Origin of the sequence: Agrobacterium salinitolerans, assembly GCF_002008225.1 — a bacterium.
Lineage (GTDB): Bacteria > Pseudomonadota > Alphaproteobacteria > Rhizobiales > Rhizobiaceae > Agrobacterium > Agrobacterium salinitolerans.
On sequence record NZ_MRDH01000018.1, the window covers coordinates 1 to 115,343 of the forward strand.

The 115,343-nt window shown below is 58.9% G+C and carries 107 protein-coding genes and 1 riboswitch (1 of these 108 running past the window's edge); of the genes, 38 read left to right on the forward strand and 69 right to left on the reverse strand.

Annotated features, from left to right (window positions below):
- Window positions 1-121: 121 nt before the first annotated feature.
- Complete coding sequence (locus tag BS627_RS12875; protein ID WP_003505223.1) at window positions 122-691, reverse strand: CarD family transcriptional regulator; 570 nt, start codon at window positions 689-691, stop codon at window positions 122-124.
- Window positions 692-1,232: 541 nt separating this feature from the next.
- Between BS627_RS12875 and BS627_RS12880 the strand changes: the two genes are divergently transcribed.
- Window positions 1,233-5,993: an NAD-glutamate dehydrogenase gene (locus BS627_RS12880; protein WP_077983623.1), complete on the forward strand. Its 4,761-nt coding sequence runs from the start codon at window positions 1,233-1,235 to the stop codon at window positions 5,991-5,993.
- A gap of 104 nt (window positions 5,994-6,097) precedes the next feature.
- Complete coding sequence (locus BS627_RS12885; RefSeq protein ID WP_077983624.1) at window positions 6,098-7,474, forward strand: MFS transporter; 1,377 nt, start codon at window positions 6,098-6,100, stop codon at window positions 7,472-7,474.
- 56 nt (window positions 7,475-7,530) lie between these two features.
- On the opposite strand, the gene phaR is transcribed toward BS627_RS12885, so the two are convergent.
- Entirely contained in the window at window positions 7,531-8,106 is a 576-nt protein-coding gene (gene phaR, locus BS627_RS12890) for a polyhydroxyalkanoate synthesis repressor PhaR (protein ID WP_003520279.1), read from the reverse strand.
- A gap of 243 nt (window positions 8,107-8,349) precedes the next feature.
- Between phaR and BS627_RS12895 the strand changes: the two genes are divergently transcribed.
- The 4 genes from BS627_RS12895 (at window position 8,350) to bfr (ending at window position 11,457) form a co-directional block, all read left to right on the forward strand.
- On the forward strand, window positions 8,350-9,531 hold the full coding sequence (locus BS627_RS12895) for an acetyl-CoA C-acetyltransferase (protein WP_077983625.1): 1,182 nt from the start codon (window positions 8,350-8,352) through the stop codon (window positions 9,529-9,531).
- A 171-nt stretch (window positions 9,532-9,702) separates the two neighbouring features.
- Window positions 9,703-10,428 carry an acetoacetyl-CoA reductase gene (gene phbB, locus BS627_RS12900; protein WP_077983709.1) on the forward strand — a complete coding sequence of 242 codons (726 nt, stop codon included), beginning with the start codon at window positions 9,703-9,705 and terminating at the stop codon, window positions 10,426-10,428.
- Between the two features lie 266 nt (window positions 10,429-10,694).
- Window positions 10,695-11,006, forward strand: coding sequence for a (2Fe-2S)-binding protein (locus BS627_RS12905; RefSeq protein ID WP_077983626.1), 312 nt, complete (start codon window positions 10,695-10,697; stop codon window positions 11,004-11,006).
- Window positions 10,972-11,457: a bacterioferritin gene (gene bfr, locus BS627_RS12910; protein ID WP_131829419.1), complete on the forward strand. Its 486-nt coding sequence runs from the start codon at window positions 10,972-10,974 to the stop codon at window positions 11,455-11,457. Before BS627_RS12905 ends, bfr begins: the two co-directional genes overlap by 35 nt.
- Before the next feature lie 42 nt (window positions 11,458-11,499).
- On the opposite strand, the gene BS627_RS12915 is transcribed toward bfr, so the two are convergent.
- The 14 genes from BS627_RS12915 to rplU all read right to left on the reverse strand — a co-directional run bounded on the left by BS627_RS12915 (window position 11,500) and on the right by rplU (window position 23,676).
- The gene (locus BS627_RS12915) at window positions 11,500-12,012 is read right to left on the reverse strand and encodes an RNA pyrophosphohydrolase (protein WP_077983628.1); all 513 of its coding nucleotides are present in this window, start codon (window positions 12,010-12,012) and stop codon (window positions 11,500-11,502) included.
- A gap of 46 nt (window positions 12,013-12,058) precedes the next feature.
- The gene (locus BS627_RS12920; protein ID WP_077983629.1) at window positions 12,059-13,258 is read right to left on the reverse strand and encodes a divergent polysaccharide deacetylase family protein; all 1,200 of its coding nucleotides are present in this window, start codon (window positions 13,256-13,258) and stop codon (window positions 12,059-12,061) included.
- 58 nt (window positions 13,259-13,316) lie between these two features.
- Complete coding sequence (locus tag BS627_RS12925) at window positions 13,317-14,645, reverse strand: S41 family peptidase (protein WP_077983630.1); 1,329 nt, start codon at window positions 14,643-14,645, stop codon at window positions 13,317-13,319.
- Window positions 14,635-16,032, reverse strand: a complete 1,398-nt coding sequence (locus BS627_RS12930) for a murein hydrolase activator EnvC family protein (RefSeq protein WP_077983631.1) — start codon at window positions 16,030-16,032, stop codon at window positions 14,635-14,637. Before BS627_RS12930 ends, BS627_RS12925 begins: the two co-directional genes overlap by 11 nt.
- 159 nt (window positions 16,033-16,191) lie before the next feature.
- The gene (rlmH, locus tag BS627_RS12935) at window positions 16,192-16,674 is read right to left on the reverse strand and encodes a 23S rRNA (pseudouridine(1915)-N(3))-methyltransferase RlmH (protein WP_077983632.1); all 483 of its coding nucleotides are present in this window, start codon (window positions 16,672-16,674) and stop codon (window positions 16,192-16,194) included.
- 159 nt (window positions 16,675-16,833) lie between these two features.
- Window positions 16,834-17,277: a ribosome silencing factor gene (gene rsfS / locus BS627_RS12940; protein WP_035236703.1), complete on the reverse strand. Its 444-nt coding sequence runs from the start codon at window positions 17,275-17,277 to the stop codon at window positions 16,834-16,836.
- 113 nt (window positions 17,278-17,390) lie between these two features.
- Window positions 17,391-17,975, reverse strand: a complete 585-nt coding sequence (locus tag BS627_RS12945; protein ID WP_077983633.1) for a nicotinate-nucleotide adenylyltransferase — start codon at window positions 17,973-17,975, stop codon at window positions 17,391-17,393.
- A 42-nt stretch (window positions 17,976-18,017) separates the two neighbouring features.
- Window positions 18,018-19,304 carry a glutamate-5-semialdehyde dehydrogenase gene (locus BS627_RS12950; protein ID WP_165691245.1) on the reverse strand — a complete coding sequence of 429 codons (1,287 nt, stop codon included), beginning with the start codon at window positions 19,302-19,304 and terminating at the stop codon, window positions 18,018-18,020.
- Complete coding sequence (gene proB / locus BS627_RS12955) at window positions 19,297-20,466, reverse strand: glutamate 5-kinase (RefSeq protein WP_077983634.1); 1,170 nt, start codon at window positions 20,464-20,466, stop codon at window positions 19,297-19,299. The genes BS627_RS12950 and proB overlap by 8 nt, the downstream gene beginning before the upstream one ends.
- On the reverse strand, window positions 20,463-21,533 hold the full coding sequence (gene obgE / locus BS627_RS12960; protein WP_077983635.1) for a GTPase ObgE: 1,071 nt from the start codon (window positions 21,531-21,533) through the stop codon (window positions 20,463-20,465). The genes proB and obgE overlap by 4 nt, the downstream gene beginning before the upstream one ends.
- Window positions 21,534-21,700: 167 nt before the next feature.
- A complete protein-coding gene (locus tag BS627_RS12965) occupies window positions 21,701-22,291 on the reverse strand; it encodes a GNAT family N-acetyltransferase (protein ID WP_077983636.1) in 591 nt (196 codons plus the stop codon).
- Window positions 22,288-22,920 (reverse strand): GNAT family N-acetyltransferase, encoded by a 633-nt coding sequence (locus BS627_RS12970; RefSeq protein ID WP_077983637.1) that lies wholly within the window; start codon window positions 22,918-22,920, stop codon window positions 22,288-22,290. Before BS627_RS12970 ends, BS627_RS12965 begins: the two co-directional genes overlap by 4 nt.
- A 131-nt stretch (window positions 22,921-23,051) precedes the next feature.
- Window positions 23,052-23,321 carry a 50S ribosomal protein L27 gene (gene rpmA, locus BS627_RS12975; RefSeq protein ID WP_003492686.1) on the reverse strand — a complete coding sequence of 90 codons (270 nt, stop codon included), beginning with the start codon at window positions 23,319-23,321 and terminating at the stop codon, window positions 23,052-23,054.
- Window positions 23,322-23,361: 40 nt separating this feature from the next.
- Window positions 23,362-23,676, reverse strand: a complete 315-nt coding sequence (rplU, locus tag BS627_RS12980) for a 50S ribosomal protein L21 (RefSeq protein WP_003492690.1) — start codon at window positions 23,674-23,676, stop codon at window positions 23,362-23,364.
- 329 nt (window positions 23,677-24,005) lie between these two features.
- Here rplU and BS627_RS12985 point away from each other — a divergent pair, with 329 nt between their 5' ends.
- Window positions 24,006-24,446 carry a metallopeptidase family protein gene (locus BS627_RS12985; protein ID WP_003492693.1) on the forward strand — a complete coding sequence of 147 codons (441 nt, stop codon included), beginning with the start codon at window positions 24,006-24,008 and terminating at the stop codon, window positions 24,444-24,446.
- Between the two features lie 18 nt (window positions 24,447-24,464).
- On the opposite strand, the gene BS627_RS12990 is transcribed toward BS627_RS12985, so the two are convergent.
- From BS627_RS12990 to BS627_RS24575, 3 genes are read right to left on the reverse strand one after another with little or no spacing between them, the layout of a single operon-like run.
- A complete protein-coding gene (locus BS627_RS12990; protein ID WP_063951515.1) occupies window positions 24,465-24,671 on the reverse strand; it encodes a DUF1737 domain-containing protein in 207 nt (68 codons plus the stop codon).
- Window positions 24,668-25,579 (reverse strand): HpcH/HpaI aldolase/citrate lyase family protein, encoded by a 912-nt coding sequence (locus tag BS627_RS12995; protein WP_165691246.1) that lies wholly within the window; start codon window positions 25,577-25,579, stop codon window positions 24,668-24,670. Before BS627_RS12995 ends, BS627_RS12990 begins: the two co-directional genes overlap by 4 nt.
- Before the next feature lie 12 nt (window positions 25,580-25,591).
- Window positions 25,592-25,744, reverse strand: coding sequence for a hypothetical protein (locus BS627_RS24575; RefSeq protein ID WP_162520489.1), 153 nt, complete (start codon window positions 25,742-25,744; stop codon window positions 25,592-25,594).
- Between BS627_RS24575 and BS627_RS13000 the strand changes: the two genes are divergently transcribed.
- The 3 genes from BS627_RS13000 to leuB all read left to right on the forward strand — a co-directional run bounded on the left by BS627_RS13000 (window position 25,689) and on the right by leuB (window position 28,020).
- On the forward strand, window positions 25,689-25,919 hold the full coding sequence (locus BS627_RS13000; protein ID WP_077983638.1) for a hypothetical protein: 231 nt from the start codon (window positions 25,689-25,691) through the stop codon (window positions 25,917-25,919). The two genes, BS627_RS24575 and BS627_RS13000, sit on opposite strands and share 56 nt — an antisense overlap.
- A gap of 160 nt (window positions 25,920-26,079) precedes the next feature.
- Window positions 26,080-26,685: a 3-isopropylmalate dehydratase small subunit gene (gene leuD, locus BS627_RS13005; protein ID WP_077983639.1), complete on the forward strand. Its 606-nt coding sequence runs from the start codon at window positions 26,080-26,082 to the stop codon at window positions 26,683-26,685.
- Between the two features lie 222 nt (window positions 26,686-26,907).
- A complete protein-coding gene (gene leuB / locus BS627_RS13010) occupies window positions 26,908-28,020 on the forward strand; it encodes a 3-isopropylmalate dehydrogenase (RefSeq protein ID WP_077983640.1) in 1,113 nt (370 codons plus the stop codon).
- On the opposite strand, the gene BS627_RS13015 is transcribed toward leuB, so the two are convergent.
- The 3 genes from BS627_RS13015 to cobA form a co-directional block, all read right to left on the reverse strand.
- Window positions 28,001-29,251 carry a cytochrome-c peroxidase gene (locus tag BS627_RS13015; RefSeq protein ID WP_089153250.1) on the reverse strand — a complete coding sequence of 417 codons (1,251 nt, stop codon included), beginning with the start codon at window positions 29,249-29,251 and terminating at the stop codon, window positions 28,001-28,003. The genes leuB and BS627_RS13015 overlap by 20 nt on opposite strands.
- Before the next feature lie 221 nt (window positions 29,252-29,472).
- Window positions 29,473-30,789 (reverse strand): cobyrinic acid a,c-diamide synthase CobB, encoded by a 1,317-nt coding sequence (locus BS627_RS13020; protein ID WP_077983641.1) that lies wholly within the window; start codon window positions 30,787-30,789, stop codon window positions 29,473-29,475.
- The gene (gene cobA / locus BS627_RS13025) at window positions 30,786-31,574 is read right to left on the reverse strand and encodes a uroporphyrinogen-III C-methyltransferase (RefSeq protein ID WP_077983642.1); all 789 of its coding nucleotides are present in this window, start codon (window positions 31,572-31,574) and stop codon (window positions 30,786-30,788) included. The genes BS627_RS13020 and cobA overlap by 4 nt, the downstream gene beginning before the upstream one ends.
- Window positions 31,575-31,631: 57 nt before the next feature.
- On the opposite strand from cobA, the gene BS627_RS13030 reads away from it, so the two are divergent.
- Window positions 31,632-32,762, forward strand: coding sequence for a cobalt-precorrin-5B (C(1))-methyltransferase (locus BS627_RS13030; RefSeq protein WP_162520495.1), 1,131 nt, complete (start codon window positions 31,632-31,634; stop codon window positions 32,760-32,762).
- On the opposite strand, the gene cobM is transcribed toward BS627_RS13030, so the two are convergent.
- From cobM to cbiE, 3 genes are read right to left on the reverse strand one after another with little or no spacing between them, the layout of a single operon-like run.
- A complete protein-coding gene (gene cobM / locus BS627_RS13035) occupies window positions 32,717-33,490 on the reverse strand; it encodes a precorrin-4 C(11)-methyltransferase (protein ID WP_077983643.1) in 774 nt (257 codons plus the stop codon). The genes BS627_RS13030 and cobM overlap by 46 nt on opposite strands.
- Window positions 33,490-33,906 (reverse strand): cobalamin biosynthesis protein, encoded by a 417-nt coding sequence (locus BS627_RS13040; protein WP_162520514.1) that lies wholly within the window; start codon window positions 33,904-33,906, stop codon window positions 33,490-33,492. Before BS627_RS13040 ends, cobM begins: the two co-directional genes overlap by 1 nt.
- Window positions 33,900-35,177 carry a precorrin-6y C5,15-methyltransferase (decarboxylating) subunit CbiE gene (gene cbiE, locus BS627_RS13045; protein ID WP_077983645.1) on the reverse strand — a complete coding sequence of 426 codons (1,278 nt, stop codon included), beginning with the start codon at window positions 35,175-35,177 and terminating at the stop codon, window positions 33,900-33,902. Before cbiE ends, BS627_RS13040 begins: the two co-directional genes overlap by 7 nt.
- On the opposite strand from cbiE, the gene BS627_RS13050 reads away from it, so the two are divergent.
- Window positions 35,176-35,958 (forward strand): cobalt-precorrin-6A reductase, encoded by a 783-nt coding sequence (locus tag BS627_RS13050; RefSeq protein ID WP_077983646.1) that lies wholly within the window; start codon window positions 35,176-35,178, stop codon window positions 35,956-35,958. The two genes, cbiE and BS627_RS13050, sit on opposite strands and share 2 nt — an antisense overlap.
- On the opposite strand, the gene BS627_RS13055 is transcribed toward BS627_RS13050, so the two are convergent.
- The 7 genes from BS627_RS13055 to BS627_RS13085 are packed head-to-tail and all read right to left on the reverse strand — an operon-like array spanning window position 35,925 to window position 44,243.
- Window positions 35,925-36,686: a precorrin-3B C(17)-methyltransferase gene (locus BS627_RS13055; protein ID WP_077983647.1), complete on the reverse strand. Its 762-nt coding sequence runs from the start codon at window positions 36,684-36,686 to the stop codon at window positions 35,925-35,927. The genes BS627_RS13050 and BS627_RS13055 overlap by 34 nt on opposite strands.
- The gene (locus BS627_RS13060) at window positions 36,683-37,450 is read right to left on the reverse strand and encodes a precorrin-2 C(20)-methyltransferase (RefSeq protein WP_077983648.1); all 768 of its coding nucleotides are present in this window, start codon (window positions 37,448-37,450) and stop codon (window positions 36,683-36,685) included. Before BS627_RS13060 ends, BS627_RS13055 begins: the two co-directional genes overlap by 4 nt.
- Window positions 37,447-38,079 (reverse strand): precorrin-8X methylmutase, encoded by a 633-nt coding sequence (locus BS627_RS13065; RefSeq protein ID WP_077983649.1) that lies wholly within the window; start codon window positions 38,077-38,079, stop codon window positions 37,447-37,449. The genes BS627_RS13060 and BS627_RS13065 overlap by 4 nt, the downstream gene beginning before the upstream one ends.
- The gene (gene cobG, locus BS627_RS13070) at window positions 38,079-39,431 is read right to left on the reverse strand and encodes a precorrin-3B synthase (RefSeq protein WP_077983650.1); all 1,353 of its coding nucleotides are present in this window, start codon (window positions 39,429-39,431) and stop codon (window positions 38,079-38,081) included. The genes BS627_RS13065 and cobG overlap by 1 nt, the downstream gene beginning before the upstream one ends.
- Window positions 39,431-42,781 (reverse strand): cobaltochelatase subunit CobN, encoded by a 3,351-nt coding sequence (gene cobN / locus BS627_RS13075; protein ID WP_077983651.1) that lies wholly within the window; start codon window positions 42,779-42,781, stop codon window positions 39,431-39,433. The genes cobG and cobN overlap by 1 nt, the downstream gene beginning before the upstream one ends.
- A 2-nt stretch (window positions 42,782-42,783) precedes the next feature.
- The gene (cobW, locus tag BS627_RS13080) at window positions 42,784-43,821 is read right to left on the reverse strand and encodes a cobalamin biosynthesis protein CobW (protein ID WP_077983652.1); all 1,038 of its coding nucleotides are present in this window, start codon (window positions 43,819-43,821) and stop codon (window positions 42,784-42,786) included.
- Window positions 43,818-44,243 (reverse strand): DUF1636 family protein, encoded by a 426-nt coding sequence (locus BS627_RS13085; RefSeq protein ID WP_165691247.1) that lies wholly within the window; start codon window positions 44,241-44,243, stop codon window positions 43,818-43,820. Before BS627_RS13085 ends, cobW begins: the two co-directional genes overlap by 4 nt.
- A 120-nt stretch (window positions 44,244-44,363) precedes the next feature.
- A riboswitch (cobalamin riboswitch) is annotated at window positions 44,364-44,578 on the reverse strand.
- Between the two features lie 133 nt (window positions 44,579-44,711).
- Here BS627_RS13085 and cobO point away from each other — a divergent pair.
- Window positions 44,712-45,329 (forward strand): cob(I)yrinic acid a,c-diamide adenosyltransferase, encoded by a 618-nt coding sequence (gene cobO / locus BS627_RS13090; protein ID WP_077983714.1) that lies wholly within the window; start codon window positions 44,712-44,714, stop codon window positions 45,327-45,329.
- 1 nt (window position 45,330) lies between these two features.
- On the forward strand, window positions 45,331-46,788 hold the full coding sequence (locus BS627_RS13095; RefSeq protein ID WP_077983654.1) for a cobyric acid synthase: 1,458 nt from the start codon (window positions 45,331-45,333) through the stop codon (window positions 46,786-46,788).
- On the opposite strand, the gene cbiB is transcribed toward BS627_RS13095, so the two are convergent.
- A complete protein-coding gene (gene cbiB / locus BS627_RS13100; protein ID WP_077983655.1) occupies window positions 46,775-47,740 on the reverse strand; it encodes an adenosylcobinamide-phosphate synthase CbiB in 966 nt (321 codons plus the stop codon). The two genes, BS627_RS13095 and cbiB, sit on opposite strands and share 14 nt — an antisense overlap.
- Between cbiB and cobD the strand changes: the two genes are divergently transcribed.
- Window positions 47,739-48,785 (forward strand): threonine-phosphate decarboxylase CobD, encoded by a 1,047-nt coding sequence (gene cobD, locus BS627_RS13105; protein ID WP_077983656.1) that lies wholly within the window; start codon window positions 47,739-47,741, stop codon window positions 48,783-48,785. The two genes, cbiB and cobD, sit on opposite strands and share 2 nt — an antisense overlap.
- Here cobD and BS627_RS13110 read toward each other — a convergent pair.
- From BS627_RS13110 to BS627_RS13150, 9 genes are all read right to left on the reverse strand, one after another.
- Entirely contained in the window at window positions 48,767-50,044 is a 1,278-nt protein-coding gene (locus tag BS627_RS13110; protein WP_077983657.1) for an L-fuconate dehydratase, read from the reverse strand. The two genes, cobD and BS627_RS13110, sit on opposite strands and share 19 nt — an antisense overlap.
- Before the next feature lie 36 nt (window positions 50,045-50,080).
- The gene (locus tag BS627_RS13115; protein WP_077983658.1) at window positions 50,081-50,410 is read right to left on the reverse strand and encodes an L-rhamnose mutarotase; all 330 of its coding nucleotides are present in this window, start codon (window positions 50,408-50,410) and stop codon (window positions 50,081-50,083) included.
- An 11-nt stretch (window positions 50,411-50,421) separates the two neighbouring features.
- Window positions 50,422-51,555 (reverse strand): mannitol dehydrogenase family protein, encoded by a 1,134-nt coding sequence (locus tag BS627_RS13120; RefSeq protein WP_077983659.1) that lies wholly within the window; start codon window positions 51,553-51,555, stop codon window positions 50,422-50,424.
- Window positions 51,552-52,562, reverse strand: a complete 1,011-nt coding sequence (locus BS627_RS13125) for a zinc-binding alcohol dehydrogenase family protein (protein WP_077983660.1) — start codon at window positions 52,560-52,562, stop codon at window positions 51,552-51,554. The genes BS627_RS13120 and BS627_RS13125 overlap by 4 nt, the downstream gene beginning before the upstream one ends.
- Window positions 52,563-52,565: 3 nt before the next feature.
- Complete coding sequence (locus BS627_RS13130) at window positions 52,566-53,387, reverse strand: amidohydrolase family protein (protein WP_077983715.1); 822 nt, start codon at window positions 53,385-53,387, stop codon at window positions 52,566-52,568.
- Window positions 53,388-53,391: 4 nt separating this feature from the next.
- Window positions 53,392-54,405, reverse strand: coding sequence for an aldo/keto reductase (locus BS627_RS13135; protein WP_077983661.1), 1,014 nt, complete (start codon window positions 54,403-54,405; stop codon window positions 53,392-53,394).
- 65 nt (window positions 54,406-54,470) lie between these two features.
- Complete coding sequence (locus BS627_RS13140; protein ID WP_003520222.1) at window positions 54,471-55,412, reverse strand: ABC transporter substrate-binding protein; 942 nt, start codon at window positions 55,410-55,412, stop codon at window positions 54,471-54,473.
- A gap of 76 nt (window positions 55,413-55,488) precedes the next feature.
- Entirely contained in the window at window positions 55,489-56,511 is a 1,023-nt protein-coding gene (locus tag BS627_RS13145; RefSeq protein WP_077983716.1) for an ABC transporter permease, read from the reverse strand.
- 8 nt (window positions 56,512-56,519) lie between these two features.
- Window positions 56,520-58,085: a sugar ABC transporter ATP-binding protein gene (locus BS627_RS13150; protein ID WP_165691248.1), complete on the reverse strand. Its 1,566-nt coding sequence runs from the start codon at window positions 58,083-58,085 to the stop codon at window positions 56,520-56,522.
- A gap of 254 nt (window positions 58,086-58,339) precedes the next feature.
- Here BS627_RS13150 and BS627_RS13155 point away from each other — a divergent pair, with 254 nt between their 5' ends.
- Both BS627_RS13155 and BS627_RS13160 read left to right on the forward strand, forming a co-directional pair.
- On the forward strand, window positions 58,340-59,032 hold the full coding sequence (locus BS627_RS13155) for a FadR/GntR family transcriptional regulator (protein ID WP_077983663.1): 693 nt from the start codon (window positions 58,340-58,342) through the stop codon (window positions 59,030-59,032).
- Window positions 59,033-59,074: 42 nt separating this feature from the next.
- On the forward strand, window positions 59,075-60,607 hold the full coding sequence (locus tag BS627_RS13160) for a UxaA family hydrolase (protein WP_077983664.1): 1,533 nt from the start codon (window positions 59,075-59,077) through the stop codon (window positions 60,605-60,607).
- 87 nt (window positions 60,608-60,694) lie between these two features.
- Here the strand turns inward: BS627_RS13160 and purH are convergent, their stop codons facing one another.
- The 4 genes from purH to htpX form a co-directional block, all read right to left on the reverse strand.
- A complete protein-coding gene (gene purH / locus BS627_RS13165) occupies window positions 60,695-62,311 on the reverse strand; it encodes a bifunctional phosphoribosylaminoimidazolecarboxamide formyltransferase/IMP cyclohydrolase (RefSeq protein WP_077983665.1) in 1,617 nt (538 codons plus the stop codon).
- A 153-nt stretch (window positions 62,312-62,464) separates the two neighbouring features.
- A complete protein-coding gene (locus BS627_RS13170) occupies window positions 62,465-64,132 on the reverse strand; it encodes a heparinase II/III family protein (protein WP_165691251.1) in 1,668 nt (555 codons plus the stop codon).
- Between the two features lie 125 nt (window positions 64,133-64,257).
- Window positions 64,258-65,643 (reverse strand): RsmB/NOP family class I SAM-dependent RNA methyltransferase, encoded by a 1,386-nt coding sequence (locus tag BS627_RS13175; protein WP_077983666.1) that lies wholly within the window; start codon window positions 65,641-65,643, stop codon window positions 64,258-64,260.
- Window positions 65,640-66,605: a zinc metalloprotease HtpX gene (htpX, locus tag BS627_RS13180; RefSeq protein ID WP_077983667.1), complete on the reverse strand. Its 966-nt coding sequence runs from the start codon at window positions 66,603-66,605 to the stop codon at window positions 65,640-65,642. Before htpX ends, BS627_RS13175 begins: the two co-directional genes overlap by 4 nt.
- A gap of 118 nt (window positions 66,606-66,723) precedes the next feature.
- Here htpX and BS627_RS13185 point away from each other — a divergent pair, with 118 nt between their 5' ends.
- Window positions 66,724-66,936 carry a DUF1674 domain-containing protein gene (locus tag BS627_RS13185; RefSeq protein ID WP_077983668.1) on the forward strand — a complete coding sequence of 71 codons (213 nt, stop codon included), beginning with the start codon at window positions 66,724-66,726 and terminating at the stop codon, window positions 66,934-66,936.
- Between the two features lie 60 nt (window positions 66,937-66,996).
- On the opposite strand, the gene BS627_RS13190 is transcribed toward BS627_RS13185, so the two are convergent.
- From BS627_RS13190 to hemE, 8 genes are all read right to left on the reverse strand, one after another.
- Window positions 66,997-67,878 (reverse strand): ParB/RepB/Spo0J family partition protein, encoded by an 882-nt coding sequence (locus tag BS627_RS13190; protein WP_077983669.1) that lies wholly within the window; start codon window positions 67,876-67,878, stop codon window positions 66,997-66,999.
- A 29-nt stretch (window positions 67,879-67,907) separates the two neighbouring features.
- Window positions 67,908-68,702 (reverse strand): ParA family protein, encoded by a 795-nt coding sequence (locus tag BS627_RS13195; RefSeq protein WP_077983670.1) that lies wholly within the window; start codon window positions 68,700-68,702, stop codon window positions 67,908-67,910.
- 19 nt (window positions 68,703-68,721) lie between these two features.
- Complete coding sequence (gene rsmG / locus BS627_RS13200; RefSeq protein WP_077983671.1) at window positions 68,722-69,339, reverse strand: 16S rRNA (guanine(527)-N(7))-methyltransferase RsmG; 618 nt, start codon at window positions 69,337-69,339, stop codon at window positions 68,722-68,724.
- A gap of 11 nt (window positions 69,340-69,350) precedes the next feature.
- Complete coding sequence (gene mnmG / locus BS627_RS13205) at window positions 69,351-71,234, reverse strand: tRNA uridine-5-carboxymethylaminomethyl(34) synthesis enzyme MnmG (protein ID WP_077983672.1); 1,884 nt, start codon at window positions 71,232-71,234, stop codon at window positions 69,351-69,353.
- A gap of 63 nt (window positions 71,235-71,297) precedes the next feature.
- Window positions 71,298-72,629, reverse strand: a complete 1,332-nt coding sequence (mnmE, locus tag BS627_RS13210) for a tRNA uridine-5-carboxymethylaminomethyl(34) synthesis GTPase MnmE (protein ID WP_165691249.1) — start codon at window positions 72,627-72,629, stop codon at window positions 71,298-71,300.
- 86 nt (window positions 72,630-72,715) lie between these two features.
- Window positions 72,716-73,981 carry a transcription termination factor Rho gene (gene rho, locus BS627_RS13215; protein ID WP_004444236.1) on the reverse strand — a complete coding sequence of 422 codons (1,266 nt, stop codon included), beginning with the start codon at window positions 73,979-73,981 and terminating at the stop codon, window positions 72,716-72,718.
- A 186-nt stretch (window positions 73,982-74,167) separates the two neighbouring features.
- Entirely contained in the window at window positions 74,168-74,713 is a 546-nt protein-coding gene (gene hemJ, locus BS627_RS13220) for a protoporphyrinogen oxidase HemJ (RefSeq protein ID WP_165691250.1), read from the reverse strand.
- On the reverse strand, window positions 74,710-75,741 hold the full coding sequence (gene hemE, locus BS627_RS13225; protein ID WP_077983673.1) for a uroporphyrinogen decarboxylase: 1,032 nt from the start codon (window positions 75,739-75,741) through the stop codon (window positions 74,710-74,712). The genes hemJ and hemE overlap by 4 nt, the downstream gene beginning before the upstream one ends.
- Window positions 75,742-76,149: 408 nt before the next feature.
- Between hemE and BS627_RS13230 the strand changes: the two genes are divergently transcribed.
- Genes BS627_RS13230 through dnaQ form a run of 5 tightly spaced genes read left to right on the forward strand, consistent with a single transcriptional unit; the run spans window position 76,150 to window position 79,754 of the window.
- Entirely contained in the window at window positions 76,150-76,971 is an 822-nt protein-coding gene (locus BS627_RS13230; protein ID WP_077983674.1) for a pyruvate, water dikinase regulatory protein, read from the forward strand.
- Between the two features lie 31 nt (window positions 76,972-77,002).
- Window positions 77,003-77,602 carry a Maf-like protein gene (locus BS627_RS13235; protein WP_077983675.1) on the forward strand — a complete coding sequence of 200 codons (600 nt, stop codon included), beginning with the start codon at window positions 77,003-77,005 and terminating at the stop codon, window positions 77,600-77,602.
- Window positions 77,595-78,455, forward strand: a complete 861-nt coding sequence (locus BS627_RS13240; protein ID WP_077983676.1) for a shikimate dehydrogenase — start codon at window positions 77,595-77,597, stop codon at window positions 78,453-78,455. The genes BS627_RS13235 and BS627_RS13240 overlap by 8 nt, the downstream gene beginning before the upstream one ends.
- Window positions 78,455-79,063, forward strand: a complete 609-nt coding sequence (gene coaE / locus BS627_RS13245; protein ID WP_077983677.1) for a dephospho-CoA kinase — start codon at window positions 78,455-78,457, stop codon at window positions 79,061-79,063. The genes BS627_RS13240 and coaE overlap by 1 nt, the downstream gene beginning before the upstream one ends.
- Window positions 79,056-79,754, forward strand: coding sequence for a DNA polymerase III subunit epsilon (gene dnaQ, locus BS627_RS13250; protein WP_077983678.1), 699 nt, complete (start codon window positions 79,056-79,058; stop codon window positions 79,752-79,754). Before coaE ends, dnaQ begins: the two co-directional genes overlap by 8 nt.
- 102 nt (window positions 79,755-79,856) lie before the next feature.
- Here dnaQ and secB read toward each other — a convergent pair whose 3' ends face one another.
- Window positions 79,857-80,339, reverse strand: a complete 483-nt coding sequence (gene secB, locus BS627_RS13255; RefSeq protein WP_077983679.1) for a protein-export chaperone SecB — start codon at window positions 80,337-80,339, stop codon at window positions 79,857-79,859.
- 102 nt (window positions 80,340-80,441) lie between these two features.
- Window positions 80,442-80,993: an FxsA family protein gene (locus BS627_RS13260; protein ID WP_077983680.1), complete on the reverse strand. Its 552-nt coding sequence runs from the start codon at window positions 80,991-80,993 to the stop codon at window positions 80,442-80,444.
- Window positions 80,994-81,133: 140 nt separating this feature from the next.
- Between BS627_RS13260 and BS627_RS13265 the strand changes: the two genes are divergently transcribed.
- From BS627_RS13265 to gyrB, 5 genes are all read left to right on the forward strand, one after another.
- The gene (locus BS627_RS13265) at window positions 81,134-81,832 is read left to right on the forward strand and encodes a Tim44/TimA family putative adaptor protein (protein ID WP_131829420.1); all 699 of its coding nucleotides are present in this window, start codon (window positions 81,134-81,136) and stop codon (window positions 81,830-81,832) included.
- On the forward strand, window positions 81,829-82,938 hold the full coding sequence (gene mltA / locus BS627_RS13270) for a murein transglycosylase A (protein WP_077983681.1): 1,110 nt from the start codon (window positions 81,829-81,831) through the stop codon (window positions 82,936-82,938). The genes BS627_RS13265 and mltA overlap by 4 nt, the downstream gene beginning before the upstream one ends.
- The gene (locus BS627_RS13275) at window positions 82,938-83,507 is read left to right on the forward strand and encodes a Smr/MutS family protein (RefSeq protein WP_077983682.1); all 570 of its coding nucleotides are present in this window, start codon (window positions 82,938-82,940) and stop codon (window positions 83,505-83,507) included. Before mltA ends, BS627_RS13275 begins: the two co-directional genes overlap by 1 nt.
- Window positions 83,504-83,869: a helix-turn-helix domain-containing protein gene (locus BS627_RS13280; RefSeq protein WP_003521160.1), complete on the forward strand. Its 366-nt coding sequence runs from the start codon at window positions 83,504-83,506 to the stop codon at window positions 83,867-83,869. The genes BS627_RS13275 and BS627_RS13280 overlap by 4 nt, the downstream gene beginning before the upstream one ends.
- 157 nt (window positions 83,870-84,026) lie before the next feature.
- Window positions 84,027-86,462 carry a DNA topoisomerase (ATP-hydrolyzing) subunit B gene (gyrB, locus tag BS627_RS13285; RefSeq protein ID WP_077983721.1) on the forward strand — a complete coding sequence of 812 codons (2,436 nt, stop codon included), beginning with the start codon at window positions 84,027-84,029 and terminating at the stop codon, window positions 86,460-86,462.
- A gap of 97 nt (window positions 86,463-86,559) precedes the next feature.
- Here the strand turns inward: gyrB and BS627_RS13290 are convergent, their stop codons facing one another.
- Window positions 86,560-87,162, reverse strand: a complete 603-nt coding sequence (locus tag BS627_RS13290) for a nitroreductase family protein (protein ID WP_077983683.1) — start codon at window positions 87,160-87,162, stop codon at window positions 86,560-86,562.
- A 128-nt stretch (window positions 87,163-87,290) separates the two neighbouring features.
- On the opposite strand from BS627_RS13290, the gene BS627_RS13295 reads away from it, so the two are divergent.
- The 8 genes from BS627_RS13295 (at window position 87,291) to BS627_RS13330 (ending at window position 95,547) form a co-directional block, all read left to right on the forward strand.
- Window positions 87,291-88,133: a fumarylacetoacetate hydrolase family protein gene (locus BS627_RS13295; protein WP_077983684.1), complete on the forward strand. Its 843-nt coding sequence runs from the start codon at window positions 87,291-87,293 to the stop codon at window positions 88,131-88,133.
- 124 nt (window positions 88,134-88,257) lie between these two features.
- Window positions 88,258-89,490 (forward strand): polyhydroxyalkanoate depolymerase, encoded by a 1,233-nt coding sequence (locus tag BS627_RS13300; protein WP_245307115.1) that lies wholly within the window; start codon window positions 88,258-88,260, stop codon window positions 89,488-89,490.
- Between the two features lie 68 nt (window positions 89,491-89,558).
- Window positions 89,559-90,326, forward strand: coding sequence for a M48 family metallopeptidase (locus BS627_RS13305; RefSeq protein ID WP_077983686.1), 768 nt, complete (start codon window positions 89,559-89,561; stop codon window positions 90,324-90,326).
- Window positions 90,327-90,428: 102 nt separating this feature from the next.
- The gene (locus BS627_RS13310) at window positions 90,429-91,091 is read left to right on the forward strand and encodes a phosphoribosylanthranilate isomerase (RefSeq protein WP_077983687.1); all 663 of its coding nucleotides are present in this window, start codon (window positions 90,429-90,431) and stop codon (window positions 91,089-91,091) included.
- A 1-nt stretch (window position 91,092) separates the two neighbouring features.
- The gene (trpB, locus tag BS627_RS13315) at window positions 91,093-92,313 is read left to right on the forward strand and encodes a tryptophan synthase subunit beta (RefSeq protein WP_077983723.1); all 1,221 of its coding nucleotides are present in this window, start codon (window positions 91,093-91,095) and stop codon (window positions 92,311-92,313) included.
- Between the two features lie 4 nt (window positions 92,314-92,317).
- The gene (gene trpA / locus BS627_RS13320; protein WP_077983722.1) at window positions 92,318-93,157 is read left to right on the forward strand and encodes a tryptophan synthase subunit alpha; all 840 of its coding nucleotides are present in this window, start codon (window positions 92,318-92,320) and stop codon (window positions 93,155-93,157) included.
- Window positions 93,158-93,184: 27 nt separating this feature from the next.
- Window positions 93,185-94,081: an acetyl-CoA carboxylase, carboxyltransferase subunit beta gene (gene accD / locus BS627_RS13325; protein ID WP_077983688.1), complete on the forward strand. Its 897-nt coding sequence runs from the start codon at window positions 93,185-93,187 to the stop codon at window positions 94,079-94,081.
- A gap of 86 nt (window positions 94,082-94,167) precedes the next feature.
- Complete coding sequence (locus tag BS627_RS13330) at window positions 94,168-95,547, forward strand: bifunctional folylpolyglutamate synthase/dihydrofolate synthase (protein ID WP_193600485.1); 1,380 nt, start codon at window positions 94,168-94,170, stop codon at window positions 95,545-95,547.
- A gap of 47 nt (window positions 95,548-95,594) precedes the next feature.
- On the opposite strand, the gene trxA is transcribed toward BS627_RS13330, so the two are convergent.
- The 12 genes from trxA to chvI form a co-directional block, all read right to left on the reverse strand.
- Entirely contained in the window at window positions 95,595-95,915 is a 321-nt protein-coding gene (trxA, locus tag BS627_RS13335) for a thioredoxin (RefSeq protein WP_003505361.1), read from the reverse strand.
- A gap of 77 nt (window positions 95,916-95,992) precedes the next feature.
- Window positions 95,993-99,550, reverse strand: a complete 3,558-nt coding sequence (gene addA / locus BS627_RS13340; RefSeq protein ID WP_077983689.1) for a double-strand break repair helicase AddA — start codon at window positions 99,548-99,550, stop codon at window positions 95,993-95,995.
- Window positions 99,540-102,725 carry a double-strand break repair protein AddB gene (gene addB, locus BS627_RS13345; protein WP_077983690.1) on the reverse strand — a complete coding sequence of 1,062 codons (3,186 nt, stop codon included), beginning with the start codon at window positions 102,723-102,725 and terminating at the stop codon, window positions 99,540-99,542. The genes addA and addB overlap by 11 nt, the downstream gene beginning before the upstream one ends.
- A complete protein-coding gene (locus BS627_RS13350) occupies window positions 102,722-103,459 on the reverse strand; it encodes a nucleotidyltransferase family protein (RefSeq protein WP_077983691.1) in 738 nt (245 codons plus the stop codon). The genes addB and BS627_RS13350 overlap by 4 nt, the downstream gene beginning before the upstream one ends.
- Window positions 103,460-103,464: 5 nt before the next feature.
- Complete coding sequence (gene tsaE / locus BS627_RS13355) at window positions 103,465-104,985, reverse strand: tRNA (adenosine(37)-N6)-threonylcarbamoyltransferase complex ATPase subunit type 1 TsaE (protein WP_077983692.1); 1,521 nt, start codon at window positions 104,983-104,985, stop codon at window positions 103,465-103,467.
- Window positions 104,982-107,564: a sensor histidine kinase gene (locus tag BS627_RS13360; RefSeq protein ID WP_077983693.1), complete on the reverse strand. Its 2,583-nt coding sequence runs from the start codon at window positions 107,562-107,564 to the stop codon at window positions 104,982-104,984. Before BS627_RS13360 ends, tsaE begins: the two co-directional genes overlap by 4 nt.
- Before the next feature lie 208 nt (window positions 107,565-107,772).
- The gene (gene ahcY, locus BS627_RS13370; RefSeq protein WP_077983695.1) at window positions 107,773-109,173 is read right to left on the reverse strand and encodes an adenosylhomocysteinase; all 1,401 of its coding nucleotides are present in this window, start codon (window positions 109,171-109,173) and stop codon (window positions 107,773-107,775) included.
- Window positions 109,174-109,300: 127 nt separating this feature from the next.
- Window positions 109,301-109,576: an HPr family phosphocarrier protein gene (locus BS627_RS13375; protein ID WP_003521181.1), complete on the reverse strand. Its 276-nt coding sequence runs from the start codon at window positions 109,574-109,576 to the stop codon at window positions 109,301-109,303.
- An 11-nt stretch (window positions 109,577-109,587) separates the two neighbouring features.
- Entirely contained in the window at window positions 109,588-109,989 is a 402-nt protein-coding gene (locus BS627_RS13380; protein ID WP_003505374.1) for a PTS sugar transporter subunit IIA, read from the reverse strand.
- A 125-nt stretch (window positions 109,990-110,114) separates the two neighbouring features.
- Entirely contained in the window at window positions 110,115-110,579 is a 465-nt protein-coding gene (locus BS627_RS13385; protein ID WP_077983696.1) for an HPr kinase/phosphorylase, read from the reverse strand.
- Window positions 110,569-112,359: a two-component system sensor histidine kinase ChvG gene (gene chvG / locus BS627_RS13390; protein ID WP_077983697.1), complete on the reverse strand. Its 1,791-nt coding sequence runs from the start codon at window positions 112,357-112,359 to the stop codon at window positions 110,569-110,571. The genes BS627_RS13385 and chvG overlap by 11 nt, the downstream gene beginning before the upstream one ends.
- Window positions 112,360-112,415: 56 nt before the next feature.
- Window positions 112,416-113,141: a two-component system response regulator ChvI gene (chvI, locus tag BS627_RS13395; RefSeq protein ID WP_003505377.1), complete on the reverse strand. Its 726-nt coding sequence runs from the start codon at window positions 113,139-113,141 to the stop codon at window positions 112,416-112,418.
- Window positions 113,142-113,480: 339 nt separating this feature from the next.
- Here chvI and BS627_RS13400 point away from each other — a divergent pair, with 339 nt between their 5' ends.
- On the forward strand, window positions 113,481-115,091 hold the full coding sequence (locus BS627_RS13400) for a phosphoenolpyruvate carboxykinase (RefSeq protein ID WP_077983698.1): 1,611 nt from the start codon (window positions 113,481-113,483) through the stop codon (window positions 115,089-115,091).
- A 111-nt stretch (window positions 115,092-115,202) separates the two neighbouring features.
- Window positions 115,203-115,343, forward strand: partial view of an alternative ribosome rescue aminoacyl-tRNA hydrolase ArfB gene (gene arfB, locus BS627_RS13405; RefSeq protein WP_077983699.1) — the 5' end (the start) only. Its footprint extends 294 nt past the window's final position; only the first 141 of its 435 coding nucleotides appear in the window; it begins with the start codon at window positions 115,203-115,205; its stop codon lies off the right edge, out of view.

A 115,343-nucleotide genomic window follows, 5' to 3' on the forward strand; every position in this document is an offset into this window, starting at 1 on the left:
TCAGGAGCAGGTTTCTTCAACATGTCCCAATGAATCATAAACCCCCAGCTCACGCCAGGGGTTTGTCAGCAGTCTGAACCCGCCATCAAGGCGGGTTTTTTTAGAGGGAAAAAGCCGGTTATTAAGCGGCTTCGTCCTGAGAATCGTCCTCTTCGACGGTCTTGCCGCGCTTGGGGCCCTTGGCAAGGTTGACTTCCACCAGGCGAACAGCCTCGGTTTCAGACATCTTGTTGACGGCGGCGATTTCGCGCGCCATGCGGTCGAGAGCAGCTTCATAAAGCTGACGCTCGGAATAAGACTGCTCCGGCTGGTTTTCCGCACGGTAGAGATCGCGCACGACTTCCGCAATCGCGATGAGATCGCCGGAATTGATCTTTGCATCATATTCCTGCGCGCGGCGCGACCACATGGTACGCTTCACGCGCGCCTTGCCCTGCACCACTTTCAGCGCCCGCTCGACAAAATCGCCTTCGGAAAGCTTGCGCATGCCGATGCTGACGGCTTTGGCGACAGGAACTTTAAGACGCATCTTGTCTTTTTCGAAATCAATGACAAAAAGCTCAAGCTTCATGCCGGCGACTTCTTGTTCCTCGATGGCAGAAATGGTACCGACACCATGAGCGGGATACACAATCGCTTCACCGGTCTTGAAACCGTGATGTGCTGGAGATTTCTTCTGCTGGGTCGTCATTCGTTCTAAAAACTCCCTGTTACATACCCGGGGATGCCGGGGTTGGGTCGGTCAGGCCCTGATGAGACGGGGGAACCGTCAGGTGACTCCGCACTGGTCCAGCCGTGCACGCAAAAACACACCTTCCCGTCTTGCGGGGTTCGATAACGTAAACGCTCGATATGTCACGGAAACCGCGTGCAAAAGAGGTGTTGCTTTCGTGGTGTTTTTGGGCACACAAATGCCACGCTGTGGATCAGTGTCGTTGGTGTACCACAAAAATAGGTGCAAATCAATAATTTGCTTCAACCGTGGCCGCAACATCACATGGCGGCCCGAGAACCGCCTAAAAATTAGCCGCAAAAATACTGTCGTCTGCTTCTAAACCGAGCCTTACGACAAAAGAAGCAAAAAAATTTCACTTACCGGGTGAAGAAACACGATAGCCTCTTAAACTCTTCGTAATTCCACGCCAATATCCGATTCGACTGAAAAGGCAAAATCCGCAAATTGGCGATGCTTTTTTATATTAAAGTGTGATTTTTGGAGGAATCCACGTCAAATGGGCTACAGAAACAATCCAAAACGCGAAAAACAGATCGAAAAAGCGCGCCAGCAGGCAATTGCCGAAAATGTCCAATTTCTTGATCCGGGTCTTCTTTATGGAAGGGCAAGTACCGACGATATAGAATATTATTCCGCAGAGATGCTGGCTGCGAGCGCCGCTCACAGTTTCGAGGCGCTTTCACACTGGACCGGAGACGCTCCTCATATCAGCATTTCCCAGGTGGAGGGCGTTTCACCGCGGGATATTCCGGTAACGGTCCTGACCATTATCGGCCGCAATATGCCTTTCCTGTACGATTCTGTCATGGGCGAGGTCACCAGCACCTATCGCGGTCTTTACCTCGCGGTGCACCCGATCCTGGTGCGCGACGAAAGCGCGCAGGCGGGCTATCGTCTTGCGGAACCCGAGGATGATCCCGCTGAAAACGTCAGCCTCATCCAGCTGCATATCGCCCCACTCACACCGCAGGCTGTAGCGGCGCTGGAAGAAAGGCTGCGTTTCGTGCTGACGCAAGTCCAGTTTGCCTATCGCGACTGGCGGCCGATGCTGGCGAAACTCGATGAGGCGCTGGATGAATTGTCCAAGCGCGGTTCGTCACGGCGCAAGACCGAGCGTGCGGAAGCCGTCGAGTTCCTCAACTGGCTTCGCAACGACAATTTCACCTTTCTCGGCATGCGCGACTACACTTATTCCGGCAAGGGAAAGAACGCGAAGATCGAGCGCGGTGACGGCATCGGTCTCGGCAGCCTCAGCGATCCGGATGTACGCGTGCTGCGCCTCGGCAAGAACGCCGTGACGACGACGCCAGAAATCCTCGCCTTCCTCGACGGCGCCGATTTCCTCATCGTCACCAAGGCCAACGTGAAGTCCATCGTGCATCGTCGCGCCTATATGGACTATATCGGCATCAAGCGCTTCGACGAGGACGGCAATGTCATCGGCGAACTGCGCATCGTCGGCCTCTTCACCGCCACCGCCTATACGCGCTCGGTCAAGCAGATACCGCTGCTGCGCGCCAAGGTCGCGGAAGTCGAGCGGCATTTCGGCTTCGACCCGAACAGCCACTCCGGCCGCATCCTGCAGAATACGCTCGAGGCCTATCCGCGTGACGATCTCTTCCAGATCGAGACCGATCTTCTGATCCGCTTCGTCGAGCAGATCATGGAACTGAGCGACCGGCCGCGCGTGCGCGTGCTTGCGCGTATCGACCGTTTCGACCGTTTCGTTTCCGCCATCATCTTCGTTCCGCGCGAGGAGTATAATTCCTATGTACGCGAGAAGATCGGGGACTATCTGAGCAGGGTCTATGACGGGCATATTTCCGCCTATTACCCCGCCTTCCCTGAAGGCGCCGTCGCCCGCGTCCACTTCATCGTCGGCCGCACGGAAGGCAAGACGCCGCGCATCGCCCAGGACAAGCTCGAAGACGCCGTCAGCGACATTGCGGCGCGCTGGATAGACCATTTCGTCGCCCTCTCCGAGCCGGGCGCACCGGTGCTGGAGGTCGATCAGGCCTATCAGGAAGCCTACACGCCGGAAGAAGCGATCGGTGACATGCCGGATATTCTGGGCGCCGCAAAGGGCGAACCGGTCCGCATCGAATTTTACCAGCAAGAAGGTCAATCGGCGGAAACGCTGTCGCTGAAGATTTTCCACCGCGACGGCCATCTGCCGCTTTCGCGCCGCGTGCCTTTGCTCGAAAATCTCGGTTTCAACGTCATCAGTGAGCGCACCTTCGATATCGGCGTTGTTTCGGACGGCAACAAGCGTGACATCGTGCTGCACGACATGGAACTGTCCGTCGCCAAGGGGACGACGCTCGATCTGGTGCATTATGGAGAGAAACTCGAAGAAGCGTTCCTAGCCGCCTTCTCCGGCAAGGTCGACAATGACAACTTCAACCGCCTGATCCTCGCCTGCGGCCTGACCGTGCGCGAAGTCTCCGTGCTGCGCGCCTATGCGCGTTATCTCCGCCAGACCGGCATCGTCTATTCACAGGAGCATATTTCCGAAACGCTCTATAAGTATCCGGCGATTTCCCGCAATATTTTCGCGCTGTTCAAGGCCGGCTTCGATCCGTCCGTCGACGAAAAGAAACGGCTGAAGAAACTCGCCGAAATACACAAGGCAATCGAAGCGGCGTTGAGCGGCGTTCCCAATCTCGATGAGGACCGCACGCTCAGGCGTTACGTCAACGCCATCGATGCTACGCTGCGCACCAATTACTTCCAGAAAAATGCCGATGGCACGCCGCGTGACCTGTTGGCATTCAAGTTCGATCCCAAGCATCTGGACGGCCTGCCCGACCCACGGCCTTTCCGCGAAATCTTCGTCTACGGAACAGAAGTCGAAGGCGTGCATCTGCGTTTCGGCAAGGTCGCGCGCGGCGGTCTGCGCTGGTCGGATCGCGGTCAGGATTACCGCACGGAAGTGCTCGGCCTCGTCAAGGCGCAACAGGTCAAGAATGCGGTGATCGTTCCGGTCGGCGCCAAGGGCGGCTTCTTCCCGAAGAACCTGCCGGCCGGCGGCTCCCGCGACGAAGTCTTCAATGCCGGCCGCGAGGCCTACAAGACCTATATCCGCACCCTGCTGTCCATCACCGACAATATCGTCGACGACGCCATCGTGCCGCCAGCCGACACGTTGCGGCTCGACGGTGACGACCCCTATTTCGTCGTTGCCGCCGACAAGGGAACGGCGACCTTCTCCGATACGGCGAACGGTCTTGCCCATGAAGCCGGTTTCTGGCTGGACGACGCCTTCGCATCGGGCGGTTCGGCCGGTTACGACCACAAGAAGATGGGTATTACCGCCCGGGGCGCCTGGGAAACGGTAAAACGCCATTTCCGCGAAATGGATACCGACATCCAAACCACGCCATTCACCGTGGCCGGCGTTGGCGACATGTCCGGCGACGTTTTCGGCAACGGCATGCTGCTGTCGGAAAAGATCAGGCTGATCGCGGCCTTCGATCACCGCGATATCTTCATCGATCCCGACCCGGATACCGACAGATCCTTTACTGAGCGCAAGCGGCTTTTCGAACTGCCGCGTTCCAGCTGGCAGGATTATGACCGTTCGGCCCTCTCGGCCGGCGCGATGATCATCTCGCGAGCCGAAAAATCGGTGACACTGACGCCGGAAGCCGTGGCCGCCATCGGCCTCGACAAATCAGTCGCCACACCCTTCGAGATCATGACCGCCATCCTGAAAGCGCCAACCGATCTTCTGTGGTTTGGCGGCATCGGCACCTACATCAAGGCGGCGGTGGAAACCAATGCCGAGGTGGGTGACAGGGCGAACGACCCCGTCCGCGTCAACGCAACTGAGCTGCGCGCCAAGGTCATAGGAGAAGGCGCCAATCTCGGCATCACCCAGAAGGGGCGCATCGCCTATGCGCTTTCGGGCGGGCGATGCAATTCCGACGCGATCGACAATTCGGCCGGCGTGAACTCCTCAGACGTCGAGGTCAACATCAAGATCGCGCTTGCCTCCGCCGTTAACAGCGGTCGCCTGACGATGCCGAAACGCAACCAGCTTCTCGCCTCCATGACGCCGGAGGTGGCGCAGCTGGTGCTGCGCAACAACTACCTGCAATCGCTGGCGATTTCGCTGACGGAGCGTCTGGGGCTCGCCAACCGCGAAGAACTCGGCCGCCTGATGAGCGCGCTGGAGGCGACCGGACAACTGAACCGCAAGGTCGAGACCCTGCCGGACAATGCCGAATTCAGCGAAAGATACGCCACCGGCAAACCGCTGACCCGGCCGGAAATTGGCGTGCTCCTCTCCTATGCCAAGCTCACTTTGTTCGATGCATTGGTGGCAAGCCCGCTTCCGGACGAACCCTATCTCCAGCATCTGCTGGTCGATTATTTCCCGGCCAAGATGCAGAAGAATTATGCGGACGACATCAAGGCGCATCGTCTGCATCGCGAAATCGTCGCGACCGCGCTCGCCAATGCCGTCGTCAATCGCGGCGGCCCGGGCTTTGTGCAGAAACTTGCCGATGCGAGCGGCCTTCTGGCGGCCGACGTCGTCAAGGCGGCGGTGATCGTCGAGGATGGTTTCGGTCTCAAACGCCTGTGGAGCGAAGTCGACGCGCTGGACGGCAAGGTCGGAGGGGAAGTCCAGAACGGGCTTTATGCCATGATCACGCGCATTTTCTCCGACGCGAGCAGGCTTTACCTGCAAACCGGGAGCGCAGGTGCGGCCGCGGGTGACATGGCGACCGAAATCGAGCGACTGAAAACCGCAATCAAGACGCTGTCGCCGGCAGCGGCGAAGTATCGCCGCGAACTCGGCGTGACGGAAATCGATGGCGTTCCTTCCGGTCTTCTGGAGGAACTCGATACGCTTTCCCTGCTCGTCTATGTGCCAGAGATCATGCGCATCGCCGAAAGCGCTGGCACAACGCTCGCCCGCGCTGCCGAAAGCTATGCCACCGTCTCCTCGACCTTCCGTGTCGCGCGCCTCTTGGATGCAAGTCAGCGCATCACCCCGGCGGATCATTATGAGAGCCTGGCTCTCCTGCGCAGCCAGGACCAGATTTCCTCGTCGCGACGCCGGATTGTTATCTCCGCACTAACAGAATATGCCAAGGAGAAGGATCCGGTCCAGGCCTGGTATGCGGCGGACCGCGTGCGGGTCAACCGCATCGTCTCCGAACTCGGCGCACTCAGCGACAGCGGTGATACCAACCTTGCCCGTCTGACGGTCGCGGCCGGGCTGCTTGGCGATATCGTTCAGGTACGCTGATCGGCAGCCTCAAAAACGCCATCCGGGTCCCCCCGGATGGCCCCAGACAAGGCGGATGCGCCTGCATCACACATTTTATTCCTGATTTTCCGATAGGACGATGAATGACTGTCCCTCCCCCAAATGCGGAAACAGCAGTTGCCAAACGCGGCATCTGGGGCTGGGTGATGTTTGACTGGGCGGCGCAGCCGTTTTTCACGGTTGTCACGACCTTCGTTTTCGGGCCTTATTTCGTCGCGCGGCTCACCGACGATCCGATTTCGGCGCAGGCGACATGGAGCAACATGGCGACGGTGTCGTCGATCATCATCGCCCTCTTCTCCCCCATTCTCGGCTCCATCGCCGACCAGTCCGGCGCACGCAAGCCCTGGATCGCCTTTTTTGCCGTCATCAAGATTGTCAGTCTCTTTTTCCTCTGGTTTGCCGCGCCCGGTTCGCCGCTCATCCTTCCAATCGTCTGTATGATCCTCGCTTCCATCGCAGCGGAATTTTCCATCGTCTTCAACGATTCCATGATGCCGCGCCTGACCAACCCGCAAAATGTCGGGCGCATTTCCAATCTCGCCTGGGGACTCGGTTATCTCGGCGGTATGGTGGTGCTGATTGCCGTGGTGACGCTTCTCGCCGCCAATCCACAGACCGGCGTGACAATCGCCGGTATCAAGCCCCTTTTCGGCCTCGATCCTGCAACCGGCGAGGACGCCAGAATAACCGGCCCGCTCGCCGCACTCTGGTATCTCATTTTCATTCTACCGATGTTTCTTCTCACTCCCGATGCTGAAAAAGGTCTGCCCTTTGCCGCCGCAATCCGCTCGGGATTGGGGGAACTGAAGATCACGCTGCGCGAACTGCGATACCGCCCGATGCTGTTGCGGTTTTTGATTGCGCGCATGCTCTATCAGGATGGCGTAAATGGCGTTCTTATTCTGGGCGGGGCCTTCGCCGCCGGCATGTTCGGCTGGGCGACGATGGAAATCGGCCTCTTCGGCATCCTGCTCAATGTCGTCGCCATCGCCGGCTGCTTTGCCGCCGGACGTGTCGACCAGAAACTCGGGTCGCGCATCACCATCCTCATCAGCCTCGTGCTCCTGTTGCTGGCCACGCTCGGAATCGTCTCGACGGAAAAGGGCTCGACGCTGTTTGGCTGGATACAATTATCCACGGCGGACAATGGCGGCATCTTCGCGACAGGCGCGGAAAAGGCCTATCTGCTCTATGGCGTTTTGATCGGCCTCGCCTTCGGCCCCGTCCAGGCATCGTCCCGCTCTTATCTCGCCCGAAATATCACCGTGGCAGAAGCCGGCCGTTATTTCGGCATCTACGCGCTTTCCGGACGCGCCACCAGTTTCATGGCGACACTGTCATTTTCCATAGCAACCTACATAAGCGGCTCCGCCCATATCGGCATGGCCACGCTCATCGTATTTCTGGGGGCAGGTTTCCTGCTCCTGTTGCGCGTACCGGAAAGAACGGCAGGCTAAGAGCCAGAAGCAAAAGCCGATGCGGTTTGCTGAAACCGGTCATCGGCCCGACAGGATCAAAGCTGATCGAGCTTTTGCTGCAATGCGCGCAACTGCGCCTTCAACTCATCGATTTCGGATGCATTCGGCTTGCGGGTTTCCTTGGGCGCCTGCGGCATTGCGAAAGGTGTGAAACCCTGCATCGCCTGCCGGAACAGTTCCGTATTGCGGCGGATCTGCTCTTCCATCATTTGCAGCGGCGCCTGAAAATTGCGGGCAAGCGAACCATCGCCGAAAGCCTTGGCCATATGCTCCTGCATCTGGCTCTGCTGATCGGAGAAGGTCTTCATAGAATGTTCGAGAAATGTCGGCACGACCATCTGCATCTGGTCGCCGTAATAGGAGATCAATTGCCGCAGAAACGCCGTCGGCAGCAAGGTATTGCCGGTTTTGGCTTCCTGTTCGACGATGATCTGCGTCAGCACCGCATGCGTGATGTCTTCGGACGACTTGGCATCCTGAACCTTGAAGTCCTCGCCGCGCTTGACCATCTGCGCCAGATCATCGAGCGTCACATAGGTGCTGGTGCCGGTATTGTAGAGCCGCCGGTTGGCGTATTTTTTAATGATTGTTTCGCCGTCGTGTTTCGCCATGCCCGCCTCCTCGCGATGATGGTATTTTCTTGTTTTTTGGTGTTATTGCTCTTCCCGGCGCAAAGTGTATGCGCAAAACGAGCCCTCTGACAAATGTTTTGTGCATCGCAACAGTTTGTTTTTTGCGCAGCAATTTTCCGCAAGATTTCGGCGTGATTTAGCAACATCTTTTAAAGCAACTTTCGCCATTTGACTTGTATTGAAAGCTTTGCCAGTCTCCGCCCGCAAGTGAGGAGAAAACTGATGACCCTGCCTTCAATCGTGATTGCCAGCGCCGCGCGCACAGCCGTCGGCTCCTTCAATGGCCACTTCGCCAATACGCCAGCCCATGAGCTTGGGGCGTCCGTCATCAGCGCCGTGCTGGAGCGCGCCGGTGTCGCGGCAAACGAAATCGATGAAGTCATTCTCGGTCAAGTCCTGACGGCGGGCGAGGGTCAGAACCCGGCGCGGCAGGCTGCCATGAAGGCCGGCATACCACAGGAAGCGACCGCCTTCGGCCTCAATCAGCTTTGCGGCTCCGGTCTGCGCGCCGTGGCCCTCGGCATGCAGCAGATCGTCACCGGCGACGCGAACATCGTCATTGCCGGCGGCCAGGAATCCATGTCCATGGCGCCCCATTGCGCGCACTTGCGCGGCGGCGTGAAGATGGGCGATTTCAAGATGATCGACACCATGCTGAAAGATGGCCTCACCGACGCCTTTTACGGTTATCACATGGGCATCACCGCCGAAAACATCGCCCGCCAATGGCAGCTTTCCCGTGATGAGCAGGACCAGTTCGCAGTCGCATCGCAAAACAAGGCCGAAGCCGCGCAAAGCGCCGGCCGTTTTGCAGATGAGATCGTGGCTTTCACGGTGAAGGGCCGTAAAGCCGATATCATCATCGATGCGGATGAACATATTCGTCATGGCGCATCGCTCGAAACCATGGCCAAGCTGCGCCCCGCCTTCGACAAGGAAGGCACGGTCACGGCCGGGAACGCCTCCGGTCTGAACGATGGCGCAGCCGCTACACTTCTGATGTCGGAACAGGAAGCGGCAAAGCGTGGCATCAAGCCGCTGGCGCGTATTGCCTCCTGGGCGACGGCCGGTGTCGATCCGCAGATCATGGGCACCGGCCCCATCCCTGCGTCGCGCAAAGCGCTGGCCAAGGCCGGTTGGTCGATCAACGATATCGGCCTTGTCGAAGCCAACGAGGCCTTTGCCGCCCAATCCTGCGCGGTCGTGCGCGAACTGGGCCTTAACCCTGACATCGTCAACGTCAATGGCGGAGCGATTGCCATCGGCCATCCGATCGGCGCTTCGGGCGCGCGCGTCCTGAACACCCTGATTTTCGAAATGCGCCGCCGCAACGTGTCGAAGGGTCTCGCAACGCTCTGCATCGGCGGCGGCATGGGTGTCGCCATGTGCATCGAGGCACTCTGAAAACCCTTGCACGGCTTGCCAAAAAGCAATTCCGGTTCAGCGCGCAATAGGGTAGAAGCGGCCTCCCATTGGCCGCATTTCTGTGGCCGGTGAGCACGACGACAAGTTCTGCAAGATATGGAAGCATCCTCGCATATGCAGGCGCTTCAGTGACAGGTCATGGAGGCCGATATGAGCCGGGTTGCTTTGATTTCCGGCGGGACGAGCGGCATAGGTGCTGCAATCGCCCGCGCCCTGCAGGCAGCCGGTTACCGCGTGGCGGTCAACTATGCCTTCACAACGGACAGGGCCGAAGCATTCCAGAAAGAAACCGGCATTCCTGCATTTCAGTGGGACGTTCGCGATTACGACGCTTGCGTCGATGGCATAACGAAGGTGGAGGAAACCTTCGGTCCCGTCGAGGTGCTCGTCAACAATGCCGGCATCACCCGCGATGCGATGTTCCATAAAATGTCGCCGCAGCAATGGCGCGAGGTGATCGACACCAACCTCACCGGTGTGTTCAACATGACCCACCCCGTATGGCCGGGCATGCGCGACCGCGGCTTCGGCCGCATCGTCAACATCTCCTCCATCAATGGCCAGAAAGGTCAGGCGGGACAGGCCAATTATTCCGCCTCCAAAGCGGGCGACATCGGCTTCACCAAGGCGCTCGCCCAGGAAGGCGCCAGCCGTAACATCACCGTCAACGCCATCTGCCCCGGCTATATCGGCACGGAGATGGTAAGAGCGATACCGGAAAAGGTTCTGGCTGAGCGGATCGTGCCGCAAATTCCCGTTGGACGGTTGGGTGAACCGGAAGAAATCGCGCGCTGCGTTCTGTTTCTGGTGTCGGACGAAGCGGGCTTCATCACCGGCTCCACCATGACCGCCAATGGCGGGCAATATTTCGCCTGAGATCAGCTGCCCTTCCCTCTAATGGCAGTTCAGTCAGTAAACTTTTCGTGATAATAATGCTGCTCGATCTGCCACGCACAAAAACTTGACCAGGAAATACTGGAAAGTATAAATCGCTAAACTAATGAAAATACGATAGTTTTCGTTTAGTTTAGAATGAGTCTAGAAATGTAGCATCGATTCAAAAATAGGTTTTTCTTGACAGTGGGTGTCCTGTTTTGGTTTAAGAACGAAAACAACGTGTTGCGTCATACAGGCAGTCCATCATGCTGGTTTGCAGCTGCAATTACATTACCGATCACGATATCCGGGACGTCATCAACGAGCTCCTCGATGAGGACTGTTGGCAATTGATCGTTCCTGCAAAAGTGTATCACGCCATGGAAAAACGCGGTCGCTGCTGCGGCTGTTTTCCAACCGTTGTTGACCTGATCATCAAGACCACTGAAGAATATCACGCCCGCCGCCACTCGACTGAGGCCGATGTTTTTGATTTTATGTCCCGCCTGAAGAGATTCCATGAAGACAACAGGAGAGCGGACATTGAAAGGCGACAAAAAAGTCATCGAGCGGCTTAACGAGGCCCTTTTCCTCGAACTCGGTGCGGTGAACCAATATTGGCTGCACTACCGGCTGCTGAACGACTGGGGCTACACCAAGCTCGCAAAGAAGGAGCGTGCCGAATCCATCGAAGAGATGCAGCACGCTGACAAGATCATTGATCGTATCATCTTCCTCGAAGGTCATCCCAACCTTCAGACGCTGGCGCCGCTGCGGATTGGCCAGAATGTGAAGGAAGTGCTTGAAGCCGATCTGGCTGGCGAATACGACGCCCGGACCTCCTACAAGAAATCGCGTGACATCTGTTCCGAGGCCGGAGACTATGTCTCCATGAAGCTGTTTGAGGCCCTGCTGATCGACGAGGAAGGCCATATCGACTTTCTCGAAACCCAGCTCGAACTGCTCGGCAAGATCGGCGAGGAAAAATACGGCCAGCTCAACGCCGATTCCGCCAACGAAGCAGAATAAGCACTGGCGACAAAACAGAAAAGGCGGCCAAGGCCGCCTTTTTTATTTGCCCGAAAGGTGCTGGAACTCCGCCACAACCTGTTCGTATACCGCACGCTTGAACGGTACGATGAGTTCCGGCAGGCTTTCCATCGGCTTCCAGGCCCATGCGTCGAATTCAGCCGTATGTCCGGTCGGCGGCGGATCGATCTGGATCTCGCTTTCGTCGCCTTCGAAACGGAACGCAAACCAGCGCTGCGCTTGCCCGCGATATTTGCCCCTGAGACCGATACCGATCAGTTCGGGTGGCAGGTCATAGTGAATCCAGTCGCTCGCCTCCGCAAGCAGGCTCACCGTTTTCATGCCTGTTTCTTCGTAGAGTTCACGAATCGCGGCCGTCAACGGCCGCTCACCATCATCGATGCCGCCCTGCGGCATTTGCCACAGATGCGGTGAGCCGTCATATTCAGAATTGCCTTCCTTGATGCGCCTGCCGGCCCAGACAAGGCCCTCGGCGTTCAGAACCATAATTCCCGCACAGGGACGGTAAGGCAAATCTTCTGCTTTGATTGTCATGGGAAACCCGCACTGTCTGAGCGCCAGAAATGGCCGCACGCAAGGTTTACTGCCCTGCCTGCCCGGAAACAAGCGCAGAAACACCGACAATCTCGATGCCGCGCCCGCCAGCCTCACGCGACCATTTGGAGATCGCCGCAACGCTTTCATCAAAAGCCGAAGCTACGCCGATCGCCTGGCCGTTACGCCGTGCAATTCGCTCCAGTTCATCCAGCTTGCGTAGAATGGCAGCTTCGGTGACTTCGCCATCAAGCAGAATATCGGCAAAACCCTGTGGGGCGGAAATCGCCTTGGCAATACCGCCACTCAGCGATTGCGCTGAAGAGCCATCATCCAGAAACAGCAGGCCACGCTTGCCAATGTCACGCATGACAGGCTCCAGCGCCGCCTGCTCGGCAAGGAAACGCCCGCCGAGATAATTCATGACGCCGGTGTAATTGGTGATCTTCGCCATGGAGCGATGCAGCCGGTCGATGTTGACCTTGGCGGGATCACCCGCCAGCAGCGTGTCAGGGCCGGGATTGGTGCCTGGATAACCGAAAGGCTCAAGCGGTATCTGCAGAAGGATTTCATGCCCCTGTCGGCGCGCTTCCTGCATCCAACGCTGCAAGCTGTTGCCGCTGGCGGCAAAGCCGAGCGTCACCTCCGGCGGCAGCTCGCGGAGCGCTTTTTGCGACCCCGTCTGGCTGAGACCGAGCCCGCCGACCACAATCGCCACCCGGGTGCCGCGTGCGCCAGACCAAGGCCGTGCATATTGCTCCATCGGCCGCAAACCGTCCGCGCCGATGACCGGTAATTTTCCGAATGCGGTTTCTTCCAGCAGTTCCTCATTGGGTCGCATCGCCATGCGCGGATCCTGGCCATAGGTTTGGCCGCTCATCAGCACCGGCCCTTCCCCCTCACGCGAGCGGGGAGAGTAAACCGATACGACATTGCCATCAGGCATCGTCTCGCGACTGATCTTGGCGCCCGAGCGACCGCCTTGCGGCTGGAGACCGGCGGCATCGCCGGGAGCCATTACATCGGCCGGTGCGATTTCAGGTTTTTTTTCGGCAAGCTGACGCTGTGCCTCCGGGCCGCTCGCCGTCTTCTGCAAATTGCCGGGCGAAAGCGCCGTATAGACGGACAAGCCGCCGACTGAGGAAACCGCAAGCACCGACAAAGCCACAATGACGGAAAAGCGCCGGTTGATACCGGCGCTTTTTTTCTGACGGCCCAGAAGCGGTTTTCGCAGGTCCGAAGGCAATGAACGATCCGTCCAAACGGTTGGGCAAGACAACGCGCCGGCTGACCGGCGAACTATCTTACTGCTTGTTGACCACAGCCTTTTCCGGATTCGGCGGGAAAGACGGATCCGTCTTCGTGCCGCGCAACAGGTCCAGAGCATAGTTGAGCTGGATGTCGTCCTTGGCTTCCGGCGGAACATAAGCGGAGGAACCCGAACCTTCATCGGTTTCGCTCTGTCCCTTGATGTGGCCTGAAAGACCGGATTCACCTTCGGTGGTCACCTTGCCCTGCAGCTCAGGCGGCAATGGCTGCTCCACCTTGATGTCAGGCTCAATGCCCGTACCCTGGATCGATTTACCCGACGGCGTGTAATAAAGCGCCGTGGTCAGGCGCAGCGCACCTGCCTCGCCGAGCGGAATGATCGTCTGAACCGAGCCCTTACCGAAGGAGCGCGTACCGACCACGGTTGCGCGACGCAAATCCTGCAGCGCACCCGCGACGATTTCCGAAGCCGAAGCCGAACCGCCGTTGACGAGCACGATCACCGGCTTGCCGTCGGTCAGATCGCCAGCCGTCGCGTTGAAGCGGCGGGTCTCGTCGGGGTTACGGCCACGTGTCGAAACGACCTCACCGCGCTCGAGGAAGGCGTCGGAGACGTTGATCGCCTGATCGAGCAGACCGCCCGGGTTGAGGCGCAGGTCGAGAACATAGCCCTTCAGCTTGTCGGCCGGCACTTCAGCCTTGATCTTCTTGATCGCCTTTTCGAGGTCGTCATAGGTCTTCTCGGTAAAGGAGATGACGCGCAGATAACCGACATTGTCGCCCTCTACACGGGACTTGACGGCCCGAACGGCAATGACATCGCGCATGACGGTGAATTCGAGCGGCTTGTCGGCGCCTTGACGGATGATCGTCAGCTTGATTGGCGTCTTGACCGCGCCGCGCATCTTTTCGACCGCCTGTTCCAGCTTCAGGCCACGAACCGGCGTACCGTCGATTTCCGAAATGAAGTCGCCGGCCAGGATGCCTGCGCGGGAAGCCGGCGTATCGTCGATCGGCGTGATGACCTTGACGAGCTCGTTCTCCATGGTCACTTCGATGCCGAGGCCGCCGAATTCACCCTTGGTCTGGGTGCGCATGTCGTTGGCATCCTTGGCATTCATGAAGCTAGAATGCGGATCGAGCGAGCTCAACATGCCGTTGATTGCGTTTTCAACCAGCTTCTCGTCATCCGGCGGCGTCACATATTGTGCGCGGACGCGCTCGAACACGTCGCCAAAAATCGACAGTTCCTTATAGGTCGAAGGCCCGGCCGCCTGTGCCGGCATGCTCGCCGAATAAATCACGCTCATCGCCGTGGCGCCCATAAGCCCACCGATAAGGAGAAGCGAAACCTTACGAATCATTGTGCGCCCTTCCGGTCTTTTTTGAGGTCCACCACGGCTGAGAATCAACCGGCACACCATCTTTCCTGAACTCAATGTAGAGCGTTGGCCTGTCGGTTTCCAGCGCCAATGCTGCTGCACTTGCTACTCTTTTTGCACCCATGGAAGCGATGGGCTCTCCGGAGAACACGAACATTCCCTGCCGCGTCCTCACATTGTCCATGCCCGTCATCACCACATGATATCCGTCACCCGTATTGAGGATGATCATCCGGCCATAACTGCGAAAATCTCCGGCAAACACCACGAAGCCGTCTGCAGGCGCCGTCACGATCGCTTCCGGTCCGCTCGCGACAACAATTCCCTTGGAAAAGTGGCCCGTTCCATCCGCATCACCGAAGCGCCGCAGCACATCGCCGGTAACCGGCAGCTCCAGCTTTCCCTTCAAACTCGCGAAGGGATATGCGGGCGCAATACGGTTTTTATCGGGCATTCCAGCCTCGGCCGCGGCCCGTTCCTTTTCGCGTTCCGCCTCCGAAAGACGGGCCAGGCGCTGCTCTTCCGCCCGCGCCTTTTCCATCGCCTCACGCACCGAGGTAATCTCGCCTTCAAGCGAACTGACCAGCCCCTCAAGACTCGTCGCCTTGCTTGCAAGCTCCTCAGATCGCTTGCGTTCCGCCTCCAGCTCCGCCGCCGTCTGGGTGTTCTTGCGATCGTTTTCGGCAATCAGCAGGTCGAGGCGTTTTTCCTCTTCCAGACTTGCCGTCATCATACCCGTAAGATCGTCCTTTTCGCGAGCGATTGCCTGCCGGACATCGGTCAATTCTTTGAGAGCGGCAACCAGCTTGTCGGTTTCACCGCGAATGCCGGGCACGACGGCGCCGAGAAGAATGGCGCTTCGCACGGACGCAAGCGCATCCTCCGGCGAGACGAGAAGGGCGGGCGGCGGGTTTCTGCCCATGCGCTGCAGGGCCGCCAGAACCTCCGCCAGCACGCCGCGTCTTTCCCGAAGCGACGCCTTGACGCCGTCCTCGCGCACCGAAAGCTTGGCCAGACGATCTTCGCCGTCGCTGATCTTGGCTTCCAGCGCCTTGCGCCGGGCGGCCGATGCGATCAACTCTTCCCGGATGCGTGCGCTGTCCTGATTGAGGGAAGCGATACTTTCCTCAAGCTTCCTTGTCTTGTCTTCCGAAAGACCGATGCTGTCGACCAGTTCCTCCAGATCCTGCCGGTTCTGGTCGCGGCGCTTCTCCAACGTCTGTAGCGCATCCGGCGACGTATCGTCGCCTGCGGCCGGAACCGCGCCCGCATCGTCCCGCGAATAGGTCGGACCGATCCCCATCACGAAAGCAGCAATAACCGCGCCCGCAAGGGCAGCGTGCCGTTTTCGTTGAGGCCTGTTGTCCATGTGAACTTTCTTTGATGCCGAAGCAGAAGCGCCAATATTAGGGATTTTGCCGCGATCTTCCAAGAGGCCCTGGAAAGGCCGCCGGCAAAGCCGTGCGCTATCAGCGGTGTCCGGGAGCTTCATGTTGAAATTGAGACATTTATCCGAATCGAAATCCGATCAAACGCGATGATAAGGATGACCGGAGAGAATCGTGACGGCGCGGTAAAGCTGTTCGGCAATCAGGATACGAACGATCTGATGCGGCCATGTCAGCTTGCCGAGATTGAGAACGACCGTCGCCTTGTCGTAAAGCGCAGGATCGAGCCCGTCTGCCCCGCCGATGGCGATAACGAGGTCACGCTTGCCGCTATCGCGCAAATCGCCAAAAAACGAAGCAAAGGCGGGACTGTCCAGCGCCTTTCCGCGCTCGTCCAGCAAGACGAGGGCGGCACCGTCTGCCAGATGTTTTTCCAGCATCGCGGCTTCTTCGCGCTTGCGGGTCTCCGCATTCGATGCCCGGCTTTCAGCAACCTCGATCACCCGCGAAAACTCCAGCCCGATCGCCGGGCCGGTCTTTGCCAGGCGCTCGATATAACGGGCAGCAAGATCCTTTTCGGGGCCGGATTTCAGCCGTCCCACCGCAAAAATTGAAATCCGCATCGCAAACCTGCATTCGTCGTGACCCAACAGGGTCACGCTCTTAACAGCATAGCCTGCGGATTCCTATGCGGCCGGTCTGATTTCCGGCCAGAGGCGCCGTTTCCGAAGTCAGATATGATCTTCGGCAAAAGCGATGCACTCGCTCAAAGGCTCACCGCATCAATGCAGCGTCTCTTCCGGCATGTCCGGCGTCGCCCACATTTTTTCAATGTTGTAGAAAGCGCGGATTTCCGGGCGGAACACGTGAACGATGATGTCGCCGGTATCGATCAGCACCCAGTCTCCGGTCTCGAGACCTTCGACGCGGGCGTTTCCGAACCCTTCATCCTTCATGTCCTTGAGAAGATGCTCGCAAATCGCCGAAACATGCCTGTTCGACCGCCCGGAGACCACGACCATGTAGTCCGCAAGCGCCGATTTTCCGGCAATGTTGAGAGAGACGATATCTTCAGCCTTGGAGTCCTCGAGGCTCGCGAGGACGGTTTCGAGGGCATGGCCGGCGGCATCGGCGCCACTGTCCTGGCCCTTCGGGATAGCAACAAATGCTCTTCCCTTGGCGTGTACTGTTGTCAGAGGTTTTCCTTTCCAAGAATGACAAAACAGGTACTGGCGACGCGATTCTCTGCGTCACACAATAAAGGTGGCATCAAAGCATTAACTTTTCAAGATATGGAGCCATCCACACCCGGCACATACATCATTTGTGATCGAAGTCGTCATTTACGACCGTTACGCAACGCCGTGGAGCTGAGCGTCGAACGCGGCCCATGAATGAAAACCCAGGCAGGTGCTGCTTTTTTCCACAAAACGCCGGCATCGTCCTCATCCACCCGTGCATGGCTGAAGGCCTGCGCCATGGTGGAGGAGAGATAAGAGAGCGTGGAACCTGGCCGATCGATCACGGCAATCGGGAATGTCTCGGCGATCCGTCGCCATTTCTGCCAGCGATGGAAGCTTTTCAGATTGTCCGCTCCCATGATCCAGACAAAACGGACATGCGGATTTTTCGCCTTCACCTTGGCGAGCGTATTGGCCGTATAGCTCATGCCCAGCGATTTTTCGAAGGCCGTGACCTTGATACGGGGATCATGAACAAGCTTTTCACAGGCGGCAATGCGGTCTTGGAGGGATGCCAGTTCGGAGCGGCTTTTCAGAGGATTGCCCGGAGTGACGATCCACCAGAGCTGATCAAGACCCAGCCTGCGCAAAGCAATTTCCGCCACCAGCGCATGACCGGCATGCGGCGGATTGAAGGAACCGCCGAAAAGCCCGACGACCATGCCGCGCTCCACATGCGGCATAGTGAGATAACGTCTGTCGAGGCGCTTATCGGCCGGCAAATATCACGTCCGTGTCTGGCCGGTGCCATGCACACGGTATTTGAACGATGTGAGCTGCTCGACGCCGACAGGACCGCGTGCATGCATCTTGCCGGTGGCGATACCAATTTCCGCACCCATGCCGAATTCGCCGCCATCGGCAAACTGCGTGGAGGCATTATGCAGCAGAATGGCCGAATCGAGTTCGTTGAAGAACCGCGCGACCACCTCAGGGTCCTCAGCGATCACAGCCTCGGTGTGGTTGGACGAATAGGTGCCTATATGCTCGATCGCGCCCGAAATACCCTCCACCACGGCGACCGAAATGATCGCATCGAGATATTCGGTGCGCCAGTCCTCTTCCGTTGCCGGTGTGAGACCCGCCACCACATCGCGAACGGCCTGCGAACCGCGCACTTCGCAGCCAGCTTCGATGAGGGCTTTGACGAGCGGCGTAAGATGCGTGGAAATGGCAGCGGCGTCCACCAGCAATGTCTCTGCCGCGCCGCAAATGCCGGTGCGGCGCATCTTGGCATTGACGACGATACGTTTTGCCATGTCGAGATCGGCGGATTTGTCGATGTAGACATGACAAATACCTTCCAGATGGGCAAAGACCGGCACACGGGCTTCCGACTGTACCCGCGTCACGAGACTTTTGCCGCCGCGCGGCACGATAACGTCAACCGTGCCGTTCAATCCGCTCAGAAGCGCTCCGACAGCGGCGCGGTCAGTCACCGGCACCAGCTGAATGGCATGCTCGGGGAGACCGGCGATCTTCAGCCCTTCCAAGAGGCAGGCATGGATAGCACGCGATGAATGTTGCGAATCCGAGCCGCCGCGCAGGATGACGGCATTACCCGCCTTAAGGCACAATGCGCCGGCATCCGCCGTCACATTCGGACGGCTTTCGTAGATCACGCCGATGACGCCGAGCGGCGTGCGCACGCGCTCGATCTTCAGCCCATTGGGACGATCCCAGGCGGCGATGACTTCACCGACTGGATCGGGCAGCGCCGCAACCGAACGGATGCCTTCGGCAATACCGGCGATCCTTGCATCGTTGAGGGTCAACCTGTCCACGAAGGAAGCGGCAAGGCCTGCGCTTTCCGCCGCAGCCAGATCTTTCCTGTTGGCGGCAAGGATCGCATCTCTGGATGCCTCGATGGCGGAGGCCATGGCAAGCAGCGCGCGGTTCTTCTGGTCTGCGCCGGCAATGGACAACGGTCGCGAAGCAGCTTTCGCCTGAGCGCCGATGGTGATCATCAGCGCGTCAATATCATGGCTTTGCTTCACGGCCTGTTCAGGCATGGACCTCATCCTTCTCTGCATTTTTAACTTTGACGGCAGCGCCCGTCATGACCAGATCGTCACGATGAATCATGGCCGCTCGCCCGACATAACCGAGGATCGCCTCGATTTCGTTGGACTTGTGGCCGATGATGAGGCGCGCTTCCTCTGCATCATAACCCGCAAGACCACGAGCGACTTCACGGCCTTCAGCACCGATAATGGCAATGGCATCGCCGCGTCCGAAATTACCCTTCACCTGCCGCACGCCAGCGGGAAGCAGGCTTTTACCAGTATAAAGCGCTTTCTCGGCCCCCGCATCCACATGGATTTCACCGGCCGGCTGCAGTTGCCCGGCAATCCAGGTCTTGCGCGCCGTCACCGGCGTGCCCGAAGGCGCAAACCATGAGGAGCGCGCGCCATTTTCAATGGCCTTCAGCGGATTGAGCGTCTTGCCCGAAGCGATGATCATGCCGCACCCGGCAGCTGTCGCGATCTTGCCCGCGTCGATCTTGGTGCGCATGCCGCCGCGTGAAAGCTCGGATGCCGCACCACCCGCCATGGCTTCGATTTCGGGCGTGATATCGGCAATTGTCTCGAGAAATTTCGCATCGGGATCGAGATGCGGGGGTGCCGTATAGAGGCCGTCAATATCCGACAATAGCACCAGAAGATCGGCACCCGTCATGGTCGCCACACGCGCCGCCAGACGGTCATTGTCGCCATAACGAATTTCGGTGGTGGCCACCGTGTCGTTTTCATTGATGATCGGGATGGCGCCGATCTTCAGCAACTGGTTGATGGTGGCACGCGCATTGAGATAACGGCGACGCTCTTCAGTATCGGAAAGCGTCAAAAGAATCTGACCGGCAACGATCTCATGCCGCGACAGGCTTTCCGACCATGCCCGCGCCAACGCAATCTGGCCGACAGCCGCCGCCGCCTGGCTTTCTTCCAGCTTCAGTGCTCCGGAGGGCAGGCCAAGCACGGTGCGGCCAAGCGCGATGGCGCCCGACGACACAACCTGCACATCTGCGCCATTTTTCTTCAGCGCGGCGATATCCTCGCAAATGGCGTCGAGCCAATCTTTTTTGAGACCGGTCTTCCGATCCACCAGAAGCGCCGACCCGATCTTGATGACGATCCGGTGATGGCTCGCCAGCGGCTTGCGCGTCAGGCTCATAGGCGGTCGTCCTCTTCCTCGGCCTCGCTGTCCTCATGCGGCATCGACCGGTCCGGCAGAGCGGTTTCGCCGCCATTGCTCGCCGACACAATAATATCGCGAAGGGCGCGCAGCGCTTCCGTCATGCCGATATGGGCGGCAGCGGAGAGAAGGAGCGGGGGACGGCCGCAGGCCTTCTCCAGTTCCTTGGCCTTCTTTTTCAGCTCTTTTTCATCCAGCACGTCGATCTGCGACAGCGCCACGATTTCCGGCTTGTCAGTCAGCCCGCCGCCATAGGCGTCCAGCTCAGCCTTGACCGTCTTATAGGCCTTGCCGACCTTTTCTTCCTGTGCAGAGACGAGGTGCAGAAGCACGCGGGTACGCTCCACGTGGCCGAGGAAACGGTCACCGATGCCCACACCCTCATGCGCGCCTTCGATGAGGCCCGGAATATCGGCCAGCACGAATTCACGGCCATCGATGGTCGCGACGCCCAGGTTTGGGTGAAGAGTGGTGAAGGGATAGTTGGCGATCTTCGGCCGCGCACGGGTGACCGTCGCAAGGAACGTGGATTTACCCGCATTGGGCAGACCGACGAGACCGGCATCGGCGATCAGTTTCAGGCGAAGCCAAACTGTCTTTTCCTCGCCTGCGAGGCCGGGATTGGCATGGGTGGGAGCCTGATTGGTGGACGACTTGAAATAGGCATTGCCGAAACCGCCATTGCCGCCGGCGGCAAGACGAAAGCGTTGGCCTTCTTTCGTCAGATCGACGATCAGCGTCTCATTGTCTTCCTCGAAGATCTGCGTACCGACCGGCACCCTCAGCACCACATCTGCGCCCTTGGCACCGGTGCGGGTCTTACCCATGCCGTGCTGTCCGATAGAGGCCTTGAAATGCTGCTGAAAGCGGAAGTCGATCAGCGTGTTGAGGCCGTTGACCACCTCAACCCAGACATCGCCGCCGCGTCCGCCATCGCCGCCGTCAGGGCCGCCGAACTCGATGAATTTTTCGCGCCGGAAGGAAACGGCGCCCGCGCCGCCGTCACCGGACTTGATATAGACTTTTGCTTCATCGAGAAATTTCATCGGACTGCCGTTCTATCGGTTTGCGGACGCAACAATCTTGCCGTTGCGTCGAACAAAAATATCGTCGTTTCGAATACAAGCGCTTCTTCACGAGGTCAAAGACTATCGTGCGGGAAGCGCCCGCGTGAGACAAGGCCGGTTTGCGGCAACCGGCCTTGTTTTGATTGTCAGCGGTGCTGCGGAACGAAATCCTCAGCCGTGATCGCCGTATCGATATGCGCCACCATCGCAGCACGCGCCGTGGCGTAAATCTGGTGGCAGCCGGTCACCCGGAAGCCGAGTTTCTCCTGCACACGCAGCGAAGCGGGGTTATCCGCAAACACACCGGAATGAAGGGTCACCCCCGGCATGCGGCGGAAGAACCGCTCCACCACACCGGCCACCGCCTCGGTCATGTAACCCTTGCCCCAATAGAAGCGATTCATCCAGTAACCGAGGTGCCATTCTCCATGCCGCAATTCCACCGAGACGACACCGATCAGAGTATCGTCGCCGCAGGTAATGGCGAAATCCCAGTCGGGCAGCGTGCCGGACGTCCGCAACACCAACCATTCCAGCGCATCCTGCTTGTGGTACGGCGCGGGAACGCGGGCCAGCATCTTCGTTACGGCGAAATCGCCAAGCGATTCCGCAATGCTGCCGGCATCGGAAAGCCGTTGCGGTCGCAGCACCAGACGCCGCGTCTCGATGACGGGGCAGGGGCCGGGCGGAGCTACCGTCACGGCAGTCCGTCGTCGGGTCAGTTCGAGCGCACTCATCCCATGTCCCCCCAGCTCTTCAGCGAAACCCAGGTCTTGCGGTCCAGCCTGTACCATTCCACCGGCACCATGCCGCCAAGCGCCAGCGAACCGACCATGCCGGAACCCTGGAACTGGAAACCGCATTTCTGGATGACGCGGCGCGAGCCAATGTTGGTGACCCGGCAACGGGCGTCGATCTGGTCGATTTCACGGGTGCGGAAGGCCATGTCGATCAGCGCATGCGCCGCTTCGGTCATGTAACCGTGGTTCCAGTAGGGTTCCCCCAGCCAGTAACCGATTTCCAGCGTCTTTTCGTCTTCCTGGGGTTCGAGCGCGCAGCAGCCCAGAAACTCGCCATTGTCCATGCGGGTAATCGCATAGACGCACTTGCCAATCTCGCCAGCTTTGGAGCGTCGCACAAAATCCGCGGCGTCTTTCGCCGTGTACGGGTGCGGCATACGCGACACCATGGTCGCGATATTGGCATTGTTGGCAAGATGGGCAAGGGCGTCGATGTCTTCTTCGTGAGGCTTGCGTAAGACCAGCCTCTGCGACAGTAAAACGGGGCAATCGCTCCTCGACCGATCGGGCCTCGGCCGCTCTTCGGGTGACCGTGATTGGTCAACCCTCAACAATTCAGCTTGCATGGTTCAGTCCCTCCATGAGGTTAAAGAAAAAGGGGAGTTGGGTGGTGCCCCATCTCCCCTGTTTTCTTGACTGAACCTGATACGTCTCAGCCGGGTCGATGGGACACCGGCTGCATATGACGCTTACCGGCTTATTCTGCGGCTTCCGCTTTCGGGGCCACGGATACGAATACGCGGCCATTGGCCTTCGTACGGAAGTTCACGTTACCTGCGGTCAGTGCGAAAATCGTGTGGTCCTTGCCGATGCCAACATTGGCGCCCGGATGCCACTGCGTGCCGCGCTGGCGCAGAATAATGTTGCCTGGAATGACAGCTTCGCCGCCGAACTTCTTTACGCCAAGGCGCTTGGATTCGGAATCGCGACCGTTACGCGAGGAACCGCCAGCTTTTTTGTGTGCCATTGGAGTTCTCCTTTAAACCTTGTTTCCCGTGTCGCGCCGATCAGGCAGCAACGATGTCCGTGATGCGGACGACAGTGTGATGCTGACGATGGCCGCGCGAACGCTTGGAGTTCTGACGACGACGCTTCTTGAAGGCGATGACCTTCTTGCCGCGGTTGTGTTCGACAACTTCAGCCTTGACGATGGCACCCTTGACAAAGGGTGCACCGAACTTGGCGTCGGCGCCTTCGCCAACAACGAGAACTTCGGTGAATTCTACAGTTGCGCCTGCCTCTGCTTCCAGCTTTTCGATGGTCAGCACGGCGTCGGCCGCTACGCGGTACTGCTTACCGCCGGTCTTGATGACTGCGAACATTTTTTATCCTTTCATGTTCGTTCCGGCTCTGCCCGCAAATGCAAGCTGGCCGTCTTTTTATCAGTCGGAGTAGCGGAGATCCGTCAGGGCTGATGCCCCTTTGAATGTCTGCCGGTGAAACCGCCATTTGAAAGGCGGCATAAACAGAAGGCGCACTACGCCATCAATTTGGGTGCCGATTACGCGAGACGCCGGTTTATGTCAAGATGAAGACGGCCTGAAAAGTAACTGTAACGCCAAGAATTTCATGCTTTTTCGGCAGGTGCGGCAGTCAGGTCTCGAAATTTGTTCAGCAAGTGTTTATATGGGCCTTCCAACAAGGAGCAGAAATGGCCCGCATAGACCAGACCGACGATTGGCGGGACCGCCACGCGCCGACACTTTCCGCCTTTGAGTCGCTGGCGATCGAGGCATATGGCCACCTGCCGGAAGAATTTCGCGCACTGACCAAGGATCTCATCATCGAGATCGCGGATTTTCCGACCGACGATGTGTTCGAGGACATGGCGCTCGAAACGCCCTTCGATCTTCTCGGATTGTTCGAGGGTCGCGGCATCTCCGAACGTTTCACGATGGAAACGGGCGAGATGGTGAACCGCATCACGCTTTATCGCCGCCCCATTCTCGATTATTGGGCCGAGAACGAGGAAACGCTGGGCGATATCATCACCCATGTCCTCATTCACGAAATCGGCCACCATTTCGGCCTGTCGGACGACGACATGGAGCGGATTGAAGAAAGCGCCGACGAGGCCGCCGCCGAACGCTGATCGGGGCGGCTGCCGCAGCTATTGCTCGCCGAGCTTCATGTCTGGATGGTATTCCTTGCCCTCGACGACCTTGGTCACGGCCTGTCCGCAATGCATGACGCCGGCTGCAGCGTTAAAGGCGTAGCTTGGCGAACCCGCCAGTTCCCAGCCCTTGTTCAGAGCTTCGGTAACGCGATGACAAAATTTGGCGTCGTCGGGACCGGTTATGAAACGATAGACCTTCACGTCTTATTTGCCTCTCTTTGTGCGATGATATCGGCCATGGCGACCAGCCTCTCGGCTTCCGCCACATGCAGCCGCTCGATCATGCGTCCATTCATGTTGATGACGTTCAATTCCACAGATTCGGGTTTTGCGAAAGCGGCAATGATCTCGCGGGCTTCCGCAACCGCTGCCTCGTCCGGGGCGAAGCGCCGGTTGGCCGGCTCGATCTGTGCCGGGTGGATCAGCATCTTGCCATCGAACCCCATGGCGCGACCCTGCTCACATTCGGCTTCGAAAGCGGCGATATCGCGGAAATCGTTCGAGACGCTGTCGATGACATCCAGACCATAGGCACGGGCGGCAAGCACCACCTGCATCATCCAGGGTACGAGATAAGTGCGTCCGGGAAGGGCCGGCACCCGCGTTTCCTTGCGCAGGTCGTTGAGCCCGATGACAAAAGCCGAAAGCCTCGCATCCGGCGTATGGGCCGCGTCAGCAATCGAGGCGGCATTCAGGACACCAAGCGGCGTTTCGATCATCGCCCAGATTTTCAGGTGCTCCGGCACATCCGCCTCGGCCAGAAGATCGGCCACATCGTGAATATCGGCCGGCTGCTCCACCTTCGGCAAAAGAATTGCATCCGGCCGGCAGGAAAGCACAAGCTGCAAATCCGCCTTACCGTCGGGCGTGGAAAGCGGGTTGATGCGGATAATGATCTCGCCCGCTGCAAAGGGCGCTTGCGAAAACAGCTTTTGCAGATTGTCCCGCGCCTCGTCCTTCATCCCGGGCGCGACCGAATCCTCCAGATCGAAGATCACTCCGTCACAATCGAGATCGCGGATTTTTTCCACTGCCCGGACATTGATGGCCGGCACGGAGAGCAACGAACGACGTGGTCTCACAAGAATATTTTCTGAAAAACTGACCATGCCGCACTTGTGTCAAGCTTTTGTGACATCTGCAAGCTGACAATCCACTGAATCCTCTTGCAAGCCGGAAGAAGAAGGCCCACATTCGTCTGGAAAGAAAGGTTGAATCATGCAAGGCATCCGTTCATTTTTCATCGCCGCCTCCGGTATCGCAATTTTGGCCATGGCGGCTCTTTTCACGGCGTCGCTCACGGTGGCTTTCATCGGCATACTCGCCGTTCTCAGTGCAGCCCGAATTTTGTCGGCGCGCCTGAAGCCAGCTCCCATTCCGGTCAAGACCCGCAACCAGCGCGACATGCGCGTCTGGAACGACGGTAAGGGCACCATTATCGATCTCTAAGATCGGTTAGCCGAGAAAAACGCCGGTGCGCCACATATGGCGTACCGAAGAACGGGTGTTTGCGCTTCTAAAGTTCCGCGTTTTAGAGTATTTTGAGGCCTGAACGCCGGGAAGCCGCTGCTGGCTCTGAACCCGTCATCGGAAATACGGAAAGCGACAGATGGAAAAATTCACCAAGCTGACGGGCGTCGCCGCGCCCATGCCAGTGGTCAATATCGACACCGATATGATCATTCCGAAAGACTATCTGAAAACCATCAAGCGCACCGGCCTTGGCAAGGGCCTTTTTGCCGAGTCGCGTTATCTCGAAGATGGTTCGCCCAATCCGGATTTCGTACTGAACAAGCCCGCTTATCAGAACGCCCAAATTCTTGTCGCGGGTGACAATTTCGGCTGCGGCTCGTCACGCGAACATGCGCCATGGGCGCTTCTCGATTTCGGCATCCGCTGCGTGATCTCCACCAGCTTCGCCGATATCTTCTACAATAACTGTTTCAAGAACGGCATCCTGCCTGTCGTCGTCAGCCCCGAGAACCTCGAAAAGCTGCTGGACGACGCCTCGCGCGGCTCGAACGCCGTTCTCTCCATCGATCTGGAGCGCCAGGAAATCAGCGGCCCCGATGGCGGCACGATTTCCTTCGAGATCGACGAATTCAAGCGGCACTGCATGCTGAACGGTCTCGACGATATAGGCCTGACTCTGGAACATGCCGGCGCCATCGACACGTTCGAAAAGGCAAACGCCTCGGTCCGCCCCTGGGCCTGACCACATTTCCGCTCTTCAAAAAAGCCGATCCCGTACCAAACCGTACCGGATCGGCTTTTGCTTTGCTTGAAAAGCCCCTGAGGCGGAGATAAGAAGCCCTCGATCCCGTCCGGCCGCGATACGACTTCTCATGTGCAGGGCGGAAAAGAGTTTGACGCCGCGTTCGCCGCAATCGAAAACCCTTCGTGATGTTTTCCGGCGCGCCGCCCAAGGAGGGTTCTCATGACAGTCCGTTCGCTTTTCCTGCTGCCCGGTGACGGTATCGGCCCCGAAGCCATGGCTGAGGTCCGCAAGCTGATCGAATATATGAACAGCGCGCACAATGCCGGTTTCACCGTTTCGGAAGGCCTCGTCGGCGGTTCCGCTTACGACGCGCATGGCGTGGCGATTTCCGATGCGGACATGGAAAAGGCGCTTGCCGCCGATGCAATCCTGTTCGGTGCCGTTGGCGGCCCGAAGTGGGACGGCGTTCCCTATGAGCATCGCCCGGAAGCGGGTCTGCTGCGCCTGCGCAAGGACCTCGAACTATTCGCCAACCTGCGCCCTGCCATCTGCTATCCGGCGCTCGCCGCCGCCTCCTCGCTGAAGCCGGAACTGGTCGAGGGTCTCGATATCCTCATCGTCCGCGAACTGACCGGCGGCGTCTATTTCGGTGAGCCGAAGCAGATCATCGATCTCGGCAATGGCCAGAAGCGCGGCATCGACACGCAGATCTACGACACTTTCGAGATCGAGCGTATCGCCAGCGTCGCCTTCGAACTGGCCCGCACCCGCGATAACCGCGTCTGCTCGATGGAAAAGCGCAACGTCATGAAATCCGGCGTGTTGTGGAACCAGGTGGTCACCGAAACCCACGCCGCCAAGTACAAGGACGTTCAGCTGGAGCATATGCTGGCGGATGCCGGCGGCATGCAGCTGGTGCGCAAGCCCAAGCAGTTCGACGTGATCGTCACCGACAACCTCTTCGGCGACATGCTCTCTGACGTCGCCGCCATGCTCACCGGCTCGCTCGGCATGCTGCCGTCCGCTTCGCTCGGCGCGCCTGACGCCAAGACCGGCAAGCGCAAGGCCATGTATGAGCCGGTCCACGGCTCGGCCCCTGACATTGCCGGCAAGGGCATCGCGAACCCCATCGCCATGATCGCGTCCTTCGCCATGTGCCTGCGTTATTCGTTCAACATGGTGGATGAGGCAACGAAGCTCGAAACAGCGATCGCAAACGTGCTCGACAAGGGCATCCGCACCGCCGACATCATGGCGGAGGGCAGCCGCCAGGTCGGTACCTCCGAAATGGGCGACGCGGTTCTTGCCGAATTCAAGGCGCTTTCGGCGTAACGCCTGACGAATCCGGCTGGGCAGTCGGCGCGTTCGTCTGCCCATCTTCCTTCGGCAAAAGATGCTCATATCTTTTGTCAGTCAGAGTCTTCAGAAAGGCGACGATGGCGTCCACACGCTTGTCGTCCAGCGCCGGCGCGGATGTCAGTTCCGCCATGGCGATATTTTCAGGCACTTCCGGCGCATCCCACGTCTTGCCCGTTTCCGGATTGATCTGGCGGCTCGGCTTCTTGCTTTTATATTTCACGTAAAACAGCACCACCGTGCGCAAATCCTTGAACACGCCATTATGCATGTAAGGACCGGTGACGGCGACATTGCGCAGCGTTGGCACCTTGAACTTGCCACGCTGGGAGGCATCGCCGGCAACTTCGGGATTTTGCGCCAGTCCCAGATCAACCGCGCCCGGTTTGGAGCCGTTTGCAGCCCGGACCGACGTATTGGCGGGAACCCCGATGTTGAAATATTTGTGGTTGGTGAAGAGGCCGTCTTCCAGACCCTTGGCGCCACGGATTTCATGGCATGTATTGCAATTGGTGAATTGCGTCGAGGAGATCAGGACCCGGCCCAGCTCTTCCTGATCGGTCAGCTTCTCCTCGCCGCGAAGGAAGCGGTCATATTTGGAATCGAAGGTGGAGAACTCGTACGAGCGCTCGAAGCTCGCAAGCGCCTTGGTCATTGCGGCATAGGCGATCTCGTCGCTCTCAAAAACATCCTTGCCGAACTGCGTGCCGAAAGCCGCGACATAATCCGGGTTTTCCCTGAGCCGTTTGACGACCGAGGCCTTGTCCGGCATGCCCATTTCGAGGGGATTGAGCGGCGGACCGCCCGCCTGATCTTCCAGCAGGGAGGCGCGGCCATCCCAGAACTGCCCGCCGACATACTCTCCCGCCGCATTCCTGCCGAAGGGCGGCGTAAACCTAGCATAAGCTGCAGTCGGCGCGTTGCGGTCGCCCAGCGAAATGCCGTCATCGCCGACAGATACGTCCCGCCCGACCTTGTCGCTCTCCCGCGCATCGGAAAAACCGGCAGCCTGCATATGGCAAGTGGAACAGGCCATGGTGCGGTTCATCGAAAGGTTGGGATCGTCGAATAGCGCCGCACCGAGCTTTTCCAGCGTTGCGTAATCTTCACCGCCGTGGGCAGCCATACCATCGACACCGGGGCCCAAGAGGGCCAGCAGAATGGATGCGGCACAAGCAGCGGAGACAAAAAATCCGGGTTTCATCATCGATAGGCACGCTCGATATAAATGCGCGAGGGCAGGTTCGGACCGGGACGTATGAAGCGGCTTTCGATCCGGCTGGCTTCACCGAACATGGATCACGGCAGACACCTCCGCTCTTCCATGCCCTATAAAGAAATCTATAGCACTTTCCTGTGGGCCAAGCCTACAAACTTTCGCAGCTTTGTCCACTTTGCCGCAGGTCCACGGACAACACCCGGAAACGATCAACCGCCTTTGGCGATGGCGTGGAAAAAAGTCCCCGAGACAAGACCTCTCCGGCCGCCCGATGGCCCGAGCGGACGACCCTGCCCGTCAGCAATCTGGGCGAAGGGCTCATCGCGGCCGGGATCGGTAACCCGCGCATAATGGAATTCATGGCCGCGCAGAACATCCCGCGCCGTGCCGAGCGGTCCGCTTGCCGCGATTGTCGCCTGCCGATAGCCGAGATTCATCTTGCGCGTCGCAAAGCTGGTGACGTGCGACAGAAGTCCGGTCATGGCATGGGTCACACCATCCGCATCTTCCAGCGCCTCGCCGAGCACCATGTAGCCGCCGCACTCGCCATGAACAGGCTTTGTCGCAGCAAAGCGGGCAAGGCCTGTCTTGAAACCAGCCGCATCCGCAAGTTTTCCGGCGAAAAGCTCGGGATATCCGCCCGGCAGCCAGCAGATATCGCAGCTTTCGTCAGGCGCCTCATCCGCGAGCGGCGAGAAGGGCACCATCTCGGCCCCGGCTGCCTGCCAATGCTTCCTGAGATGCGGATAAAGGAAAGTGAACGCCCCATCCTCCGCCAGCGCAATGCGCTGGCCGGGCGGTGCAATCGCCGTATCTACAGAGCCAGAAGGCACATTCACCGGCGCGGCGAGAGAAAGCAGGGCGTCTAGATCGATGGATTTTTCCATCACATCCGCCAGCCGTTCGATATGCGCATCGATTTCGGGATGTTCGCTGGCCTGCACCAGCCCCAGATGCCGTTCAGGCAGGATGAGCGAAGGATCACGCTGTATGCAGCCGGCAACAGGAAGGCCGATGTTTTCGATGGCTTCCGTGCACAGCGTCCGGTGTCTTTCACTGCCCGCCCTATTCAGCACCACCGCCGCCATGGAAACGGCCGGATCGTAGTGGGCAAAACCATGAGCGACGGCAGCGGCCGTCTGCGACTGGCCGGAGACATCCAGCACCAGCAACACGGGAATACCGAACAGCCGCGCCAGATCCGCCGCCGAACCCGTGCGATTTTCCGCAACCGGAATACCGTCGAACAGCCCCATGGCGCTTTCGATCAGAACAAGTTCCGCGCCATCGGCCTGCTGCGAAAACAGATGCCGCAGCAAGTCCGGCCGCATGGCCCAGCTATCCAGATTAAGGCCTGATGTGCCGGTGGCGAAGGCATGGAAACCGGGATCGATATAATCCGGCCCCGTCTTGATGCCGCGCACCTTGATACCCCGTCGAGCAAAGGCCCGGAGCAGGCCGATAGTCACGCTGGTCTTGCCGGAGCCCGAGCGCGGCGCGCCGATAATGATCGCCCGCGCTGTCATGAGCCGGAAACTCCAAGTCGCGCCCGCATCGATACAATCTCGCCGATAACAATTAAAGCCGGCGCTTCGAAATTTTGCCTGATTGCATCGTCAGCTATACTTTCCAAAGTGCCGATGAAAATCCGCTCCTGCGCCGTCGTCGCAGACGTGATGACGGCGACCGGCGTTTCGCCGGAACGGCCGCCCTGCATCAAAAGACCAGCGATCGTGCCGATGTTCTTCAGCCCCATGTAAACGACGACGGGTTCGCGTGTTTTCGCCAGCGCCAGCCAGTCAAGATCCTCTTCGGTGCCCGCCGCGTGGCCCGTGGCCAGCGTTACGGCGCGGCTGATGCCACGCATGGTAGCGGGGATGCGGGCGGAAGCAAGCGCGGTGAACGACGAGGTCATGCCCGGCAATATGCGAAACGGAATACCAGCATGGACAAGCGCCTCTGCCTCTTCCCCGCCACGCCCAAAGATAAAGGGATCACCGCCCTTCAGCCGCAGCACCTTTTTGCCTTGGCCGGCGAAATCGATCAGCGAAGCGGTAATGTCATCCTGCGTTGCGGAGGGCTTGCCACCCCTTTTGCCCGCAAAAACAATCTCTGCCTGCGGACCAAGCGCAACGACATCGTCGCTCACCAGCGCATCGCGCACGATGATATCGGCCTGAGACAGCGCGAGCGCCACTTCCAGCGTCAGATAACGCACGTCGCCCGGCCCGGCCCCCGCGAGCCAGACGTGACCGGCCTCAAAGACCGGACCTTTTGCGGCGATGCTGTTTAAAATCTGCGGTATCGACATTTTTTTGGCTGCTTTTTAACGATGACGGAAAAAGCCGTCCCGGCTATAGAAATTCATATGGATACGGATGGAAAGACCCTTCGCCGCGGCTGGACCACGGGCACCTGCGCGGCGGCCGCCACGAAGGCGGCCTGCGCTGCCCTTTTGACCGGCGAATTTCCTTACCCTGTCGAGGTCGAACTTCCAAGCGGCGCGAGGCCCGCATTTTCCCTCGCCATCGAGGAAAAGGGTGATAATTTCGCCCGCGCCGGTGTCGTCAAGGATGCGGGTGACGATCCCGACGTCACCCATGGCGCGCTGATCGAAAGCACGGTCAGACGAGGTCAACCGGGAAGCGGTATCATCTTCAAGGCTGGGAAGGGCGTGGGCACCATCACCCGGCCGGGCCTGCCCCTGCCGCCGGGAGAACCCGCCATCAATCCCGTGCCGCGCAAGATGATCGAAACGGCCATTCGCGAGGTGGCCGGAGAAAGTACCGATTTCGAGGTCGAAATTTCCGTCCGCGATGGCGAGAAACTGGCGGAAAAAACCCTGAACGGCAGGCTCGGCATCGTCGGCGGTATTTCTATCCTCGGCACCACCGGCATCGTCATTCCGTTTTCCTGCTCGGCGTGGATTCATTCGATCTGGCGCGGCATCGATGTGGCGCGCGCCACCGGCTGCACCCATGTGCTGGGCGCTACCGGCAACACCTCCGAAAAAGCCGGGCAGGCGCTTTACGATCTTCCGGAAACCGCGCTTATCGACATGGGCGATTTCATCGGCGGCATGCTGAAATACCTGCGCAGCCATCCGGTCGAGCGGGTGACGATCGCGGGCGGCGTCGCCAAGATGACTAAGCTCGCCCAGGGAATGCTCGACGTGCACTCCAAAAAGGGATTGGCCGATCTCGATGCGCTGGCGGCATTGGCGCGGGAAGCCGGAGGAAATGAAAATCTCGCCATTGCCATCCGTCAGGCCAACATGGTCGCGCACGCCTTTGAGCTGGCCGAAAGCGCCAAGATAGATCTCGGTGCGGTCGTTGCTGAAAAAGCCTGGGTAACCGCAGCGGCAGCGCTGAAGATGCCGGCCATTGCGCTCGATATTCTGGTGTTCGATCGTCAGGGCGCGCTCAAGGGGCGCACCGCCTCCACGCCGTCGCATCAGCCTTTCGCATCTTCCTTCGGAGACCGGAACCGCCGAACATAGTCGGTGCTATAAAGCGCGCTTTCACGAAAATCAGTCGAGGCAAGCCCACGTCCGACGAAGATCAGGGCCGTCCGCTCCACCGGTTCGGCTGCGAGCTTGTCCTCAATGTCGAACAGCGTTCCTCTGATAACCCGCTCATCCGGCCAGGACGCGCGAACGACGATGGCGACCGGGCAATCCGAACCGTAAAGCGGCGTCAGCTCTTCCACCACCTTGCCGATGGCATGAATGGCGAGATGGACGGCGAGCGTTGCGCCCGTCGCACCGAAAGCCTTCAGCGTCTCACCCTCCGGCATCTTCGATGCGCGCCCGGAAATGCGGGTCAGCACAAGGCTCTGCGCCACTTCCGGCACAGTCAGTTCCCGCTGCAAAGTGGCGGCGGCGGCGGCAAAGGACGGCACGCCCGGGGTGACGGTATAATCCAGACCCAGCCGCTCCAGACGGCGAATCTGCTCGCCCATGGCGCTCCAGACGGAAAGGTCGCCGGAATGCAGCCGCGCCACATCCTTTCCGGCCTCCGCTGCGGCCACAAATTCCGCCTCAATCTCATCCAATGAAAGCGCGGCCGTATCGACGATGCGGGCGCCCGGAGGACAATATTCAATGAGCGCTTTCGGAACCAGCGAGCCGGCATAAAGGCACACCGGGCAGGCGGCGACAAGATCGCGCCCGCGCACCGTAATGAGATCGGCGGCGCCCGGACCGGCGCCAATGAAATGAACCGTCATTATTGTTCTCCATGTTCGATGGCGCTGCTGCTTTTCTGCGGGGCGTCGTCAGTCGTTGCGATGGCCACCGTGACATCGTCAACCACAAGACGCGGCGCAACCAGCCTTGCATTCTCTCCGGCGGCGGCAAGCGCCGCCGCTTCGCTCACACTTGGCGAGCCGGCATGATCAAGGCTCGCCTGTGAAAATGTCATTGTTTTCGAAGCAACCGCCTCGAGCCGTTCCTGCGATACGATTTCAAGCGACAGCGACAGGCTTTTCGCCGCTTCCAAAAGACCGGCTTCACCGGCTTTGAGCGGCGCGGTCGCCAGGCATTCCGCCGTCACGTCAAAAGCACGTTCTGCGGCACGCACGGCGGCAATGACAGCAGCGGGACCCGTGCCTCTGCGACAACCTATGCCAGCCACGGTCACCATGGCTTGGTCCAGCTCCATTGCGTCACCGGCATTGCCGGACGCCAGCCCGACATGGAACCGACAGCCGCCACCCGCGACACATCCAGACGGATCATCGATCCGCCGTGCCGCGCATGGGCGGCAAGCAGAATGGCCTCCATTTCCAGCGTCACCGCATTGGCGACCAGCCGCCCGCCGGGTTTCAGGGCCTCCATAGCCCCCTCAAGCACACCGTCTTCACTGCCGCCGCCGCCAATGAAAATCGCATCCGGCTTGGCCAAGCCTTCGAAAGCCGCAGGGGCCGCGCCGATCATGACCTCAAGCGCCGGAACACCGAAAGCTTCGGCATTGCGAGCTATACGCTCCGCCCTTTCCGGGTGTTGTTCTATGGCGATGGCGCGGAGCGAGTGGTGCGACAGCATCCACTCTATGCCGATCGAACCCGAACCGGCACCGACATCCCACAGCAACTCGCCCCGCCGTGGGCCAAGAGAGGAAAGTGTCACGGCGCGGATTTCACGTTTGGTGATCTGCCCGTCATGTTCGAACAGGCTGTCATCAAGCCCACATGTGAAAGGCAGAACGCGGGCGCCATCGGCCGCGACGACGTCAATCCCCACCACATTCAGCGGGTCGATGTCTTCAAACGAGAAATCGGCCGCCCTGACCTGCCGCCGCCTCTCCCGCTCTCCGCCCAGGGCTTCGAGCAAAATGAATTCCGACTGGCCTAAACCGAGATCAGACAGCAAATTTGCAATCAAAGCCGGCGCATGCGCGTCAGACGTCAGGGCGATGATGCGCGCACCCCCATGGAGATGCGGGCGCAGAAGATCGACGGAACGGCCATGCAACGAAACGCACTCGGTTGATTGCAGCGCCCAGCCAAGCCGCGAGGCGGCAAGCGAAAAGGCGGAGGGCGAGGGATGACAAACTGTCTCGTCCGCCTCGATTTGCCGCAAAAGCGTGACGCCGACGCCGTAAAAAAACGGATCGCCTGACGCCAGCACACAAACGCGCCTGCCACGCAGCGCCACGACATCGCTCATCTCGGTGTCAAAGGGCACCGGCCAGCGCTGGGCGTCACCGCGAATGGCCGCGGCCGCCAACTCCAGATGGCGTTTGCCGCCAAAAACCACTTCGGCCGCTTCAATTGCCTCAATTGCCTTGCTGCCCAGCCCTTGCAGCCCGTCCTCACCTATGCCGACGATGGAGAGCCACGGCTTTTCTTTCTTTTCGGTGGAAGCCTCATTTTTTGTGGAAGCCTGGCCCGTTCCGGAATATTCAGACGTCATGACACGCTCCATACTCATCCTTGGCGGCACGGCGGATGCCCGGATACTGGCGGGCAGGCTGGCGCAGGAATCCTGCGACCGTATTCTCCTCTCCATGGCCGGCAGGACGCTCTCGCCGGTGGAACAGCCAGTGCCGATGCGCAGTGGCGGCTTCGGTGGAGCTAGCGGTCTTGCGGATTTCATTCGCACCGGGGATTTCGATATTCTCGTAGACGCCACCCATCCCTATGCGGCGAAAATTTCCGCCAATGCCATTGAGGCGGCGCGGCTCGCCAGAGTTCCGCTGGTCGTCCTTTCGCGTCCTGCCTGGCAGCGCCAGCCGATTGACAGGTGGCATGATGTCGACACTGTCGAACAGGCTGTCGCCGCGCTCGGCAGCGAAGGCAGACGCGTGTTTCTGGCTTTGGGACGGCAGGAGCTTCTTCCTTTCGAAACCGCGCCCCAGCACAACTATCTCATCCGCAGCGTCGACCCGGTGGAGCCGCCACTGAAACTGCCGCATGCGCGCTATATTACCGCGCGCGGCCCCTTTGCGCTGGACGACGAAATCCGCATGCTGGACGAAAACCGCATCGAGACGGTGGTCTCGAAAAACTCCGGTGGCAGCGCGAGCTATGGTAAGATCGAAGCGGCGGGACGGCTCGGCCTTCCGGTCATCATGATCGACCGGCCGCGACAGCAAAACGACGCGCCCCTGAATGACGTGACGGTGCCGGACATTGCCGCTGCGCTCACCGCCATTCGCCATCAGCTCTCTCTTCTCGAAAAACGCGGCGAATAAACCAGCGGTTCCTTACCGGAACGTTCAATCAGACGGGTTTCAACCGAGCCGACGATGATGCAGGTAGCCATATCCGCCATATCGCTCGAAGCTTCCGAAAGAGGCACAACCCGGATACGCTCATCCGTCCGGCCTGCCGCGCGACCGAAGATCACCGGCACCGAACCGGGCAAATGCGCCCGCAACAGATCAAAAGCGGTCCCGAGCTGGTGCGGCCGTGCCCTGCTGACGGGATTATAGAACGCCATTACAAAGCCTGCTTCGGCCGCCGCGATCAGCCGTTTTTCAATGATGCCCCAGGGTTTCAGATTATCCGATAGCGAAATGGCGCAGAAATCATGGCCAAGCGGCGCGCCGGCTCTCGCAGCGACCGCCAGCATGGCTGTCACACCCGGCACGAGGGAGAAATCGATATCGCGCCATTCGGCGGGGCCGCTTTCGATCGCCTCGCAAACTGCCGCCGCCATGGCGAAAACGCCGGGATCGCCGCCGGACACCACGCACACCTTGCCGCCGGAAGCTGCAAGCCGCAGAGCCTGCTCGGCGCGGGAAATCTCCTCGCGATTGTCCGAAGCGTGGCGACGCTGGTCCGGCCGAAGCGACAGCCGGTCAATGTAAGGGAAATAACCGAAAAAATCGTCCGAAGCTTCAACGGCAGCGAGCGCTTCCGGCGTTATCTGGGCCTGACTGCCCGGGCCAAGACCGACGACGACGAGCCTGCCCGTCATGACTTTTCACCAGCCAAGGGTCTTGTTTTCCAGCCAGGAACCAGAACCAGCGAAAAATATGGAGCAGGCGACGCATCGCGATCGACAAGCCGCACCGCATGGCTGTTGGCCATGGTGCCGCGCTCGACATAAAGCGCGTCTTCAAGCTTGCCAGCCTTTTGCAGCGCCCGGCGGATTTTCGGCAGGTTGCGCCCGACCTTCATGATGACCGCCCCATCCGTTCCGGAAAGGCGGTCCGTCAAAACATCTTCTCCAAGTGTACCGGGAAGCACGCTTAAAATATCGTCGCCTTGCACCAGCGGCAGGCCAGCCATGGACCAGCATCCCGACATGGCGGTGATGCCAGCCACGACCTCGGCGGGATAAGACGGCGCCAACCGCAGATGCAGGTGCATATAGGAGCCATAAAACAGCGGATCGCCTTCGGAGAGCACGGCAACATTTCGCCCAGCCTCGAGATGCACGGCAATATCCTTCGCCGACTGATCGAAAAAAACCGCGATGGCATCTTTGTATTCATCGCCGTTTTTGTCGCTTTCGACGGTTACCGGGTAAACCAGCGGCATTTCCAGCGTGCCCGGACGAATGAAGGCTTCGACAATACCGCGACCGTTGCCGCTGCTTCCCTTCTTGCAGAAGAAGGCGAGAACATCGGCACTTTCGATGGCACGCACGGCTTTCAGCGTCAAAAGCTCCGGATCGCCGGGACCGGTGCCGACGCCAACAAGCTTGCCCTTAGGATGTTCAAGGAGTGCCGCGCTCAAAGGCCCGCCCTCGCAACCGCGTTGATCGCAGCGGCGGTCATGGCCGAGCCGCCGAGACGCCCCTTGACGATGGCGTAGGGAATAGCGAGCGAACTTGCCTCCAGGGCGTCTTTCGATTCCGCCGCACCCACAAAGCCAACGGGCATGCCAATGATGGCCGCCGGGCGGGCATCGCCTTTTTCCAGTATTTCGAGGAGATAGAACAAGGCGGTTGGTGCATTGCCGATCGCGACAAGCGCGCCATCCAGCTTGTCCGCCCACAGATCAAGGGCGGCGGCGGACCGCGTGTTGCCTATCCGTTTCGCAATATCGGGCGTGCGAGCATCGCGAAGGGTGCAGATAACCTCATTGCCGGCCGGAAGGCGCGCGCGCGTCACGCCATGCGCCACCATCTCAGCATCGCAGAGGACAGGCTTGCCAGCGAGGAGGGCGGAACGCGCAGCGCCAACGAAATCGGGCGAAAAGCGGAAGTGGCTTGCCGCCTCCACCTGGCCACAGGCATGGATCATACGAATGGCGATATCTGCCTGTTCATCGCTGAAGGCGGACAGATCCGCTTCTTCACGGATGATGGCGAAGGAGCGTTCATAGATCGCATTGCCATCGCGAATATAGTCATAGTCGGTCATCAGTCATCCTGTCGAAGCGCCGCGCCGATTACTCCCGTGCCCAGACGGACAAGAAAGGTGGCAGCGTTTTCTCCGGGCTTATGTTCTTTTTCGTAAAGACGGGCAAGCCGCGAAAGCGCCGTCCTGCGATGCTGAAAAGGTAAAATGCCATTGGGCGCGTCGCCGGCGCGGCCCGAAATAGAAAATGCCAGGCCTTCAGCAGTGCCGGAAAACGTCAGAAGCGCCGGTCCTGGATGGGCACATCCCTTGCCACAGCCGGAAATATGAAGCGTGAAAGATCCATCCAGCAGGGAAGGGCATTCTTCAGCCGCAAAGGCGGCCAACTCATGGGTGGCAAAGAAGGCCGACCCACAACGTGGCGCGCCCGAGCACACGGCAACGGAAGAGCGCGCGTCCCCGAAAGCAGTGATAACACCCGTCTCACCCGCCACCGCAAGCAAATCGCGGCAGACCGTAGAAGGACCGAAAAATAGCAAGCTATGATTTGGCGATGGCCGCAACGTTTCGATACCGAGCGCATCGGCCTGCTCGCAGAGCTTCGCCAGATCGGAAGCCGGGAGTTGCCCGAAAGCAGGGGCGATGCCGACAGCAAAGCGATCCTCTCCCGTCGTCATCAGCCCCAATGGCAGAGACGTGTCCGTAAGTTCATCGGCAATCTCTCCAGCCAGCAGACGATCTCCGCAGATCGACCTCGTCGCTGCAACATCCAGATCGCGGCCGCGGGCAAGCGGTCCTTGAGCAGCCAGATGGACGAGCAGAGAGACAACTATATCCGGCGCCGCGTGCGTCTCGATCAACCCTGCCCTCAGCGCCTTCGGCTGCGGCCCGCCAAGCATCAATTGCCAAAGGGTTCTGCCACCCAGAGACGCCGCCTTCAGGCGAATATCGGCCAGCAAACCATCCAGAGACAGGCGACCGCCACCATCAATGACGACCGACATCTTGGCGGCGAGTTTTTCATGAAGTCGAAGCCTGCCGGCTTCTCGCCGAATTGCTGCGGCAAGCGGGCGGGCATCGGCAATTTCCGTATCATCCCGACCGGCGAGAGGCGAGGTCTCTATCGCAAGTCCGTGACGAAGCGGCAGGTCCAGCGCCAGTACCTCCTTCTCCAGCGCAATCGCACTGTCGGGCGTCAGACCGCGAAACTGCACCCCGCCGCGGGCGGTGATGTCTATCAATCCGTTGCCATGCCGCTCAGCAAGATGGCAAAGCGCCACCATCTCGCGCGGCGATATATCAGCCTCAAAAGCAATTCGCGACAAAAACCCGTCGCCTGTCCGCATGGGGGCGGAAAGGGCGGGGCAGACGCCACGGCGGCCAAACGGCTGAACGGTATCAACGGCAGCGACCATCACGCCTTTCTCCTTTCGGAAAACGGCAGGATCAGCATTTCCAGTTCGGCATCAACCGCGTTGCGGCGGCTATGCCACAACCCGCGACGGCGCGCGGATAAAAAGCGTTCGGCCATCACCCGCGCCGCTGTCGGGTTTTCCCGCAGAAGAAAGTCGCGCACGGCCTCGTCGCCCAAATAGGCGTCGTAGAGGCATTCGATCAGAGATGAGGACACGACATGCGTCGTCTCCGCAAATCCGATCAGGCGGTCAACGGTTTCAAGCAGTTCCGCGGCACCACGCGGCCCATGCCGCATCTGGCCGGCGATGAAGCGCGGGTTGACGGCGCGTGCCCGCACCACACGCGTCAGCGCCTGCGAGATCGTCCGCGCACGCGGGCGGGCCGGATCGGTCGTATCCAAGGCAACGATATCGGCAATATCCCCGAGCGCAGCCTTCGCAGCGGAAAAACCGCCAATGAAGGCGACATCAGACGAACCGTCGAGCAAATCCCGACCGGGATCATCGCCGGTATGAACGAGAAGATCGGCCCGGCGCACAAGTTCGGTAAAGCCGGCATCCTCAACGATGTCGAGTCCATCGGCGCCGCCAAAAGCATGGTTTGCAGCCTCGAGATATGCCCGCCCCAGCTCCTCGCGTTCCTCCCAGGTACCGCCCGCCAGCTTTTCCTCGATACCCGCGCCATAGGTGCCGGGCGCAGAACCGAAGATGCGCGCCGGGATATGCCCGAGCGCTGCGGCCTCCTCCGCAAGCGGATTGTCGCCCGGCGCTTCATCCCTGCGCGCGACGGCTTTGGTGGCGGCGTCGAGAAGCGCGATCAGCGCCGGAAACATGTCGCGGAACAGCCCGGAGATGCGGAACGTCACATCAACACGCGGTCGCCCGAGGCTGGCGGGCGGCAAAACCTCGATACCGGTGACACGACCGGTAGCGGGGTCATGCATCGGTCTTGTCCCCATCAGATGCAGCGCCTGCGCCACATCCTCACCGCCATTGCGCAGGCTGGCGCTGCCCCAGAGATCGAAGACCAGGTGCTTCGGCCAGTCGCCATGGCTCTGTAGATGATGGCGCAATACTTCTTCAGCTGCCATTTTGCCGAGTTCAAATGCCGTCGGCGTCGGCATGGTACGGGGATCGGCGGCATAAAGGTTGCGACCAGTGGGCAGCACATCGAGCCGCCCGCGCGCAGGTGCGCCGGACGGGCCGGGAACGATATGCAGGCCATTGAGCGCGGCAATCAGGGCGGCTTTTTCCGATTTGGCGCTTTCAAGCCTCAGAAGGTCGGTCTCACCCTCGGCACTGCGGCCAAAAACATGCTGGCCGTCCTTGATCGCAAAATCCTTGAGGTCGCAGAGAAAAGCATCGATGCGCGACAGCGCCGCATCTGGATCATCTTTCTCCACCACGCCCGCTTCCGCCGCAAGCCCGGTCTCCAGCGCCTTTTCAACTATCAGTTTCGCCAGTCGGTCACGCCGGCGGCGATCCAGCCCATCCGCCTGCGCATATTCATCGACCAGTTGCTCCAGCGCCGACTGCTCCGGCGAAAGCCCGGCATTCACGAGTACTGGCGGAACATGGCCGATGGTCACGGCCGCGATGCGCCGCTTGGCGACCGCCGCCTCGCCCGGATTGGAAACGATGAACGGATAGACCACCGGCAGTGAGCCGGTGACAATTTCGGGAAAACAATTGCAGGAAAGCGCTACCGTCTTTCCGGGCAGCCATTCCAGCGTTCCATGCGCGCCCACATGCACGATGGCATGCGCACCCGCAATCCGCTGCATCCATGCGCCGAAGGCAACAAGCGCGTGACGTGGCGGCAGGGCGGGGTCGTGGTAGTCCACCCGACGATCCTCATTGCGGCCCCGGTCCGGCGCGAGCGCCACGAACACTTCGCCGAAACGTGCGGCGCGGAACCGGAACGCGCCATCGACGAATGCGTCGTCATCGATTGCCGCGCCCCATGTCGCGTTCACGGATGCGGCAGATGCCGACGGCAAGGCGGAAAAAAAAACCTCGTAGGTGGAAAGATCAATTGCCGCTTCCTGTTGTTCGACGCAGTCGAGCAACGCCCGTGCAGTCTCAGGAATATCCTCGACCGTATAGCCAGCCCCGGCGAGATCCTGCATCATTTCGAGAACGCTTTGCGGCACATCGAGACCGACGGCATAACCGGTTCGCCCGGGCGCCGCACCGGGATAGTCCGGCATCAGAATAACGATTCGCCGATCCCTTGGAGCGGCATTCCGCAGCCGCAGGAAAGCGGCGATGCGATTTGCCGTCTGCTCGATGCGATCAGCCTCGGGTACATTGAGCAAACTCGCGCCGCCATCCACACGCGCCTGTTTGAATGAGATCGCACCGACGAGAATCCGGCCATCCAGCTCCGGCAGGACAACATGCATGGCGAGATCGGAAGGATTGAGACCGCGCGCATTTTCCGCCCATCCGTCCCTCCGCGTCGTCGCCATCACCACCTGAAACACCGGAACGCCCATCCGGTCAAACAAGGTTGCCCCGTCATCATCCGTCTGACTGGCGAAGGCGGTGGCGGCAATGATGGCGGCGGGCTTCAGATCGGGCAGCGCCGTTTCGAGGAAACGGATCGCCTCGCCATCCTTCAGACCACTGACAAAAATCGGCAATGGCGCAAAGCCGCGCTGCGAGAGCGCCTTAAAAAGCGCGTCCACCGGTGCGGCATCTGCCGCCAGAAGCATGGAGCGGTAAAACAGAATGGGCAGAACGGGCACACCTTCGGGAAAACCCGCGCAGGCTTCCGCCCTATCCACAACGCCCCTGCCGGGCCGGTAGAAACCGGCTTTTGGTAGCGGCTCGGCTTCGATATCCGGCCATGCCTCGGCCCTTGCAAGAGCGGCGAGACCAAGGGCAAGCCGATCCATATTCTCTTGCCCACCCTCACGGAAGAAGGAGAGGACCGAGGCCAAAATCCGCCGATCGACGGTCGAGGCCGCTTCCAGTTTCTCGTCCCTTTCGCTGCACTCACCCGGCAAAAGCAGAAGCTTGATGCCACGCCCGTGCGCAAGAATGGAAAGCTGATCGACGCCGTAACGCCAGCGTTCCGCGCCGCCGAGAATCCGGATAAGAATAACCTTGGCATGTTCCGCCGTCTTTTCGACCCAGAGATCGACCGACATGGGATGCCGAAGCTCGGAGAGGTTGGCGGCTGACAGGGAGGGGAGCGCCCCCCCTGTTCGCCGCCAGGCCTGTTCCAGCCCGGCAAGATCGCTTGCCGAAAAAGACAGTATCACCACATCAGACCGGGGCTGGTTGAGATCAACCGGCTCGATCAGATCGTCCAGAGACGAGGATGTGGTAGCGAGGATGTGCATCGTCAGGCGGCCAGCATCTGTTCGATCTTTTCGCGGTTGATGCCCTTTTCGCCGATGACGACGAGGCGGCTGCGGCGTTCCTCACCCGCAGCCCAGGGCCGGTCGTAATAATGGTTGACTCGGCTGCCGACAGCCTGCACCTGCAGGCGCATCGGCTTTGCGGCAATTTCGATGAAGCCCTTGATGCGCAGGACATTTTCGGCAGCGGCCGTCTTGGCGATACGGGCCGCCAGCGCTTCCGGATCGGTAACAGTCGGCAGATCGATGACGAAGCTGTCGAAATCGTCATGCTCGTGGTCGAGTTCGCCATCATGGTGGGTGCGGCGGTTTTCGATATCCTCTTCCACCGCAAGGCCAAGACCGATCAGCACGGCGGGGTCGATGGCGCCATTGGAGGCCACAACGATCTTTGCCGCCTTCGGCAGATGTTCGAGAACATGCGCCTTGGCCTTGTCCAGACCGGCATCATCCAGCAGATCGGCCTTGGTCAGCACGATAAGATCGGCACAAGCGACCTGATCCTCGAAAACCTCTTCGACCGGGTCATCGTGATCGAGCGCCTCGTCATTTGCCCGTTGGGTGGCGAGCGCTTCCATGTCGTGCGCCACCTGACCTTCGGCAAGGGCGGCGCCATCCACTACGGCTACGACGGCGTCCACCGTCACACGGCTCTTGATCGCCGGCCATTGGAAGGCCTGCACCAAGGGCTTCGGCAGGGCAAGGCCCGAGGTCTCGATGAGGATATGCTCCACCTTCGGCTGGCGGCTCAGAATCTGTTCGATGGCGGGCTGGAAATCATCCGCCACCGTGCAGCAGATGCAGCCATTAGCCAGTTCGACGATGTTTTCTTCCGGGCAGCTTTCAATACCGCAACCTTTGAGAATCTCGCCATCGATGCCAATATCGCCGAATTCGTTGACGATGATCGCCAGCCGCTTGCCGTCCAGCTTTTCGAGAAGACCGCGCAGCAGCGTGGTTTTGCCGGCCCCCAGAAAGCCGGTAACGATGGTGCAGGGAACGCGGTCCAGAAGGGTGCTCATGATCTCTCCTCGGTAAAATCGAATGGGGGAATGCGCGCCACCATGCCGCGCTTTAAAGGTTCGGGGCGGCCGCGCCAGGGCATCAGGCCATCGGGGGCGGCCGCCAGCAGCCGCGCACCGGTCAGCAAATCTTCCGCATCACCGGTCGTCAGCCCGCCAAAGACATAGGACCAGCCATTGGCGCTGCGCAGCGCGGCGCTAAGCCCGCGCTTGCAATTGGCAAGGCAGTTGACGGAACGAACGGTGACACCGGTTTCCTGCGCCTTTGCGATGACGGCATCGGCGAGACGTGAACCGGGGCGCGGTTCGGCATTGGGATCGGTTTCATCGCGGCAGCTTCTGCAAACGAAGACGGTCACGCCGGACGCTGTTTCGTTCTGCGTGTTTCCGCCTGCACATGAAGATGTCGCTGAAATATCCAAACCGTATCGTTTCCCGCGCCTTACAAAAAATCTCGGGGGTGCGGATGCCGAATACGGCATGCGGACAGACGCAAGCCGGGTGTTCGATCTAACCGACTGACCGGAGCACCCCGCCCGGCAGACGTTTTTCCTGAAACGGCAGGTCTCCTGGCTCGCGGCTTTACATCCTGACACCGCCTTCCCGAACCCGTTAAGGCGTCCAGTGGCTTTACGGTGCGGGCTTACCGCTTACAGTTGCGGGGGCAGCCACGGAATGACCCGGTAATCGGGTTGGAACCGTGTTCCCTCTTAGCTTTTCCCGTTGCCGGGAAAAGACCGTCAGTCCGTTACCCTTAGGCTGAACGGGCGTGGGGGTCAATGCCGCGACCCTGTGGCCCGCACATTGCCGGGTGCGGCAAATTGGGTATAGTCGCCGCTCCGAATGGCGGGGCACCGGGTCCCACGCCGCTGGATGAAAAGGAAAACGCGATGACACGCGACATCAGCGACAGCGAAGCCGAACGTCACCGGCAGAAAATGGTCAACCGCAAAACGGTGCAGGACGCCGAGGTTGCGGAAAAGACCATCGAAAAAGGTCTGCTGATGATCAATACCGGCCCGGGCAAGGGCAAATCCACCGCCGCTTTCGGCCTTGCCCTGCGCATGCTGGGCACTGGGCGGCGGGTCGGCGTGGTGCAATTCATCAAGGGTGCATGGTCAACGGGAGAACAGCAGGCGCTGAATTTGTTCGGCGACAGGGTGGTGTGGCGCACCATGGGCGAAGGGTTCACCTGGGACACGCAGGATTTGAAGCGCGACGTTGCGGCGGCGGCAAAGGCCTGGGAAGAAGCCAAGGTCCTGATGGCCGACGAGACCGTCAGCCTGCTGATCCTCGATGAGCTGAACATCGCGCTCCGTTACGATTACCTGCCACTGGAGGAGGTGGTCGAAACGCTATCCAGCCGAAGGCCCGATCTGCACGTCATCGTTACCGGCCGCAACGCCAAGCAACCGCTCATCGACGCGGCCGATATGGTGACGGAAATGACCCTCGTGAAACATCACTTCAAGGCCGGCGTAAAAGCGCAGGCGGGGATAGAATTCTGACATGGCTGCACGCGTGCTGATGTTTCAGGGAACCGGCTCGGATGTCGGTAAATCGCTGATGGTGGCCGGCCTTGCCCGTGCCTTCACCCGGCGCGGCCTGTCCGTCATGCCGTTCAAGCCGCAGAACATGTCAAACAATGCGGCCGTGACCGCCGATGGCGGCGAGATCGGCCGCGCACAGGCGCTGCAGGCACGGGCGGCGGGCGTGCCGCTTTCCGTGCACATGAACCCGGTGCTCCTGAAGCCGCAGAGCGAGACCGGCGCACAGGTGGTGGTGCAGGGCAAGATCGCCGGCAATGCCAGGGCGGCCGACTATCAGCACATGAAAGCCGGGCTGATGCCGCGCGTGCTCGAAAGCTTCAACCGCCTGAAACAACAGGCCGATCTGGTGCTGGTGGAAGGCGCGGGCAGCGCCTCCGAAATCAACCTGCGTACCAATGACATCGCCAATATGGGTTTTGCCAGAGCTGCGGATGCGCCTGTGGTCCTGATCGGCGATATCGACCGGGGCGGCGTCATCGCCAGCCTCGTCGGCACCAAAGCCGTGCTCGAAGCTGAAGACGCGGCGATGATCGAAGGTTTCATCGTCAATCGCTTTCGCGGTGATCCGGCCCTGTTTTCAGACGGCATGCGGATAATTGCGGAACAGACCGGCTGGGCCTCTATCGGGCTTCTGCCACATTTCTCAGATGCCGCCAAACTGCCGGCGGAAGATGCGCTGGGGCTCTCCGGCCCGGCCCAACAGAAGCTTGGCGCAAAGATCCGCATCGCCGTGCCGATCCTGCCGCATATTTCCAATTTCGACGATCTCGATCCGCTGGATATGGAACCGGATGTCGAACTGATCCGCGTGCGGCCGGGCGAAACCATTCCGGCCGATTGCCGGCTGGTGCTGCTTTGCGGATCGAAAGCCACCATCGCCGATCTTGCCGTACTGAAAGATGCGGGCCTAGACATCGATATAAAGGCGCATGTGCGGCGCGGCGGCTACGTTCTCGGCCTGTGCGGCGGATACCAGATGCTCGGAAAAACCGTTGCCGACCCTGACGGCATCGAGGGATCGCCCGCAACTGTCGATGGGCTCGGTCTGCTTGATGTCGACACGGTTTTGACGGGCGACAAGCGACTCGTTTCCGTTCAAGGCGTGAGCTTTGATGGTATTGGTTTATCCGGCTACGAAATGCATGTCGGGGAAACCACGGGAGCAGCGGGCAATCTGGCGTTTTCGACGATCGACGGGCATAGCGATGGAAGCATTTCACCCGACGGTCGCGTCTTCGGCACCTATATTCACGGCCTCTTCGCGGATAACAGCCAGCGGAGCGCGTGGCTGGAACGTCTCGGCGGGCAGGGCACGGAGCTGAACTATGATGAGCAGGTGCATACGGTTCTCGACCGTCTCGCTGCACATATGGAACAGCACCTCGATCTCGACCGTCTGCTTGCTATAGCGCGATAAGGATCGCCAGAAGTCCGAACAGGCCGATCAATAGCAGGTCGGCAATCCGCACGAGCCGCAGCGCCCTGCGAATATCGCCGGCAACCAGCGCCGCCCTGCCACCTTCACCCATGAAACGCGCCTCGATCATCTGACCGCCATAGGAGCGCGGCCCTGCGAGCGCAAAGCCGAGAGCACCGGCCAACGCCGCCTCCGGCCAGCCAGCGTTGGGAGAACGGTGATGATGGGCATCGCGACGTATCGCAGCCATAGCCCTGCCGGGTGATGCGCCCTTAACAAAAAACGCGGCAACCACGAAAAGACCGCCGCTCAACCGTGAGGCCGGCAGATTGACCAGATCGTCCAGCCGGGCGGAGGCCCAGCCGAAGGCCTCATGGCGGGGTGAGCGATGGCCGATCATGCTGTCAGCCGTATTGATCGCCTTGTAAGCCGCGCCGCCCGGCAGGCCCAGGATGCCGAGCCAGAAGGCGGGAGCGACGATGCCGTCGGAAAAATTCTCGGCCAGACTTTCAACCGCCGCCCGGCAGATCGCCGCTTCGTCCAGCTTTTGAGGATCGCGCCCGACGATCATCGATACCGCCTCGCGGCCGCCTTCCACACCCTCACGCTCCAGAGCAATGGCGACAGCCTCCACATGCTGCTCAAGACTTTTCTGCGCCGGAAGCGAAGCTCCCAGCACAGCAACCAGTAAAATGCCGAAGGGCAGAAAAAGCAGGGTGGATTGCGCAAGCCATGCAACAAGCAGCGTCAGCCCGACGAAAACGAGGAGAGCCGCGACACCGGCTCCCTTGCGCTGTGAAAATGACGCACTCTCCCGGTTCCATTTTTTGTCCAGCAGCGCGATAAGCGAACCGATCCAGGTGACGGGATGGCCGATGCGTTTGAACAGCCATTCCGGATAGCCGGTCAGGCGTTCGATCACGAGCGACAGGAAAGCGAGAGCAAAAAACATGGGCGAAACAGTACCAGAAAAGGCGAAAGCTGCGATCCGTCACGGTGGCAATCTCGGCAGGGCGCGTCTGCTGTTTCCTGAAGCGCCTGAACCGTGGATCGACCTTTCGACTGGGATCAATCCGCACTCCTACCCGCATTCGCCGATCCCCGCCAGCGCATTCGCCCGCCTGCCGGAACCGGACGCCGCCGAAGAATTGAAAAGTCTGGCGGCAACGCATTTCAATGCGCCTTCCGCCCGGCATGTAGCGCTTTCCCCCGGCACGCAGATGCTGATGCCATTACTGGCTCAGATCGCTATCGCCCGCGGGGCAAAAAGCGGCGCCGTCCTTTCCCCCGCCTATGCGGAACATGCCCGAACCGCACGCATGGCCGGACTGGCTGTGACCGAGGCGGAAAACATCAGCGCGATGTCGGCTCATGACTATGGCGTCGTGGTCAATCCCAATAATCCCGATGGCCGCATCACGGATCGCACCGCCTTGTTGTCGCTGGCCGCCGCCATGCGCCGCAAGGGTGGGCTGCTCGTCGTGGACGAAGCCTTCATCGAGACAGGAGGTGCCGAAAGCCTCGCAAATGCCGCCTGTCAAGATGCACTGGTGATCCTGCGCTCTTTCGGTAAATTTTACGGCATGGCAGGCGTTCGGCTGGGTTTCGCTATTGCGCAGCCCGATATCGCTGCTGAACTGGAGGCAAGGCTCGGCCCCTGGGCGGTTTCCGGCCCGGCGCTGCATATCGCGACGCAGGCTCTGGCGGACGGGGAATGGCAATCGTCCATGCGTCTGCACCTTGCCGAAGACGCTCGGCGCATGAACGCTATGCTGGAAAAAGCGGGGCTGGCAATTGCCGGCGGCACGTCGCTGTTTACTCTGGTGCGGGATCCCCGCACCACAAACCTGTCCAGCCATCTTGGCCGACACGGCATTCTGGTCCGCATTTTTGATGAGAGGCCGAACGACATGCGTTTCGGCCTTCCCGGTAGCGAAACGGAGTGGCAGCGCTTTGAGGAGGCGCTGTCATCCTTTGACTATTCCTCGAAGGTGTAGGTCTCAATCGACTCCGGCTTCATTTCGATGGAGAAGCCCGGCAATTTCGGCGGCATGTAAGCGGCGTTTCTGATATCGCAGGGTTCGATGAAATGCTCGTGCAGATGGTCGACATATTCGATCACGCGGCCTTCCTTCGTGCCAGATACCACGAGATAGTCGATCATCGACAGATGCTGCACATATTCGCAGAGGCCGACGCCACCGGCATGCGGCCAGACCGGCAGATTGTATTTGGCGGCGATCAGCAGCACCGCCAGCACCTCGTTCAGACCGCCCATGCGGCAGCTGTCGATCTGCACCACATCGATGGCGCCCTCGGCGATGAACTGCTTGAACATGATACGGTTCTGACACATTTCACCCGTCGCCACCTTCACCGGGCCGATGGCGGCGCGGATCTTGCGATGGCCGGCGACATCGTCCGGGCTCGTCGGCTCCTCGATAAAGAATGGCTTGGCGAAAGCGAGCTTCTTCACCCAGTCGATTGCCTGATCCACTTCCCATACCTGGTTGGCGTCGATCATCAGATAGCGGTCAGGACCGATCACCTCACGGGCAATGGTGAGACGGCGGATGTCGTCTTCCAGATCGCGACCGACCTTCATCTTCACATGGTTGAATCCGGCATCGATGGCTTCCTGGCAAAGACGGCGCAGCTTGGCGTCGTCATAACCGAGCCAGCCGGCCGAGGTCGTGTAGCAGGCGTAACCTTCGCTCTTCAGCGTCTCGATACGTCCGTTCTTGCCGCTTTCGGCTTTTTTGAGGATCGCAAGCGCCTCGTCACGGGTCAGCACATCGGTCAGATAACGATAGTCGACGATATCGGCGATTTCTTCCGGGCTCATATCGGCAACGAGCTGCCAGACCGGCTTGCCCGCCTTCTTGGCCAGCAGATCCCACACGGCATTGACGACGGCGCCGGTGGCGAGATGCATCGCACCCTTGTCCGGCCCAATCCAGCGCAGCTGGCTATCGCTGGTCAGATGCCGCCAATATTTGCCAGGGTTCTCGGTGACGGTGGCAAGATCGGTGCCAACCACCAGATGACGCATCGCTTCGATGGCCATGCAGCAGATGTCATTGCCGCGGCCGATGGTGAAGGTCAGCCCGTGGCCTTTAAGACCCGGCTCATCGGTATCGAGAATGACATAAGCCGCCGAATAATCCGGGTCGGGGTTCATCGCGTCCGAGCCGTCGAGACTTTGGGACGTCGGAAAACGCAGGTCGAAAACACGCAGATCAGTAATTTTGGTCATGGCCGTTCACTCGCGGTCAGTGTCAAAGGAAATCGTTCAGTCGAGGTGGAAGGTTTCTTCCATCATCGCCCACCACTCGCCTTCCTTGCGGCTTTCGAGCGGTTGCTGACAGGGAATGGTGAAAGACCACCACTCCTGGTTCTTCGGGCTTGCAGCCATCTTCGCCATGTCGGCGCTGATATCGCTGCCGTGATATTCCCAATAGCCGAAGAGCAGATTTTCCGGCTCGCGCAGGAAGATCGTATAATTGCGGATATTGCAGTCGCTGATGAGCGCCAGAATTTCAGGCCAGACGGCGGCATGCAGCCTTTTATATTCCGCGATCATTTCCGGTTTGACGCCTATGACCATGCCCATGCGCTGCATGAAAAACTCCGTTATTGCTTGATGGTGGCGAGCGCCGCGCGCAACTTCGACTGTGGCAGTCTCAATCCCAGCCGTTCCGCTGCGGCAACGACCGGAGCGAAGCGGCGGCGCTTCTTTTCATCGTGGTTGCCGGCGATATCGGAGAGCCGATGCGCGAGAAAGGGATTGCGCAAACGCTCCCGCAGCACGCCAATATAGGCCTGCGCATCATCCCCCATGCCTTCAGCGGCAAAGACCGGCAGAACCTCGTCCCGCCAAAGCGTCTCCAGATCCGCAACAAGAGCACCGTCGGCCATTGCCTGACGCACCGTCTCGTCCTTCGCACGCGCATCCTGCAACCAGCGTTCCGCCAGATAGGAGTGGCCGAGATTGAGCAGGAAAAGCTTCAGCTTTTCATAGTGGTTGAGATCGTCCGTCAGCACCACGGCAGGGTGCGTGCAGGGAAGGACAAGCCCGTCCTGCTTCTCTATAGCCCATAGCGCATAGGGTTCCGCCACCGCACCCACCGGGTCGATAGGCTCGGAGACGATGCGATCCACCAGACTATTGGCGAAACGGCACTTCTCATTCAGATAAAAGGCAAAACCCGCCGGCAATTGCCACTCATCGGCAAGCCGGCGAATGACCTGTTTCAGCTTTTCGCCATTGCGCGGCAAGAGTTCGCAGGGGAAGATGGACACAGGTGCTTCCGGATTGCGCTGAAAACGCTCCAGCAGCAACATGCAGAGTTTCGCCGGAAAGCTTTTCGGTACGACCGTGAAATCGCCAGCAAGCCCGGCATTATCCGCCGAATCCAGCTCATAACCGCGATCGCCCGTATTGGACAGAATAACCTCGGTCTCGCAGGCAAGGCGGCGCACTTCGGCCCAGTCGGTCGCAGCCGTCAATGCCCGCGCGACAGCCCCGCCCCGAATTTCCTCATCCACTTCCTGCCCATCGCGGATGCCGCAAATACGCACGGGGTAGGGCGCCCCGCCGTTCAGCGCTGTAACACGCTTCAGGCTCTCCGCGTTGCCGGTCGTCTGTACAATCGCGATGCGCCCCAGAGCCTCGCCCTTGTCCAGCGCCTGCGAAACAAAGAGATCCGCATGCGCCAGAAGAAAGCGGCTGGTGCCGAATTGCAGGATGGGCGTATCGGGCGTCATGCGACCTCCACCATGCCCTTGATAACTCCGGCCTTCGGATCGGTCAGGCCGGCGAATCGTGAGGGCACATCGGCAAGCGTCATGCGATGGGTGATCAGTGCTTCCGGTACCTTGCCCTCCCGCAGCGCCTGCAGGACGCGCTCGAAATCCTCAGGCGTGGCATTGCGACTGCCGAGCAGCGTCGTTTCCCGCTTGTGGAACTCCGGATCGTTAAAGCTGATATCGCTGGCGACGATGGAGACCAGCACATAGGAACCGCCATGGCCGACAAAGGAAAAGCCGCGTTCCATGGCTTTCGGATTGCCGGTCGCATCGAAGACCGCATCGAAAAAATCGCCGCCGGTGATGTTGGAGAGGCAATCCCTGTCGCCCTCGCCGAGCGCCACCGTGTGTGCGACCCCGAGATGCTCTCTGCAGAAATCCAGCCGGTCGGTGCGGCCGTCGATCATCGTTACTTCGCCGCCATCGAGAACGGCGAAAACCGCAACCGCCATGCCAATCGGGCCGGCGCCGACGATCAGAACCTTCTGCCCCTTCTCGACTGCGCCACGGCGCACCGCATGCGCACCGATAGCCAGAAATTCGGTCATCGCCGCCTGATCGAGACTCAACCCCTCCGCCTTCAGCACGAATTGCTGTGGCACGCTCAGATATTCGACCATGCCGCCATCGCGATGAACGCCCAGCACACCGATATTGCGGCAGCAATTGCTCTTGCCCTTCAGGCAGGCGCTACATTCGCCGCACGAGATATAGGGAATGACGGTGACCACATCGCCGGCGGACAGATGGCTGCCTTGCGGCGCTTCTTCCACCGTGCCGGAAAGCTCATGACCCATAATGCGTGGATAGGAAAGATAAGGCTGGTTGCCGGTGAAGATGTGCAGGTCCGTGCCGCAAACCCCGATGCGGCGAATACGCACCAGCACTTCACCTTCGCCACGCACTGGTTTCGGCAGTTCCTTGGAGACGAGTTGACCTGGGGTTTCGCAGAAAATCGCCAGCATGCATCACCTGTGGGAAAGGGAATAAAAACGAATGGCGTTACCGCCGAAAACTGCCGCATGGTCTTCTGTCGGCACGATATCTCGGCAGAAATCCAGCCATGCCTGATAATCGCCCGCCAGCCGCAACACCGGCCAGTCACTGCCAAAAATCACGCGGTTGCCGCCAAAGAGTTCCAGAATGGTCTCGGCATAAGGCCGTACCGCTTCCGGCCGCTGCTCACCGCGCTCGGTCAGCAGACCGGAGAGTTTGCAATGGACATTCGGGAGAGCCGCCAGAGCGGCCATATCCTTGCGCCAGTCGCTGTAGTGACCGGTAGCAATCAGCGGCTTCGCGCCATGGTCGATGACGACAGGCAATTGCGGGTGGCGGCGGGCAAAGGCGAGTAGATGCGGCAGATTGGGGGGCAGGACCAGCGCATCGAACGCCAGACCATGTTTTAACAGCGCCGCCACGGCGGGATCGAGTGCCGGATCATCGATCCAGACGACATCCTCCATGCCCTGCAACATCGGGCGGACACCCTTGAACGCCGGATGTTTTGCCCGACGGGCGATTTCACTCGCTGCATCGGCGGATTTCATGTCCACCCAGCCGACCACACCCTTGATGAAATCGTTCTTTTCCGCCAGGTCCAGCATGAAATCCGTGTCGGCCGCCGTCTCCATCGTCTGGACCAGCACGGTGCCGGAAACGGCGGCAGCGGCCAGCAAAGGCGAGAGGTCGGCAGGGAGGAAATCCCGGTAGATGGCGGCGAGCGACGGCGGCGGCCATTGCCCGGCGCGATCTTTCATCAGCCAGAAATGCTGGTGGGCATCGATGAGCATTACCTCAGGCCTTTCCGCCCGGCACCGGCGCACCTTCGGCAATCAGGCCGCGCTTGTGCAACTCCGACCAGAATTCATCCGGGATAGACTGTTCGAACCATTCGATATTGGAGGCGAGCTGCTGCGCATTGCGCGCACCCGAAACGACCGTGACCGACGCCGGATGGGCAAGCGGAAACTGCAGCGCGGCCGCCTGCAACGATACGCCGAGTTCCTCGCAAACACCCTGCAACGCATCGACACGCGTGAGAATATCGGCAGGCGCGTCGGCATAATTGAATTTGCGGTTGCCGGCCAAAATGCCGGAATTGAATGCACCGGCAACAACGATGGCGACACCGCTTTCAGCGCAACGGTTCATGAAAGCAAGGCTCTGCTGCTCCAGCAGCGTATAGCGGCCGGCGAGCATGGCGACGTCGATATCGAAGACATCCATGGCGTCGCTGACGATTTCCCACTCATTGACGCCGAGGCCGACGGCCCCCGTCGATCCTTCCTCGCGCAGCTTGCCAAGCACCCGGAAGCCACCGCCGGTGGTCAGCTGCTCCCAGTAATGCTGGTGCTTTTCGCCGTGGGTGAAGGAGCCGATATCATGCACATAAAGAATATCCGGCTTCAGAACACCGAGCCGCTGCTGGCTGGCCTCAAAGGAGCGCAGGATACCGTCATAGGAATAATCATAGACCGGGCGGAAGGGCAGCGGTGCAATATAGGCGTCTTCCTCCGGACCGACGGTCTCGTCCGGCACCATCACACGGCCAACCTTGGTGCTCAGCGTGTATTCGTTCCGGTCATGCTCCGTCACCATGGTGCCGAGGCGGCGCTCCGACCGCGTATAGCCGTAAAACGGCGCGGTATCGAAATAACGCATGCCGCTTTCCCATGCCTTGTCGAACGCACCCTTGGACTCTTCATAGGGCGTGACGCGGTAGAGATTACCCATCTGGGCGCAACCGAGGCCCATGACGGTGACGTCGACGGCGCGGCGCGGCAATTTACGTGTATCGGAGACTTTCATCGCAGGGACTTTCCAGCTTGTCTTTAGAAAGACGCGCCGCCGCAAAGCGGCGCGTCATCACGCAATCAATAAAGAACGTTCTTGGCTTCGGGCTTTTCGATATTATCCTTGGTGACAACAACGACGCCGGTATCGACGAACTTTTCGACCTTTTCCTTGCCGATGAGCTTGGAAATGGTCTCTACGCCCTTTTCACCCATCTGATAGGAACCCTGAACCACGATACCGGCCAGTGTGCCATCCTTGACGAAGCCCTGAAGGTCCTGGTTGCCGTCGAAGCCGATGGCGACGACCTTGCCGGCCTTGCCGCTCTGGGCGAGCGCGCGACCGACGCCGATTGCCGTCGGCTCATTGGCGCCAAAAATGCCCTTGAGGTCGGAATTGGCGGCCAGAACGTCGGTCGTCTGGTTCAGCGCGGTCGCCATCTGCGACTGCGAATAGAACGGGCCGACAATCTTCAGGTTGGAATTCATCTGGATGTAATCGGTGAAACCGCCGACACGGCCGATTTCCGAACCGGCACCGGCGACATAGGACATGACGGCGATCTTGCCTTCCTTGCCCACCTTGTCGATCAACGCCTGCGCTGCCAGTTCGCCGGCTTTCTTGTTATCGGTCGCCAGAAACGACTGGTAATATTGCTCCGAGCCCTTTGCGAGCTGCGAGTCGATCAGAACCACCGGAATACGGGCTTCCCAGGCCTTCTTGACGGCAGGCACCAGCGCGTCCGGATCGGAAGGTGCCAGAACAATGCCAGCGACCTTACGGTTGATGGCGTTTTCAACCATGTTGACCTGGTCGGCAATGGCGGACTCGGCGGCCGGACCCTGGAAGGTCATGGTGTTGCCGGAAGAGTTCTTCATCGCCGCGTCAGCACCCTTTTGGACGTTCTGCCAGAAGGTGGAGTTGACGGTTTTGACGATGACGGCGATTTCACCGGCCTGCACGGTGGAAACGCTCCACAGCGCAATTGCGGATGTCAGAAGGGCAGTCGCAATTTTCTTCATTTCTTCCTCCGTGATGTCGGCATACCGGGCCTCCCCTTGCCGATCTTTTTTGCGGAAAGGGTCCGCAGGCCCTTGATCAGCGGCGGTTGCGCAACTGGTCGATCCAGACGGTGACCAGAATGACGAGGCCGATGATGATCTGTTGTGTGAAGGCAGAGACGCCATTCATGTTGAGACCGTTGCGCAGGATGCCGATGACGAAAGCGCCGATGGCCGTACCGGAAATCGTTCCCACGCCGCCGATCAGCGATGTGCCGCCGATGACGGCGCTGGCAATGGCGTCCAGCTCATACATCACACCCTCGTTCGGCTGGGCGGTGACGAGGCGAGACATCAGCACGCAGCCCGTCAACCCGGCGAGCGTGCCGGACAGGATGTAGGTGAAATTGGTGACGCGGGCGACATTGACGCCGGAAAGGCGCGCGGCTTCGGCGTTGGAACCGACAGCGTAAATGTGACGGCCGAGGATTGAGCGGTTGAGCATGAAGGAAACCGCAAGCGCAATCACCACCATCAGGATGACGGGGTAGGGGATGCCGGGAAACACCACATTCGGAAAGCCGTCGTCACCGATAGTGACGATGCGGAAGAGGGCGCCATTACCAAGTTCGCCGAAAGATTCGCCTAGGCCGGAGACAGCGCGCGCACCGGTGATCTGCAGCGCTACGCCACGAGCGATCAACATCATGCCTAGGGTGGCGATGAAGGGCGGCAGCTTGAAACGGGTGACCAGAAGACCGTTAATGAAGCCGCAGAGCGATCCCGTCAGAATGCCGAGCAACATGCCGACCGGCACCGGCATACCGAGTTCCTTCACCGCAAGAGCGGCGACGACACCGGCGAGCGCCAGCACCGAACCAACCGAAAGATCGATACCACCGGTGATGATGACGCAGGTAGCCCCGATGCCGAGCAGCGCGATGGACGTGACCTGCAAGGCAATCGTCATGCCGTTATTGACGGTGAAGAAGGCGCTGCTGGTGGCGGAGAACACCGCGACGAGGGCGAACAGGCTGCCGAGCGCGGCAAACTTCTGGATGATGTCCTTCTGGCGATCGCTGACAGCGAAGCCCTTTTTGGGTTCTGCAATATTGGCCATGTCGTTCCTCACTGCGCGGCCCGGCCGTAACCGGACGCATACCGCATGATTTCTTCCTGATTGGTCTTGGCGGTTTCGAGCACGCCCGTAATTCGACCCTGATGGAAAACGGCGATACGATCCGTCAGCCCCAGAATTTCCGGCAGTTCCGAACTGATGAGAATGACGCCGATACCCTGCGCGGCGAGCTCGTCCATGATCTTGTAGATCGCGAATTTCGCGCCGACATCGATGCCGCGTGTCGGCTCGTCGAAGAACAGCACGCGCGACTGCCGGAACAACCATTTGCCGATAATGATTTTCTGCTGATTGCCGCCGGAAAGCAGTCGCACCGTCTGCCCGATGGAGGGAGTACGGATATTCAGGAGATCGACGTAGCGCTTTGCTACATCGTCATGCCTCTTGAAGTCGATGAGCCCGAAACGGTTGGAAACCTCGCCGAGATTGGCAAGCGTCGTATTGGCCGCCACTGACATCTTGATGGCGAGGCCATCGCTTTTGCGATCTTCCGAGAGATAGGCGATGCCTTCTTCGATGGCGTCCTGCGGTGAGCCGATCGAAAGCTCGCGCCCGTTGAAAACGATCCTGCCCGCATCGAGCGGATCAGCGCCGAAGACAGCCCGGGCGACTTCGGTGCGGCCGGCACCCATCAACCCGGCAAAACCGAGGATTTCACCACGGCGCAGCGAAAAACCGACGTCGTGGAACACGTCGCTGCGCGTCAGGCCCTCGACGGAAAAAATAACGTCTTCCGTGGGGCGCGATGTCCGCTCGGGGAATTTGTCTTCCAGCGAACGCCCCACCATGCGCGTGACAATGTCATCAACGGTGATCGAGGCAAAATCGTCGGTTGAAATATAACGTCCGTCGCGCAGAACCGTCACACGATCGACGATTTCGGCCATTTCATCGAGACGATGGGAAATATAAACGATCCCGACACCGGATGCCTTGAGATCGCGGATGACCTTGAACAGGAGCCGGGTCTCCTGCTCGGTCAGCGAAGAGGTCGGCTCATCCATGATGAGCACTTCAGCGTCAAGAGAAAGCGCCTTGGCGATTTCCACCATCTGACACTGAGCGACCGAAAGGCCGCGGACAATCTGGTCCGGATCGATATCCACACCCAGCCGGTCGAGACAACGCTTGGCATCGAGACGCAGCTTCTTGCGGTCGACGAGGAAACCACGACGTGGTTCGCGCGCAAGATAGATGTTTTCAGCGACGGAAAGATGCGGAACGAGGTTGAGTTCCTGGTGGATGATGGCGATGCCGGCGGCTTCGGATTCCAGCGGCGATGCATATTGCACCTTCGCACCTTTATGAAGGATGGTGCCGTCGCTCGGCTGATAGACGCCGCTGACGATCTTCATCAGCGTCGATTTTCCCGCGCCATTTTCGCCGCAGACGGCATGCACCTCGCCTGCGCGCAGATCGAAATGCACGTTCGAAAGTGCTTTGACGCCGGGAAATTCCTTGCTGATATTATCGAGGCGCAGGAGCACCGCGCGCTGTCCGTGCGCCATCCGTTCAGACGAAAAATCGCCCCGAATTGTCGATGCGCCTTGCGACATCTGGAAACCTCCCACCCGTATCCCCGCTCCACCGGGTCATGAACAGGCCAAATGGTTAGGCCGGTTTTTCAAAATGGTCAAGCCAATTATGCCAAAATCTACGAAACCACATTTAAAAACAAAGGCAGCGCGCTAGAAAGAAATCTATAATAATCACTTATTTTCATGCACTTAAGTAATTCCTTGCGTATTGATACGCTTGGCGTTACGGTAAGGCCAAATAAAGTTTTCAGACAGGACTCGTCAAAAAACTCATGAGTGGTCAGGCCAAAATAGCAGAACCGCGCAGGCTTTATCAGCAGATTGCGGACCAGATACGCGAACTCATCGACATGGGTGAATTCCTGCCCGGCACGCGGCTTCCTGCTGAGCGGGAACTGGCACAGAAACTCGGTGTATCGAGGCCTTCCTTGCGCGAGGCGCTGATTGCGCTTGAGATCGACAACACCGTCGAAATTCGCATGGGTTCCGGCGTCTACGTATCTACCGAAGCGCTGCAGACGACCCATCACACCAAGTCGCTGGGTGACAGCCCGTCCGAACTGATGCAGGCGCGCGCCGCTCTGGAGGGTGCCACCATCGTGTTGGCAGCAAGCCGGATGACCGATGAGACAATCGAGACCCTCCGCCAGATACTCAATACCATGCAGCGGGAAATCGAAGCCGGCCGCAAGCCTCTGGATCAGGATCGACTTTTTCACGTCACCATCGCCGAGCAATCCGGTAACAGCGTTTTGGCCCGAATGGTGGCGAACCTCTTCGACGAGCGCCACAGCCCCATTTCGGCCCAGCTTCGCGTGAAATTTGAAGACCGCGATACCTGGACCCAAGCCCTTCAGGAGCACGAGGCCATTCTGGCGGCGCTTGAACTGAAAGACCCGCTGCTGGCGCAGGCCGCCATGCATACGCATCTGGAAGGTTCGAAGAGACGCTGGGTCGAAAATTGATCTAGAAACATAGCAGGCAATATAACGGGAGGAGGATAACCCGTGAGTGAGAATTCCGAGGCAACCATTTTGCTGAACGCCAACGACAATGTCGCGGTGGCACGTCGGTCCATTCCGGCCGGCGGCGCGACGGGCAGGGGCGATCTGGCGGCGCTCGAGCTGATCGGACGCGGGCACAAGGTGGCCCTGAAGTTCATCAAATCGGGCGATGAGGTGCTGAAATACGGACAGGTCATTGGTATCGCCACCCAGGATATTGAGCCCGGCCGGCACGTGCACCTGCACAATCTCGCCATGGTGCCTTCCGAACACGCACATCAGTTCAGTGTTGATATCGAAGAAAAGGGCATGGTGCCGGAAGCCGAACGCCGGACGTTTAGGGGTTATGACCGCGGTCTCGGTGGTGTTGGAACGAGAAACTATATCGGCGTCATCGCTTCGGTGAACTGTTCCGCCACGGTGTCGCGTTACATCGCGGATTACTTCAACAAGCAGGGCGGCCTTGATGGTTTCGACAACGTCGATGGCGTCGTGGCGCTGACCCATGGCGGCGGCTGTGCGCTGAATACGAAATCGGAAGGTTACCGCCTGCTGATCCGCACCATTCAGGGTTATGCCCGCCACCCGAATTTTGGCGGCATTCTGCTGATCGGCCTCGGCTGTGAAACCAACCAGATCGCGCCCATTCTCGAACATTACAAGATGGAAGAGGGTGAGCGGCTGCGCACCATGACGATCCAGCAGCATGGCGGCACCCGCAAGACAATCGATGCGGCGATCGCCGAGATCAAGGCCATGCTGCCTATGGTCAATGCCGCCCGCCGCACGGAACAACCGCTTTCCAAGCTGAAGGTGGCGCTGGAATGCGGCGGTTCGGATGGTTATTCCGGCATTTCCGCCAACCCGGCTCTGGGTTTCGCCTCCGACCTCATCGTCCGTAACGGCGGCACCACAGTCCTCTCGGAGACGCCGGAGATTTACGGCGCCGAGCATCTCCTGACGAAGCGCGCCGTCACCCCTGCCGTCGCCGAGAAGCTCCTACAGCGTATAGACTGGTGGCGTGATTATACCGCCCGCAATGGCGACGAACTCAATAACAACCCCTCCCACGGTAACAAGCTTGGCGGCCTGACCACCATTCTGGAAAAATCGCTGGGCGCGGTCGCCAAGGGCGGCTCCATGCCGCTGAAGGCGGTTTATGAGTTTGCTGAAACCGTGACGGAACAGGGTTTCGTCTTCATGGATACACCCGGCTATGACCCCGTTGCCGTCACCGGCCAGGTCGCGGGCGGCTGCAACGTTATCTGTTTCACCACCGGTCGCGGCTCGGTTTCCGGTTTCAAGCCGTCGCCGTGCATCAAGATCGCCACCAATTCCGAAATGTATGAACACATGAAGGAAGACATGGATATCAATTGCGGTGAGATCGTCACCGGCGCTGAAACCATCGAAGAATCCGGCAAACGAATTTTCGAGCATATTCTGGCGGTAGCGTCCGGCGACAAGACCGTCAGCGAAATATACGACTACGGCGATAATGAATTTGTGCCGTGGCAGGTTGGAGCCGTGACCTGAACACTGCGGCGCCAAGACTGTCCCACGTGAAACAAAAGGCCCGGAAATCAATTTCCGGGCCTTCTTTATTCCTGATTATTTCCGCGCTTAATGGCGGAAGTGGCGCATGCCGGTAAAGACCATTGCCACATTATGCGCATTCGCAGCGTCAATCACTTCCTGATCGCGCATGGAGCCGCCCGGCTGGATGACAGCGGTAGCGCCAGCAGCAATCGCGGCGAGCAAACCATCGGCAAAGGGATAAAATGCTTCCGAAGCGACGGCGGAGCCGCGCGTCAACGGTTCGGCAAGGCCAAGAGCCTTGGCGGCATCTTCCGCCTTCTGGGCAGCGATACGCGCGGAATCCACACGGCTCATCTGGCCTGCGCCGATACCCGCGGTCTGCCCGTCCTTGGCGTAAATGACGGCATTGGACTTCACATGCTTGGCGATCTTGAAGGCAAACTTCATGTCTTCAAGTTCCTGCGGTGTCGGCGCACGCTTGGTGACGACCTTGAGGTCCAGATCCTCGACCATGCCATTGTCGCGGCTCTGCACCAGCAGGCCGCCCGAGACGGTCTTCGCAGTGAGGCCAACCGCGCGCGGATCAGGCAAACCGCCAGCGGCAAGAAGGCGCAGGTTCGGCTTGCGGGCGATGATGGACTTGGCTTCTTCGGTGACATCAGGCGCGATGATGACTTCGGTGAAGAGCTTGACGATCTCTTCCGCCGTTTCCGCATCGAGCGTGCGGTTCAGGGCAATCACGCCACCAAAAGCGGAAACGGAATCGCATGCCAGCGCCCGCCGGTAAGCTTCGGCAAGTGTCGGCCCCGTCGCCACGCCGCAGGGATTGGCGTGCTTGATGATAGCGACTGCCGGCGCATTTTCCGGCAAGAATTCCGCCACGAGCTCGTAAGCTGCATCGGTGTCATTGATGTTGTTGTAGGAAAGCTGCTTGCCCTGAAGAAGCGTCGCGGTCGCAACGCCAGGACGCTTTTCGCCGGTGAGGTAAAAACCAGCGCTCTGGTGCGGGTTTTCGCCATACCGCATCTTTTCCTTCAGCGCGCCGCCGATAGCGCGGTAATCCGGCGTTTCGATTGCAAGCGCCTCTGCGAACCAGTTGGAAATCACCGCATCATAGGCAGCGGTGCGGGCATAAGCCTTGGCGGCAAATCGCTGGCGCAGCGTATAGGACGTCTGGCCGTCATCGGCCTGCAGGGCCTCAACCAGATCGGGATAGTCAGACGGATCGGTAACCACAGTGACATAGGCGTGGTTCTTGGCGGAAGCGCGGATCATGGCCGGGCCGCCAATATCGATGTTTTCCACCGTCGTCGGATAATCGCCGCCCTTGGCGCGAACTTCTTCGAAGGGATAGAGATTGATGACCGATAGATCGATCGCCTCGATGCCGTGCGCCTTCATCGCCTCGACATGATCGGCATCATCCCGGATCGCCAGCAAGCCGCCATGAACGCTGGGATGCAGCGTCTTCACGCGACCATCCATGATCTCGGGAAAATTCGTGACGTCTGAGACATCCGTAACCGGCAGGCCTGCCTCAGCAATGGCCTTTGCCGTACCGCCGGTCGAAAGCAGCTTGACGCCAAGCTTGGAAAGCACCGTCGCCAATTCGATAATGTCCGTCTTGTCAGACACGGAGAGAAGCGCCGTGCGGATTTTTACCTTATCGGGGGCGGGAATTTTCTTGGACACGACGGCCATCAGGCATACTCCGTTTAACGGGGAGGACAGGCTGGAATGGAATTGATCCAGCAATTGCCGCCGCGTTAACACAGCTTACCGGATTAATAAACAGCGGGGATGCCGAACGATGACAACTATGGTGGTTTTTGACCGGCATCGCCGGAAATTTGCCTAGGCTTGGCGTTCGATCAGCCAGCGGATTTCCCGCGTATTCGCAAGATTGAAGGGGAGTTCAATCTGCTGCGACGGGCGCATACCGGATGCGTCGGCCATGAAGACATCTTCGGTGACAAAAAGCTCCAGCCCGGGTGCGGAAAACAGCCAGACGATTCCATCCGCTGCCTCCAGATAGACCGACTCCTCGTCCCGCTGATGTAGCTGAATGTGGGGATGAATATGGAAACGTGAAACCGCTGTGACCGACTGCGATTGCGCTTTCGCCGCATTTTCGTCGCGCCGCAGCAGATCCCGACCCTTTATCTTGGTGCCGACCGCATTCAGTTCTATTTCCCGCTCATGGTAACAACCGAAATTCTGCAAATAACCGTCATGTGATGCCCAGAGAACATCATTACCGTTAGCATCCGCCCCGCGCCTGCTGTCGACGTGGCTAACGCCTGACACCATAATCGGACCAAGCAGCCGCGAGCGCGACAGTCTACAGGATGAGGTATCCGCAAGCGTGACGGTGGAATGCGCCGCCGTGGAACGGCTGGCGCGCTGATATTCCGGCGCGGCGTTACGTGGAAAGCCGGAATTGACGATGAAGCGGTTCTTGCCGCAGGACATTTCGAAAGACAGGCAACCCGAATGAGCACTCCGTGAAAGCTCCGCCGAGCCGGGATACCCTGTATCGACGATGATGACCGTATCGTCCGTCGCAAGCCGGTGATAGTTCACATCCGGCAGGACCTTTGAAGGCCGGCCGGCCGTTTCATCATAGCGCAATACGGAAACAAGCTCATTGGCGAGCGTGGCCGTGGCGCCGTTGAACAGCGCGAGATCGCCGCCCTGATGCCGGAAGAACCGGATCGCCGGGAACATGCGGTCTATCGCCGGCACCAGACCTGACGGCAGATCATGGCCGAGATTGATATAACTTTGCCGAAGCGGCAGGAGATCGAGCAACAGATCTAGCATGACGCGTGGATTACGGGAAACATGTCCGCCATCGGGCAGAATCTGGCGTTCCATTTCCTGAGCCAGCTTCATTCCATTCCGCGTGATCCGTGAAAGGCGCGTTGGCATGGCAATGGAAGCCATGGCCAATGCAATCCTGATCCTCAGCCGCGCTTCGCCATCGGGCGCGTGTCTGACAATTCTTTCGAGATACCGCACATGAAAGGCGAGGCTTTTCAGAAACCGGCGATAAAAGCCGGCATCGGCCTCGTATAAAACGACGGGAGAGTGCGAAAGCCAGGCAATGAGCCTTTGTGCGGCGATTTCCGGTGACCAAGCAATACCTGCAAGCCGTTTGCCATGAAGCACCATCCACTCCGCAACAATGCGGCGCGCTCGTTTGCAGGCCTCGCTCGATTTATCGGAGCGAATATGCCGTAGCCAACTAAATGCATGCAGCCGTTCTTCAAAGACCACCGAGGGATATTCCATCTGAAATGGCGAAGCTCCGCCGGTTTCGACGACACGCCCGGCCAGCGCGATGCGGCCCCGCAACAGTTCCTCGGCGAAATAGGGATCGATGGCTCTAAGATCGGTCGGCGCCGCCACCAGACCGTCTGGCGCACGAGTGGCAAATCGCGACATATGCAGGCGCAAAGGAGTGAGTCCGACACACAGATGACGATACGCCATCCGCGACAGAAGACCGGCGGCATTCATGCTGCCTGCAAAGGACCCTAACAAGCTGTGTTTCCCGTTTCACATGTTTTGTTTTTATCAGTGAACCGCGACGACCGGAACGTTTTCGATAAATATCTAATGATTCGCGAGAGCTTGGCTTTTTTCTACTTCTTACGCAAGACACTGCTAAAAAACCCATCGACGCCGCCGAACATATCCGGCGTTGTGCGAAGATCGCCATCGGGACTGATGGCCGCTTCCATTCCGGGCCAATCCTCGCGGCGGACGGCAACACGCTCCACGTCGGGATTTTCCGCCAGAACCTCGGCGATCATCGCTTCTCCTTCAGAAGGATCCAGCGAGCAATTGGAGAAGACAACGATACCGCCCGGTCCAACAAGGGTCAGCGCATGCCGCAGCATCTGGCCCTGAAGGGCAGCGAGTTTGGCAATATCGTTCTCATCCTTGGTCCAGCAGACATCGGGATGTTTGCGAAGTGTCCCGGTGGAAGAACAGGGCGCATCGAGGAGGACCGCGTCAAAGAGCTGTTCCGGCTGATACTTCAGCATATTGGCCTCCACCGTTTCGGCACGGAGACCAAGCCGGTCGAGGTTTTCCCTGAGGCGACGAAGACGGTTTCCGGACTGATCCAGCGCCGTCACCTTGGCGCCCGCCAGCGCAAGCTGCGCGGTCTTGCCGCCCGGGGCCGCACAGAGATCGGCAACACGTTTGTCCGCAATGTTACCCATAAGCCGAACCGGCATGCTGGCGGCAAGATCCTGCACCCACCATGCACCCTCGGCGAAGCCTTCGAGCGAGGGGATCTGCCCCTCGAATTCACCCAGACGCACACTGCCGTTCGGCATCAGCGTACCGCCCAGTTTTTCCGCCCACAGAGCGGGATCAACCTTGATCGTGAGATCGATAGAGGAAGGCGTCAGCTGCGCCTGCGAGATCCTCTGAGCCGCCTCAATTCCGTAAGCCGAAACAAGCCGCTCGTAGAACCAGTCCGGCAGCACGGGAACGTCGGCGACAGCCTTTTCGATCTCCATCTTTTCACGACCGAGCCGTCGAAGAACAGCGTTCACCAGTTTGACGAAACGCCGGTTGCGCGGATCGCGGTGAGCCTGCTCCACGGCGAGATCGACAGCGGAATGATCCGGCACATCGAGGTAAAGCATCTGCGCCGCACCGACGACAAGAACATGATGCAGCGATCGCGCGCCCTGCGGCAGCGGACCATCGAGCAGCATCGACAAAGCCGTTTCAATCCGGGGGAGGTGGCGAAGCGCGCTGTTGACGATCGCCCTCACCAGCGCCCGGTCGGCAAGCGACAGGGCTCGATAGACGGGATTGCCGTTCTCGCTATCGAGCATCCCATCTAGCGAGGTCTTTTTTTCCAGAACGGCGGCCAGAATGCGGGTGGCGGCAATGCGCGCGGCGAGACCCGGCTTATCCTGGAAAGACGAAGGGCCGTCTTCACGGCCCTTCCCATTAGCCGGTCTCGGTTTTCTGGACCGCGCCGGCTTATTCTGAATATCGGATGTCAAGACCACGGCCCCTTGCGCTCGTTTTCATTGCCTCGTCCCCAGCCTGTTTTGGGAACGGAGCTTGATTTGCGCAGAGGTCTATCACCCGATGGCGGCGGCGTCGATCCTCGCGGGGAAAACTCCTGCGCCATGGCGTGCAGTGCGGCCACGCGATTTTCCGTATTCGGATGCGTGGAGAAGAGATTGTCCATGCGCTCGCCGGAAAGCGGATTGATGATGAACATATGCGCCGTTGCCGGGTTACGCTCGGCATCGTCATTGTGGATACGCTGCGCCATGCCCGAAATCTTCTGCAATGCGGAAGCAAGCCAGAGCGGGTTGCCGCAGATTTCCGCGCCGCGCCGGTCGGCGGAATATTCCCGTGTGCGGCTGATCGCCATCTGCACCAGCATCGCGGCCAGCGGCGCCACGATCATCGCCACCAGCACGCCGATAAAGCCGAGCGGATTATTGTTGTTCTCCCGGTTGCCGCCGAAGAAGAAGGCAAAATTGCCGAGCATGGATATGGCGCCCGCCAGCGTAGCGGTGATTGTCATGGTCAGCGTATCCCGGTTCTGCACATGCGCAAGCTCATGCGCCATGACACCGGCCACTTCCTCCGGTGTCAGACGCTCCAGCAATCCTGTCGAAGCGGCAACGGCGGCGTTCTGCGGATTACGTCCGGTCGCGAAGGCGTTGGGTTGCGGGCTATCGTAAATATAGACCTTCGGCATCGGCAGACCGGCATTTTGCGACAGGTCGCGGATCATGTGAAAAAATTCGGGCGCATTCGCCTCGTCGATCTCCCGCGCATGATAGGCGGAGAGAACCATCTTGTCAGAGTTCCAGTAGGAAAAAATATTCATACCGGCTGCGATGACCAGGGCAATCATCATGCCGCCCTTGCCGCCGATCAGAAAACCGACACCCATGAACAATGCGGTCATGAAGGCCAGAAGCATTGCCGTGCGCATCATGTTCATCCGTTTAACTCTCCTTGTCACTCACCGGGAATATTCCGGGGTTTATAAAGCCCCTCGGATTATATATCATCTGGTAAACGGCAAACGTATTTCAATATCCCGTCATAGGGAGGATTTCATGCAGAATGCGAATAATGACAACGCCACAGACAGCGGCGCGGAAGGTGTAAAGCGACTTTCGCCGGCGGCGCAGCGAGCGTTGAAAGAAGCGGAAGAACGGCGCAGGCAACAGGCCGATCTCAAGTTGCCGCCGGAAACCGGCGGCCGCGGCGGTGCAGAACCCGTGCGTTTCGGCGATTACGAAATAAAAGGCCGGGCCATCGATTTTTGAGCCCATAAATAATAATACCCGCCAAAGGCGGGTATTTTATATTTTAAAACAAATAGGTACTTATTTCTGCTCCAGAAGCCGGCATACCGCTTCAAGCTGTTCCAATGTCCGGTAACCGATACGGATTTGCCCAGATCCGCCCTTGTGGCTGATCTTTACATCCAGCCCAAGAGCATCGGACAGGCTGCGTTCGAGCGCAATCGTATCGGAATCCTTTTCCGCAGCAGGTCGCTTCTCCGCAACATCGCCCTGCGATTTGATGTCATTCTGCGCCAGGCGCTCGGCATCACGAACCGAAAGTCCCTTGGATACGATTGTTTTCGCGAGCGTCGCCGGATCGGAAGTGGAAACAAGCGCGCGCGCATGACCTGCGGAGAGCGAACCATCCGCCAGCATATCCCTTACCGGATCGGGAAGCTTCAAAAGCCGCAGGCTGTTGGCAACGTGGCTTCGGCTCTTGCCGATGATTTCACCGAGATCATTCTGCGTATAGCCATGTTCGGCGATGAGCTGCTCATACCCCATCGCTTCTTCGAGCGGATTGAGATCGGAACGCTGTACGTTTTCGACAATCGCCAGTTCCAGCGCCGTGCGATCATCGACGTCGCGAACAATGACGGGAACATCGGTAAAGCCCGCCAGCTGCGCCGCGCGCCAGCGGCGCTCACCGGCGATAATCTCGTAGAGGTTGACTCCTACCGTTCTCACCACCACTGGCTGAACAATTCCATGCTGACGGATAGAGGCAGCAAGGTCCTGCAGCTCGCTTTCATCAAAATGACGCCGCGGGTTTCTCTGGCTGCGAGCGATGAATTCAATGGGAATGGTGCGATCAGCGTTAACCGCGCGTTGAGGCTCGCCGACCGGTACGGGCTGATCCATTTCACCGATCAATGCGGCAAGACCGCGCCCCAACCGACGCTTGGAAAGATCATCACTCATAAGATATTACTCCATACAGTCCGCAAATGTCAGGCAGCTTTGCGCAGGCGCTCTCTCTGGATCACTTCGGATGCCAGCTGCAAATAGGCCTGACTGCCGGCGCATTTCAGGTCATAAAGAATGGCCGGTTTACCATAGGACGGTGCTTCCGAAACACGAACGTTGCGCGGAATGAGGGTATGGTAAACCTTCTCGCCAAGATGGCTTCTCACATCCGAAACGACCTGTTGCGCAAGATTGTTACGCGCATCGAACATCGTCAAAACGATACCCTGTATATCAAGCTGCGGATTGACCGATCCGCGTATCTGGCTGACCGTATCCAGCAGCTGGCTGAGACCTTCCAGGGCAAAGAACTCACATTGCAGCGGCACCAGCACCGAATGGGCGGCCGTCATCGCATTCATCGTCAAAAGATTGAAAGAGGGCGGGCAATCAACAAGAATGTAGGAGTAGCCCTTGGCTTCCTTCGTCTCCATGGCCGCACGCAGCAGGAAAACGCGGTTGGAAACATTCGCGACCTGCATTTCGAAACCGAGCAAATCCATCGTGGAAGGCACGATATCGAGATTTGGAACGGCCGTGGGAACAGCAACGTCCGCTACCCCATGATCTCCCACGAGAAGATCATAGGAAGAAAGCTTGCGCTCCTTGCGGTCAATGCCAAGCCCGGTACTCGCATTACCCTGCGGGTCCAAATCCACGATCAGTACACGCTCACCAATAGCCGCCAGTGCGGTAGCCAGATTGATGGCGGTTGTTGTTTTACCGACGCCGCCTTTCTGGTTAGCAACTGCGATAATTCGGTTTTTTTCAAAAGTCATGCCGCACCTGGCCAGTTCGTCAGCGCCTCAAAGCAAGGTTGCTGATTTCAAGAACAACAGAATCTGCCTCAATGGCACTCTGATGTTTTACCAGATCAAACTTCCAGCGACCATGTGCTTTCTGCACTTCAGAATCATAATCCCGGCCTTTATTAAAAAAGGCCTTGAGATTTGGGTTATTCTGCGCCCAGGGATGAATATAATCGAAAAGCAAATCCAGTTCGGCGAGCGCGCGAGCCGAAACAGCCTCGCAATTTGTGATGATATCCGGTGCTGTCTCGATCCTGACAGGGTGAACTGCACCTCTCGCACCGGTTTCCTTCAGTGCAATTCGCAGGAATGCCGCCTTTTTATTGTTACTTTCGACCAGATCAACCCAGCCGTCGCCAAGATCAGCAAGAAAAATCGCGGTGACAACACCGGGGAATCCGCCGCCGCTTCCAAGATCAATCCATTTTTTTGGCTGCGGAGAGAGTTGGAATATTTGCGCGCTATCAGCCACATGCCGGTTCCAAAGCTCCGCGAGAGTGGAAGGCGCTACCAGATTTGTGGTTCTGTTCCACTTCTTAAAAAGCTCGACAAAATATTCGAGTCTTTCCTGTGTTTCACGTGAAACACTCTGGCCGTTTATCTTCATAATCCGACTCGCTATTGGTGCATGCGTAATTTTTCACTTCGCGTTGCGGAATCCTTCCGCAGAAGTGCGAGCAGCAGCGATATCGCAGCCGGTGTCATGCCGTCAACACGAGCGGCTTGGGCAATATTCTCAGGACGGGCTTTTTCCAGCTTTTGTTTAAGCTCGTTGGAGAGGCCGGATAGGCTCTTAAAATCAAAGTCATCAGGGATTTTCCTGTCTTCGTCCCGTTTGATATCGATGATATCAGCACTCTGCCTTTGCATGTAGACCGCATAACTCGCCTCAATCTGCAAGGCCTCGGCCACTTTCCCATGGAGGGCGCCCAGTTCTGGCCAATGCTTGGCAAGGACTTCGAGAGACATATCCGGATAGGCGAGCAATTCATAAACAGACCTGCGTTGACCGTCCTGATTAAGTTTCAACCCTTGCTTCGCCGCCTGGGATGGGCTGATGGAAATAGCCTTCAGCAGCTCTCGAGTACGATCCAAATCGGAAATGAAATTCGCGAAGCGTTCCTGCCGCTCGCGGCCGACAATGCCAGCAATCTGGCCAACTGGTGTAAGCCGCAGATCCGCATTGTCCACGCGCAGCGAAAGGCGATACTCCGCTCTGGAGGTAAACATGCGGTAGGGTTCACTGACGCCCTTCGATGTCAGGTCATCAATCATGACCCCAATATAGGACTCGGTTCGGCTAAAATAGACCGGATCGCCATTGCCTGCATAAAGCGAGGCATTCAAGCCCGCAACAAGACCTTGAGCACCCGCCTCTTCATAACCTGTCGTTCCATTGATCTGGCCGGCTAGAAACAATCCCGCAATCTTACGGCATTCCAGCGAGGGTTTCAGCTCGCGTGGATCGACATAGTCATATTCGATCGCATAACCCGGCTGCAGAATCGTCACCTGTTCAAGGCCCGGTATCGTTCGGATAAATTGTTCCTGTACGGCAGCGGGAAGGGACGTTGATATACCATTTGGATAAATAGTGTGATCGTCGAGACCTTCCGGCTCGAGGAATATCTGATGACCGTCCCGTTCACCGAAACGGGTGATTTTATCCTCAATCGACGGGCAATAACGCGGACCGACCCCTTCGATCTGTCCCGAATACATCGCCGACAGATGAATATTCTCCTGAATGATCTTGTGGCCAGCTGGCGTGGTGCGAGTTACACCACATTCAATTTGGGGATTGAGAATACGATCCGTCATGAAGGAAAAGGGGACAGGATCCTCATCGGCAGCCTGCCGATCCACCGCATTCCAGTCGATCGTGCGTCCGTCCAGTCGGGCAGGGGTGCCGGTTTTAAGGCGCCCCATAACGAGACCCAATCGCGAGAGCGTATCAGAGAGGCCAACTGACGGCATTTCTCCAACACGTCCCGCAGGAATCTTTTCGGAACCGATATGAATGATGCCACGTAGGAAGGTACCGCTCGTCAGCACCACTGCGCCACACGGAATCCGGCTACCATTCTTCATGATAACTGCCGCGACACGATCATGCGCCATCTCAATATCGAAAGCATCGCCTTCAATAATGGTCAGGTTTTCAATCGCATCGATCTCCCGATGCATGGCATCGCGGTAGAGCCGGCGGTCGGCTTGGGTTCGCGGACCACGGACAGCCGGACCCTTCTTACGGTTGAGCATGCGGAACTGAATACCTGCCGCATCGGCAACCCGGCCCATCAAACCATCCAGCGCATCGATTTCCCGAACGAGGTGTCCCTTTCCCAGACCGCCTATGGCGGGATTACAGGACATGACACCAATCGTCTCACGCTTATGGGTAACAAGGGCGGTTTTTGCACCATGCCTTGCGGCAGCAGCCGCGGCTTCACTGCCCGCGTGGCCACCGCCAATAACAATGACATCAAATAACTGGTGCATATCCCTGCGCCCTGTTCTACCAACATCGACATCACCGCTTCGGCCGCCGATGTTTCACGTGAATCATTTTCCTATGCAGAATTCCGAGAAGATCACGCCGAGCAAATCTTCCACGTCAACGCGGCCGGTAATCCGTCCGAGCGATGTTGCAGCGAGTCTTAAATATTCCGACCTTATCGCAAGGTCCAGGGTCTCGGAATCGAGCGCATCACTAACATAGTTCAGCGTCTCTTCAAGTCGTTTTTTATGCCGAGCGCGCGCGGGAACCAAAGTCTGGCCGGCACCGACGCGTTTTTCTATTTCCTGCTTCAGCATCGACCGCAGTTCATTCAAGCCTATTCCTTCCTGGGCTGAGATAGACAGATCAAATCCATCATTCAAAGTAGGGGAATGGAGCGCTGTTTTCGTTCTCACTCGCAAATAGCTCTGGCTCCCGAGCGATTCAACGGGTTGTTTCGGGAACGAATCATTATCCTGAAGCAATAGAACGAGATCTGCCGTCTCGGCTGTCAAAACCGCGCGCCGCACGCCTTCAAGCTCAACGATATCCTGTGTTTCTCTTATTCCTGCCGTATCAAATATCCGAACCAAATATCCTTCCAGATTGATATCGACGCTTAGAACGTCTCGTGTTGTACCGGCAATATCAGTAACGATCGCAACATCCCGACCGCTAAGAGCGTTCAAAAGAGTGGACTTGCCTGCATTTGGTTCACCGACCAGCGCCACCTTGAACCCGTCGCGAATGATTTCACCGCCGTTACCACCCTGGAGATGATGACGGATTTCCGTTTTGAGAAGCGCCATGGCCTCCCAAACCTGAGCCGCCACGGAATCTGGAACGTCCTCCTCGTCGGCAAAATCCAGTTCCGCTTCGATGAGAGCGCGGGCTCGCGTCAGGCGGCTGGCCCAATCGTCATAAAGCGCCGACAATTTGCCAGTGCTCTGCTCCACCGCCAAGCGCCGCTGCATCTCCGTTTCAGCCTGCAACAGATCAGCGAGGCCTTCGACCTCAAGGAGATCCATCTTCCCATTCTCGAAGGCTCTACGAGAGAATTCACCGGCATCAGCGGGCCGAAGACCCTCAAGATTTTCGAGCTCGGCAAAAATCGAAGCCATGACCGCACGACTGCCATGGCTATGAATTTCAACGCAATGCTCACCCGTGAAGGAATTTGGAGCTGGAAAGGCGATTACCAGCGCCTGGTCGATGACATCGTCGTTTCGACTCCGAATCGAGCACAACATGGCCTTTCGTGGTGACGGAAGTTCCCGTCCCGTCAGCATCTTCAACGCATCGAAAGCTCTGGAGCCGCTAATCCTGAAAACAGCCACACCCGCCGGCAAGGCACCGCTGGAAAGCGCGTAGATCGTATCGGTGGAAGCTGGCATCATTCACCTCAGTCTAAAACAGGCAAGCCGCATCCGAATAAACGGATGCGGCTTTGAAGCTCTCACGATGAATCCGGCTAAAGGCCGGATCAGGTATTCATCGATTCGAAGAAATCCGAATTGTTCTTGGTCTGCTTCAGCTTGTCGATCAGGAATTCGATGGCGTCCATCGTACCCATCGGCGCGAGAATACGGCGAAGAACGAAAATCTTCTGCAGATCCTGACGCGGCACCAGCAGGTCTTCCTTACGCGTACCGGATTTCAGAATATCCAGTGCCGGGAAGATGCGCTTGTCGGCAACCTTGCGGTCAAGCACGATTTCCGAGTTACCCGTACCCTTGAATTCTTCGAAGATGACTTCATCCATGCGGCTGCCGGTATCGATCAGCGCGGTCGCGATAATGGTCAGTGAACCACCTTCTTCGATGTTACGCGCGGCCCCGAAAAAACGCTTCGGACGCTGCAGGGCGTTGGCATCGACACCACCCGTGAGAACCTTGCCAGAGGAGGGAACAACCGTATTGTAGGCACGGCCGAGGCGGGTGATGGAATCGAGCAGGATGACGACGTCGCGACCGTGTTCGACCAGGCGCTTGGCCTTTTCGATGACCATCTCGGCGACCTGCACGTGACGGACGGCTGGTTCGTCAAAGGTCGACGACACAACCTCGCCCTTCACGGAACGCTGCATGTCGGTCACTTCTTCCGGACGCTCATCGATAAGGAGAACGATCAGATAGCATTCCGGATGGTTTGCCGTGATGGAATGAGCAATGTTCTGCAGCAGAACGGTCTTACCCGTGCGCGGCGGCGCTACGATCAATCCGCGTTGACCTTTGCCGAGCGGTGCGACGAGATCGATCACACGCGACGACAGGTCCTTAGAAGTCGGAACGTCCAGTTCCATCTTGAAGCGCTCATTCGGGTAAAGCGGCGTTAGATTGTCAAAGTGAACCTTATGGCGGATCTTTTCCGGATCGTCGAAATTGATCGTATTGACCTTGAGAAGCGCGAAATAACGTTCGCCTTCCTTGGGGCCGCGGATCGGGCCTTCAACGGTATCGCCGGTTTTCAGCGAGAAGCGGCGGATCTGCGACGGCGAGATATAGATATCGTCCGGACCGGGCAGATAGTTTGCATTTGCGGATCGCAGGAACCCGAAACCGTCCTGCAGGACTTCGACGACGCCCTCGCCGATAATTTCGATGTCCTGGCTCGCGAGAACCTTGAGGATTGCGAACATGAGTTCCTGCTTGCGCATGGTGCTCGCATTTTCAACTTCCAGGGATTCGGCAAAAGTCAGCAAGTCGGTAGGCGATTTGCTCTTAAGTTCCTGAAGCTTCATTTCAGCCATGAAGAGAAGACCGTTTGATAATGTAATGTCGGGGGAGGGCGTGTTCGCGAATCAGATGCTGTGGGAAATGCCGCAGATGACTGAATAATTCACATGCCACGAAGATGAGTGGCCCGAAAATAGCGATTGTGCACGGCCGCTGCAAGAGGAAAGCACGAATTCCGCGAAATTTATCGTTGCACCGCCCTAACCGAAGGGTTTCACAACCACAAGTATGACGATGGCGATCATCAGCACCGTCGGAACCTCGTTCATCAACCGCCAGTGACGGGCAGGCCGCGTATTTTCATCCCGCGCGAAACGTTTTGCGCTGCGCGTGAAATAAACATGGGTCGCGGTCAGAAGCACCACCAGCGCGATCTTGGCATGCAGCCAGCCGCCGGAAAAACCATAAATCGACCAGGCGAGATAAAGTCCCAATATCCAGGATATCATCATCGCCGGGTTCATAATCACCTTGATCAGCCGCTGTTCCATGACCTTGAAGGTTTCGGACTGCTGCGAACCCGGGGGTGCATCGGTGTGGTAGATGAAGAGCCGCGGCAGGTAAAAAATTGCCGCCATCCAGGAAATCACGGCGATGATATGCAGCGCCTTGATCCAGAGATAAAGATCGGCCGGATCGGCATAAAATAACAGGGCGACGAAAGCGGCAAAGACACCAATTGCGATGCCCGCGCGCAAAGCCGCCCGGTTACCGGAACGGGCGGAGGTTTGTTTTTCGTCACTCATGCCCCGGCTCCGCCGCGCACGCGCTGCACCAGCCGGGTCACGTTTTCCGGGTCAGCCTGGGGGGTAATGCCATGGCCCAGATTGAAGATCAGCGGACCTTGTCCCAGCGCCTGCAGCACGGCATCGATGCCATCCTGCAAGGCCTTGCCGCCCGCCACCATCAGCATGGGATCGAGATTGCCCTGCACCGGGCCTTCCTTCTGCAAGTCTCTGGCAAAACCGAGCGGCACCGACCAGTCGAGCCCGATGGCGTCGGCGCCCGTCTTGCGGCGATAATCTTTGAGAAGATAACCAGCTCCTTTCGCGAAGGCGATGATCTTTGCCGAGGGCCGGCGGGCGTGCACCGATGCGATAATGCGGGCGACCGGCTTTATCGCATAGTCCTCGAATTCCTTCTCACCGAGCACACCGGCCCAGGAATCGAAGATTTGAACCGCATCGGCACCGGCATCGATCTGCGCCACCAGATAATCGGCGGAAACCTCGGCCAGAAAAGCCAACAGCTTTTCCATGGCGGCCGGCTCCTGATAACCGAACAGCCGCGCCGGGGCCTGATCCGGCGTTCCGTGTCCCGCGATCATGTAGGTCGCAACCGTCCATGGAGCACCGCAAAAACCGAGAAGCGTCGTTTCATCCGGCAAAGAGGTGCGCAGACGGGAAACGGTTTCGAAAACGGGCGAAAGATGCGCCATGACATTTGCGCCGTCCAGCTTCTCGATACCGCTGACATTGATCGGGTCCATGGCCGGACCTTTTCCTTCGCTGAAAGACACGTTGCGATGAAGCGCATCCGGAATCACCAGAATATCGGAAAAAAGAATGGCGGCATCCAGCCCAAACCGGCGAATGGGTTGGAGAGTAACCTCCGTCGCCAGTTCGGGATTATAACAGAGATCGAGGAAACTACCGGCGCTCTTTCGCGTTTCCCTGTACTCGGGAAGATAACGCCCAGCCTGTCGCATCAGCCATATGGGTGGTGGTGTGACCGTCTGCCCGTTCAACACCGTCATAACCTTGCGTTCGCTCATGGCACCCAGCTTCTAAAAAATAAAATCAAAGAGATTTAAAAGATTTTCTAATTCTTAGAGTCTGTGGGTAGCAAGGATTAAAATCATTCCAGTCGAAATGCCGCAGCCACCAAGTTTCAAGCGTGCCTGCGGATATTATAGGTCCGTTTGTTCTGGAATAATCCGTAGAATCCGAATTTTATAAATGATTTCAGTTGTTTATGTCAGAACAGAATAACAGAGCGATTGTGGATAATTTGTGGAAAATTTTGAACAGTTGCGCATTCTCCCAACAATCCACAAGCACGTCGGAGACGACTTAAGCCACTTGCGGATTGTGGAAAAACACCACTTTATTCACGTCGCGGTTCGACCCGCAGGACAATTCGGAGATTTGTCCCGGTTTATCAACAGCGGGAGAAAAACAGCGTGGAGAACAAAAAAAGCTTCTTCCATCTGCACCTGATTTCGGACTCAACGGGGGAGACTCTAATGTCGGCTGGTCGGGCCGTCTCGGCCCAGTTCCATGCTTCCATGCCTGTGGAACATGTCTATCCGATGATTCGAAACCAGAAGCAGCTCGCGCAGGTCGTGGATCTCATCGACAAGGAACCGGGCATTGTTCTCTATACGATCGTCGACCAGCAGCTGGCGGAGTTTCTGGATTTGCGATGCCACGCGATTGGCGTACCCTGCGTGAATGTTCTTGAACCAATCATCGGCATCTTCCAGACCTACCTTGGTGCGCCGTCCAGACGGCGGGTGGGTGCGCAACATGCCTTGAATGCGGATTATTTCGCGCGGATCGAGGCGCTTAATTTCGCTATGGATCATGATGACGGGCAAATGCCGGAAACCTATGACGAGGCCGATATCGTCATTATCGGCATCAGCCGCACATCGAAAACACCAACCAGCATCTATCTCGCCAACAGGGGAATAAAGACCGCCAATATTCCTGTTGTTCCCAATGTACCGCTACCCGAAAGCCTGTATGCCGCCACCCGGCCGCTGATTGTGGGCCTGGTCGCGACATCGGACCGCATATCGCAGGTGCGGGAAAACCGCGAACTCGGCGCGACGGGCGGATTTGACAGCGGTCGCTACACGGATCGCGCCACCATCATGGAAGAGCTGAAATATGCGCGAGCGCTCTGCGCCCACAACAATTGGCCGCTGATCGACGTTACGCGCCGCTCCATCGAGGAAACGGCGGCGGCCATCCTTGCCCTTCGTTCGAGGACACGATAATCCGAATCGCATCATTCGGAGCAGACAGTCGATGAAACAGGAACTGATCCTCGCCTCGTCCAGCGCATCCCGCCAGATGTTGATGCGCAATGCGGGGCTGACATTTTTAGCCATCCCGGCGGATATTGACGAGCGCGCGCTCGATGAAAAGCTGGAACGAGACGGAGCCAGCCCGGAAGAGGTGGCACTGGAACTCGCCAGGGCCAAGGCTCTTGCCGTCAGTAGGCTCTATCCCGGAGCATTGGTTCTCGGCTGCGACCAGACCATGGCGCTCGGCGCCCGCGTCTATCACAAGCCAAAAACCATGGCGGAGGCCGAATCGCATCTCCTGTCATTGTCCGGCAAGGTTCACCGCCTGAACAGCGCCGCCGTTCTCGTACAACATGGTGAGGTGGTGTGGCAGATTGTTTCCAGCGCTGAGTTGACCGTTCGGACTTTGAGCGCCGAATTTGTCTCCCGCCACCTGCAACGCGTGGGAGAAAAGGCCTTGAGCAGTGTCGGTGCGTACCAGCTCGAAGGAGAAGGAATCCAGCTATTCACCTCAATCGAGGGCGACTACTTCACGATTCTCGGCTTGCCGCTTCTGCCGCTTTTATCCAAACTGCGCGACATGGACGTTGTCGATGGCTGATTCACGTGAAACATTAACCATAAACGCATTCGTTGTCGGCTATCCGATCAAGCATTCCCGATCGCCCATCATCCATTCCTATTGGCTGAAGAAATTCGGCATTGCCGGTTCCTACAAGGCTGTGGAAGTCTCCCCGGATGATTTTGCGAATTTCATTGCAACGCTGAAGCAAGGCAAACCGGGCACGGCCGTCGGTGGCAATGTCACTATTCCCCATAAGCAAGCGGCTTATCAGCTGGCAGACAGGCCCGATGCGCTGGCGGAAGAACTCGGCGCCGCCAACACGGTCTGGATGGAGGAGGGCGAACTCCACGCTACGAATACGGATGGTTATGGTTTTGTCTCCAATCTCGATGAGCGACATCCGGGTTGGGACAGGGCCGAGCGGGCCGTGGTTCTAGGCGCAGGCGGTGCAAGCCGGGCGGTCATCCAATCGCTTCGTGATCGCGGCATTGCCGAAATCCACGTCCTCAACCGTACCGTCGAACGGGCCCGCGAACTGGCCGACCGTTTTGGGCCGCGGGTTTTTTCCCATCCCCAGGTAGCGCTTTATGAGGTCATGCAGGGTGCCGGACTTTTCGTGAATACGACGTCGCTCGGCATGGACGGGACGGAAGCGCCGCATCTTGATTTTTCGCTGTTGGCCGCCCAGGCCGTCGTAACCGATATCGTCTATGTGCCGCTGAAAACCCCGATCCTCAAAATGGCGGAAGAGCAGGGCATGGCTACCGTCGACGGGCTCGGCATGCTGCTTCACCAGGCAAAACCCGGCTTCGAGCGGTGGTTCGGCAAAACGCCGGAGGTCGATGAGGCCCTGCGTTCTCTCATCATCGAGGATATGGAGAAACATTGATGATCGTCATCGGTCTCACCGGCTCGATTGGAATGGGAAAAACGACGACGGCGAGGTTGTTCGCGGGAGAAGGCGTTCCGGTTCTCGATTCCGATGAGGTCGTGCACGGGCTTTACCGGGCGGAAGCCGCCCCGCTGATCGAAGCGGCCTTCCCGGGCACGACCGTTTCCGGTGCGGTGGACAGGCAGAAACTCGGTGAGATCTTGCGGCAGAATCCGGCTAATTTTAGAAGACTGGAAGAGATCATACATCCGCTGGTGCGTGAAAGGCAGGAGGCTTTTCTCGCTCAAGCAAGGAAAGAGGATCGGCAATTCGCCCTCCTCGATATTCCGCTGCTGTTCGAAACCGGGGCGGAAAGCCGCGTCGATAAAGTCGTTGTCGTCAGTTGCGCGCCGGAGATTCAGCGAGAGCGGGTTTTGTCCCGACCGGGAATGACGGAGGAGAAATTCGAAATGATCCTCGCCCGCCAGATGCCCGATGTGGAAAAGCGCCGGCGTGCCGACTTTATCGTCGATTCCGGAAATGGTGTCGAAGCAGCAAGGGATCAGGTAAAAGAGATTCTGCAGAAACTGGCCGCTCAGTCGCGCCGCGGAGATATGAATGCGTGAGATCATTTTCGATACGGAAACTACGGGGCTCGAATCGAAGCTGGACCGCGTGATTGAAATCGGCGGCATCGAGTTGATCAACCACTTTCCCACCGGCCGAACTCTGCATCTGTACATCAGCCCGGAAGATCGCAAGGTTCACCCCGACGCACTTGCCGTTCACGGGATTACCGATGAGTTTCTGAAGGATAAACCCAAATTCGCTGAGGTCGTCGACCAGATTCGTGACTTCTTCGAGGGTGCGCGCTGGGTGGCGCACAACGCCACGTTCGACATGGGCTTCATCAACGCCGAATTTGCCCGTCTCGGTATTGAGCCGGTCTCTGCCGAGCTGGTGACGGATACGCTTTCGCTTGCCCGTCGCAAGCACCCGATGGGACCGAACTCGCTGGACGCGCTTTGCCGTCGTTACGGCATCGACAATTCCCATCGCACCAAGCACGGCGCGCTTCTCGACTCCGAACTGCTCGCCGAGGTTTATATTGAAATGATTGGCGGGCGCCAGACGGCGCTCGGTTTCGGTTCCGCCGCCAAGCAGGAAACCATCATCGTCGAGGACGATGTACCGCTTGAGCCGCTGCAAAGGCCGCGGGCTTTGCCCTCCAGGCTGGATGCGGAAACGGTCGCGGCCCACGGTAAACTTGTTCTCGGCATGGGCGACAAGGCGATCTGGAACCGTTACCAGAATTGATACCTGTCCAGGCACTGTAAACGGTGAATGCCGTCAAAGAAAAACCCGGGCATGAACCCGGGTTTTGTTTTGTCTGAATTCTGCAGCGCAGAGCCGCGTCACTTAGTTCGGTACCGCCTGAACCTTGGCCTTGGCCTGTTCCTCGGCAACGCGCTGGGCGAACATCTGCGCGAAATCGATTGGATCGATCATCAGCGGCGGGAAACCGCCATTGCGGGTAACGTCCGCAATGATCTGGCGCGCGAAAGGGAACAACAGGCGCGGGCATTCAATGAACAGCACCGGCAGCATATGTTCCTGCGGGAAGCCGGCAATGCGGAACACGCCGCCGTAAACCAGTTCGGCCGCGAACAACACCTTGTCGCCATCCTTGGCTTCCGCGTTCAGCGTCAGAACAACATCGAAATCCGAACCGGAGATCGGGTTTGCGTTGACGTTGACATTGATATTAATCGACGGCGCATTGTCACGTGCCTGAAGCGAGCGAGGAGCACCCGGATTTTCGAAGGAAAGATCCTTGATGTACTGGGCAAGAATGTTGAGGGAAGGACTTACTGCGTCCTGTGCACCATTTTCAGCGGTCATTACATTTCCTCACGGCATGAATTCGTGGAAGGCGGTCTACCATTTCGACCGGGGGCTTACAACCCTTCGTGATCGGGTCACCGCGATCCGTTCCGCCCGGGATCAGGGTTTTGGCAGGTCGCGATTGTCCGGTTTGCGCGACCATGGGGAATCATCCTTTGGCTCGTCGCGATGAAACTCTTCCTCGTCGAGATCCACTACCTTCGAATTGCCCGTATGTCCCGGGTCGTTCCGAAAGCCGGAAAAATCTCCGGGCTGAGAACCAGATTGCTGGCCGGAGTGCCGAAAGGAACCAGCAACGACGACGCGCGGCCCGAAGGCCTTCCAGAAAAAGCGCCGTACGGTGGGCGACAGAAGCAGAAGGCCGAGAATGTCGGTAATGAAACCGGGAATGAAAAGCAGGATCCCGGCAACGACGCGCATGGCGCCATTCACCAACTCATCCGCCGGCTGCGCGCCGGTACGCCCCGCGTCCTGGAGGTTTCTCACCATGCCGATGCCTCCGAGCCGCAGGATGAGCAACCCCAGAAACGAGGTGAACAGGACAAGCGCCAATGTCAGCCACAAACCGATTGCCTTGCCAACAATGATGAAACCGGCAATTTCGAGGATGGGCATCATCAGGATGGCGATGGGGAGAAAGGGAAAACGCATCTTCTAGCCTTGCGTGTGCATCTCTGGCAGATTGCCGGTTCCCGGGACACCGATGATTGAATCTGCGCATTTGAATGATGATAAGATGCAGACTATATGATGGTGTAGTTTTCGAATTTAAATGGCGGTTTTGGTAAAAGATGGGCTTTAGCGACTTTATCACATTGTTTTTTCTCGTTGCAGCGGTGCTGATCTTTTTTCAGCTGCGCAGTGTCCTCGGCCGCCGCACGGGCAATGAGAAGCCGCCATTCGACCCCTATAGCCCGCGAGATGCGGTGAAGGGCCCGGTTGCAGATGATAACAAGGTCGTGACCTTGCCAAAGCGCAGCGAGGGGGACGACGAAAACCGTTTTGCCGAGGCGGACGCGCTTGCGCCCGTCGATACGCCGCTCAATGCGTCTCTGCGTGAGGTGATGACCAGGGACCCGTCCTTCGGGCCGAAGGAATTCCTGAACGGCGCCCGCATGGCCTATGAAATGATCGTCATGGGCTTTGCCGATGGCGACCGCAAGACGCTCAAGAACCTTCTGTCGAAGGAGGTTTTTGACGGTTTCGAGGCGGCCATTTCCGAGAGGGAAGGTCGTGGCGAGGTGGTGAAGTCCACCTTCGTGGGTATCGAGAAAGCAGATATCACGCAGGCCAGTGTGCGTGATTCCGAAGTGCAGATCACCCTGAGGATCGTCAGCCAGCTGATTTCGGCGACCTATGACAAGGATGGCAAGCTGGTGGATGGCGATCCGGATGCGGTTGCGGAGGTGGACGACATCTGGACCTTCTCGCGCGATATCCGCTCGCGCGATCCGAACTGGAAGCTGATCGCCACCGAATCCGAGCAATGACCGCGCCCTTTTCGATCGAAGAAGTTTCTTTCAGCGACCTGCCCGGATGGCGGCAAGACGATCCGGGCAAGCTTTTTCCGGCGATGGCGACAATCCTGTCGCACCTTCGGATCGCAAAACCCTACAGGACAGGCGCGCTCGGGGTCACGGCGGCGGAACTGGTTTCGCTTCTGGAAAGCGCAGAGAAAAACCCAATAGACAGCCCGGAGCAGGCGCGCCGGTTTTTCGAAACCAATTGCGTGCCTTTCAGGATTTCTTCGGCTCCGGGAAAAAGCGGTTTCGTGACCGCTTTTTACGAACCCGAACTAGAAGTGTCATCTGAAGCCGACGACATCTGGCGTTATCCGATTTACCGCCGTCCGCCCGAGCTGGTGGATATCGACGACGCCAATCGGCCCGCCGGTTTCGATACGTCCTATGCTTTCGGCAGAGCGGATGAAAACGGGATTTCCTATTTTCCCGACCGGCGGGAGATCGATGAAGGGTATCTGGAGGGCAGGGGCCTTGAGATTGCCTGGGCAAGATCGAAGGTCGACGTGTTTTTCGTCCATGTGCAGGGTGCGGCGCGTCTGGTGTTTCGCGATGGCGCGGTAAAGCGCATCACCTATGCGGCAAAGGCCGGGCATGCTTTTTCACCGATTGGCCGTCTGCTTATCGATCGCGGGGAACTTGATCCGAAAACCGTGTCGATGCAGGCGATCCGCAAATGGCTCGCTGACCATCCCGACAAGGTGGATGGGGTACTATGGCATAACCGCTCCTATATTTTTTTCCGGGAGGCGGATGTCGCCGGTCAGGATATGGGGCCGATTGCGGCTGCGAAGGTTCCGTTGGTCGCGGGGCGCGCGCTTGCGGTGGACAGGCTCATCCACACGTTCGGGCTTCCCTTCTTCATCCATTCACCGTCGCTTACGCATCTCGATGACGGAAAACCTTTTGCGCGGCTGATGCTGGCGCTCGATACGGGTTCAGCCATTGTCGGCCCGGCCCGTGGCGATATCTTCACTGGCTCCGGTTTCGAAGCAGGAGAGCTTGCCGGTACGGTGCGCAATGAGGCCGACTTTTATATACTGATACCGCAGGTGGCTGCGCAGAGGTATCGGTGATGAAGACCAGTCGCAAGCTCGGCAAGGAAGAGCGCATTCTGTGGGGAAAGGTTGCAAAAACCACGCGGCCGATCTCCGGCAGGCTGGAAGATTTGCTGGCTTTCGAGGACATGGAGGAGCCTCTGGTTGAACCCGAGGTTTCCCAGACCGGAAAAAGCAGCTTTCCGCGCATGCTTGCGGAGCCGGCCGAGCCGCCATCAGCGGCTCCGGATAAAAAGCCGAAAATTCATCAGCCGATGGAAAAACCGGTCAAGCGCAAACTCACCCGTGGCCGGCTACCGCTGGAAGGGCGGATCGATCTGCACGGTATGTTCCAGAGCGAAGCTCATGCGGTGCTGCTTGATTTTCTGTTGCGCGCGCATGAACGCGGTCTGAGGCATGTGCTCGTCATAACGGGCAAGGGCCGTTCCATCGGCAGCGACGGTGCGCTGAAAAGGGCGGTGCCCATGTGGTTTTCCAAGCCGGAATATCGCCACCTGATTTCATCCTATGAGGATGCATCCGCCAATCACGGCGGCGACGGCGCGCTTTATGTGCGGCTGGCGCGTCGGCGCGGTGAAAAGTCATGACACCTTTTGCGGAGGCCGTGCGGCAGCTTCGCGAGCGCAAGGGCGTGACGCAGAAGGAAATGGCCGCCGCCATCGGCGTGTCGCCCGCCTATCTTTCGGCGCTGGAGCACGGCAAGCGTGGAAAGCCGAGCTTTGATCTGTTGCAGCGCATTGCCGGATATTTCAACATCATCTGGGACGAGGCGGAGGAATTGTTCTTTCTGGCCGGCTCGTCCGACCCGAAAGTGGTTATCGACACCATCGGCCTGCCGCCGCAATATACGGCTTTCGCCAACCGGCTGGCACGGGATATTCGCAAGCTGCCGCCGAGTGTGGTAGAGGAACTGTCAGCCGTGCTGCAAAAAAGCCGTTCTTGCGATTGAAACCCCTCTATCCCCTGCTTTATGCAGCATCCTGAAGCATGCGGCCTTTGGGATTGGGTGTAGAATTTCTATAGTCGCATGTCGGATTTGAGTGATTCGCTGGCTTCAGGCCTTCTCACTGGAAACCTGGCCCGAGAAAACTTTGGAAAGAGTATTTATGACCGAAACATCGTCAAGCGAAGTCGGCGCGAACGCGGAATATGGAGCCGATTCGATCAAGGTCCTCAAGGGCCTTGATGCCGTGCGCAAACGGCCCGGCATGTATATCGGCGATACCGATGACGGTTCCGGCTTGCACCACATGGTCTATGAGGTCGTCGACAACGCCATCGATGAAGCGCTTGCCGGCCATGCCGATCTGGTGACGGTGACGCTGAACGCTGACGGATCGGTGACGGTGACGGATAACGGGCGCGGCATTCCAACCGACATCCATTCTTCCGAAGGCGTTTCCGCCGCCGAAGTCATCATGACCCAGCTGCACGCGGGCGGCAAATTCGACCAGAACTCCTATAAGGTTTCCGGTGGTCTGCACGGCGTCGGCGTCTCGGTGGTGAACGCGCTATCCGTCTGGCTGAAGCTCAGAATCCGCCGCAATGGCAAGGTGCATGAAATCGGCTTCACCCATGGTGTCGCCGATGCGCCGCTTTCCGTCATTGGCGAATATGAAGGCCGCTCGGGCACGGAAGTGACCTTCCTGGCAAGCCCGCAGACCTTCACCATGACGGACTATGATTATGGAACGCTGGAGCATCGCCTGCGCGAACTCGCATTCCTGAATTCCGGCGTGCGCATTCTGCTGACAGACAAGCGCCATTCCGACGTCAAGCAGGAAGAGCTGCTGTATGATGGCGGTCTCGAAGCCTTCGTCCGTTATCTCGACCGCGCCAAGAAGCCGCTGGTTGACAAGCCAGTCGCCATCAAGGGTGAAAAGGACGGCATTACGGTTGAGGTCGCGCTGTGGTGGAACGACAGCTACCACGAGAATGTGCTCTGCTTCACCAACAACATTCCCCAGCGCGACGGCGGCACCCATATGGCCGGTTTCCGCGCGGCGCTGACCCGTCAGGTAACCTCCTATGCGGAAACCTCGGGCATCCTGAAAAAGGAAAAGGTGAGCCTGCAGGGCGAGGACTGCCGTGAAGGTCTGACGGCCATTCTTTCCGTCAAGGTTCCCGACCCCAAATTTTCCTCGCAGACGAAAGACAAGCTCGTTTCGTCCGAAGTGCGTCCGGTCGTGGAAAGCCTTGTCAACGAAGCGCTCTCCACCTGGCTGGAAGAACATCCTTCCGACGCACGAATTCTGGTCGGCAAGGTGGTGGAAGCGGCGGTTGCCCGCGAAGCTGCCCGCAAGGCGCGCGAACTGACGCGCCGCAAGGGCGCTCTCGATATCGCCTCTTTGCCCGGCAAGCTTGCCGATTGCTCAGAGCGCGATCCGGCGAAATCCGAACTTTTCCTCGTCGAGGGTGACTCCGCTGGCGGTTCGGCCAAGCAGGGCCGCTCGCGCGAGACTCAGGCCATCCTGCCGCTGCGCGGCAAGATCCTCAATGTAGAACGCGCCCGTTTCGACAAGATGTTGTCCAGCCAGGAAATCGGCACGCTGATCACAGCGCTCGGCACCTCCATCGGCAAGGATGAGTTCAACGCCGACAAGCTGCGTTACCACAAGATCATCATCATGACGGATGCTGACGTCGACGGCGCTCACATCCGTACCCTGCTCTTGACCTTCTTCTTCCGCCAGATGCCGGAACTGATCGAGCGCGGCCATCTCTATATCGCTCAGCCGCCGCTTTATAAGGTCACGCGTGGCAAATCCGTGCAGTACCTCAAGGATGAGAAGGCGCTGGAAGAATACCTCATTTCGATGGGTCTTGAGGAAGCATCGCTGACCCTCGGCACCGGTGAGGTTCGCGTCGGCGCCGATCTTCGCGAAGTCATTCTCGATGCGCTGCGCATGCGTTCGCTGATCGACGGGCTTCATTCCCGTTACAGCCGCTCGATCGTGGAACAGGCGGCGATAGCCGGCGCGCTGAACCCCGAGCTTTCGGCCGATGCCGCCCGCGCCGAGGAGACCGTTGCTGAAGTGGCGCGGCGTCTCGACATGATCGCGGAAGAAACCGAACGTGGCTGGTCCGGCACGGTGCTGCAGGATGGCGGCTTGCGCTTCGAGCGCATGGTGCGCGGCGTCAAGGAAGTCTCGACGCTGGATATGGGCCTGCTCGGTTCGGCCGATGCCCGCCATATCGATCAGCTCGCAGCTCGTATGCGCGATATCTACGCCACGCCGCCGGTCCTGCAACGCAAGGACGGCACGATGGAACTGGCCGGTCCGCGCGCGCTTCTGGATGCAATTTTTGCCGCTGGCCGCAAGGGTCTTTCCATGCAGCGTTATAAGGGTCTCGGCGAAATGAATGCCGAGCAGCTGTGGGAAACGACGCTTGACGCCAATGTTCGCTCGCTTCTCCAGGTCAAGGTCAACGACGCCACCGATGCCGACGGCCTGTTTGCCCGCCTGATGGGCGACGAAGTGGAGCCGCGTCGCGACTTCATCCAGGAAAACGCGCTTAGCGTCGCGAACCTCGATATCTAATCCTGTGGAGCGTTTCGCGGAACGATTCACGTGAAACGAAACTTTAACAAAAGGCCCGGCGGTCAATTCCGCCGGGCCTTTTGTCGTTCTGAGAACATCAATCAACCTTGCCGGTGAAGCGACCTTCGAAGGCCACATCCGAAAGGGGCAAACGCTTGCTCGGCACTTCCCGCTCCGCTAGATCATCAGGGAGAACGGACTTGTCGGTCAGCGTGCCGATGGCGACCGCGGCCTCAACCTTGTAGCCTTCCGGAATGTTCAGTTTTTCAACGATTTTATCCTTCAATATGCCACCCATGCCGTGCGCGTGGTAACCGAGCAGATGTGCCTGCATGGCAAGCGAAAACCAGGCGGCACCCGCATCAAAGGAATGGGTAGCGGATGGCTTTTTCTCGCCTTCACGCGAGATGTTGTGGTCGCGGGAAGTGACGAAGAGCAGCACGGAGGCATTTTTTGCCCAGCGCTGGTTTCCCTCCATCAGCAGTTCCACGAAGAGCAGCCAGTCTTCGCTATCCTTGTGCGCATAGACAAACCGCCATGGCTGATAGTTGGAGGCAGACGGCGCCCAGTGCGCGGCATCCAGAATGGTCATCAGATGCTCTTGCGGCATGGCGTGGCCATCGAAGGCGCGTGGAGACCAGCGATCGAGGAAGAGGGGATCGACGGGATATTCTGATTGCCGGGAATTACTGTTCGTCACGAGCCATGTCCTTATGATTGAAGGGAAGGAAAAGGTATTTTTCGAAACTTGGCTCAGTCAAGGGGTGACAAGTATGAATGCATCGTTCATATGTGCATCACCTTGTCTGACAACCGGGAGAGAGTTCCATGAAATTGATGCGTGTTGGCCAGCCCGGCCAGGAAAAACCAGCCATTCTCGACGCGGAAGGAAAAGTCCGCGATCTGTCCGCCCATGTCAAAGACATTGGCGGCGATGCCATTTCTCCAGAGGGTCTCAAGAAGATCGCCGCGATCGACCTCGGCACACTTCCGGTGCTGAACGAAGAGCGCATCGGCGCCTGCGTTGCCGGAACGGGAAAATTCATCTGCATCGGCCTCAATTTCTCCGACCACGCCGCCGAAACAGGTGCGACCGTACCGCCGGAACCGGTCATTTTCATGAAGGCGACCTCGGCCATTGTCGGTCCGAACGATAACGTCACCATTCCGCGCGGTTCTGAGAAGACCGACTGGGAAGTCGAGCTTGGCGTCGTCATCGGCAAGACCGCGAAATATGTCTCGGAAGCCGATGCTCTCGACTATGTCGCCGGTTATTGCGTTTCGCACGATGTTTCCGAGCGCGCCTTCCAGACGGAGCGTGCCGGTCAGTGGACCAAGGGTAAGTCCTGCGACACTTTCGGCCCCATCGGCCCATGGCTGGTGACGAAGGACGAAATCACCGATCCGCAGAACCTCGGCATGTGGCTGAAAGTGAACGGCCAGACCATGCAGGATGGCTCCAGCAAAACCATGGTTTACGGCGTTGCCCACGTTGTCTCCTATCTCAGCCAGTTCATGTCGCTGCATCCCGGCGATGTCATTTCCACCGGCACCCCCCCCGGCGTCGGCATGGGCCTGAAGCCGCCGCGTTACCTGAAGGCTGGTGACGTCGTGGAACTCGGTATCGAGGGCCTCGGTTCCCAGAAGCAGACTTTCGTCGCCGATATCTGATCGCTACGGCGTTCAACGGAAAGTGAGGCGCTGGCGGGAAACCGCCGGCGCCTTAAATTTTGTGCACCTGCGAAAAGCTGCTATGGTTGAAAAAAAGAGCGTGATCGCGAGGGAGGCGTCATCAGTGTTCTACCACCTCTATGAAATGAACCATGCAGCCATGGCGCCGCTGCGCGCCGGTGCCGATATGATGCGCCAGGCCTGCAACAATCCTATGAACCCGCTTTCCAGCACGGCTTTCGGAAGAAGCCTCGATGCTGGCTTCGAGGTTTTCGAACGCCTGACGCGCCGTTATGTCAAACCGGAATTCGGACTTGCCACGACTATTGTCGACGGTGAGACCGTCGCCGTTGCCGAAGAGACCGTCTGGTCGCGTCCGTTCTGCAATCTCGTTCATTTCAAAAAAGAGGTCGATCCTGCCCGCCGGCCCGAGCCGAAGGTGCTGCTGGTTGCGCCGATGTCCGGCCATTATGCCACATTGCTGCGCGGCACCGTGGAGGCCTTGCTGCCTTCGGCAGATATTTACATTACCGATTGGATCGATGCCCGCATGGTGCCGGTGAGTGATGGGACCTTCGATCTTGACGATTACATCAGTTATGTCATCGACATGCTGCGCGAGATTGGTCCAGGCGCGCATGTGGTCGCCGTCTGTCAACCGTCCGTGCCTGTTCTGGCCGCCGTTTCGCTTATGGAGGCCGATGGCGATAAATTTGCACCGGCATCCATGACGCTGATGGGCGGTCCTATCGATACGCGCATCAATCCCACAGCCGTCAATGGTCTGGCCACGGCGAAGCCAATCGAATGGTTCCGCGATAATGTCGTCATGCAGGTGCCGTGGCCCCAGCCCGCCTTCGGCCGCAATGTCTATCCCGGCTTTCTGCAACTCTCCGGTTTCATGTCGATGAACCTCGACAAGCACATGACGGCGCATAAGGATTTTTACCTCAACCTGATCAAGAATGACGGCGATTCCGCCGAAAAACACCGCGAATTTTACGATGAATATCTGGCCGTCATGGACCTGACGGCGGAATTCTATCTGCAGACGGTGGAAACCGTCTTCATCGACCATGCGCTTCCGAAGGGGAACATGCGGCATCGGGGTAGGGCGGTCGATCCCGCTGCTATTCGCAAAGTCGCATTGTTCACCGTCGAAGGGGAGAATGACGATATTTCCGGCGCTGGCCAGACGAAGGCGGCCCATGATCTCTGCCGTAACATCCCTGAAGATAAACGCGCACACTACATGCAACCGGATGTAGGGCATTACGGCGTCTTCAACGGTTCGCGCTTCCGCAAGGAAATAGTGCCGCGCATGCTGGATTTCATTGGCAAACACCAGACAGCCTAAGGCAAAACGGCAGGTGACGCCGCGCATTTGCGTGGCCAAGGGATGGACGAATCGGTTATGAAGGCTTCATGTTTTCGCTCCTCAGAAAGTCCCTGAAGTCGCCGGCGCCAAAGAAGATCGTGCCGAGCCAGCGCACCGTCGCGGTTGCGGGCCGGCAGGTGCCGATCACGGTCAGGGAAAACCCGCGGGCCACGCGCATCACCTTGCGCATCGAGCCGGGCGGCCGGGCGCTGAAGCTGACGATCCCGATGGGCCTGCATCACCGTCAGGTCGACGATTTTCTCGAAAGGCATCAGGGCTGGCTGGAGGGCAAGCTTCAGAAGTTCAGCCCTGATGACGGTCTGCGTCCCGGCGCGACCATCGATATCAGAGGCATCTCCCATCGCATCGAACACACCGGCAGTCTGAGGGGCCTGACCCACGGCGCGAAAGACGCTGATGGTGCGGCTGTTCTGAAAGTCAGCGGCGCGCCCGAGCATCTGAGACGGCGGATCGCGACTTTCCTGAAAAAGGAAGCAAAGGCTGATTTGGAACGGTTGGTTGCCATTCACGCCCGCGCCGCCGGCAGGCCGGTGCGATCCATCAGCATGAAGGATACACGCAGCCGCTGGGGCTCCTGTTCCCATGATGGAAACTTGAGTTTCTCCTGGCGCATCGTCATGGCCCCGGAAAGCGTCATCGATTATCTCGCAGCCCATGAGGTCGCGCATCTGAGCGAAATGAACCATGGCCCGAAATTCTGGGCGCTGTGCGAAAAGCTCTGCCCCCACACCAATGAAGCCAAGGACTGGCTGAAACGCCATGGCTCCCGACTTCACGCCATCGATTTCGATTGAAACTGGCGGCGGGCATCGCCATCTGGATTCACGTGAAACATTCCATCAAAAAGGGATGCGATTTGGCTCGACTCTTGTCGCATTTCATGTCAGGTCGCGGGTATGAAACCGGATATCAAGATTTGCGGATTGAAGACACCGGAAACGCTGGAGCGCGCCATCAGGCGCGGTGCGTCCCATGTCGGTTTTATTTTCTTTGAAAAAAGCCCGCGCTACATTGAGCCGGATCTTGCCGGCAGGCTGGCCGAAGCCGCCCGTGGCGCCGCCAAGGTGGTTGCCGTCACCGTCGATGCCGACAATGATTATCTCGATGAAATTATTGATCTCGTAAGGCCGGACATTCTGCAACTGCATGGCAGCGAAAGCCCGGAGCGGCTGCTGAACATCAAGGCGCTTTACGGTCTGCCTGTCATGAAGGCGATTTCCATTCGCGATGCCGGTGATCTCGCCAAAATCGAGCCTTATATTGGCATTGCCGACCGTTTCCTGCTGGATGCCAAGGCGCCTGCCGGTTCCGACTTGCCGGGTGGAAACGGCATCTCGTTTGACTGGACGATTCTGCGCTCACTTGACGAAAGTGTAGATTACATGCTTTCCGGTGGGCTGAATAAGGACAATGTCGCCGAGGCTCTGGCGGAAACCAAGGCAGGCGGACTAGATTTGTCGTCCGGCGTCGAAAGCGCGCCGGGCGTCAAGGATTTGTCCATGATAGATGCGTTTTTTGATGTGGTGAATGATTGGTCGAAAGGCCCAAAGGGAGCTTGAAGTGAACGACGCGCCAACACCCAATTCTTTTCGCGCTGGTCCTGATGAGGACGGACGTTTTGGCATTTACGGAGGTCGCTTCGTTGCCGAAACGCTGATGCCGCTCATTCTGGATTTGCAGGCGGAATGGGATAAGGCCAAGACCGATCCCGCGTTTCAGGCGGAACTCAAGCATCTTGGCGCGCACTATACCGGCCGCCCGAGCCCGCTTTATTTTGCGGAGCGCCTGACGGCGGAACTTGGCGGCGCGAAGATTTATTTCAAGCGCGAAGAGCTGAACCACACGGGTTCGCACAAGATCAATAATTGCCTCGGCCAGATTCTGCTTGCCAAGCGCATGGGCAAGACCCGCATCATTGCCGAAACCGGTGCCGGCCAGCACGGCGTTGCCTCGGCAACCGTTGCGGCGCGCTTCGGCCTGCCTTGCGTCGTTTACATGGGCGCGACCGATGTCGCCCGTCAGGCCCCGAATGTGTTCCGCATGAAGCTTCTGGGTGCCGAGGTGAAGCCGGTCACGGCCGGTCATGGCACGCTCAAGGACGCCATGAACGAGGCCCTGCGCGACTGGGTCACCAATGTCGAGGATACCTATTACCTGATCGGCACCGCGGCCGGCCCGCATCCCTATCCGGAAATGGTCCGTGATTTCCAGGCGGTTATCGGCGAGGAAGCCAAGGCACAGATGCTGGAGGCGGAAGGTCGCCTGCCGGATATGGTTATCGCGGCTGTCGGCGGCGGCTCGAACGCCATCGGCATCTTCCATCCTTTCCTCGATGACAAAAGCGTGCGCATCGTCGGCGTCGAAGCTGGCGGCAAAGGCCTGTCGGGCGAAGAACACTGTGCCTCGATCACGGCCGGCTCCCCCGGCGTGCTGCATGGCAACCGCACCTATCTGCTGCAGGATGAGGATGGCCAGATCAAGGAAGGCCATTCCATTTCCGCCGGCCTCGATTATCCCGGCATCGGCCCCGAGCACTCCTGGTTGAGTGATATCGGCCGCGTGGAATATGTGCCGATCATGGACCATGAGGCGCTGGACGCCTTCCAGATGCTGACCCGCCTTGAAGGTATCATCCCGGCTCTCGAGCCGAGCCATGCCTTGGCCGAGGTCATCAAGCGCGCGCCGAAGATGGGGAAGGATGAGATCATCCTGATGAACCTCTCCGGTCGCGGCGACAAGGATGTCCACACCGTCAGCAAGTTCCTTGGAATGGATGTATAAGATCATGACTGCACGTATGGACAAGCGCTTTGCCGATCTGCGCGCTGAAAACCGCCCGGCTCTGATTACCTATTTCATGGGCGGCGACCCGGATTTCGAAACCTCGCTCGGCATCATGAAGGCGCTGCCGGAAGCGGGCGCTGACGTCATCGAACTCGGCATGCCCTTTTCCGACCCGATGGCGGATGGCCCGGCCATTCAGCTGGCCGGCCAGCGCGCGCTGAAGGGCGGACAGACGCTGAAAACCACACTCGATCTCGCCCGCGAATTCCGCAGGCAAGACGATGCAACGCCGATCGTGATGATGGGATACTATAATCCGATCTATATCTACGGCGTTGAAAAGTTCCTGGACGACGCGCTGGCGGCCGGTATCGACGGCCTGATCGTGGTCGACCTGCCGCCGGAAATGGACGATGAACTCTGCATTCCCGCACTTGCGCGCGGCATCAATTTCATCCGTCTGGCGACGCCGACCACGGATGGCAAGCGCCTGCCTGCCGTCCTTAAAAATACCTCAGGTTTCGTCTATTATGTCTCGATGAACGGTATCACCGGTTCAGCACTTCCCGATCCCTCGTTGATCTCGGGCGCTGTCGGTCGTATCAAGGCGCATACGGAACTGCCGGTTTGTGTCGGGTTTGGTGTCAAGACGGCCGATCATGCGAAAGCAATCGGCGCCGTGGCAGATGGCGTGGTGGTGGGTTCCGCCATCGTCAACCAGATTGCGGGCAGCCTGACCAAGGACGGGCAGGCGACCGCCGACACCGTGCCGGCCGTTACGACGCTGGTAAAAGGACTTTCAACGGGCGTGCGTGCATCGCGCCTTGCCGCTGCGGAATAAGCGCGCGGCCCAGTCAGGAGTAGACAGTTGAACTGGATCACCAATTACGTTCGGCCGCGGATCAATTCCATGCTTGGCCGCCGCCCGGAGGTTCCGGAGAACCTATGGATCAAGTGCCCGGAAACGGGCGAGATGGTCTTCCACAAGGATCTGGAAGACAATAAGTGGGTCATCCCGGCTTCCGGTTACCATATGAAGATGCCGGCCAAGGCACGCCTTGCCGATCTTTTCGATGATGGCGTCTATGAGGCCTTGGTCCAGCCGAAGGTCGCGCAGGACCCCTTGAAGTTCCGCGATTCCAAAAAATACACCGACCGTCTGCGCGACAGCCGCACGAAGACCGAACAGGAAGATACGATCCTTGCCGGTGTGGGCCTCTTGAAAGGCCTGAAGATCGTCGCCGTCGTGCACGAATTCCAGTTCATGGGCGGATCGCTCGGCATTGCCGCCGGCGAAGCCATCGTCAAAGCCTTCGAGCGCGCCATTTCCGAGCGCTGCCCGTTGGTGATGTTCCCGGCCTCGGGCGGCGCGCGCATGCAGGAAGGCATTCTTTCGCTGATGCAGCTGCCACGTACCACGGTTGCCGTGAACATGCTGAAGGAAGCCGGCATGCCCTATATCGTGGTTCTGACGAACCCGACGACCGGCGGCGTCACGGCCTCCTACGCCATGCTGGGCGATGTGCATATCGCCGAGCCGGGCGCGGAAATCTGCTTTGCCGGCAAACGCGTCATCGAGCAGACCATTCGCGAAAAGCTGCCGGAAGGTTTCCAGACCTCGGAATACCTGCTGGAACACGGCATGGTGGATATGGTCATTGATCGTCGCGAAATCCCGGACACGCTGGCCAATATGCTCAAAATCATGACCAAGGCGCCTGCCGACAACGCAAACGCCGTCGTCCCGCTGGCCGCTTCGGCCTGAGGAAAAAAATATGTCGCCCGGAGGCATAAATTGCCTTCGGGATGATGCTATACGTTGCCTGATTTCATTTTTGGGGCGGCGGACAAATGGCAAACAAAACGCCTGAAAGGCGAACGGAAGACATGACGAAGCCCGCGATCGGTGAGGCCGAAAAGATCATTGAAGAGCTGATGCAGCTCCACCCCAAGGGCTTTGATCTTTCACTCGACAGAATTTCCCGTCTTCTCGAAAAACTCGGCAATCCGCAAAACAGAATGCCGCCAGTGATCCACGTGGCGGGCACCAATGGCAAGGGCTCCGTCAGCGCCTTTTGCCGGGCTTTGCTGGAAGCGGCAGGACTTCCCGTTCATGTCCATACCAAGCCGCATCTCGTCAATTGGCATGAGCGCTATCGCCTTGGCGTTGCCGGTGAGAGGGGCCGCTTTGTAGAGGACGCTGTCTTCGCGGACGCCCTACGTCGCATCGCAATCGCTAACGATGGGCAGAAGATCACCGTTTTCGAGATTTTGACGGCAGTCATGTTCCTGCTTTTTTCGGAGCATCCCGCTGATGCCGCGATCGTAGAGGTGGGATTGGGTGGTCGCTTCGATGCGACCAATGTGATCAATAACCCTGCAGTTTCCATCATCATGCCGATTTCGCTCGACCATGAAGCTTATCTCGGCGACCGCGTGGAACTGATCGCTGCCGAAAAGGCCGGTATCATGAAAAAAGGCTCGCCTGTCGTCATTGGCCACCAGGAATATGACGCCGCACTAGACACGCTTGTCGCGACGGCCGAACGTATTGGTTGCCCGGTCTCCGTTTATGGGCAGGATTTTTCCGCCCATGAAGAATTCGGCCGCATGGTCTATCAGGATGAGTTCGGCCTGACGGATGCGCCGTTGCCAAGGCTTCCCGGCCGCCATCAGCTCGCCAATGCCGCCGCAGCGATCCGCGCTGTGAAAGCAGCCGGTTTTGAGGTGACGGAACGGATGATTGAAAAGGCCATGACCTCCGTGGAATGGCCCGGCCGTCTTCAGCGCATCCTGACCGGCAAAATCGCTGAAATAACCCCGAAGGATTCGGAAATCTGGATCGATGGCGGTCACAACCCCGGTGCGGGTGAAGTGATTGCCGAGGCCATGGCCGGCTTTGAGGAAAAGACGCCGCGCCCGCTCTTCATCATCGCGGGCATGATCAATACCAAGGATCCGGTGGGATATTTCAAGGCTTTCGCCGATATAGCCGAATATGTCTTCACCGTGCCCATCGGCGGCACGGATGCGGCGATCGACCCCGTCGTGCTTGCCCATGCCGCTTTTGATGCCGGGCTGGTGGCTGCGCCCACGTCGTCGTTGATGCATGCGCTGGAAGAGCTGTCGCGCCGTTTTAATGCCGAAGGACCAGCGCCGCGCATCCTGATCGGGGGCTCGCTTTATCTTGCCGGCAACGCGCTTGCCCTTAACGGCACGGTTCCCCAATAAAGAAAGCCCGGCAGCGATGCCGGGCTTTCTCATTCCATTGATATTGCTTATGCGGCGCCGGAAATCCAGGCTGAGAGCGCTGTCTTGGGGGCAGCGCCAACCTTGATGTCGGCCACTTCGCCGCCCTTGAACATGGCGAGCGTCGGGATGGAACGCACGCCGAACTGGGCCGCGAGTTCCGGGTTTTCGTCGATGTTGAGCTTCGCGACCTTGACCTTGCCGGCCAGCTCGGACGAAATTTCCTCAAGGCTCGGCGCGATCATCTTGCACGGGCCGCACCATTCAGCCCAGAAATCCACCACGACGGGTTCGGCGGATTCGAGGACTTCGGACTGGAAGTTGGCGGCATCGACTTTTACGGTAGCCATATCTGGCTCTCCTTTCAGTAAATCTTTTCCGCTATCGATGTGATGCGGGCGCGTCGAAATTTCAATGCCCCGGTATCTCACTTTGTCTTTATTGCGGCAAGTGCCTCTGCCATGGCATCGTCACCAACCCGCACGAAAGCGGCATTTTCCGTATAGATCAGCGCGCAGACAAATTCCTTGCCGGGATAAAGCGGTGCAAGAATTTCGCGATAGATCGCAAGCTGCGCGGTGTGGGAGAAAGGTATCTCGCGTGACGTGCGCGGCGGAACCCGGTTTGTCTTGTAGTCGACCAGAATGACCCGATCACCGTCTACCGCCAGCCTGTCGATGCGGCCGGAGACGGCATAGTGCTGCCGGCCGAGGGTCATCGTGCCCATGATCGACACTTCCGCACGGCTGTTGGCGGAAAAGGCCGGCTGCACCGCCGGTTCGGAGAGGACGCGCAAAACCGCCTGGATCAAATGTTCGCGCTCAACGGAAGGCCAGAAACGCGCCGCACGCTCGGCATAACGCCGGGCCGCCTCTTCCCGCTCGCTTTCCGCAAAATCCGGCAGGGCTTGCAGCATGCGATGCACCAGCTTGCCCCGTTGCAGGGCAAGGCTGGAAGCCTCCGTTTTTTCCCCGAACAGCGGTGAACGCACGGCCAGATCGTCCGCACCGTCATCAATGATGGTCCCCGCACCCGATGGGCTGAGCGGCCTTGGCAGGGAGGGCAGGGCAGGCAGGGGTGCAAGAAGGCCTGGCGGAAGCTTGTGGTCTTCTTCCTGCTGGGTTTCCGCCGGCTTGTGCGGTGCAAGTGCCGGGCGTGCTTCAGACTTGTGCCAGACAAGCCCCTGCCATTCCTCTCCATCGGCACTGAACAGTTGCGGCTGGCAATGATCCTGATTCTCCGCAAGCGCCGCCTTGACGATGGCGTGCCAACATTCAGGGTTTTCTTTCTGGCCGCGATAACCACAGACGACAAGATGATCGGCAGCGCGGGTCATCGCCACATAAAGCAGCCGGCGATATTCATCTTCGGCGGCCGTTTTCAGGCGTTCCTCATCCGAGCGAATGAGATGATTGGAAAAACCGCTGCCGGGCAGCCAGACCGGAAAGGCATCACCACCCGTTTCCACGAAGCGCAGCTTTGGCACATGGCTGTGGTTGAAGGCTTTCGAGCCGCCATCCACCACAAAAACCACCGGTGCTTCCAGCCCCTTGGAGGCGTGCACGGTCATGATACGCACTTCGCCGCGATCCTTGTCCTGCTCGCGCTTCACTTCCGGTGAATCGGTTTCCAGGACGGAAAGAAAGGCCTGAAGGCCGGGCAGGCCAGTTCTTTCGTAATCCAGCGCAAAGGACAGGAACTCGTCGAGAACGTCGCTCGCTTCGTTGCCAAGCCGTCCAAGGAATTTTTTGCGTCCGTCATGCAGGGTCAGAACAGCCGCAAAAAAATCATGCACTGTGGCGGTTTTCGACAGTGAAACAAAATGCCGAAGTTTGTCGGTGACGATGGATAAACGGCTGGTTTCTTGGCCCGAAAGGACTTGCAGCCTCTGCCACACGCTCTCCGTCTCGGATCGCGTGGCGGCGATCTCGAAGACATCGTCTTCCGTCAGGTTGAAGAGCGGGCTTTTCAGCAGCGCCGCCAGCGAAAGATCATCTTCCGGCAGCACCACGAACCGGCCAAGCGCCAGAAGGTCCTGTACGGCGATATGGTCGGTCAGACGGAGGCGGTCGGCACCGGCGACGGGAATGTTCTTGCGCCGCTTCAACTCGCGGGTCAGCGCGTTGACGAAGGCGGCGCGTTTTCTGACAAGCACGAGAATGTCGCCGGCCTCGATAGCGCGCTCCACGCCTTTTTCGATGATAGTTTCGTTTCCGATCATGTCGGCAATGCGCGCGGCGATACGGCGGGCGACGATCGTGGCCGGCGCGCTTTCCCGCAGCGCATCGAAGGGGGCCGTCCAGTCTTCTTCATCCTCTGTGGTTTCCGGCGCCACCATATCCCACACTTCAACGGTGCCGGGATGGCCGGCGCGGTTGGAACGATGTTCGACTGGCTCATTATCGGCACTGAGGCCGCTCGCATTTTGCGGGATCGAGAAGACCTGATCGACGGCGGCCAGCACATCTTCAGTGGAACGGAACGAGAGCGGCAGGCGGATGCGATGAAAGGCCTGCTCCACCTGATCGACACGCCTTTGGGTCTCGTCGCGCTCCTGCGAGAACCGTTCCGGCCGGGCGCCCTGAAAGGAATAGATCGACTGTTTTTCGTCACCCACAGCAAACAGCGTCCGGCGTCCCATGCGGGCGCTTTCTCCGGTGAAGAAATCCGCCGCCAGCGACTGTATGATCGACCATTGCACCGGGCTGGTATCCTGCGCCTCGTCGACCAGAATATGGTCGATGCCCTGATCCAGCTTGTAATGCACCCACGCACCCGCCGTATCGCGGTTGAGCAGATTGGCGGCGCGCTCGATCAAGTCTTCGAAATCCAGCTGGCTGCGCTGCTTTTTCAGGTCTTCGAAATCGCCGATCAACCGTTCGGCCAGCACAAGGGCGCTTTTTGTCGCCGCTAGCATGCGCACCAGACGATAGCGATTGCGGCAGGCCACGACATGGTCGCGCGCCAGCGTCAGCGCATCGACGAGATCAGGCGCGGATTTCTGCATGCCCTTGTTGATGACGTAGGCATCCGATTTCTTTTCGCCTTTGGCTGTCAGAAGCGCCGCTTCGATGAATTCCATCCGCCGCACCGGGTCCGACTGCCGTTTTGCCTCCCGGAGCGCATAAGCGACCTCTATGACGCGTGATCCTCCCACCTCGTCAGCAAGGGTTAGATACGTATCGAGCGCAAGGCCCGAGAGGCCGGGCAGAGGCCAGAAGGCGGCCGCAGCGGTTTCTTCGGTTTCCCCATCTGCGATCTGCATCGCCTGCCGCAACCGCGCATCAATGCCGCCCGACTGTTTGGCATCGAGCAGAAAGCCACGAAGGGCACTGCGATTGGCGATGATGGCGGAAAGCAGCGATTCCAGCCCGCTTTCGTCAGCCAGATCGAGCACGTAAGCGAGCGATTGCGCCAGCTCCTCGTCCCGCTCCGTCGAAACCGCCGTCAGAAGCGAACGGCGTGCTTCGGCGAGCAGCGTTGTTGCGGCGCGGTCGTCAAGAACGGAGAAATGGCCGGCGACATTGGCCTCCAGCGGGAACTGGTGCAGCAGGGCTTCGCAGAATGCGTGGATGGTCTGGATTTTCAGCCCGCCCGGTGTTTCCAGCGCCTTGGCGAACAGCCTGCGCGCTTCGGCAAGCTTGATGCGATCCGGTACCTTGCCTTCGATGGCGGCGATGCGGTCCTTGAGATCGGAATCCGGCAAAGTTGCCCATTCCGCCAGCCGGTCGAACACGCGGCTCGACATTTCCGATGCTGCGGCCTTGGTATAGGTGAGGCACAAAATCGCCGAGGGGCGGCACCCGGCCAGAAGCAGGCGAATGACGCGCTGGGTCAAAACATGGGTCTTGCCGGAGCCGGCATTCGCCGACACCCAGGCGGAACTTGCGGGATCGGAGGCAAGCCGCTGCCGGGCGCTGGTCCAGTCGATCCAGCTTTCAGGCGTATCGGCGAAAGGGCCAGCGTCGAAGGGATCAATCGTCATCGCCGTCTCCCGGTTCCGCCGTCGACCACTCCGAAACCCGCGCGAGGTGGTCATATTCCCCGCCATAGGATTGCTGCTCTTCCGGCACCAGCCGTGAGGCGAAACCGTTTTCACCTTCGCGCAGCGAGCGCACGAATTTCGCGAGCTGGTCGATCGATTCCGTTGCCAGTTCGATAGCGGATTTCGGTGGTCTTTTGCCGCTTCGGCTGGAATGTTCGTTATTCACCTGATCGGCAAAAAATCGGTCTCCCGGTCGCAGGCGTACATAAATGAGGTTTTCGGGCGTGGGCGAACCCGTTTCGCGGAAGGCACCGCGCATCAGTGCCGCCGCTTCCAGCGCCAGCTGCGGGTCGAGCAGCGCGCGCGCCTGATTGACGGAAGGCGCAAGTCCTGTCTTGTAGTCGATAATGTCCGCCTGACCGTTTGTCTTGATGTCGATGCGGTCGGCGATCCCAGTCAGCCTTATGCCCGCTTCGGCAATTTCCTGCCCGGCGCGAGCCTCGTAGAAGCTGTGGCGAATGGATGGATGACGTTCTTTTTCCCAATCGATGAAAGCGCGGGCCACTGCCGCAAAACGCGGACGCCAGATGACATCCACATGCACAGGCAGATTTTCCTCGTCGAAACACTCGTCGAGAATGCGCTGCATGGCTGCGAGCGAGGCCGGTGTGCCGGGAATATGTCCCTCACGGGAATAGCGCTCGATAATCGCGTGATAGAGCGTGCCGCGATCGGCGGCGTTCGGATCGCGATTGAAGGGGGCGAGCGGGTCCAGCTTCAGGATGCGCCGCGCATAGATTGAATAGGGATCGCGGCGCAGACGTCCCACTTCGCTGAAGGAGTAGCTCTTTGGCTGCAGATCGGCCGGCGGTTTGGGGGCAGGGCGCTTTGCCGTTTCCTGATTGATGTTTTCATCCATCAGACCCGCCCAATGGCGATAGGTATCGCCGCGCTTCCGCAGTTGTTCGGCGAAATTTTCTCCGCCCAGCGCCAGCAGCCGTTGCAGCCAGCGGGAGGCGACGGCCGGGGTGGAGCCCTGCCTCAGCGCCCGGGTGTAAAAGATCTGCCGGGTACCGTTCGCCATCTCGAAGTCATGCGCGAGCTGTCCTATGCGCCGTTCCGGCGGCTCCAGCCCGATGGCGGTCTTCATGCTGCGGGACAGGAACGGATTGTTCGCCGTCTGGCCGGGCCAGAGCCCTTCGTTGAGACCGCCGATGACGACGGTGTCGACGCTTTGCAGCCGTGCCTCCAGCGCGCCGAAGATGAAAATGCGCGGATGGCGCATGGATCGCGGCTTGATCGATTCGCCTGCCACCAGCGCTGCAAAAATATCGATCCATTGTGGCCCGTCCGCATCGAGGATCTCGCCGCTCTCCATCAGTTCCGCAAAGAGGCTTGAGAGCTTGTCTCCCGCCTCGCCGGACCATAATGCGGCCAGATCATTGCTGTCGTCGGCACAGATGGCCTCGATGACCCGGCCTGTCCGCCCGGCCCAATCGGAAAGCGGCAATTTATCGGTGAAGGCGCGGCCGGAGCGGTCACGACGAATGAAGGCGGAGCCGAGTGGCTCCGTGGCAATGGCGATCCGCCGCGCGAGATCACGGGCCGCATCGACACTTCCCTCCGGCAGCGCCACCCGCCATGCGGGCGGGTGCCGGTCATCACGCTGTGCAAGGAGTTGCGTATCGAGAACCACCTCGAGATTGCCTATCTCGGTTTCGACACGGCCGCCGCGCAGCGCGATCAGCTCCAGCGCTTTGGAGGCTCTGATAAAAGCATCGCCGGAAAGCCCGAAGCGGGCGAGGGGATGCTTTAGAAGCGAAATGATCGGCACCGGGTCTCCGGGCCTGAGAATGGCTTCCAGCGCGAGTTGCGTCAGTCCTGCCTGCGGCGTGGCCGAAAGCGGCGTACCGGCCGAATCGTCTGCCTCGATGCCAAAACGTTGCAACTCTGTCGCGACCCGCCGCGCCAGTCCGCGGTCGGGCGTTATCAGCGCCGCCTGAGAGGGGCGTTCACGCCCCGGAGCCTCCAGCGCCAGCCGGAGCGCCACCGCGATGGCGGTTGCCTCTTCACGTTCATTGGCGGCCTCGATCAATGTGGCCGCCGCGAAGGCTTCGTCGAAAAAGCCGGGTTCCCTGTCTTCGCGCCAGCGGTTCCAGTCGCTTGTGGATTTCGCGGGCGCGAGTGCGGTCGAAAACACCGCCGCCCGTTTTTCCAGATCACGATCAAGAGCGCCGATCTGAACCACGTCGTCCCTGAGCATGCCGAGCTTCTGCAGCAGCATATAAAGCCCATATTGCGAGTGCGTGCGGCTCGAAGGATCGGCGGGGTCCTCGGCAATCGCCTGCCATTGCTCTGCGGGCATGGCAAGATCAAGTCCCGGCAGCACGACCGTACCTTGCGGCAGGGCGGCCACGGCGGCGATGAGATCGGCGGCGGCCGGAATGGAGCCCGTGGAGCCCGCCACGATGATCGGCCCCGTGTCCGGCAAATTGGCAAGCCGGTCCGCTTCCGCCCGCAGGATGGCGTTGCGATGCCGGCCTGCGGAGGAACGGTTGAGTTCTGCAAGCCGCGCCGGCCAGAAGACGCTGGCGATCTTCAGGAAATCCGCCGTCAGCTGCCACCATTGCGCATGTTCGCCGGTATCGAGATGCTGAAGCGTCTCCCAGTCCTTTTCTTCGGTATCCATCGCATCGATCACCTCGCCGAGCGCCCGCGCGAGCCAGATGGCATCCGCGGGGCTTGCGGGAGCGACGAGCGGCGAATCCGAATGGATCGCCCGGATGGCGTCAGGCAGGCTGTTGCGCCAGGCGAGGATGAGGCGCGCCAGTTCGATCAGCCGGCCGGTGCCGGAAATCGGCGGCGCCAGATCCATGATCTCAGGATTTTCGATATCGAAGAAACCGCTATCGTCATCCGTTTCACCAAGAGGCCGGATCAGCGGCAGAATGGCGGATCGGCCGCCCAGAAGATCGACGAATTCGGAGCGCAGCACGCGCGCAGAGCGCCGCGTCGGCACATAGATCGTCACGCTCGCAAGCGAAAGAGGATCGGTCGGATCATATCTATAGCCTGATGTCAGCCGCCCGTCACACAGCGTTTCCGCGAGCGTTTTGAGGAACGGTGTTCCCCCAGCGATCGTCAGGACGCGCTTTGCGTGGTGGGTGAGCGTCATGCGAAACGTTTTTCCCTGAATTGCCGGATGATGCTTTCCGCATCGTCAATCGCGTCAGGCGTTCCCACGGTAATCCAGTGGCCATCCAGCGACAGCCCGAAAAGCCGATCTTTTTCAATGGCGCGGTCGAAATAGATATTGAGGTTGAAAGCGTCCTCCGGCGCATCGTCAAGAAGGCGCGAATCCATGGCGATGGCGCCGGCATAAACCACCGGGTTAGCGTCACCGTCGCGATAGCGAGCCAGCTTTCCGTCGTCGGCTAGGTCGAAATCCCTCTTGCCGTTGTGGCCGGTGGTGCGATCCATGTCGACACAGAGCAGGGCCATGTCCATGCGGGCCGTGTCAAAGAATTGCGCAAGCTTTCGCAGATTGCTGACGGCGTTCAATTGCTCGCCGATCCAGAAGAGATCGGCGTTCATGACAAAAACCGGGCCGGGCTTCAGAAGCTTCAGGCCCTTGGCCAGCCCGCCGCCGGAATTCATCAGCTCCGACCGTTCGTCGGAAATCAGGATTTCGGCGTCTGCGCGGTTTTCGAGATGGGCGATCATCTGTTCGGCATGGTGATGCACATTGACGACGATGGTTTCAGCCCCGGCTTCGACAAGGGCGTCGAGCGCGTAATCGATCATCGGTTTGCCGGCAATTTTCACAAGCGGCTTCGGGATCGTATCGGTGATCGGGCGCATCCGTGTGCCAAGCCCGGCGGCCAGCACCATCGCGTTTTTGATCGTCATCGTGGTCAACCGTGTTCGTCGTTAAAGTCCATGCCCATGCGGACACACCATTCTTTGAGCGGTGCCAGCTGCGGATGGGAAAGTGCAGCGGCCAGATAGCGGAACGTCCTCGGCATATGTTTCATATAACCGGGTTTCTTGTCCCGTTCCAACAGCCTTACCCAGATGCCTGCAAGCTTGCAGTTGCGCTGCGCCGACATGATGGCGAAAGCCTTGAGGAATGTGGCCTCATCGAAAGCGGGCGTCGCTTTTCTGCTGTCGAGATAATGCGAAAGCAGGCGTGTCTGCAATTCGGGAGAGATGGTAACCCGCGCATCCTGTACGATGGAAGCGAGATCATAGGCGGTGGGGCCAATCATCGCATCCTGAAAATCGATCAGGCCGACCTGACGGATGCCGCTGTTCTGCGCCTGCCAGAGAATGTTCGGCGAATGGAAGTCACGCAGCAGAAGCCCCGTTTCACAGCCGGCCAGCGCATCGATCAGGCCGTCCCAGATGGCGTAATAGTCCTGTTTCTCGCCATCGGTAAGCGCTCCACCGCGTTTATGGGGCAGATACCATTCCACCAGCAGAGAGACTTCGATCTTCATCGCCTGCCGGTCGAAGGGAGGAATGTCGTAGGTGCTGCCATCGCGCATCGGCAGCAATGCCGGGGGTGGTGTCTGGTGAAGAGTGGCGAGACAGGCGACACTTTGAAGATAACGCTCTTCTATCGGTGTGCCGTCGGCAGCCAGCACGCCCTCCCGTCCGAGATCCTCCAGAAGGAGAATGCCCTGATCGATATCCGCAGCCAGAATCTCCGGCGCGCAGAAACCAGTGTTTCGCAGATAGTCGCCGATCGCCACAAAGGAGCGGGCATCCTGGGCAAGATGGGCGATTTCCGCATAGGTCTTGCCATCCGCAACGATCGCGCCTCTCATGGGGCGGCGCCAGTCCATCAGAATAAGCTCGGGACCATCGGTGGAAATCGTCTCGTAGGCGCGTGTGGAGGCATCGCCACTCAGAAAACGGCGGGTCGCACCACCTCTGTCATTTTTCGCCAGAAATTCACGAATGGCGAAAACACGGTCGAGCCGTGCTTTTCGTTTTGCGGGAGCCTCTATTACGGCCACGCGGCCTTCGCCCGAATGCGTCAGCCGCAGGGTGATCGTCTGCTCCGGCGGCAGAACCTCTGCGGCGATGTCAGGCCACTCGATCAGGCAGACGCCCTCCTCCAGCATTTCATCGATGCCGAGTTCATCCAGCTCCGAAACATCCGAAAGCCGGTAGAGATCGAGATGGGCGACGGGGATGCGGGCGTCATAAGTCTGGATGATGGTGAAGGTGGGGCTCGGAACCTCAAGATCGGGTTCATCCGCCATCGCCCGGATGAAGGCGCGGGCGAGCGTGGATTTGCCAGCGCCGAGATCGCCGATCAGCGCCAGGCAATCGCCGGGTTTCAGGGCCAAGGCTAGGTCTTCACCGAGCCTTATGGTGTCTCTTTCTCCCGCCAGCGAAATGGTGATCGGCAAGATGTCTTGGCTCATTCTGCGGCGATGGAGTGCGGCCGTGTGGCGGAGGGAATGCGGCAGGTGACGATGGTGCCGTTGCCGGGTCGGCTGTCGATGCTGACGGTGCCATGATGCAGGCTGACGAAGCTTTCGACGATGGAAAGGCCAAGCCCCGCACCGGTCCGCCGTCCGCCATTGCCACGCGTCGAAAAGCGGTCGAACACCGTTTTCAGCATGTCTTCGGGAATGCCCGGACCCTTATCCGCAACGGAGAATACGAAGTCGCCTTCGCTGCGCTGGCAGGAGAGCTGCACGGAGGAACCTTCGGGTGCGAAGTTGATCGCATTGGTCAGGAGCTTGATGAGAATCTGTTTCAGCCGCTGGTGGTCGGCCACCAGACTGCCGAGATGGGCAGGCGCGACGATCTCGAGCGAAATACCGCTTTCCTGCAGCCGGTCGGCGATCTGCACCGAAACATCGTCGAGCAGCTCGTTCAGATCATTATCCGAATAATTGAGCTGCATGATGCCGGCATCGACGGTTGCGAGATCGAGAATATCGTTGACGATGGTCAGGAGAACCGAGGACGAGGTGGAAATATGATCGAGATATTCCGCCTGCCGTTCCGTCAATTGGCCGATGCCGGGGGTCTTCAGGAGATCGGTGAAGCCGATGATATTGGTCAGTGGCGAGCGCAACTCGTAGGAAACATGCTGCACGAAATCGTTCTTCAGCTCGTCCGCCTTCAGAAGCGCGTCGTTCTTTTCCTTGAGCGCCCGCTCGGCGCGCACGCTGTCCGTCATGTTGACGAAGGTCAGCATTGTCTGCGCATCCGGCAGCGGAATGATCGCATAATCGAGCACGAGGCCGGAAAGCAGTTCCAGCGTGCCCTGCCGCGACGGCCGTTCGTCATCGAAGCTGGTGATGAACTGGCTGAAGGCGCGCCAGCCGTCCGGTCCGTCATAGGATTGGGCGCAGGCGGTTTCGATGGCGCGAATATGCGTGCCCGTTTCCGCTTCATCGGCCGTCACGCCCCAGAGCGCCCGGAATGCCGGGTTGGACAGGCGAATGCGCCCGTCTGCACCGAATACGGCGACACCTTCTGCCAGATGGTCGATGGTTTCGCCCTGCACCTTGACCAAGGTGTTGTAGCGCATCTGAAGATCGACCTGCTCGGTCAGGTTCTCGAAAACCCAGGTCGCGCCACCCTGCGGATGCGCGGTGGCGATGACCCGCAAGGTCTGGCCATTGGGCAGGTGCCACAGATCCGTCTTGGTATCGAGCGAACGGTAGACGGAAAGCGCCGTCTCCTTCCAATTCTTCCAGTTCAGCTGCTCCGGCAATTTGCCGGCGGTACGCAGCCTGTCCAGAAGTTCGGAATTATCAGGGCTGGATTCGAGGAAAACGAGATCGAGACCCCACAGAGCCGCGAAAGCCTGATTGTAGAATTGCAGCCGCTGCCGGCCGTCGAAAATGGCGACGGGCGTCGCCAGATGATCGAGCGTTTCGGCGTGGCTTTTCAAAACTCGCTTGAGTTCCTCGCTGATGGTTTCCGCTTCGGTGGCATCGATGGCGATCCCGGCAGACCCGCCCGCCGTTTTTATGTCGACGACGTCGAAGAAGCTGCGGTTACCGGAAACGACGGTCGAAATGCGATCATGATAGGGCGATTCCGGTGTCGCAGCCGCGCGTATCTTCTGTCGTGTAACCGTGTTCAGAAGTTCGCGCTTTTCCTGAACGGCCTGCCCGGCATCACGCGCATCCACCGCATGGGCGTAAGCGTGGTTGACCCAGGTGAGTTCACCTTCGCCATTGCGACGCCAGACGGGCTGTTCGATGGAATCGAGAAGTTCCTGAAATGTCGATACGGAGGCAAGTAGACGCTCGCGCTCGACCTGCAATTCCGCGAGTTCAGCGCGCAGATTGTTGAGCGCGATGAAGCGCGCAAAGGCGTTTCCGCCGGAAACCCGGCCCTGAACTTCAATGACTTCGCCGCGCTGTGTCTCGATGGTCAGGTCGAAACTCTGGGCGTGGCTGCGCAGTTTCTCGATGGATTTCTCAAGCTGGCTTGCGGATGCCGGCTTCAGCCAGCGGCCGAATGCCAGAAAATCCTGGTCCGCTTGCGGCACACCGGTCTCGGCTGGTAGCTGGCCCAGAAATTCCGGACGTTTGTCCGCGCCGTCCCAGATGACGATGCGGCGGCTCTTGTCGGAAATCAGCGCCTCGTATTTCGCGATCTTGTGGTGGGACTGCGCAAGCGCCTGTCGGTATTCGCTGCTTTCCGCCTCGATATTACCGCGCTGGCGCACCAGCCAGACGACAGAAAACAGCGTTGCCGAAAGCATGCCGACGAAAAGCGAATAGGTGATGGTTTCTCCGGATGAGAACAGCCGCGCGCCGGTCTTTGCCACAAGGCCGTCCTGCGCCATCGCAACGGTTGTCGAGCCGGCGAGAACCGTGCCCGAAAGCAGGACAGGCAGCCTCGCAAAGCCTGTCTGAACCGCACTGACGACCTGCCGGCAACGCGCAAGAGCCGCACTCAATGCCACGCCCGCATGCGTGTTTTCAAGGCGTTGAACTGTCTGCTTGCGCAGATCCGAATTTTGAACCGTCATCCCCGGTCTGTCTCCGTCCTATGTGCCGCATCTTCGACAAGACATCCCATTTCGTCCCCGCCGCCCTTTGGCGTGTCCGAATCAAGTCTGATGACAATACCGTCTTCATAAATCTGCGGGAAGTGAGCGCGCAAAAAAGATGCCGTGCGCTTTGTCAAGCGCACGGCATCTAGATATTGTGTAATTTCAGTGGATATTAACTATGAAATTAATATCTGTAGTGTTCCGCCTTGAACGGACCTTCCTTCGAGATGCCGATATAATCTGCCTGAAGGTCGGAAAGTTCGGTCAGGCGCACGCCAAGCTTCTCGAGATGAAGGCGCGCGACCTTCTCGTCGAGGTGCTTGGGAAGCACGTAAACTTCATTCTTGTATTCGCCCTGCTTGGTGAAGAGCTCAATCTGGCCCAGCACCTGGTTGGTGAAGGAGGCCGACATGACGAAGGACGGGTGACCGGTGGCGTTGCCGAGGTTCAGCAGGCGGCCTTCGGACAGAAGAATGATGCGGTTGCCCTTCGGGAACTCGATCATGTCGACCTGCGGCTTGATGTTCGTCCACTTCAGGTTACGCAGCGAGGCGACCTGAATTTCATTGTCGAAGTGGCCGATATTGCCGACGATCGCCATGTCCTTCATCTCGCGCATATGCTCGATGCGGATCACGTCCTTATTGCCTGTCGTGGTGATGAAGATGTCAGCGGAAGAGACGACGTCTTCCAGGCGAACGACCTCAAAACCGTCCATGGCGGCCTGAAGCGCGCAGATCGGGTCGATTTCGGTCACCTTCACGCGGGCGCCAGCGCCCTGCAACGAGGCTGCGGAACCCTTGCCAACGTCGCCATAACCGCAGACCACGGCAACCTTGCCGGCCATCATCACATCGGTTGCGCGGCGAATGCCGTCGACGAGAGATTCCTTGCAGCCATACTTGTTGTCGAACTTCGACTTGGTGACGCTGTCATTGACGTTGATCGCCGGGAAGGGCAGCAGGCCCTTCTTGCTGAGATCGTAGAGACGGTGAACGCCGGTCGTCGTTTCTTCGGTGACACCCTTCAGCGCGTCGCGCTGCTTGGTGAACCAGCCGGGCGAGGCCTTGAGGCGCTTGTTGATCTGCGCGAAGAGGATTTCCTCTTCTTCCGAACCGGGATTGGACAGAACGTCCTCACCGGCTTCGGCGCGTGCGCCGAGCAGGATGTACATGGTGGCGTCGCCGCCGTCATCGAGGATCATGTTAGAGAGACCGCCGTCGGTCCACTGGAAGATCTTGTCGGTATATTCCCAATATTCCGTCAGGCTTTCACCCTTGACGGCGAATACCGGAATGCCGGCTGCTGCAATGGCTGCCGCCGCATGGTCCTGCGTCGAGAAGATGTTGCAAGAGGCCCAGCGAATCTCCGCGCCCAGTTCCTTCAGCGTCTCGATGAGAACGCCGGTCTGGATCGTCATGTGAAGAGAACCGGTAATACGTGCGCCCTTCAGGGGCTTGCTTTCACCGAATTCCTTGCGGCAGGACATCAGGCCCGGCATTTCGGTTTCGGCGATGTCCAGCTCCTTGCGGCCGAATGCGGCAAGGTTGATATCGGCGACGATGTAGTCCTTCTCAAGGCTCATAAGGTTCTCCAGATCAGAAACGCCGCGCCTCACAGCCCGGCTTTTAAACGTAGCTGCGGTTTAGCAGGCCACGAACGATCTGGCAATGATGATATAAAGAAGTCTTTATGTCTTTATATGTGCCGGCTCAGGCTTCTTCGCCGAAGCGGTCGGCGACCAGCGCCTCCAGTGCTTCCAGCGCTTCTTTCGCCTGATTGCCGCTTGCCTCGACATAAACGCTGCAGCCGGGGCTGGCCGCCAGCATCATCAGGCCCATGATGGAGGTGCCGCCAACGGTCATGCCATCCTTGGAAACCGTGATCGTCGCGTCGAAACCTTCAACCATCTGTACGAATTTGGCAGAAGCCCGGGCGTGGAGACCGCGTTTATTGATGATCGGTAGTTCCCGGGAGAATGGCGACATGGGCTGACTTCTCACTTGCCGCTTAAAACGCGGCTGGCGACGTTGATATATTTGCGGCCGGCATCGGATGCATCCTGAAGGGCCTTGTCCATATTATCTTCGCTGCGAACGCCTGCAAGCTTGATCAGCATGGGAAGATTGACCCCTGCGATGACTTCGACATTGCCGTTATTCATGACGGAAATCGCAAGATTGGAGGGTGTGCCGCCGAACATATCCGTCAGGATGATCACGCCATTGCCGTCATTGGCGCGCGCAACGGCGTCGATGATATCCTGCCGGCGCTGATCCATGTCGTCTTCGGGACCGATACAGACCGTCTCGATCAATTTCTGGGGACCGACGACATGCTCCAACGCATGGCGAAACTCCTCAGCCAGCTTGCCATGGGTGACAAGCACTAGTCCGATCATGAAATGCTCCCTTGCACACGCACTCTCATTGCCGACTATCGCAACGCGGCAATCCTGTCCATCGGTGGGATTTCATCTTGATGAGGAAAATGCGAATCGCAAGCCTAAAATCGCCCGAATCATCGTCACTTCACATTCGTTTTAAAAAGATTCTGAGCAAGTGCAGCAAATTTTCCATAGGGCGTCAGGCTGGAAAGCGGAATGCGCAGAAGCCGGATATGCCCGCCGCAGGGCAGGGAAAACCTCTCGTCATCTTCAGGAAGTCTTGGATTTGTCCCTGAAAGAACTGTCGTGACGGCAAAATGTAGTGGAGCGCGCGCAACGCTTCTGATGGAAACGATGCCGCTGCCGCGCAATTCCAGCAGGCCGGCGATGGCGTCCGGCCGCTCGGCAATGATGTTGTCGCCATCGCGATACACGAAAATCTGATCGTCCGCGATCAGCGCCGCCGGCAATCCGCAGCGTTCGGCCTCCGTTAGAAAGCTGAAGGCAAGTTCGCTTTTGCCGCTGCCCGACGGTCCGACGAAAAGAATGCCGGTGTTTTGAACGGTGATGGCGGTGGCGTGCAGGTTGAAGCGTTCAGCGGTCATGGGTTTCGGCCGCCGGCAGCGACAGGGTGAAGCGCGCGCCGGAAATCACGCCATATTTGTCGACTACGTTCTCCGCCCGCAGACTGCCGCCATGGGCTTCCGCGATCTGGCGGCTGATGGAAAGGCCAAGGCCGGAATTCTGTCCGAACCCTTCGCTCGCCGGCCGGTCTGTGTAGAAGCGCTCGAAAATCCGGTCGATGTCTTCTGCCTGAATGCCGGGCCCGTTGTCCTCCACCTGCACGATGCAACGATCCTTGTGACGGGAGAGGCGCACGGTGATGCGGCCGCTTTCCTCGGCAACGAAGGATCGCGCATTCTCGATGAGGTTGGTGACGATCTGACCGATACGCAGATCGTGACCATTCACCACGAAGGAGGTCTTTGCGCCTGCTTTCCGGTCGATGACATAGTCGATCGTCACACTTTTCTTCTTGGTGCTTATCTGGCGGGATATATCCACCAGACCCTTCATCAGCACATCGAGATCGAGCGGAGAGGCGTCGGCGCGCGCCAGTTCGGCATCGAGCCGCGACGCATCCGAAATGTCGCTGATCAGGCGGTCGAGACGGCGCACATCGTGGAAGATGATTTCGGTCAGGCGCTGTTTGGACTCTTCGGTCTTGGCGCGCGGCAGGGTCTCCACGGCGCTGCGCAGCGAGGTCAGCGGGTTCTTGAGCTCATGGCTGACATCGGCGGCGAAGCTTTCGATGGCGTCGATACGGTCGTAAAGCGCCGTCGTCATTTCACGCAACGCAATCGAAAGATTGCCGATCTCATCCTGACGCGCCGAGAAATCCGGTATTTCCTCGCGGGTTCTCGCCCCGCGGCGCACGCGGATTGCAGCCGCCGAAAGCCGCCGAAGCGGCGTGGCGATGGTGGAGGAGAGGAGCAGCGACAGGACGATATTGACCAGCGTCGCGATGCCGAAGACGCGCATGATGGCAAGGCGCTCCGCATGCACGATCTTGTCGATGTCGCCCGCTTGCGTAGAAAGCAGCAGAACGCCGAGCACGGCCCGGAAGCGCTGCACCGGTACGGCCACGGAAACAATCAGCTCGCCCTTTTCCGTGACACGCACGACCGCGCCGCGCACGCCGGTCAACGCATTCATCACTTCGGGATAGATCGAACCGTCGCCGCCGGGCGCTTCCTTATATTGCGGCAGGCTGCTCGGCTGCAGCATGCGGTTGAACATGCTGGTGAACCAGTCGCCCCAGCTTTGCGTCTCCGGTGTTACCGGCGGCAGGTCGAAACGCAGCACCTGACCGCGCGAATAAAGATGACGGGAATCGAGCAGGAGGTTGGCGTCGGCATCGAACAGCCGCGCACGGGTGCGCGTCGGCGAAATCAGCCGCCGCAGCACAGGTGCGACCCGCTCCGGATTGATCGGGAAACTCAAGTCCTCGTCATTGGGGGCAGGGGTGATGCTCTGTCCCGCCTGCAATTCGAGCAGCTTTTCCGGATTGATGGTGATCGAGTTGGTATCGACCGAGGCGGAAGCGGAGACAGCGCCGGCGATGATCTCGCCCTGCGTCAACAGGCTTTCCACGCGCGCGTCGATCAGCCCCTCGCGGAACTGGTTGAGATAGAGAATGCCGCCGACCAGAACCACCGTCGCCGCGACGTTGAAAAAAAGGATGCGGCGCGTGAGGCTGGAAAACACCGCATTGCCGAAGATGCGCCGGATGATCGTCAACGGATGGATACGATGGCGGCGTTCGCTGCCGCGTTCTTCGGCATCGTCACTGTCCGAGACGGTTTCCGGCGTTTTCTTCAACACGTATTCAAGTCCTCACCGCCCCTTATCGGGCGGTCCCTTCTGCGTGAGTCGGCTCTTCAAGCCGCTTCGCGGAAGCGATATCCTACGCCATAAAGCGTTTCAATCATATCGAAGTCGCCATCGACCAGTTTGAACTTCTTGCGAAGGCGCTTGATATGGCTGTCGATGGTGCGGTCGTCCACATAGACCTGTTCGTCATAGGCGGCATCCATCAGCGCGTCGCGGCTTTTCACCACGCCCGGTCGCTGCGCCAGCGAATGCAGGATGAGGAATTCGGTGACCGTGAGCGTCACCGGCTCACCCTTCCAGGTGCAGGTGTGGCGTTCCTGGTCCATGGCGAGCTGCCCGCGCTCCAGCGTGCGCGCCTGCTGATCGGCGGTCGGCTTCAGCACGCTGCCGGTTGCAGCAGACGCTTCGCGGCTGCTGGCGCGGCGCAGGATGGCTTTGACGCGTTCCACCAGAAGACGCTGCGAGAAGGGTTTCGTGATGAAGTCGTCAGCGCCCATCTTCAGGCCGAACAATTCGTCGATCTCTTCATCCTTGGAGGTGAGGAAGATAACCGGCAGATCCGACTTCTGGCGAAGACGCCGCAGAAGCTCCATGCCGTCCATGCGTGGCATCTTAATATCGAAAATGGCGAGCTGCGGCGGGCGGGCGATCAGCCCGTCAAGCGCGGAGGCGCCGTCCGTATACGTTTCGACCCGGTAGCCTTCGGCTTCGAGCGCGATCGATACCGAAGTCAGAATATTCCGGTCGTCGTCGACAAGCGCGATCGTCTGCATGTAGTTGGTCTCCATCGTCATTTTCTCGTAACTCCCGACATTCACCCAGCCAAGGTTGTGCGCCGCGAGCCACTCTCTTGAGTATAAAGGTGGAACAAATTGTGGCAAAGGAAAACTCGCCCCGAAATCGCCAGTGAGGCGGGAGCGGATTTTGCAAAAAGGCCGCAGCTGGATTTTAATGCGTCTTCAACCGATTTAAAAAGAAATAAAATCTTTTAAATCGATTAATATATTGAAATTACTAAGTTTTTTAAAGTTTGGCTCTTGCGTTTCTAAAAGCTGCCACGTATTTTCCGTGAAAATTTCAACGGCCTTATCGTCATCAACAAGGAACGCGTCATGAACGAGCTTGGGGTTCATAATCCTGCCAATGGAGTTGCGGAACTCGGACTGGGCGAGGCCTCCCGCGTCTTTTATAACCTCAATGAGAGCGAATTATACGAGCACGCGATCCGTAACGGCGAAGCCGAACTGACCATCGACGGTGCGCTGCGCGCCGTCACCGGCCAGCATACGGGCCGCTCGCCGAAGGATAAATTCGTCGTTCGTGATGCTTCCACCGAGAACACCATCTGGTGGGACAACAACAAGCCGCTGTCGCCGGAAAATTTCGAGCTGCTGCGTCAGGACATGCTGGCCCACGCCGCCGGCAAGACGCTTTACGTGCAGGACCTGATCGGCGGCGCCGATGAGGAAAATGCGCTGCCGACACGCGTCGTCACCGAGCTTGCCTGGCATTCGCTGTTCATCCGCAATCTGCTGATCCGGCCGAAGGGGGAGACGCTTTCGGGCTTCAGCCAGAAGCTCACCATCATCAACCTGCCAAGCTTCAAGGCCGATCCGGCGCGTCACGGTGTTCGTTCGGAAACCGTCATTGCCTGCGATCTGACCAACGGCCTCGTCCTCATCGGCGGCACCTCCTATGCCGGTGAAAACAAGAAGTCGGTCTTCACGGTGCTGAACTACCTGCTGCCGGCCAAGGGCGTCATGCCCATGCATTGCTCGGCCAATGTCGGTCCGCAGGGTGATTCCGCCGTTTTCTTTGGCCTCTCCGGTACCGGCAAGACCACGCTGTCCGCCGATCCGTCGCGCACGCTGATCGGCGATGACGAACATGGCTGGGGCGAGCACGGCATCTTCAATTTCGAAGGCGGCTGCTATGCCAAGGCGATCAAGCTTTCGGCGGAAGCCGAGCCGGAAATCTACGCCGCGACCAATCGTTTCGGCACGGTTCTCGAAAACGTCGTGCTGGATGAAAGCCGGGTTCCTGATTTCAATGACAATTCGCTGACGGAAAACACCCGCAGCGCCTATCCATTGCACTTTATTCCGAATGCATCGGAAACGGGCATTGCCGGCCATCCGAAGACGATCATCATGCTGACGGCGGATGCCTTCGGTGTGCTGCCGCCGATCGCGCGTCTGACGCCGGAACAGGCCATGTACCACTTCCTCTCCGGATACACCGCTAAGGTTGCCGGCACGGAAAAGGGCGTGACCGAGCCGGAAGCGACATTCTCGACCTGCTTCGGCGCACCCTTCATGCCGCGCCACCCGGCGGAATACGGCAACCTGCTGCGTGAGCTGATCGGCAAGCACGGCGTCGATTGCTGGCTGGTGAATACAGGCTGGACCGGCGGCGCCTATGGCATCGGCAAGCGTATGCCCATCAAGGCAACGCGCGCGCTTCTAACGGCCGCACTTACCGGCGACCTGAAGAACGCGCAATTCCGCACCGATGCGAATTTTGGTTTCGCCGTGCCGCTGTCGCTTGATGGCGTCGACAGCGCAATCCTCGATCCGCGTTCCACCTGGGCCGATGGCGCAGCTTACGACGCGCAAGCGAAGAAGCTGGTGTCGATGTTCGTCACGAACTTCACCAAGTTCGAAGACCATGTCGACAGCAAGGTGCGCGACGCAGCGCCGGGCCTTTTGCTCGCGGCTGAATAATAAGGCCTCATTTGTGAGGAGGAGCGGACCCGGCCTTGTGCCGGGTTCTTTCGTTTGCTCCTCTGTTTTAATTTTTCGCGATCTGTGGCATCACCGGCGCGGAGAGAAAACATGGCCAGCGACCCGCTTTACATCAATAACCGCATCACCATTGCCGGCTGGGAACTGACGGAGCAATTCGTGCTGGCCGGCGGGCCGGGCGGCCAGAACGTCAACAAGGTCTCGACGGCGGTTCAGCTGTTTTTCGACATT

Bases quoted from the DNA above. Each gene is read 5' to 3' on its own strand.
- addA (WP_077983689.1), bottom strand. From the start codon at position 99,550: ATGACGATTGATCCCTTCGACGCTGGCCCTTTCGCCGATACGCCTGAA.
- hemE (WP_077983673.1), bottom strand. From the start codon at position 75,741: ATGAGCGAACGCAAGGTTATGACGGTGTTGAACGGGCAGACGGTCACA.
- proB (WP_077983634.1), bottom strand. From the start codon at position 20,466: ATGAGCCTGACGCGCAAGCCGCTGGCGAGCCATCACCGGATCGTCATC.
- rsmG (WP_077983671.1), bottom strand. From the start codon at position 69,339: ATGAAGATAAACGGCCAGAGTGTTTCACGTGAAACACAGGAAAGACTC.
- BS627_RS13260 (WP_077983680.1), bottom strand. From the start codon at position 80,993: ATGCGTTTTCCCTTTCTCCCCATCGCCATCCTGATGATGCCCATCCTC.
- BS627_RS12925 (WP_077983630.1), bottom strand. From the start codon at position 14,645: ATGATTCGTAAGGTTTCGCTTCTCCTTATCGGTGGGCTTATGGGCGCC.
- phbB (WP_077983709.1), top strand. From the start codon at position 9,703: ATGAGCCGGGTTGCTTTGATTTCCGGCGGGACGAGCGGCATAGGTGCT.
- BS627_RS13235 (WP_077983675.1), top strand. From the start codon at position 77,003: ATGAAACAGGAACTGATCCTCGCCTCGTCCAGCGCATCCCGCCAGATG.
- BS627_RS13240 (WP_077983676.1), top strand. From the start codon at position 77,595: ATGGCTGATTCACGTGAAACATTAACCATAAACGCATTCGTTGTCGGC.
- BS627_RS13040 (WP_162520514.1), bottom strand. From the start codon at position 33,906: ATGGTGACCGTGGCTGGCATAGGTTGTCGCAGAGGCACGGGTCCCGCT.
- dnaQ (WP_077983678.1), top strand. From the start codon at position 79,056: ATGCGTGAGATCATTTTCGATACGGAAACTACGGGGCTCGAATCGAAG.
- BS627_RS13155 (WP_077983663.1), top strand. From the start codon at position 58,340: ATGAGTGGTCAGGCCAAAATAGCAGAACCGCGCAGGCTTTATCAGCAG.
- BS627_RS13305 (WP_077983686.1), top strand. From the start codon at position 89,559: ATGTTTTCGCTCCTCAGAAAGTCCCTGAAGTCGCCGGCGCCAAAGAAG.
- BS627_RS13400 (WP_077983698.1), top strand. From the start codon at position 113,481: ATGAACGAGCTTGGGGTTCATAATCCTGCCAATGGAGTTGCGGAACTC.
- BS627_RS13280 (WP_003521160.1), top strand. From the start codon at position 83,504: ATGACACCTTTTGCGGAGGCCGTGCGGCAGCTTCGCGAGCGCAAGGGC.
- hemJ (WP_165691250.1), bottom strand. From the start codon at position 74,713: ATGAGTGACGAAAAACAAACCTCCGCCCGTTCCGGTAACCGGGCGGCT.
- rpmA (WP_003492686.1), bottom strand. From the start codon at position 23,321: ATGGCACACAAAAAAGCTGGCGGTTCCTCGCGTAACGGTCGCGATTCC.
- mnmG (WP_077983672.1), bottom strand. From the start codon at position 71,234: ATGCACCAGTTATTTGATGTCATTGTTATTGGCGGTGGCCACGCGGGC.
- cobW (WP_077983652.1), bottom strand. From the start codon at position 43,821: ATGAGCACCCTTCTGGACCGCGTTCCCTGCACCATCGTTACCGGCTTT.
- BS627_RS13330 (WP_193600485.1), top strand. From the start codon at position 94,168: ATGGCAAACAAAACGCCTGAAAGGCGAACGGAAGACATGACGAAGCCC.
- rho (WP_004444236.1), bottom strand. From the start codon at position 73,981: ATGGCTGAAATGAAGCTTCAGGAACTTAAGAGCAAATCGCCTACCGAC.
- BS627_RS13115 (WP_077983658.1), bottom strand. From the start codon at position 50,410: ATGCAGCGCATGGGCATGGTCATAGGCGTCAAACCGGAAATGATCGCG.
- BS627_RS13145 (WP_077983716.1), bottom strand. From the start codon at position 56,511: ATGGCCAATATTGCAGAACCCAAAAAGGGCTTCGCTGTCAGCGATCGC.
- BS627_RS12950 (WP_165691245.1), bottom strand. From the start codon at position 19,304: ATGCCTGAACAGGCCGTGAAGCAAAGCCATGATATTGACGCGCTGATG.
- cobO (WP_077983714.1), top strand. From the start codon at position 44,712: ATGACACGCGACATCAGCGACAGCGAAGCCGAACGTCACCGGCAGAAA.
- BS627_RS13190 (WP_077983669.1), bottom strand. From the start codon at position 67,878: ATGAGTGATGATCTTTCCAAGCGTCGGTTGGGGCGCGGTCTTGCCGCA.
- BS627_RS13360 (WP_077983693.1), bottom strand. From the start codon at position 107,564: ATGACGGTTCAAAATTCGGATCTGCGCAAGCAGACAGTTCAACGCCTT.
- htpX (WP_077983667.1), bottom strand. From the start codon at position 66,605: ATGAACATGATGCGCACGGCAATGCTTCTGGCCTTCATGACCGCATTG.
- BS627_RS13310 (WP_077983687.1), top strand. From the start codon at position 90,429: ATGAAACCGGATATCAAGATTTGCGGATTGAAGACACCGGAAACGCTG.
- cobN (WP_077983651.1), bottom strand. From the start codon at position 42,781: ATGCACATCCTCGCTACCACATCCTCGTCTCTGGACGATCTGATCGAG.
- BS627_RS13095 (WP_077983654.1), top strand. From the start codon at position 45,331: ATGGCTGCACGCGTGCTGATGTTTCAGGGAACCGGCTCGGATGTCGGT.
- leuD (WP_077983639.1), top strand. From the start codon at position 26,080: ATGGAAAAATTCACCAAGCTGACGGGCGTCGCCGCGCCCATGCCAGTG.
- BS627_RS12995 (WP_165691246.1), bottom strand. From the start codon at position 25,579: ATGGTCAGTTTTTCAGAAAATATTCTTGTGAGACCACGTCGTTCGTTG.
- BS627_RS13120 (WP_077983659.1), bottom strand. From the start codon at position 51,555: ATGACGCCCGATACGCCCATCCTGCAATTCGGCACCAGCCGCTTTCTT.
- BS627_RS13130 (WP_077983715.1), bottom strand. From the start codon at position 53,387: ATGCTCATCGATGCCCACCAGCATTTCTGGCTGATGAAAGATCGCGCC.
- BS627_RS12875 (WP_003505223.1), bottom strand. From the start codon at position 691: ATGACGACCCAGCAGAAGAAATCTCCAGCACATCACGGTTTCAAGACC.
- BS627_RS13350 (WP_077983691.1), bottom strand. From the start codon at position 103,459: ATGACGATCAAAAACGCGATGGTGCTGGCCGCCGGGCTTGGCACACGG.
- mnmE (WP_165691249.1), bottom strand. From the start codon at position 72,629: ATGATGCCAGCTTCCACCGATACGATCTACGCGCTTTCCAGCGGTGCC.
- BS627_RS13135 (WP_077983661.1), bottom strand. From the start codon at position 54,405: ATGAAAGTCTCCGATACACGTAAATTGCCGCGCCGCGCCGTCGACGTC.
- BS627_RS13185 (WP_077983668.1), top strand. From the start codon at position 66,724: ATGCAGAATGCGAATAATGACAACGCCACAGACAGCGGCGCGGAAGGT.
- cbiE (WP_077983645.1), bottom strand. From the start codon at position 35,177: ATGACGTCTGAATATTCCGGAACGGGCCAGGCTTCCACAAAAAATGAG.
- BS627_RS12880 (WP_077983623.1), top strand. From the start codon at position 1,233: ATGGGCTACAGAAACAATCCAAAACGCGAAAAACAGATCGAAAAAGCG.
- BS627_RS12885 (WP_077983624.1), top strand. From the start codon at position 6,098: ATGACTGTCCCTCCCCCAAATGCGGAAACAGCAGTTGCCAAACGCGGC.
- BS627_RS13375 (WP_003521181.1), bottom strand. From the start codon at position 109,576: ATGTCGCCATTCTCCCGGGAACTACCGATCATCAATAAACGCGGTCTC.
- addB (WP_077983690.1), bottom strand. From the start codon at position 102,725: ATGACGCTCACCCACCACGCAAAGCGCGTCCTGACGATCGCTGGGGGA.
- BS627_RS13150 (WP_165691248.1), bottom strand. From the start codon at position 58,085: ATGTCGCAAGGCGCATCGACAATTCGGGGCGATTTTTCGTCTGAACGG.
- BS627_RS13110 (WP_077983657.1), bottom strand. From the start codon at position 50,044: ATGACCAAAATTACTGATCTGCGTGTTTTCGACCTGCGTTTTCCGACG.
- BS627_RS13275 (WP_077983682.1), top strand. From the start codon at position 82,938: ATGAAGACCAGTCGCAAGCTCGGCAAGGAAGAGCGCATTCTGTGGGGA.
- BS627_RS13265 (WP_131829420.1), top strand. From the start codon at position 81,134: ATGGGCTTTAGCGACTTTATCACATTGTTTTTTCTCGTTGCAGCGGTG.
- trpA (WP_077983722.1), top strand. From the start codon at position 92,318: ATGACTGCACGTATGGACAAGCGCTTTGCCGATCTGCGCGCTGAAAAC.
- BS627_RS13140 (WP_003520222.1), bottom strand. From the start codon at position 55,412: ATGAAGAAAATTGCGACTGCCCTTCTGACATCCGCAATTGCGCTGTGG.
- rlmH (WP_077983632.1), bottom strand. From the start codon at position 16,674: ATGCGGATTTCAATTTTTGCGGTGGGACGGCTGAAATCCGGCCCCGAA.
- BS627_RS13065 (WP_077983649.1), bottom strand. From the start codon at position 38,079: ATGACCGACTATGACTATATTCGCGATGGCAATGCGATCTATGAACGC.
- BS627_RS13125 (WP_077983660.1), bottom strand. From the start codon at position 52,562: ATGCTGGCGATTTTCTGCGAAACCCCAGGTCAACTCGTCTCCAAGGAA.
- BS627_RS12895 (WP_077983625.1), top strand. From the start codon at position 8,350: ATGACCCTGCCTTCAATCGTGATTGCCAGCGCCGCGCGCACAGCCGTC.
- purH (WP_077983665.1), bottom strand. From the start codon at position 62,311: ATGGCCGTCGTGTCCAAGAAAATTCCCGCCCCCGATAAGGTAAAAATC.
- BS627_RS13020 (WP_077983641.1), bottom strand. From the start codon at position 30,789: ATGACAGCGCGGGCGATCATTATCGGCGCGCCGCGCTCGGGCTCCGGC.
- gyrB (WP_077983721.1), top strand. From the start codon at position 84,027: ATGACCGAAACATCGTCAAGCGAAGTCGGCGCGAACGCGGAATATGGA.
- ahcY (WP_077983695.1), bottom strand. From the start codon at position 109,173: ATGAGCCTTGAGAAGGACTACATCGTCGCCGATATCAACCTTGCCGCA.
- BS627_RS13385 (WP_077983696.1), bottom strand. From the start codon at position 110,579: ATGACCGCTGAACGCTTCAACCTGCACGCCACCGCCATCACCGTTCAA.
- BS627_RS12930 (WP_077983631.1), bottom strand. From the start codon at position 16,032: ATGGACAACAGGCCTCAACGAAAACGGCACGCTGCCCTTGCGGGCGCG.
- BS627_RS13170 (WP_165691251.1), bottom strand. From the start codon at position 64,132: ATGAATGCCGCCGGTCTTCTGTCGCGGATGGCGTATCGTCATCTGTGT.
- cobM (WP_077983643.1), bottom strand. From the start codon at position 33,490: ATGACGGTTCATTTCATTGGCGCCGGTCCGGGCGCCGCCGATCTCATT.
- BS627_RS13050 (WP_077983646.1), top strand. From the start codon at position 35,176: ATGACACGCTCCATACTCATCCTTGGCGGCACGGCGGATGCCCGGATA.
- BS627_RS13000 (WP_077983638.1), top strand. From the start codon at position 25,689: ATGCAAGGCATCCGTTCATTTTTCATCGCCGCCTCCGGTATCGCAATT.
- BS627_RS12945 (WP_077983633.1), bottom strand. From the start codon at position 17,975: ATGCCGCATGTGGAGCGCGGCATGGTCGTCGGGCTTTTCGGCGGTTCC.
- coaE (WP_077983677.1), top strand. From the start codon at position 78,455: ATGATCGTCATCGGTCTCACCGGCTCGATTGGAATGGGAAAAACGACG.
- BS627_RS12970 (WP_077983637.1), bottom strand. From the start codon at position 22,920: ATGCAAGCTGAATTGTTGAGGGTTGACCAATCACGGTCACCCGAAGAG.
- phaR (WP_003520279.1), bottom strand. From the start codon at position 8,106: ATGGCGAAACACGACGGCGAAACAATCATTAAAAAATACGCCAACCGG.
- cobA (WP_077983642.1), bottom strand. From the start codon at position 31,574: ATGTCGATACCGCAGATTTTAAACAGCATCGCCGCAAAAGGTCCGGTC.
- BS627_RS12965 (WP_077983636.1), bottom strand. From the start codon at position 22,291: ATGAGTGCGCTCGAACTGACCCGACGACGGACTGCCGTGACGGTAGCT.
- leuB (WP_077983640.1), top strand. From the start codon at position 26,908: ATGACAGTCCGTTCGCTTTTCCTGCTGCCCGGTGACGGTATCGGCCCC.
- BS627_RS24575 (WP_162520489.1), bottom strand. From the start codon at position 25,744: ATGGCCAAAATTGCGATACCGGAGGCGGCGATGAAAAATGAACGGATG.
- cobG (WP_077983650.1), bottom strand. From the start codon at position 39,431: ATGGTCGCTGCCGTTGATACCGTTCAGCCGTTTGGCCGCCGTGGCGTC.
- cbiB (WP_077983655.1), bottom strand. From the start codon at position 47,740: ATGTTTTTTGCTCTCGCTTTCCTGTCGCTCGTGATCGAACGCCTGACC.
- BS627_RS13295 (WP_077983684.1), top strand. From the start codon at position 87,291: ATGAAATTGATGCGTGTTGGCCAGCCCGGCCAGGAAAAACCAGCCATT.
- trxA (WP_003505361.1), bottom strand. From the start codon at position 95,915: ATGGCTACCGTAAAAGTCGATGCCGCCAACTTCCAGTCCGAAGTCCTC.
- BS627_RS13380 (WP_003505374.1), bottom strand. From the start codon at position 109,989: ATGATCGGACTAGTGCTTGTCACCCATGGCAAGCTGGCTGAGGAGTTT.
- BS627_RS12905 (WP_077983626.1), top strand. From the start codon at position 10,695: ATGCTGGTTTGCAGCTGCAATTACATTACCGATCACGATATCCGGGAC.
- chvI (WP_003505377.1), bottom strand. From the start codon at position 113,141: ATGCAGACGATCGCGCTTGTCGACGACGACCGGAATATTCTGACTTCG.
- cobD (WP_077983656.1), top strand. From the start codon at position 47,739: ATGGGCGAAACAGTACCAGAAAAGGCGAAAGCTGCGATCCGTCACGGT.
- secB (WP_077983679.1), bottom strand. From the start codon at position 80,339: ATGACCGCTGAAAATGGTGCACAGGACGCAGTAAGTCCTTCCCTCAAC.
- obgE (WP_077983635.1), bottom strand. From the start codon at position 21,533: ATGAAATTTCTCGATGAAGCAAAAGTCTATATCAAGTCCGGTGACGGC.
- BS627_RS13195 (WP_077983670.1), bottom strand. From the start codon at position 68,702: ATGACTTTTGAAAAAAACCGAATTATCGCAGTTGCTAACCAGAAAGGC.
- BS627_RS13015 (WP_089153250.1), bottom strand. From the start codon at position 29,251: ATGATGAAACCCGGATTTTTTGTCTCCGCTGCTTGTGCCGCATCCATT.
- rplU (WP_003492690.1), bottom strand. From the start codon at position 23,676: ATGTTCGCAGTCATCAAGACCGGCGGTAAGCAGTACCGCGTAGCGGCC.
- BS627_RS13030 (WP_162520495.1), top strand. From the start codon at position 31,632: ATGGATACGGATGGAAAGACCCTTCGCCGCGGCTGGACCACGGGCACC.
- BS627_RS13055 (WP_077983647.1), bottom strand. From the start codon at position 36,686: ATGACGGGCAGGCTCGTCGTCGTCGGTCTTGGCCCGGGCAGTCAGGCC.
- BS627_RS12985 (WP_003492693.1), top strand. From the start codon at position 24,006: ATGGCCCGCATAGACCAGACCGACGATTGGCGGGACCGCCACGCGCCG.
- tsaE (WP_077983692.1), bottom strand. From the start codon at position 104,985: ATGAGCCAAGACATCTTGCCGATCACCATTTCGCTGGCGGGAGAAAGA.
- BS627_RS12915 (WP_077983628.1), bottom strand. From the start codon at position 12,012: ATGACAATCAAAGCAGAAGATTTGCCTTACCGTCCCTGTGCGGGAATT.
- mltA (WP_077983681.1), top strand. From the start codon at position 81,829: ATGACCGCGCCCTTTTCGATCGAAGAAGTTTCTTTCAGCGACCTGCCC.